Source organism: Alcaligenes sp. HNGD-HTN06 (assembly GCF_049932565.1).
GTDB classification, from domain to species: Bacteria; Pseudomonadota; Gammaproteobacteria; order Burkholderiales; family Burkholderiaceae_B; genus Alcaligenes; species Alcaligenes ammonioxydans.
On record NZ_CP187782.1, the window covers coordinates 340377 to 452515 of the forward strand.

The 112139-nt window shown below is 57.9% G+C and carries 105 protein-coding genes, 2 tRNA genes, 2 pseudogenes and 2 riboswitches (2 of these 111 cut by a window edge); of the genes and pseudogenes, 61 read left to right on the plus strand and 48 right to left on the minus strand.

Annotated features, from left to right (window positions below; all coding sequences use genetic code 11):
- The 3 genes in view from ACOZ42_RS01525 to ACOZ42_RS01535 are tightly spaced (at most 14 nt apart) and all read left to right on the plus strand, a layout consistent with a single transcriptional unit that may run on beyond the window.
- Window positions 1-262, plus strand: partial view of a fatty acid desaturase gene (locus ACOZ42_RS01525; protein ID WP_426345458.1) — the 3' end only. It extends 653 nt beyond the left edge of the window; only the last 262 of its 915 coding nucleotides appear in the window; the start codon falls outside the window, past its left edge; its stop codon occupies window positions 260-262.
- Window positions 263-276: 14 nt separating this feature from the next.
- Window positions 277-2187, plus strand: a complete 1911-nt coding sequence (locus tag ACOZ42_RS01530) for an iron-containing redox enzyme family protein (protein WP_415302065.1) — start codon at window positions 277-279, stop codon at window positions 2185-2187.
- A gap of 3 nt (window positions 2188-2190) precedes the next feature.
- Window positions 2191-3123 carry a DUF6999 family protein gene (locus ACOZ42_RS01535; protein ID WP_240208875.1) on the plus strand — a complete coding sequence of 311 codons (933 nt, stop codon included), beginning with the start codon at window positions 2191-2193 and terminating at the stop codon, window positions 3121-3123.
- A 123-nt stretch (window positions 3124-3246) separates the two neighbouring features.
- On the opposite strand, the gene ACOZ42_RS01540 is transcribed toward ACOZ42_RS01535, so the two are convergent.
- The 10 genes from ACOZ42_RS01540 to ACOZ42_RS01585 form a co-directional block, all read right to left on the minus strand.
- Window positions 3247-4089, minus strand: a complete 843-nt coding sequence (locus tag ACOZ42_RS01540; RefSeq protein WP_003804381.1) for a branched-chain amino acid aminotransferase — start codon at window positions 4087-4089, stop codon at window positions 3247-3249.
- A gap of 131 nt (window positions 4090-4220) precedes the next feature.
- Window positions 4221-4991: a fumarylacetoacetate hydrolase family protein gene (locus ACOZ42_RS01545; RefSeq protein WP_415302066.1), complete on the minus strand. Its 771-nt coding sequence runs from the start codon at window positions 4989-4991 to the stop codon at window positions 4221-4223.
- A 6-nt stretch (window positions 4992-4997) separates the two neighbouring features.
- Window positions 4998-5663, minus strand: coding sequence for an aspartate/glutamate racemase family protein (locus tag ACOZ42_RS01550; RefSeq protein WP_426345459.1), 666 nt, complete (start codon window positions 5661-5663; stop codon window positions 4998-5000).
- Window positions 5664-5670: 7 nt separating this feature from the next.
- Window positions 5671-6309, minus strand: a complete 639-nt coding sequence (locus ACOZ42_RS01555) for a flavin reductase family protein (RefSeq protein ID WP_426345460.1) — start codon at window positions 6307-6309, stop codon at window positions 5671-5673.
- A 1-nt stretch (window position 6310) separates the two neighbouring features.
- The gene (locus ACOZ42_RS01560; protein ID WP_426345461.1) at window positions 6311-7573 is read right to left on the minus strand and encodes a Zn-dependent hydrolase; all 1263 of its coding nucleotides are present in this window, start codon (window positions 7571-7573) and stop codon (window positions 6311-6313) included.
- A complete protein-coding gene (locus tag ACOZ42_RS01565) occupies window positions 7570-8937 on the minus strand; it encodes a dihydroorotase (protein ID WP_426345462.1) in 1368 nt (455 codons plus the stop codon). The genes ACOZ42_RS01560 and ACOZ42_RS01565 overlap by 4 nt, the downstream gene beginning before the upstream one ends.
- Before the next feature lie 122 nt (window positions 8938-9059).
- Window positions 9060-10568 (minus strand): amidohydrolase family protein, encoded by a 1509-nt coding sequence (locus tag ACOZ42_RS01570; RefSeq protein WP_426345463.1) that lies wholly within the window; start codon window positions 10566-10568, stop codon window positions 9060-9062.
- A 2-nt stretch (window positions 10569-10570) separates the two neighbouring features.
- A complete protein-coding gene (locus tag ACOZ42_RS01575) occupies window positions 10571-11389 on the minus strand; it encodes an ABC transporter permease (RefSeq protein ID WP_003804367.1) in 819 nt (272 codons plus the stop codon).
- Complete coding sequence (locus ACOZ42_RS01580; RefSeq protein ID WP_003804366.1) at window positions 11389-12150, minus strand: ABC transporter ATP-binding protein; 762 nt, start codon at window positions 12148-12150, stop codon at window positions 11389-11391. The genes ACOZ42_RS01575 and ACOZ42_RS01580 overlap by 1 nt, the downstream gene beginning before the upstream one ends.
- 65 nt (window positions 12151-12215) lie before the next feature.
- Complete coding sequence (locus ACOZ42_RS01585) at window positions 12216-13229, minus strand: ABC transporter substrate-binding protein (RefSeq protein WP_003804365.1); 1014 nt, start codon at window positions 13227-13229, stop codon at window positions 12216-12218.
- A gap of 150 nt (window positions 13230-13379) precedes the next feature.
- Between ACOZ42_RS01585 and ACOZ42_RS01590 the strand changes: the two genes are divergently transcribed.
- The 6 genes from ACOZ42_RS01590 to ACOZ42_RS01615 all read left to right on the plus strand — a co-directional run bounded on the left by ACOZ42_RS01590 (window position 13380) and on the right by ACOZ42_RS01615 (window position 18621).
- Window positions 13380-14288: a LysR substrate-binding domain-containing protein gene (locus tag ACOZ42_RS01590; protein ID WP_003804363.1), complete on the plus strand. Its 909-nt coding sequence runs from the start codon at window positions 13380-13382 to the stop codon at window positions 14286-14288.
- Between the two features lie 260 nt (window positions 14289-14548).
- Window positions 14549-15523: a substrate-binding periplasmic protein gene (locus ACOZ42_RS01595; protein WP_426345464.1), complete on the plus strand. Its 975-nt coding sequence runs from the start codon at window positions 14549-14551 to the stop codon at window positions 15521-15523.
- 85 nt (window positions 15524-15608) lie between these two features.
- Window positions 15609-16340, plus strand: a complete 732-nt coding sequence (locus ACOZ42_RS01600; protein ID WP_003804360.1) for an amino acid ABC transporter ATP-binding protein — start codon at window positions 15609-15611, stop codon at window positions 16338-16340.
- Window positions 16341-16348: 8 nt separating this feature from the next.
- Window positions 16349-17020 carry an amino acid ABC transporter permease gene (locus ACOZ42_RS01605; RefSeq protein WP_426345465.1) on the plus strand — a complete coding sequence of 224 codons (672 nt, stop codon included), beginning with the start codon at window positions 16349-16351 and terminating at the stop codon, window positions 17018-17020.
- 12 nt (window positions 17021-17032) lie between these two features.
- Window positions 17033-17701 carry an amino acid ABC transporter permease gene (locus ACOZ42_RS01610; RefSeq protein WP_003804356.1) on the plus strand — a complete coding sequence of 223 codons (669 nt, stop codon included), beginning with the start codon at window positions 17033-17035 and terminating at the stop codon, window positions 17699-17701.
- A 14-nt stretch (window positions 17702-17715) separates the two neighbouring features.
- A complete protein-coding gene (locus ACOZ42_RS01615) occupies window positions 17716-18621 on the plus strand; it encodes a dihydrodipicolinate synthase family protein (RefSeq protein WP_426345466.1) in 906 nt (301 codons plus the stop codon).
- Here ACOZ42_RS01615 and ACOZ42_RS01620 read toward each other — a convergent pair.
- Window positions 18599-18826 carry a hypothetical protein gene (locus ACOZ42_RS01620; protein WP_426345467.1) on the minus strand — a complete coding sequence of 76 codons (228 nt, stop codon included), beginning with the start codon at window positions 18824-18826 and terminating at the stop codon, window positions 18599-18601. The genes ACOZ42_RS01615 and ACOZ42_RS01620 overlap by 23 nt on opposite strands.
- Before the next feature lie 651 nt (window positions 18827-19477).
- On the opposite strand from ACOZ42_RS01620, the gene ACOZ42_RS01625 reads away from it, so the two are divergent.
- The 13 genes from ACOZ42_RS01625 to ACOZ42_RS01685 all read left to right on the plus strand — a co-directional run bounded on the left by ACOZ42_RS01625 (window position 19478) and on the right by ACOZ42_RS01685 (window position 34003).
- Window positions 19478-20035: a methylated-DNA--[protein]-cysteine S-methyltransferase gene (locus ACOZ42_RS01625; protein ID WP_003804353.1), complete on the plus strand. Its 558-nt coding sequence runs from the start codon at window positions 19478-19480 to the stop codon at window positions 20033-20035.
- 125 nt (window positions 20036-20160) lie between these two features.
- Window positions 20161-21651 carry an aldehyde dehydrogenase family protein gene (locus ACOZ42_RS01630; protein ID WP_003804351.1) on the plus strand — a complete coding sequence of 497 codons (1491 nt, stop codon included), beginning with the start codon at window positions 20161-20163 and terminating at the stop codon, window positions 21649-21651.
- A 113-nt stretch (window positions 21652-21764) separates the two neighbouring features.
- The gene (locus ACOZ42_RS01635; RefSeq protein WP_301606473.1) at window positions 21765-22637 is read left to right on the plus strand and encodes a transporter; all 873 of its coding nucleotides are present in this window, start codon (window positions 21765-21767) and stop codon (window positions 22635-22637) included.
- A gap of 31 nt (window positions 22638-22668) precedes the next feature.
- Window positions 22669-23841, plus strand: coding sequence for an amine dehydrogenase large subunit (locus tag ACOZ42_RS01640; protein WP_426345468.1), 1173 nt, complete (start codon window positions 22669-22671; stop codon window positions 23839-23841).
- Between the two features lies 1 nt (window position 23842).
- Entirely contained in the window at window positions 23843-24385 is a 543-nt protein-coding gene (locus ACOZ42_RS01645) for a MauE/DoxX family redox-associated membrane protein (RefSeq protein WP_003804345.1), read from the plus strand.
- 9 nt (window positions 24386-24394) lie between these two features.
- A complete protein-coding gene (gene mauD, locus ACOZ42_RS01650; RefSeq protein ID WP_003804344.1) occupies window positions 24395-25036 on the plus strand; it encodes a methylamine dehydrogenase accessory protein MauD in 642 nt (213 codons plus the stop codon).
- Window positions 25020-25568 (plus strand): methylamine dehydrogenase light chain, encoded by a 549-nt coding sequence (locus tag ACOZ42_RS01655; protein WP_003804342.1) that lies wholly within the window; start codon window positions 25020-25022, stop codon window positions 25566-25568. The genes mauD and ACOZ42_RS01655 overlap by 17 nt, the downstream gene beginning before the upstream one ends.
- Window positions 25569-25705: 137 nt before the next feature.
- Window positions 25706-26206 (plus strand): hypothetical protein, encoded by a 501-nt coding sequence (locus ACOZ42_RS01660; RefSeq protein WP_003804341.1) that lies wholly within the window; start codon window positions 25706-25708, stop codon window positions 26204-26206.
- 118 nt (window positions 26207-26324) lie between these two features.
- Window positions 26325-27275: a helix-turn-helix domain-containing protein gene (locus ACOZ42_RS01665; protein ID WP_003804340.1), complete on the plus strand. Its 951-nt coding sequence runs from the start codon at window positions 26325-26327 to the stop codon at window positions 27273-27275.
- Window positions 27276-27390: 115 nt separating this feature from the next.
- Window positions 27391-28194 (plus strand): hypothetical protein, encoded by an 804-nt coding sequence (locus ACOZ42_RS01670; protein WP_003804338.1) that lies wholly within the window; start codon window positions 27391-27393, stop codon window positions 28192-28194.
- A gap of 31 nt (window positions 28195-28225) precedes the next feature.
- Window positions 28226-29302: a uroporphyrinogen decarboxylase gene (gene hemE, locus ACOZ42_RS01675; RefSeq protein WP_426345469.1), complete on the plus strand. Its 1077-nt coding sequence runs from the start codon at window positions 28226-28228 to the stop codon at window positions 29300-29302.
- 285 nt (window positions 29303-29587) lie between these two features.
- Window positions 29588-31681: a primosomal protein N' gene (locus ACOZ42_RS01680; RefSeq protein WP_426345470.1), complete on the plus strand. Its 2094-nt coding sequence runs from the start codon at window positions 29588-29590 to the stop codon at window positions 31679-31681.
- Window positions 31682-31927: 246 nt separating this feature from the next.
- On the plus strand, window positions 31928-34003 hold the full coding sequence (locus ACOZ42_RS01685; RefSeq protein WP_219235507.1) for a UvrD-helicase domain-containing protein: 2076 nt from the start codon (window positions 31928-31930) through the stop codon (window positions 34001-34003).
- Window positions 34004-34323: 320 nt separating this feature from the next.
- On the opposite strand, the gene ACOZ42_RS01690 is transcribed toward ACOZ42_RS01685, so the two are convergent.
- The 7 genes and pseudogenes from ACOZ42_RS01690 to ACOZ42_RS01720 all read right to left on the minus strand — a co-directional run bounded on the left by ACOZ42_RS01690 (window position 34324) and on the right by ACOZ42_RS01720 (window position 43893).
- Entirely contained in the window at window positions 34324-34560 is a 237-nt protein-coding gene (locus ACOZ42_RS01690) for a hypothetical protein (RefSeq protein WP_022983381.1), read from the minus strand.
- Between the two features lie 732 nt (window positions 34561-35292).
- Window positions 35293-35400: pseudogene (locus ACOZ42_RS01695) on the minus strand (glutamate synthase); the annotation flags it as partial.
- A 98-nt stretch (window positions 35401-35498) separates the two neighbouring features.
- Window positions 35499-35603, minus strand: coding sequence for a glutamate synthase (locus ACOZ42_RS01700; RefSeq protein ID WP_301606482.1), 105 nt, complete (start codon window positions 35601-35603; stop codon window positions 35499-35501).
- A 101-nt stretch (window positions 35604-35704) separates the two neighbouring features.
- Window positions 35705-37177, minus strand: coding sequence for a glutamate synthase subunit beta (locus ACOZ42_RS01705; protein ID WP_426345471.1), 1473 nt, complete (start codon window positions 37175-37177; stop codon window positions 35705-35707).
- Between the two features lie 33 nt (window positions 37178-37210).
- Window positions 37211-41944 (minus strand): glutamate synthase-related protein, encoded by a 4734-nt coding sequence (locus ACOZ42_RS01710; protein WP_426345472.1) that lies wholly within the window; start codon window positions 41942-41944, stop codon window positions 37211-37213.
- Window positions 41945-42164: 220 nt separating this feature from the next.
- Window positions 42165-42908 carry an enoyl-CoA hydratase/isomerase family protein gene (locus ACOZ42_RS01715; RefSeq protein ID WP_003804325.1) on the minus strand — a complete coding sequence of 248 codons (744 nt, stop codon included), beginning with the start codon at window positions 42906-42908 and terminating at the stop codon, window positions 42165-42167.
- Window positions 42909-42921: 13 nt separating this feature from the next.
- Entirely contained in the window at window positions 42922-43893 is a 972-nt protein-coding gene (locus ACOZ42_RS01720) for an NAD(P)H-dependent flavin oxidoreductase (RefSeq protein ID WP_003804322.1), read from the minus strand.
- 245 nt (window positions 43894-44138) lie between these two features.
- Here ACOZ42_RS01720 and ACOZ42_RS01725 point away from each other — a divergent pair, with 245 nt between their 5' ends.
- On the plus strand, window positions 44139-45371 hold the full coding sequence (locus tag ACOZ42_RS01725) for a CaiB/BaiF CoA transferase family protein (protein WP_426345473.1): 1233 nt from the start codon (window positions 44139-44141) through the stop codon (window positions 45369-45371).
- A 31-nt stretch (window positions 45372-45402) separates the two neighbouring features.
- Window positions 45403-46938: a 3-hydroxyacyl-CoA dehydrogenase gene (locus ACOZ42_RS01730; RefSeq protein ID WP_003804318.1), complete on the plus strand. Its 1536-nt coding sequence runs from the start codon at window positions 45403-45405 to the stop codon at window positions 46936-46938.
- 257 nt (window positions 46939-47195) lie between these two features.
- Here ACOZ42_RS01730 and ACOZ42_RS01735 read toward each other — a convergent pair whose 3' ends face one another.
- Entirely contained in the window at window positions 47196-48089 is an 894-nt protein-coding gene (locus ACOZ42_RS01735) for a c-type cytochrome (RefSeq protein WP_003804317.1), read from the minus strand.
- Window positions 48090-48333: 244 nt separating this feature from the next.
- On the opposite strand from ACOZ42_RS01735, the gene ACOZ42_RS01740 reads away from it, so the two are divergent.
- Window positions 48334-48408: transfer RNA gene (locus tag ACOZ42_RS01740), tRNA-Arg, on the plus strand.
- A gap of 414 nt (window positions 48409-48822) precedes the next feature.
- Here ACOZ42_RS01740 and ACOZ42_RS01745 read toward each other — a convergent pair.
- From ACOZ42_RS01745 to gshA, 3 genes are all read right to left on the minus strand, one after another.
- Window positions 48823-49599, minus strand: a complete 777-nt coding sequence (locus ACOZ42_RS01745) for a class I SAM-dependent methyltransferase (RefSeq protein ID WP_003804316.1) — start codon at window positions 49597-49599, stop codon at window positions 48823-48825.
- Complete coding sequence (locus ACOZ42_RS01750) at window positions 49596-51632, minus strand: TonB-dependent receptor domain-containing protein (protein WP_426345474.1); 2037 nt, start codon at window positions 51630-51632, stop codon at window positions 49596-49598. Before ACOZ42_RS01750 ends, ACOZ42_RS01745 begins: the two co-directional genes overlap by 4 nt.
- A gap of 208 nt (window positions 51633-51840) precedes the next feature.
- Complete coding sequence (gene gshA / locus ACOZ42_RS01755; protein WP_301606490.1) at window positions 51841-53424, minus strand: glutamate--cysteine ligase; 1584 nt, start codon at window positions 53422-53424, stop codon at window positions 51841-51843.
- A 208-nt stretch (window positions 53425-53632) separates the two neighbouring features.
- Here gshA and ACOZ42_RS01760 point away from each other — a divergent pair, with 208 nt between their 5' ends.
- Window positions 53633-54148, plus strand: a complete 516-nt coding sequence (locus ACOZ42_RS01760) for a hypothetical protein (protein ID WP_003804313.1) — start codon at window positions 53633-53635, stop codon at window positions 54146-54148.
- On the opposite strand, the gene ACOZ42_RS01765 is transcribed toward ACOZ42_RS01760, so the two are convergent.
- Entirely contained in the window at window positions 54078-54353 is a 276-nt protein-coding gene (locus ACOZ42_RS01765; RefSeq protein WP_003804311.1) for a response regulator transcription factor, read from the minus strand. The genes ACOZ42_RS01760 and ACOZ42_RS01765 overlap by 71 nt on opposite strands.
- 203 nt (window positions 54354-54556) lie before the next feature.
- A riboswitch (SAM riboswitch) is annotated at window positions 54557-54635 on the plus strand.
- Between ACOZ42_RS01765 and metX the strand changes: the two genes are divergently transcribed.
- From metX to ACOZ42_RS01785, 4 genes are all read left to right on the plus strand, one after another.
- Window positions 54625-55869, plus strand: a complete 1245-nt coding sequence (metX, locus tag ACOZ42_RS01770; RefSeq protein ID WP_426345475.1) for a homoserine O-succinyltransferase MetX — start codon at window positions 54625-54627, stop codon at window positions 55867-55869. It overlaps the preceding riboswitch by 11 nt.
- On the plus strand, window positions 55866-56501 hold the full coding sequence (gene metW / locus ACOZ42_RS01775) for a methionine biosynthesis protein MetW (RefSeq protein WP_003804309.1): 636 nt from the start codon (window positions 55866-55868) through the stop codon (window positions 56499-56501). Before metX ends, metW begins: the two co-directional genes overlap by 4 nt.
- 11 nt (window positions 56502-56512) lie before the next feature.
- Window positions 56513-57742, plus strand: coding sequence for a muropeptide transporter (locus ACOZ42_RS01780; RefSeq protein ID WP_059318496.1), 1230 nt, complete (start codon window positions 56513-56515; stop codon window positions 57740-57742).
- An 8-nt stretch (window positions 57743-57750) separates the two neighbouring features.
- The gene (locus ACOZ42_RS01785) at window positions 57751-58368 is read left to right on the plus strand and encodes a trimeric intracellular cation channel family protein (RefSeq protein ID WP_039943818.1); all 618 of its coding nucleotides are present in this window, start codon (window positions 57751-57753) and stop codon (window positions 58366-58368) included.
- A gap of 21 nt (window positions 58369-58389) precedes the next feature.
- Here ACOZ42_RS01785 and ACOZ42_RS01790 read toward each other — a convergent pair whose 3' ends face one another.
- The 4 genes from ACOZ42_RS01790 to ACOZ42_RS01805 form a co-directional block, all read right to left on the minus strand.
- On the minus strand, window positions 58390-59124 hold the full coding sequence (locus tag ACOZ42_RS01790; RefSeq protein WP_059318497.1) for an LrgB family protein: 735 nt from the start codon (window positions 59122-59124) through the stop codon (window positions 58390-58392).
- Window positions 59121-59474 carry a CidA/LrgA family protein gene (locus ACOZ42_RS01795; protein ID WP_426345476.1) on the minus strand — a complete coding sequence of 118 codons (354 nt, stop codon included), beginning with the start codon at window positions 59472-59474 and terminating at the stop codon, window positions 59121-59123. The genes ACOZ42_RS01790 and ACOZ42_RS01795 overlap by 4 nt, the downstream gene beginning before the upstream one ends.
- A gap of 145 nt (window positions 59475-59619) precedes the next feature.
- Window positions 59620-60114: a RidA family protein gene (locus ACOZ42_RS01800; protein ID WP_329956480.1), complete on the minus strand. Its 495-nt coding sequence runs from the start codon at window positions 60112-60114 to the stop codon at window positions 59620-59622.
- A 93-nt stretch (window positions 60115-60207) separates the two neighbouring features.
- Complete coding sequence (locus ACOZ42_RS01805; protein ID WP_059318498.1) at window positions 60208-60585, minus strand: RidA family protein; 378 nt, start codon at window positions 60583-60585, stop codon at window positions 60208-60210.
- A 117-nt stretch (window positions 60586-60702) separates the two neighbouring features.
- Here ACOZ42_RS01805 and ACOZ42_RS01810 point away from each other — a divergent pair, with 117 nt between their 5' ends.
- From ACOZ42_RS01810 to ACOZ42_RS01830, 5 genes are all read left to right on the plus strand, one after another.
- Complete coding sequence (locus tag ACOZ42_RS01810; protein WP_426345477.1) at window positions 60703-61584, plus strand: ATP adenylyltransferase family protein; 882 nt, start codon at window positions 60703-60705, stop codon at window positions 61582-61584.
- A gap of 355 nt (window positions 61585-61939) precedes the next feature.
- Window positions 61940-62719 carry a response regulator transcription factor gene (locus ACOZ42_RS01815; RefSeq protein ID WP_131071219.1) on the plus strand — a complete coding sequence of 260 codons (780 nt, stop codon included), beginning with the start codon at window positions 61940-61942 and terminating at the stop codon, window positions 62717-62719.
- A gap of 575 nt (window positions 62720-63294) precedes the next feature.
- Window positions 63295-64092, plus strand: a complete 798-nt coding sequence (locus ACOZ42_RS01820; protein ID WP_003804295.1) for a winged helix-turn-helix domain-containing protein — start codon at window positions 63295-63297, stop codon at window positions 64090-64092.
- Between the two features lie 526 nt (window positions 64093-64618).
- Entirely contained in the window at window positions 64619-66322 is a 1704-nt protein-coding gene (locus tag ACOZ42_RS01825) for a sodium:solute symporter family protein (protein ID WP_003804293.1), read from the plus strand.
- Window positions 66323-66356: 34 nt separating this feature from the next.
- The gene (locus tag ACOZ42_RS01830) at window positions 66357-66479 is read left to right on the plus strand and encodes a putative transporter small subunit (RefSeq protein ID WP_003804292.1); all 123 of its coding nucleotides are present in this window, start codon (window positions 66357-66359) and stop codon (window positions 66477-66479) included.
- Window positions 66480-67000: 521 nt separating this feature from the next.
- Here the strand turns inward: ACOZ42_RS01830 and ACOZ42_RS01835 are convergent.
- A complete protein-coding gene (locus ACOZ42_RS01835; protein ID WP_336579910.1) occupies window positions 67001-67636 on the minus strand; it encodes a threonine--tRNA ligase in 636 nt (211 codons plus the stop codon).
- Between the two features lie 86 nt (window positions 67637-67722).
- Here ACOZ42_RS01835 and ACOZ42_RS01840 point away from each other — a divergent pair, with 86 nt between their 5' ends.
- Window positions 67723-68664 carry a LysR family transcriptional regulator gene (locus tag ACOZ42_RS01840; protein ID WP_426345478.1) on the plus strand — a complete coding sequence of 314 codons (942 nt, stop codon included), beginning with the start codon at window positions 67723-67725 and terminating at the stop codon, window positions 68662-68664.
- Here ACOZ42_RS01840 and ACOZ42_RS01845 read toward each other — a convergent pair.
- Together ACOZ42_RS01845 and ACOZ42_RS01850 are read right to left on the minus strand one after the other, a co-directional pair.
- Complete coding sequence (locus ACOZ42_RS01845) at window positions 68661-69185, minus strand: carboxymuconolactone decarboxylase family protein (protein ID WP_003804288.1); 525 nt, start codon at window positions 69183-69185, stop codon at window positions 68661-68663. The genes ACOZ42_RS01840 and ACOZ42_RS01845 overlap by 4 nt on opposite strands.
- Before the next feature lie 110 nt (window positions 69186-69295).
- Window positions 69296-70627, minus strand: a complete 1332-nt coding sequence (locus ACOZ42_RS01850) for an aspartate aminotransferase family protein (RefSeq protein WP_426345479.1) — start codon at window positions 70625-70627, stop codon at window positions 69296-69298.
- A gap of 181 nt (window positions 70628-70808) precedes the next feature.
- Between ACOZ42_RS01850 and ACOZ42_RS01855 the strand changes: the two genes are divergently transcribed.
- Window positions 70809-71669, plus strand: coding sequence for a MurR/RpiR family transcriptional regulator (locus ACOZ42_RS01855; protein WP_426345480.1), 861 nt, complete (start codon window positions 70809-70811; stop codon window positions 71667-71669).
- 5 nt (window positions 71670-71674) lie between these two features.
- A complete protein-coding gene (locus tag ACOZ42_RS01860) occupies window positions 71675-72712 on the plus strand; it encodes a C45 family autoproteolytic acyltransferase/hydolase (RefSeq protein ID WP_426345481.1) in 1038 nt (345 codons plus the stop codon).
- Window positions 72713-72781: 69 nt separating this feature from the next.
- Here the strand turns inward: ACOZ42_RS01860 and ACOZ42_RS01865 are convergent, their stop codons facing one another.
- Window positions 72782-73345, minus strand: a complete 564-nt coding sequence (locus ACOZ42_RS01865) for a cob(I)yrinic acid a,c-diamide adenosyltransferase (RefSeq protein ID WP_426345482.1) — start codon at window positions 73343-73345, stop codon at window positions 72782-72784.
- Window positions 73346-73348: 3 nt separating this feature from the next.
- Entirely contained in the window at window positions 73349-73879 is a 531-nt protein-coding gene (locus ACOZ42_RS01870; protein ID WP_003804278.1) for a GNAT family N-acetyltransferase, read from the minus strand.
- A gap of 162 nt (window positions 73880-74041) precedes the next feature.
- Between ACOZ42_RS01870 and ACOZ42_RS01875 the strand changes: the two genes are divergently transcribed.
- On the plus strand, window positions 74042-74296 hold the full coding sequence (locus ACOZ42_RS01875) for a copper-binding protein (protein WP_230406306.1): 255 nt from the start codon (window positions 74042-74044) through the stop codon (window positions 74294-74296).
- 245 nt (window positions 74297-74541) lie between these two features.
- On the opposite strand, the gene hslU is transcribed toward ACOZ42_RS01875, so the two are convergent.
- The 5 genes from hslU to ACOZ42_RS01900 all read right to left on the minus strand — a co-directional run bounded on the left by hslU (window position 74542) and on the right by ACOZ42_RS01900 (window position 79099).
- Window positions 74542-75879: an ATP-dependent protease ATPase subunit HslU gene (gene hslU / locus ACOZ42_RS01880; RefSeq protein ID WP_059318504.1), complete on the minus strand. Its 1338-nt coding sequence runs from the start codon at window positions 75877-75879 to the stop codon at window positions 74542-74544.
- A 17-nt stretch (window positions 75880-75896) separates the two neighbouring features.
- A complete protein-coding gene (gene hslV, locus ACOZ42_RS01885) occupies window positions 75897-76430 on the minus strand; it encodes an ATP-dependent protease subunit HslV (protein WP_003804273.1) in 534 nt (177 codons plus the stop codon).
- Window positions 76431-76787: 357 nt separating this feature from the next.
- Window positions 76788-77225 carry an RNA polymerase-binding protein DksA gene (dksA, locus tag ACOZ42_RS01890; protein ID WP_039943815.1) on the minus strand — a complete coding sequence of 146 codons (438 nt, stop codon included), beginning with the start codon at window positions 77223-77225 and terminating at the stop codon, window positions 76788-76790.
- Window positions 77226-77307: 82 nt separating this feature from the next.
- Window positions 77308-78408, minus strand: a complete 1101-nt coding sequence (locus tag ACOZ42_RS01895; RefSeq protein ID WP_003804269.1) for a CobW family GTP-binding protein — start codon at window positions 78406-78408, stop codon at window positions 77308-77310.
- A 199-nt stretch (window positions 78409-78607) separates the two neighbouring features.
- Window positions 78608-79099 carry a Fur family transcriptional regulator gene (locus ACOZ42_RS01900; RefSeq protein WP_003804266.1) on the minus strand — a complete coding sequence of 164 codons (492 nt, stop codon included), beginning with the start codon at window positions 79097-79099 and terminating at the stop codon, window positions 78608-78610.
- 81 nt (window positions 79100-79180) lie between these two features.
- Here ACOZ42_RS01900 and ACOZ42_RS01905 point away from each other — a divergent pair, with 81 nt between their 5' ends.
- From ACOZ42_RS01905 to ACOZ42_RS01920, 4 genes are read left to right on the plus strand one after another with little or no spacing between them, the layout of a single operon-like run.
- Entirely contained in the window at window positions 79181-79330 is a 150-nt protein-coding gene (locus ACOZ42_RS01905) for a hypothetical protein (RefSeq protein WP_165477534.1), read from the plus strand.
- A 4-nt stretch (window positions 79331-79334) separates the two neighbouring features.
- Complete coding sequence (locus tag ACOZ42_RS01910; protein WP_059318505.1) at window positions 79335-80057, plus strand: metal ABC transporter ATP-binding protein; 723 nt, start codon at window positions 79335-79337, stop codon at window positions 80055-80057.
- The gene (locus ACOZ42_RS01915; RefSeq protein WP_059318506.1) at window positions 80057-80959 is read left to right on the plus strand and encodes a metal ABC transporter permease; all 903 of its coding nucleotides are present in this window, start codon (window positions 80057-80059) and stop codon (window positions 80957-80959) included. Before ACOZ42_RS01910 ends, ACOZ42_RS01915 begins: the two co-directional genes overlap by 1 nt.
- Window positions 80956-81978, plus strand: coding sequence for a metal ABC transporter substrate-binding protein (locus ACOZ42_RS01920; protein WP_426345483.1), 1023 nt, complete (start codon window positions 80956-80958; stop codon window positions 81976-81978). Before ACOZ42_RS01915 ends, ACOZ42_RS01920 begins: the two co-directional genes overlap by 4 nt.
- Before the next feature lies 1 nt (window position 81979).
- Here the strand turns inward: ACOZ42_RS01920 and ACOZ42_RS01925 are convergent, their stop codons facing one another.
- The 5 genes from ACOZ42_RS01925 to ACOZ42_RS01945 all read right to left on the minus strand — a co-directional run bounded on the left by ACOZ42_RS01925 (window position 81980) and on the right by ACOZ42_RS01945 (window position 86361).
- A complete protein-coding gene (locus ACOZ42_RS01925) occupies window positions 81980-82933 on the minus strand; it encodes a tyrosine recombinase XerC (RefSeq protein WP_426345484.1) in 954 nt (317 codons plus the stop codon).
- 74 nt (window positions 82934-83007) lie between these two features.
- Window positions 83008-83685, minus strand: coding sequence for a DUF484 family protein (locus ACOZ42_RS01930; protein ID WP_426345485.1), 678 nt, complete (start codon window positions 83683-83685; stop codon window positions 83008-83010).
- Between the two features lie 2 nt (window positions 83686-83687).
- On the minus strand, window positions 83688-84611 hold the full coding sequence (gene dapF, locus ACOZ42_RS01935) for a diaminopimelate epimerase (protein ID WP_426345486.1): 924 nt from the start codon (window positions 84609-84611) through the stop codon (window positions 83688-83690).
- 8 nt (window positions 84612-84619) lie between these two features.
- The gene (locus tag ACOZ42_RS01940; RefSeq protein ID WP_003804253.1) at window positions 84620-85510 is read right to left on the minus strand and encodes a lysophospholipid acyltransferase family protein; all 891 of its coding nucleotides are present in this window, start codon (window positions 85508-85510) and stop codon (window positions 84620-84622) included.
- Window positions 85507-86361 carry a lysophospholipid acyltransferase family protein gene (locus ACOZ42_RS01945; RefSeq protein WP_059318510.1) on the minus strand — a complete coding sequence of 285 codons (855 nt, stop codon included), beginning with the start codon at window positions 86359-86361 and terminating at the stop codon, window positions 85507-85509. The genes ACOZ42_RS01940 and ACOZ42_RS01945 overlap by 4 nt, the downstream gene beginning before the upstream one ends.
- 237 nt (window positions 86362-86598) lie before the next feature.
- On the opposite strand from ACOZ42_RS01945, the gene metK reads away from it, so the two are divergent.
- The 4 genes from metK (at window position 86599) to metF (ending at window position 90743) form a co-directional block, all read left to right on the plus strand.
- The gene (gene metK, locus ACOZ42_RS01950; RefSeq protein ID WP_003804249.1) at window positions 86599-87762 is read left to right on the plus strand and encodes a methionine adenosyltransferase; all 1164 of its coding nucleotides are present in this window, start codon (window positions 86599-86601) and stop codon (window positions 87760-87762) included.
- Window positions 87763-87963: 201 nt separating this feature from the next.
- Window positions 87964-88055, plus strand: a riboswitch (S-adenosyl-L-homocysteine riboswitch).
- A gap of 73 nt (window positions 88056-88128) precedes the next feature.
- The gene (gene ahcY / locus ACOZ42_RS01955) at window positions 88129-89526 is read left to right on the plus strand and encodes an adenosylhomocysteinase (RefSeq protein WP_003804247.1); all 1398 of its coding nucleotides are present in this window, start codon (window positions 88129-88131) and stop codon (window positions 89524-89526) included.
- Between the two features lie 42 nt (window positions 89527-89568).
- Window positions 89569-89907 carry a phage holin family protein gene (locus ACOZ42_RS01960; RefSeq protein ID WP_003804245.1) on the plus strand — a complete coding sequence of 113 codons (339 nt, stop codon included), beginning with the start codon at window positions 89569-89571 and terminating at the stop codon, window positions 89905-89907.
- Window positions 89904-90743: a methylenetetrahydrofolate reductase [NAD(P)H] gene (gene metF, locus ACOZ42_RS01965; protein ID WP_003804242.1), complete on the plus strand. Its 840-nt coding sequence runs from the start codon at window positions 89904-89906 to the stop codon at window positions 90741-90743. The genes ACOZ42_RS01960 and metF overlap by 4 nt, the downstream gene beginning before the upstream one ends.
- A gap of 140 nt (window positions 90744-90883) precedes the next feature.
- Here the strand turns inward: metF and ACOZ42_RS01970 are convergent, their stop codons facing one another.
- Complete coding sequence (locus tag ACOZ42_RS01970) at window positions 90884-91513, minus strand: 5-formyltetrahydrofolate cyclo-ligase (protein WP_003804239.1); 630 nt, start codon at window positions 91511-91513, stop codon at window positions 90884-90886.
- On the opposite strand from ACOZ42_RS01970, the gene ACOZ42_RS01975 reads away from it, so the two are divergent.
- Window positions 91512-93641, plus strand: a complete 2130-nt coding sequence (locus ACOZ42_RS01975) for a lytic transglycosylase domain-containing protein (protein ID WP_003804237.1) — start codon at window positions 91512-91514, stop codon at window positions 93639-93641. The genes ACOZ42_RS01970 and ACOZ42_RS01975 overlap by 2 nt on opposite strands.
- A gap of 14 nt (window positions 93642-93655) precedes the next feature.
- Complete coding sequence (locus ACOZ42_RS01980) at window positions 93656-94798, plus strand: tRNA CCA-pyrophosphorylase (protein ID WP_235587698.1); 1143 nt, start codon at window positions 93656-93658, stop codon at window positions 94796-94798.
- A 248-nt stretch (window positions 94799-95046) separates the two neighbouring features.
- Here the strand turns inward: ACOZ42_RS01980 and ACOZ42_RS01985 are convergent, their stop codons facing one another.
- Together ACOZ42_RS01985 and ACOZ42_RS01990 are read right to left on the minus strand one after the other, a co-directional pair.
- The gene (locus ACOZ42_RS01985; protein ID WP_003804229.1) at window positions 95047-96261 is read right to left on the minus strand and encodes a class I SAM-dependent methyltransferase; all 1215 of its coding nucleotides are present in this window, start codon (window positions 96259-96261) and stop codon (window positions 95047-95049) included.
- Window positions 96262-96265: 4 nt separating this feature from the next.
- Window positions 96266-96487, minus strand: coding sequence for a hypothetical protein (locus ACOZ42_RS01990; RefSeq protein ID WP_003804227.1), 222 nt, complete (start codon window positions 96485-96487; stop codon window positions 96266-96268).
- 119 nt (window positions 96488-96606) lie between these two features.
- On the opposite strand from ACOZ42_RS01990, the gene ACOZ42_RS01995 reads away from it, so the two are divergent.
- Window positions 96607-97149, plus strand: a complete 543-nt coding sequence (locus ACOZ42_RS01995; protein ID WP_219235542.1) for a class I SAM-dependent methyltransferase — start codon at window positions 96607-96609, stop codon at window positions 97147-97149.
- A gap of 62 nt (window positions 97150-97211) precedes the next feature.
- Here ACOZ42_RS01995 and ACOZ42_RS02000 read toward each other — a convergent pair whose 3' ends face one another.
- On the minus strand, window positions 97212-97994 hold the full coding sequence (locus ACOZ42_RS02000) for a sulfite exporter TauE/SafE family protein (RefSeq protein ID WP_039943810.1): 783 nt from the start codon (window positions 97992-97994) through the stop codon (window positions 97212-97214).
- Between the two features lie 139 nt (window positions 97995-98133).
- Window positions 98134-100968, minus strand: coding sequence for a phosphoenolpyruvate carboxylase (gene ppc, locus ACOZ42_RS02005; protein ID WP_131071230.1), 2835 nt, complete (start codon window positions 100966-100968; stop codon window positions 98134-98136).
- A gap of 163 nt (window positions 100969-101131) precedes the next feature.
- Between ppc and ilvD the strand changes: the two genes are divergently transcribed.
- The 10 genes and pseudogenes from ilvD (at window position 101132) to ACOZ42_RS02055 (ending at window position 110644) form a co-directional block, all read left to right on the plus strand.
- On the plus strand, window positions 101132-102991 hold the full coding sequence (ilvD, locus tag ACOZ42_RS02010) for a dihydroxy-acid dehydratase (RefSeq protein ID WP_131071231.1): 1860 nt from the start codon (window positions 101132-101134) through the stop codon (window positions 102989-102991).
- Window positions 102992-103486: 495 nt separating this feature from the next.
- Window positions 103487-104314 carry an ammonia-dependent NAD(+) synthetase gene (nadE, locus tag ACOZ42_RS02015; protein WP_426345487.1) on the plus strand — a complete coding sequence of 276 codons (828 nt, stop codon included), beginning with the start codon at window positions 103487-103489 and terminating at the stop codon, window positions 104312-104314.
- Window positions 104315-104831: 517 nt separating this feature from the next.
- Window positions 104832-105896: an AI-2E family transporter gene (locus ACOZ42_RS02020; protein ID WP_003804212.1), complete on the plus strand. Its 1065-nt coding sequence runs from the start codon at window positions 104832-104834 to the stop codon at window positions 105894-105896.
- Between the two features lie 308 nt (window positions 105897-106204).
- A tRNA-Leu gene (locus tag ACOZ42_RS02025) sits at window positions 106205-106289 on the plus strand.
- A 135-nt stretch (window positions 106290-106424) separates the two neighbouring features.
- Window positions 106425-106520 (plus strand): annotated as a pseudogene (locus ACOZ42_RS02030) (site-specific recombinase); the annotation flags it as partial.
- Between the two features lie 113 nt (window positions 106521-106633).
- Window positions 106634-107197, plus strand: coding sequence for a type IV secretion system protein (locus tag ACOZ42_RS02035; RefSeq protein ID WP_426345488.1), 564 nt, complete (start codon window positions 106634-106636; stop codon window positions 107195-107197).
- Between the two features lie 2 nt (window positions 107198-107199).
- A complete protein-coding gene (locus ACOZ42_RS02040) occupies window positions 107200-107502 on the plus strand; it encodes a hypothetical protein (protein WP_086059791.1) in 303 nt (100 codons plus the stop codon).
- Between the two features lie 400 nt (window positions 107503-107902).
- Window positions 107903-108457 (plus strand): plasmid mobilization relaxosome protein MobC, encoded by a 555-nt coding sequence (locus ACOZ42_RS02045; protein WP_426345489.1) that lies wholly within the window; start codon window positions 107903-107905, stop codon window positions 108455-108457.
- A 301-nt stretch (window positions 108458-108758) separates the two neighbouring features.
- Complete coding sequence (locus ACOZ42_RS02050; protein WP_426345490.1) at window positions 108759-109712, plus strand: retron St85 family effector protein; 954 nt, start codon at window positions 108759-108761, stop codon at window positions 109710-109712.
- Window positions 109709-110644 (plus strand): retron St85 family RNA-directed DNA polymerase, encoded by a 936-nt coding sequence (locus tag ACOZ42_RS02055; RefSeq protein WP_426345491.1) that lies wholly within the window; start codon window positions 109709-109711, stop codon window positions 110642-110644. The genes ACOZ42_RS02050 and ACOZ42_RS02055 overlap by 4 nt, the downstream gene beginning before the upstream one ends.
- Before the next feature lie 61 nt (window positions 110645-110705).
- On the opposite strand, the gene ACOZ42_RS02060 is transcribed toward ACOZ42_RS02055, so the two are convergent.
- A complete protein-coding gene (locus ACOZ42_RS02060) occupies window positions 110706-110822 on the minus strand; it encodes a hypothetical protein (protein WP_426345492.1) in 117 nt (38 codons plus the stop codon).
- 771 nt (window positions 110823-111593) lie between these two features.
- On the opposite strand from ACOZ42_RS02060, the gene chrA reads away from it, so the two are divergent.
- A protein-coding gene (gene chrA / locus ACOZ42_RS02065) for a chromate efflux transporter (RefSeq protein ID WP_426345493.1) crosses the window boundary here: on the plus strand, window positions 111594-112139 show its beginning. The gene runs 681 nt beyond the window's last position; only the first 546 of its 1227 coding nucleotides appear in the window; the start codon lies at window positions 111594-111596; the stop codon falls past the right edge of the window.

Consider the following 112139-nt stretch of genomic DNA (forward strand, 5'->3'; position numbering starts at 1 on the left):
CAATTTTGAGGGGCTGATCAACCCCTTGCTTTTTAATATCGGCCTGCATGTGGCCCACCATGAGCATTCGCGTGCGCATTGGTCGGAGCTGAAGCGGCTGCACGATACCGAATACCGAGCCCGCACCCCCGAGACCTTGAATGAAGGGGGGCTGGTGCCCTATATGCTGCGTGTTTTTGTGTTGGGTCTGTTCGTGCCCCGCTACCGCAGTCAAACCATGAACGCCGTGGGCCAGACAACGCATTGGCGTGATGGCGTGTAATCAGGAGTAGTGTTATGCCCGTGGCCTTTGATCAGGTCGTGATTCATCAGGCTCAGTGGTTTATGCCCGGCGAGCCGGTCGACAACGCCGCAATGGACAAGTTTATCGCCCCGCTGAACCGTATTTCAGGGCGCATCAAGCAGCGCATTCTGGCCGAAAACGGTATTGCGCAGCGCTATTACGCCATTGGAGAGGATGGCAGTACGCGCTGGAGCAATGCCACCATGGCCGCTAATGCCGTGCGGGCCTGCCTGGAGCAGGCAGGTTTGACCATGGCGGATGTGGGCCTGCTGGCCAGCGGGTCCTCGGGCGGGGACTTGCTGATGCCCGGTTTTGCCAATGCCATTCAGGGAGAGCTGGCGGCCCCGCCCCTGGAAGTGCATTCCGTTCACGGGATCTGTGCCGCGGGTGTCACGGCGCTACAGGCTGTTGCCCAAGGGATTGAGCTGGGCACACACCGTCACGGTGTGGCAGTAGCCAGTGAAATGCCCTCGCGCTTGTTCCGCCGTTCGCGTTTTGCGTCACAAGATTATCAGGCAGATTTTGACTCCCATTTTTTGCGCTGGATGTTATCCGATGGCGCGGGAGCTGCGTTACTCAGCCACCAGGATCAGATTCTGCCTACCACGCAGGCCGGTGTGCGTTTGCGTTTGCGCTGGATTCATCAAAAATCCTTTTCCGGCGATTATCCCGTATGCATGCAGCTGGGCGCGGCGCGTGATTCGACGCGCAGCCATCTGGATTACGATTCCTGGTCTCAGGCGGAGCAGGATGGCGCCTTGTCCTTGCGTCAGGATATCCGTTTGCTGCCTCATTTGTTCGATATCGGAATTCACGAATACGTAAAACTGGTGCGAGACGGTTGGGTTGACCCTGAGCGCATCAGCCATTTCCTGTGCCATTACTCGTCCGAGAAGTTCCTGCCCGTGGTGGCGGACTTGCTGGAGCAGGCAGGCCTGGGTATTCCTGCCGAGCGCTGGTACAGCAATTTGCGCTGGCGCGGTAATACGGGCGCAGCCTCGATTCTGATCATGCTGGCCGAGTTCATGCGCGATCGGACCTTGACGCCCGGCGAACAAATCCTGTGCTACGTGCCCGAGTCGGGTCGCTTCATGACGGCCTACATGCTACTGGAAGTGGAGGCCTGCAATGCACCGGCCCCCGCCGTGTCCTACCCGTCTGCCAAGCAGGCGGCTGTTGCGTCCTGCGATCTGGTGGACATCGCTCCCCCGCACGACCCTGCCACGGCCCCACAAGGTTTGCGCGACTTGTTGACGCAATTGGCCCCTATCTGGCATGACTATCGTTCGCAAGTGTGGCGTACGCCTTTGCTGCGCAGCCTGCACGACGGCTCTATCCGGATGCAGGATTATCAGAAATGGATGGCCGACTGGATTCCCCAAGTGCGGGAAGGGGCTAAATGGATGCGTGAAGCCTGCGACTCCTTATCGCCCGCCTACGCGCCCTTGGCAGAGCTGATTCGCCTGCATGCTGGCGAAGAGCAGGATGATTTCAACATTCTGTTCGAGGACTACCGGCACGCAGGCGGTACCGCTACCGAGATAGAGCAATTGACGCGTAATCCAGGCGGTCAGGCGCTGAATTCCTATTTGCATGCTCTGGCGGCCAGCCAGGACCCGATTGGCTTGCTGGGCGCGATCTACATTATTGAAGGTACCGGTCAGCGCATTGTGCCGGCCTTACTTCCCTTGCTCAAATCCGCGCTGTCGCTGGAGCCGGATATGTACCGCTTCCTGCACTATCACGGCATGAATGACGAGCATCATCTGGCCCGATGGCTGATGGCGGTGGAATTGGCCCTGGACTGCGATGAAACAGGCCGTGCCGAGCAGATTATTATTGACACCGCGCGTCGTACCGCCGCCTTGTATCTGATGCAGTTCCAATACGCGAAAGAGTATTAAGACATGGACCCCATCCCGGATTTTTTAAGCAAACCGCATGACCCGCAGGACCCCAATCCCTGGCGGGCCCTGTATCTGGATCGCAGCACCCCCTTGCCAGACGAGGTCAAGCAGGCCTGGCTGACTGATTCCAGCTCGTCCTCGCGCCAGTATTTGTTGCCGTTTTTGCGGCCCCTGGCCCGTTTGACGATTGTGCTGATTCAGGTCGTTAAAACCTTTTTGCCGCGCAAATGGTCGCACTCGGGCCTGCTGCACCGCATTTTGGTGTGGGGCCTCAAGCGTTTTGTTTCGCCTCAGGCAAACTGGCTGATCTTGCGACACTTTCACCTGGGCTCACAGGTGCTGGCTTTTATTGCCGCCAACTCCCCCACCTCGGTGCCGACCACGCCGCTCACGCCCATGAATCTGGACGAATTGCGGGATCACACCTTTGTGAAGCACGATTTGAACCTGTTCAATTTCGTCATCCGTCTCAATCAGGCGTTGCGGGACAATCATCAGGAAATTGGCCCGCCGGAGCGGGTGGATTTTTCCATGATTCAGCCCGTGCCCCTGGCCTTGGAGGATATGCCCCAAGGTCCCTTGAACAAGGTGGACCTGCAAAGTGCCATCGAACTGTTCACGCCCTTGTATCAGTTGCTGCTGACCGATAACGACTTCTGGCGCGCGGCCAACTCCCTGCAGCTGGATGAGACCATTGGCATTTACGCGGCCAAGATCCTGCAGGCTCCTGAGCACCTGATTCTGGTGAACAATGGCCACCCTCTGGTGCCCATGTCGACCTTGCGAGCTGGCTACCGCCTGGTGCTGCACGGTCTGTCCACCGAGATGCTGCATAGCTTGCTCCATCAGATGAAGCAGGCGCAGGCGCTGCAGGAAAGTGCCCCGGTCGCCAATGAGCCACTGGACCCATGCACGGTTGATTCGCAGGCTTGATTACGAAACGGCTCATGATTGAGCCGTTTTTCCAGGGGCAGAGCCTGTCCCGGACACCCAGTTGTTCAGGCTCAAGACTCATCCTCCCCCGGTGTTCGTGGGGGCGGCGAGTCTGTTCGCCCCTTAATTGCGTTCGGTATACGCCATGTACAGCTCGTGAGCACGGGTTTCAACCGGGCCGCGAGCATAGTGGCGGTCGTCAATGCGATTGCAGTGCAGGACCTTGCCGTAATTGCCAGTGCTGAATACTTCATCTGCTTCCAACACGTCTTGTGGCGTCAGGCTGGCTTCCCGCACCTCCATGCCGTCATCTCGCAGCAGCTGCAGGACACGTCGGCGGGTAATGCCGTTCAGGAATGTGCCGTTCAGTTCGGGCGTCAGCACGATGCCGTCACGCACAATCCACAAATTGGCGACGGCAAACTCGGCCACTTTACCCTTGGAGTCCAGCACGATGGCGTTGTCAAAACCGCGTGCGCTGGCATCGCGCAAGATACGCTGGGTATTGGGGTACAGGCAGGACGCCTTGGCATCGGTGGGAGCCATGGAGGGATCGGGGCGCAGGAATTCGCTGAATGTGGCGCTAAAGCCGCTGTCGTCCGGCATGGGAGATTCAAAAATATGAATGGCCAGTTGGCTCGTTGACGGATCAGGCTGGATAAAACCGCCGGGTGCGAAATACAGCAGCTTGATGTAGTAATCCGTCGTGTGGGACAGTTTTTTCAGGCCCTCGTGTACCAGGTCGACGGTCTGTTGGGGGGTCATCACCGGTTCCATGCCCAGGGTGATGGCCGAACGGTTCAGACGCTCACAGTGCAGGTCCAGATCCGGCGTATGGCCCTGAATGGAGCGGGCACCGTCAAACACCGTCGTGGCCATCCAGAAAGCGTGGTCAGTAGCGCCAATCAAGGGGGCGCTGGTGTCGCTCCATTGACCATTGGACCAGGTGATTTCGTTTTTGCTCATGGGGCCTTTCTCCGAATGTTGGGGTGGCGGGGCGGCAATGGATCGCGCCCGTGTACTTTTTGCAGTACACATCATAGAGAGTAAAAGCCCACTTGCGGTGCTATCCGATAGGCAGGCCGCTTCCGCTGGTGTCAGGCACAGATAAAGTCCAGTTCGCCTAGCCCTTGAATGGCCGCCTGAATCCGGTCTCCGGCAGTGGCATACAGCATGGGCAGGCAAGAGCCGGTGATGATGACTTGCCCCTTTTGCAATCCACCGCCATGATGGCTGCCTTGATTTGCCAGCCAGATCAGCAGCCGCGTCAACTCGCCAGCGGGGTTTTGAGTTGGGCCTTGTAGGGGTGTTTGCTGTCCGACCTGCAAGCGCGCCCACTGCGGCTGGAGTAGTTTCCTGTCCTGTGCCGCCTTGCCTTGGACTTGATAGACCAGCGCACCATGACTGGCCAGATCTGCCAAGGTGGATAGGCGGCCTACCGTATCGCGTTGCGCAAAGCGGGACTCTACGATTTCGACCGCCACGCAGACTTGGCTGACCGCCTCCCAGATCTGCTCCAGCGAGTACGGGGCGTGACTGGGTGGCAGATCCTGTCCCAGGATCAGGCCAATCTCCACTTCCATGCCTCGCAAGTCCAGATCCGTGCCGACGGGCTCTGTTGGGTTGGCATGGCGAAAGCGCAGGGGTAGGGGCGCGCAGGTAGGGGGGGCCACTGCGGTGGCTGCACCTACTTTCCAGCCGCCGATAGGACCCAACACCTCCATTTGCAGTGCCTGGACAAGGTAGGCCTGCTCAAAAGACACCGGGCGTAGCGCTTCGGGCCAGTCCTGGATGGGGCGGTGTTCGTGGCGAGCCTGGAGCAGACGCCGTGCGCTTGCCAGACCGCTCGATTCTGGAGGGGCGTTCATCGACACTTACCAGCCTAGCAAGCAACGACCCAGGGCAACGGCCACGGTAGCCTGCGTGGGTTCCACGACGGCAATCCCCAAGGCTTGCTCCAGCGCCTCTCGTTGACTGGCCATGCCCGCGCAGCCGAGTACCACCACATCAGCACCGTGCTCGTCACGCAAACGCCGGCCGACTTCTGTCAGGCCTTGCAGGGTTCTTTTCTCGTCGGCCAGTTCTGACACGCTCATATTGATGGCCAGATCGGCAGCGAGGCGGTCGGTGACGCCCATGGCCCCAAAGTAGCGCAGGTGACGCGGGATGGAGGCCTGCAATATGGAGAGCACGCCAAAGCGTTGGCCCAGCGTCAAGGCGGTCAGCACGCCGGTTTCGGCAATGCCCAATACAGGCACATCCACCACTTCGCGCAAAGTGTACAGGCCGGGGTCGCTAAAGCAGGCCACCACATAGGCGGCGGCGTCTTCTTGGACGCTCAGGGCCTGGGCGCGCAGGTGAGGAATCAGGGTGTCAATATCGGTTTGGCTTTGTACACCCGCCGGGCCTTGGGGCAAGCGCAGGCAGGAGATGGCCGGGCCATCGGCCAGACGCAGGGGCTGGACGGCACGGTCCAGGCCATCCGTTACGATCTGGCTGGAATTGGGGTTCAGAACGTAGATATGAGGGCGACGATTCATGATGTTTTTAGGTTTGGATGGGCGGCGGCCCGTTGTGATGGCTCAGTTTTTCTGATTGAAAGCGGCCTTGCAGGCCGACATACCAGTCCGAACCATGCAGGCGCCCGATCGGGTCGTAAGCGGCTATGTCAATGCGCCCGTCAGGCGTCAGGATGGCGTCGTCGCAGTGCAGATGCAGGATTTCGCCAATGACGATATGGCGTAGCGGGCCCAGGTCCAGTGCAGTGTGCAAGCGGCATTCAAACTGCACCGGGCATTGGGCGATACGGGGCGGCTGCACTTGTGCGCTGGGGGCCAGATCCAGGCCCGCTTGCAGGTGCTCGGCCTGTCCGGTCGGGTAGGCTATGCCGCAGATATTCATGGCGTGTGCCAGTTTCGCGCTAATCAGGTTCACCACAAACTGTCCTGTTGCCAGGATGTTGCGGGTGGTGTCTTTCAGGCCATCGGCAGAGTGCGCGTCGTTTTCCAGGCCCAGCGCCAAGACGGCAGGCTCTGAGCCCATCACATTGAAAAAACTGAAAGGGGCCGTGTTCACGCGCCCCTGCCGGTCACAGGTGGTGACCAGGGCAATGGGGCGCGGCAACACGGTGTTGACCAACAAGCGGTAGCGTTCGCGTTCGCCAAGCTGATCGCAGGACCAGTCCATGTCAGCTCTCCAGGTGCTGGTCCAACATGACAATGCTCTGATACAGCACGCGTGTACCATCCAGCAACTGCTCGGAAGTGATCGATTCTTCGGGGCAATGGCTGCGACCATTCAGGCAGGGAATGAAAATCATGCCGATAGGGCCGCTGGGGGCCATGTAGACCGCATCGTGACCGGCCCCGCTGGGCATCACCATGCTCGGGTAACCCAACGCACTGGCGGCCTGCTCGATGATGCTCATCACATCGGGCGTGCAGTCCGTGGGCTTGGCCAGGCTGACTTGCGCCGCGTCCAGACCCAGGCCCATGGCCTCGATGTCCGGGCGCAACTGGGCCAGCAACTCCTCGGTGAAGTTCTGCATCAGCTCCTGGCGGTCGCTGCGTACTTCCACCATCATCTCCACACGGCCGGGTACGGCATTGGAGGCGTTGGGCGTCAGGTTCAGGTTGCCAATGGTGGCGACCAGATAGTCTGGCCCTCCCAGCGCACGGCGGGCCTTGCGGTCCACTTCACCGATGATCAGGCTGGCACCGACCAGGGCATCACGACGTATGTCCATGGGGGTGGTGCCGGCATGGTCAGGGCGACCGGTAATGATGATGCGATGGCGGCAAATGCCCACGATATTGCTAACCACGCCAATGGGCAGATTGCGCGACTCCAGCACGGGCCCTTGTTCGATATGCAACTCGACAAAGGCGGCAGTATCGCCAGGGGCACGACGGGCCTGGGCCAGTTCCTGGGGGCGGCCGCCGATGCGGGCAATGCCTTGCGCCAGTGTTTCGCCCTGTGGATTGCGTTCGGCCAGCATGGCTTCGGACAGGACACCGCCCATGGCACGGCTGCCTACGCAGGACACGCCATAGTCGCTAGGTTCCTCAGACAGAAAATCCACCACTTCAAAAGGATGGTCCAGCTCGATGTCCTGCTCGTTCAGGCAACGGGCGACTTCCAGCCCGGCCAGCACGCCGATAATGCCGTCGTAGCGTCCGCCATACATCACGGTGTCGCAGTGTGAGCCGGTTGTAATCGGCGCCAGCCCACGCTTGCGCCCTTCACGGCGACCGATCAGATTGCCGGCGGCGTCCATGCGTACGCTCAAGCCTGCTTGCTCGAACTGTTCCCGCAGCCACTGACGTGATTGCAGAAACAGTTCGGAGAAGGCGCGGCGGGTCCAGGGCTGGTCGGGCAATGTGAACCTTGCCAGCTCCTGGGTGCTGCGCCACAGGCGCTCCTGATTCAACAAGGGCATGGCCAGACTCATGACAATTCGCCTGCTTTGTGCGGACGGATGAACTGACCGTCGCCCGCGGCATTGCGTATGGTCTTGCCGTCCCAGGCCAGTTGTCCACGCACATAGGTGGCTTCCACACGTACCTGAAACTCGCGGTCCTCAAAAGAACTCCAGGTCACGGCGGACAGGCTGGTGGACGGGTCAAAGCGGTAGGTGTCGGGTTTGACGATCACGATGTCGGCATCTGCACCTACATTCAGCGAGCCCTTGCGGTGTTCCAGCAGGAAGTGTTGGGCCGGGCCCCAGCACAATTGCTTGACGACCATGGTGGGGGAAATGCCGTGCTCGGCGCAGCCGGTCCAGAAGGCGGGCAGCAGCGTTTCCAGACCAGGACCACCGGAGGAGTTCTGAAACACGTTTTCAAACTGTTTGCGCTCCAGGCCCCAGCTTACGTGGTCGGAGGACACGAAGGTACATTCGTCGTTGGCGATGTGGGTCCAGAGCAGATCCATTTCCACTTTGGGACGAATGGGTGGGTAGTGTTTGGTCTTGGCACCAAAGCGGCGGGTATGCTCCTCGTGGTTCAGCATCAGGTACTGCACGCAGGTTTCGATCGAGGCTTTGTGGCCGGCCCGGCGATACATATTGCAGATCTCAAAGCCACGCGACAGGGAGACGTGTACGGCGTGGGCACGGGCGCCGGTCTGGGCCCCGATTTCATAAATGGCGCTGGTGGCCAGGTTTTCGATCAGGGGGGTATGGGCGCGCAAGAACGCGTCCCAGCCTGTATCACCCGCTTCAACCATGCGCTTGATGTTCTTGCGGGTCAGCTCCTGGTCCTGGTTATGCACACCGCAAGCCAGACCGGAGGGGGCGATCAGGCGAAAGGCCTCCATCAGAATGTCTTCTTCCACACGCGGGAAGCGGTTGGGGCTGGCTTCAAAGGTTGAGAATTTGAAACCGCAGACACCGCCTTCAATCAGGCCGGCGGCCGCTTCCAGACCGTGCTGGTCATTCAGGGTGCCGTAGCAGGCCACGTCCACATGGCAATCGCTTTCAATGCGGGCAATCTTGTCTTCCAGCTGCGGGCGGGAGGCCACGGGTTCGGGGTCGTCATAAGGCATTTCCACCATGGTGGTGACGCCACCGGCTGCCGCCGCCCGTGAGGCCCAGCCCAGCCCTTCCTGATTGGCCTGGCTGCCGGAGTGCACCTGACCGTCCAGCACGCCGGGCATGACCCACATGCCACGCGCATCCACATGTTCACGGGCTGAAGGAGCCGCGCCAATACCGCGTGCGGCCACCCGGCCCTCACGCACGGCGACCCAGCCGTCCGTGATGATGCGGTCGCGCTCAACAATATTTCCTCGTACTACCAGATCAAAATCGCTCATTGTCTTCCTCCTTGAATGGCTCGGACCCGCCTAGCTCGCGTGTCCGCAATCGTGTTCGTTTCCATGATTGAAGCAAATCCATTCATGAATGTCGTATGCCTATTTATCTGTAAAACATAACGTCATGTTAAGTCTTGGCTGGGGTGTGCCCAGCGCTGCACGTGATAGCGGTCATGGCCCAGGCACAGGCAGAAAGAACCTACGGCCTTGGCCAGTTTTTCCGTGATGTGGCGCTTGTCGTAGGTATTGCGTGTGATGCGTTCCTGGGCCTGCTCCACTTGCTGCCGCAGGCGCGGCATATTCACTTGTGTTAACTGTCGGTCGCGCACGGCAAACCGGCCGTCGACCATTACGTGGCGCAGGGCCAGACCGTCTTCCAGATGCACGAGCTGATTGACCGTGTTGTTATGCGGAATCCAGTTGATATGGGCCAGATCCAGAAACACGATATCGGCCTTGCGACCCGGCTCCAGACGTCCTAGTTGCTCGCCCATGCCCAGGCAGCGGGCGCTGCCTTCGGTGGCCGCGTACAGCGCTTGTTCGGTGGTAATCCAGCGTTCGGTATTGGGGCCACGCACCTTGGATGAGAAGGAGGCCAGGCGCATGGCTTCGTACATGTTCTGGTTATCGCCACTGTTTGAGCCGTCCGTGCCCAGACCCACGGTAATACCGCGCTCCAGCATGGCATTCACATCGGCAATCCCATTGCCCAGACGCATATTGCTGCCGGGGTTGTGGGCCACCATGGCTCCGCGCACCGCCAGAATGTCCAGGTCGCGCTCGTCCAGCCAGATGGCGTGCGCCAGGGTGAAACGGGGCGAGATCAGGCCCAGCTTGTCCAGGTGTTGAACAATGGTGCTGCCATAACGTTTCATGCCGGTCAGGGCTTGCACATAGGACTCGCCAACGTGGCTGTGCAGGCCGATATCGCGCTCCGCGCTGATTTCACCACAGCTTTGCAGGAACTCGTCCGAACACAACATGGGAATGGTCGGGGCCAGGGCCACGCGAATGCGGTCGGCGTTGCGCTGCTGGTCCAGAAAGTCCGTCAGCCCCGATAGCGTGACCCGGAATGATTGCGGTGTCAGTTGGGCCACAAACTTCTGCAAGTCCTGGGGCAGGGCTTCGATCAGGCCGGGCACGGACTGGTAAAAGGACAGGTCGGCCATCATGGGCGCGACCGTGGCCCGCATGCCGGCATCCACATAGGCCTGGGCCACGGCATTCATGCCTTCGGCAGTGGGTACAGGCACCTCGGAGTACAGGTCGTAGCTGGCGGTACAGCCCTTGAGCAGCATTTCGGCCGCATTGAGCTGCGTGCTCAGGTATTTGTCTTCCAGATGGCGGTCGCCATTGATCCAGGGGCCAGCCGTCAATAACAGTTCCAGTGACCAGCGATCTCCCATGGCCTTGGCATAAGTGCCATGGCCGTGGGTGTGGGCGTTGATCAAGCCGGGATGCAGCAATTGGTCGTCCGCTTGCACCACCGTGGCATCGACGGGGACGGGCAAGCCGGGCGGGCCCATGGCTTCGATCTCGCCATTCTTGATCAGGATGTCCAAAGGCTCGGCCTTGGCCTGGGCGTGGGACAGCACCAGGCCACCACGGATGACGGTATAAGGGGAGGTCATGATCAGCTCCGATTGTCTTTGATCGCCCACGGGAACAGGATGCGTTCGGCGGCGGAAATCACCTGGAAGAACACAATGCCCAGGACCGACAGGATGGCCATGGCACCGAAGGCAACCGGCGTCTTGAAAAAGGCGGTGGAGGTCGTGATCAGGTAACCCAGACCTTGGTCGGCCGCCACAAACTCGCCCACCACGGCGCCCACCACGGACAAGGTAATGGCCACTTTCAGGCCCGAGAAAATAAAGGGCACGGCAAAGGGCAGGCGAATGCGGAAAAACTCCTGCAGGCGGGTGGCGCGGCACGCACGCACCAGCTCAATCAGCTCGGGTGGCGCTGCGAGCAGGCCTGCCGTCATGGAGATCACCAGCGGGAAGAAGGCGACCAGAAACGTCACCACCACACGGGGTAACTCGGTGGGGCCGAAGATAATGACCAGGATCGGAGCCAGAGCCACCTTGGGGATGGATTGGGTCAGGATCAATAAGGGATAGATGGCCTGCTCAAAAAAACGTGAATAGGTAATCAGCACGGCCAGCGGGAAGCTCACCGCAATGGACAGCAAAAAGCCCAGCATGATGGTGCGCGTCGAGACCAGCGTATGCATCAGCATGGCTTCTTTCATCTGCATGGAGTCGGCCCAGATGCGCGAGGGGGCGGGCACCAGGTACTCAGGGATGTCAAACAGGCGGCTGGCCAGCTCCCACAAAATGACCACGGCAATCAGGGTGATGGCCGGGACGGTAATTTCATTGAAATCGCGCAGGCGTAGCCGTCGTTTATAGACGGGCGTGACGCCCAGGGTTTGAGCTTGCTCACTCATCACGCCACCTCGTGTTGGAAAATAAGTTCACGCACGGCAGCGGCACAGCGCGTAAATTCCGGTGTGCCCACCAGGGAAAAGTCACGTTCACGCGGCAGGCTCACGTCCAGAATCTCGGTAATCTGGCCGGGGCGTGGCGACATGACCACGATGCGATGCCCCAGCATGACGGCCTCGGAAATCGAGTGCGTCACAAACACGATGGTTTTGGGGTCTTCGTACCAAAGGCGCAGCAACTCCAGCGTCATGGTCTCGCGGGTCAGCGCGTCCAGAGCGCCAAAAGGCTCGTCCATCAGCACCACTTTCGGGTTGTGAACCAGTGCGCGGCAAATGGCGACGCGTTGCTGCATGCCACCAGACAACTGTTTGGGATGATGGTGCAGGAAATTGCCCAGACCTGCGGTGGTCAACAGGCGCGTGGCGCGGCTGCGGGCCTGATCGTCCAGGCAACCCATGATGCTGGACGGCAAGAGGGTGTTGTCCAGAATATTGGCCCAGGGCACCAGGGTCGGGGCCTGGAACACAATGCCGGTGTCCTGGCGGGGGTGGGCAACGATTTCATCATCAATACTGACGGTGCCGCTTGAGGGCATCAGCAAGCCGGCAATCAGGCGCAGCAGGGTGGATTTCCCGCAGCCCGACGCGCCGACGATGGCAATGATTTCGTTGTCCTGGATGTCCAGATTGATGTGTTTCAGTGCCTGAGTCTCGCGCTCGGTATGACGACCGTAGATCAGGTTCACGTCTTGAATGCGTATCACAATGCGCTCCTAGGGCGCGCGCCGGCCCGCCGGGGCCAGCCAGCGCTCGCGAAAATCAGCGTGGCTCAGGGCTTGGCCGTGCCGTTGGCCTTGACGATGAACTGGGTGTCGTAGGCTTGGTGATAGTCCCAGGCAGGGTCCAGGCTTTGTGCCTCCGCCACCGCTTCATAGGTGTTTTTCATGCGACCCTCTTCCAGGCTGCCGACACCGTGCTCCTTGCTGAAATCGGTGTAGATGTAGCCCAGCACGGCGTTCAGATTGCCCATGCAGTCATCCCGGTCAATTTCAGGATTGGCTTTGACGTGGGCCTGACAAGCCGTGTCCGGGTCCTTGCGGGCGGCGTCCCAGGCCTCGATGGTGGCGTTCAGAAAGTTCTGCACCATCTGTGGGCGTTCGGCCAGCGTCTTGTCAGTGGTGAAAACGGACAGGGCGTAGATGTTGAAACCCTGGTCGCTAAAGGGCAGCACCACGATCTCCTTGCCAAAACGCTTGGCCTGTTTGTTCTGGTAGTAGTAGTTGGTGGCCAGGAAAGGGGCGGCGTCCACTTTGCCGTTAATCAGCAGTGGCGCCATGGAAGAACCGTCGACGGTGACCCACTGAATCTTGTCGGGATCGGTATTGGCTTTGCGCGCCACCATGGGGAAGTACAGCTTGTGGCTGTTGCCGGGCGAGACGGCAATTTTTTTGCCCTCCAGGCCGGAGAAGTTGGTGATGCCCGAGTCCTTGAGCACAAACAGGGAATGGGCCGAGTGCGAGAAGGTGGACGCAATGGCCTTGATGGGAGTCTGGCTGTTCTGGCGCGAGGTCAGAATGGCGGAAATGTCGGCCAGACCAATATCGGCGGCACCACCGGCTACCTTCAGCACGGTGTCGCCCGAACCTGTGCCGCGGGTGATCTTCAGGTCTATGCCGTGTTTCTCGTAAATCCCGTTGGCAATGCCCGAGTAATACGGGGCATAGTCGCCGGTGGGAATGAAGTCCAGCATCAGATGAACGTTGTCAGCGGCGTGGGCGGTGGGCGCAGCAGCGGCCAGTCCCACGCCCAGCACCGCCAGGGTGCGAGCAAGCAGGGTTTGCATGGTTTTGTCTCCGTGTCGTAGTAATGAGGCCGCTCTGTAAGCCCGGTGCGATCAAGGCGCGCCGGGATGGCAGCTTGAAAAAATTGAAACATAGGCCACTTAAAATGTCTTATGCTTATTTGTGCTCGAAACATAAGGCTACGTTAAGGGATGTTGCTCAATCTTCGTCAAATCGAGGTTTTTCGCGCCATCATGCTGACCGGCTCGATCAGCAAGGCAGCGCAACTGCTGAACGTGTCGCAGCCGGCCATCAGCCGCCTCCTGTCCTATACCGAATCACGCATTGGTCTGGTGCTGTTTGAGCGCATCAAAGGGCGGCTGTATCCCACGCCCGAAGCGCGTCGGCTCTATCAGGAAGTGGAGCAAGTCCATAACAGTGTGCAGCGGGTCAACGAGGTGGCGACCGACTTGATCGAAAAGCGTCATGGCAGCTTGCACATTGCCGTCAGTCCCAGTTTGGGACAGACCTTGATTCCCATGGCGGTGACGCGTTTTCGCCAGGCCTTTCCGGATGTGAAGGTCTATGTGCGTACCCTGATTTCCAGCGACCTGGTACAGGCTTTGGTCACGCAACAGGCCGAAGTGGGCGTGGCGATTGTGCCCCTGACCCATCCCAGCCTGCACGCCCAATCCATTTACGAAAACCATCTGGTGGCTGTGCTGCCAGCCAGCCATCCGCTGGCTGACAAGCAGGAGCTGGACGCCCGTGACCTGGAAGGTCTGGACCTGATTGGCTATGGCAATGACACCCCTTATGGCCAGATGGTGCAGCAGTTGTTCGGCAACCGTCCCGGCATACCGCAGCTGGCGGTAGAAGTGCGTCTGACTCATATTGCCTGTGCCATGGTGCAGGCCGGCGCGGGAATTGCGATTGTGGACGAACTGGCCGTGGCCGGTCGCGTCTGGCCGGATGTGGTGGTACGACCGATCAATCCGCGCACCACCATGCCCTTGCACATGCTGCATTCCAATGTGGTGCCGGTCTCGCAACTGGCACACGATTTCATGGAAATGGTGGTCTCGACGGCTTCCCGGGGCATGCGGGCGGGTTGGGCCTGAGTGGCTCGTTCATTACTCAAGCCCTAATCCTGCACGGCGTCGCTGGCGCGTCGCCCCCTTTCTCATAGAGAAGTCTTGTTCCGGTTGCGCTATTGGCGCCTGCCGAACTTTGCCTGCAAACGCCATGTTATGCAGGCGGCAGCCTTATTGGCTTAATGCAATGTTATGAAGAGTTAATAAAAAAGCATATGACATCAAGGTTTTGCCAACCCTAGAATGAACGCACTACAAACAGAAAATAATGGCAAGGAGACAACAATATGCAAGGTGTAAACACCATTGCCGCGTGGGTCGCGGCTATTTCTCGCACACGTACTCCCTCTCAAGGGGGACATGCCCGTTTGGGACATGCCCGTCTGGGACGTGCCCGTCTGGGCAGGAAAGCGGGTGTGATGCTGGCGGCTGTCGCTGCAAGTTTGGCCTTGAGCCTGCCTGCACAGGCGGACAATCCCAATCAGGGCAAGAAGTTCAAAGTGGCCGCGGATGTGGGCCTGGTGCCGTTTTTCATGCGCGGCGCCGATGGCAAGCTGGATGGTTTTTCCAACGATCTGACCCAGGAAGTAGCCCAGCGCATGGGCTATGACGGTGCCGAGGTCATCGACACGCCGTTTTCCGCCATTTTTGCGGGCCTGTTTTCCAGTCGCTACGACATGGTGGCGGCGCCCACCAACACCACACGGGAACGGGCCGAGCAAATGCTGTTTGCCGAGCCGTATATGGCAGGCGGTCTGAGCTTTCTGGCTAAAAAAGGCGCAACGGTCAATACGCTGGATGATCTGAAAGGCAAGACGATTGCTGTCAATAATGGCAGTTTCTCGGATCGCTGGTTGCAGGATAACCAGGATAAATACGGCTACAAGATCCAGCGTTTCAACAAGAATACCGATGCGGTGCAGGCGGTGGCTATTGGCCGCGCGTTTGCCAATATGTCCGAAACGCCATTGGCCCGTTACATTGCCACGCAAACCCCTGCTCTGGCACCGGTGTACGACATGACGACCGAAGCCAACTATGCCTTTGCGTTTCGCAAGGACGATACGGCTTTGCGCAATCGTGTCGACGAAGTGCTGGAATGCATGAAGCAGGATGGATCGCTGTCCAAGCTGCACATGAAATGGTTTGGCACTGAACCCAATGCCGGCACCGCCATGACGGTGATCTTCCCCGGCTATGGCGTGCCTGATTATCCCGGCTACGAGCCCACCGGGCACACCCCCGACTGCTCCCGTCCTTAAGGCGCTTTTGCGCTGATTTTCCAGCTATACGGCCCTGCTGGGCCGGTTCCCGCCTGCCCGGATGGCAGGCGGTCAAGGAGCGACCATGAGTGAGATTGTCCGCATCCAGGGCTTGCGCAAATCCTTTGGGCAGGCCGAAATTCTTAAAGGCATAGACCTGAGCGTCAACACCGGCGAAGTTCTTGTGATGATTGGCGGGTCGGGCTCGGGAAAAAGTACCTGCCTGCGTTGCATCAACCGTCTGGAGACCCCCACCAGCGGCACGATTATGGTGGCAGGCAATGAAGTGACCTGCCCTCGCACCGATCTGAATCAGGTGCGCCAAAACATAGGCATGGTGTTTCAGGGCATCCATCTGTACCCGCATATGACGGCGCTGGGCAATGTGATGCTGGCGTTGCGCAAGGTGAAAAAAGTACCCAAGCCACAGGCCGAGGAACTGGCCCGTCATCACCTGGAGCAGGTCGGTCTGGCCCAGCGCATGGAGCACTATCCCAGCCAGTTGTCCGGCGGTCAGCAGCAACGTGTGGGCATTGCCCGTGCGCTGGCGCTGGAGCCCAAAGTCATGCTGTTTGATGAACCTACTTCGGGCCTGGACCCTGAACTGGTGGGGGAAGTGCTGAACGTGATGAAACGTACCCGTGATGCAGGCATGACCATGGTGATTGTGACCCACGAAATGCAGTTTGCCCGCGAGGTGGGGGACCGCATTGTATTCATGGACCAGGGTGTGATTCTGGATCAAGGCAGTCCCGAGGACATTTTGGGCCAGCCGCGTCACAAGCGCATTCAGGATTTTCTGAGCCGCATGCACTGAGGCCCGCCATGGAGCAGATTCTTTATTACTTCTTTAACTGGACGCTGATCAGCCCCTACCTGCCTGAGATATTGCAGGGCTTTTGGGTGACGCTGCAAATGGCCGTCATGACCGTGGTTCTGGGCACGGCCCTGGGTCTGGCACTGGCGGTGCTGCGCTGTTATGGCTGGCGTCCAGTCAATATCCTGATGACGCTGTATGTGGACGTATTCCGTGCGATTCCACAACTGGTCATTATTGTGTTGGTCTTTTTTGCTTTGCCGTCTGTGGGGATTGTGATCGATCCTATGCCAGCCACGGTGCTGGCCTTGAGTCTGGTGCTGTCCGCCTTTGCGGAAGAGATCTTTTGGTCCGGTATTGCAGCGGTGCCGACCGGGCAATGGGAAGCGGGGCGCTCGACAGGCATTGGTTTCAGCCAGACGCTGTTTGCCATCATCTTGCCGCAGGCCGTGCGGCTGGCGATTCCCCCACTGACCAATCGTGCCATCGGGATTACCAAAGGCACCACGCTGGGCTCGGTCATCGCTGTGCCTGAATTGCTTAACGTCTCCAGCAACATTCAGTCCACCATTGCCAACCCCACCGCCTTTACGGCCGGGGCCTTTTTGTTCTGCCTGATTTTCTTCCCCTTCGTGTATCTCACGCGGGTGCTGGAACGGCGCTATGCGATCAAATCGTAGGAGGGATGCGCGATGGAATTGATCGATACCTTCCTCAATCCGACGATTCTCGCCGCCAGCTGGCCCTTGTTGCTGCAGGGCTTGTGGCTGACCGTCAAGCTCTCGGTCATTATCGTGCCGCTGGCTGCCTTGCTGGGTCTGGTGATTGCCGCTGTGCACTATCAGCAGCATCGCTGGCTGAATCGGCTGATTTTGCTGTACGTGGACTTTTTCCGGGCCTTTCCGCCTTTGGTGCTGCTGATCTTCATTTATTACGGCCTGCCGTTCCTGGGCCTGCCTCTGAATGAGTTCTCTGCCACGGTGCTGGCCCTGGTTCTGAACAGTAGTGGCTATTTTGCAGAGATTTTCCGGGCGGGCCTGGAGTCGGTGTCACCGGGGCAAAATGAGGCGGCTCGCTCGACGGGACTGAATGCCCGCCAGGCCATGGCCTATGTGGTAGTGCCGCAAGGTGTGCGGAATGTGATCCCTGATCTGGCCAGCAATACGCTGGAAGCTATCAAACAGACCTCGATTGCCTCGGCCGTGGCCTTGCCCGAGCTGTTGCGCTCGGCCCAGATCATGCAGGGTGAGACCTACAGCCAGACACCGCTGGTCGCGGCCGCGCTGATTTACTTCATTCTTCTCTGGCCTTTGGTACGCATGATTTCGCGTATGCAAAAGCCGTTTGTCATTCCACGTTGAGCCTGAGTGTCATTATGAAAAATAAAGGTGTCTTTTCCATTTGCCCGACCCCTTTCAAACCGGGTGGCGAGCTGGATTTGCAAAGCCTGGTCAGTCTGGTGAATTTTCAGCTGGAGGCCGGTATACACGGACTGGCGATTCTGGGGGTGATGGGCGAGTTGCATAAGCTCAGCACGTTCGAGCGTCGGCGTGTTATTGAAACGGTGGTGGCCGGCGTGCGTGGCGCAGTGCCGGTCTGGGTGGGGGTGCGGGCCATGGGAACGGCAGCCGCGGTGGAGCAGGCTCGCAGTGCCGAGGACCTGGGAGCAGATGCCATCTTTGTCGCACCCCTGGCCGGGGCGGACGACGAGATGCAGGTGTCTTTTTATCGCCAGATCGTGCAGGCCATTCGTATTCCCGTCGTCATTCACGACTTTCCGGAATTGTTTGCAGCCCGTATCAGCCCGGCTTTGGCGGTGCGGCTGAAAGAGGAGGCGGGAGTATCCATTCTGAACTCCGAAGATCCCCCTGTCGGCCAGAAAATCACCGCCGTGCGGGGTTTGTCAGGGGATACCTTGCCCATTTTGAGTGGCTTGGGCGGCATGCATTTTCTGGAGGAATTGCAGCGGGGTGCCGATGGTGTCGTGACAGGTTTCTCCTTTCCGGAAATCCTGCTCAAAGTCTATGCGCTGTATCGGCAAGGCGAGCAGCAAGAGGCCGCGCGTGTGTTCGACCGTTATTGCTCGCTGATCCGTTACGAGTTTCAACCGCTAGTGGCACTGGCGCTGCGCAAATATTCCTACATGCGCCGTGGCATCATCGCCTGCGACGCCACCCGCGATCCAGCCACGGCGCTGGATCACCTCAGCCGTGACGAGTTCGAGGCTGTGGTACGCCGTGTGGGCCTGGACTTGACCGTCACGGGTGTGCAAACCGTTTAAACCTTGCTGCACTTGTTGTCATTGCCGGATAAACATCGAGAATCCCCTCGCTGTTTATCCGTTTTTTATTTTTTGCTTGCGTCACTTCTTCTTCTTCTTCTTCTTCTTCTTCTTCTTCTTCGTTTTGGGCCCTGGTAGAGCGGAGCTGCGTCCGAAGCAGGAGGCTGGTGAGATAAGGAAACAAGGAGCGCAAAAGTGGCTGCATGTTTAGAGAGTGTCTCGTGAAAACGCCGGTCTGGGCCGGAGGGCCGTCCTCCGGGCTTGGCTCCTTGTCGGTGCTACGCACCGGTACCCTGGTCAGGCGAGCTATTCGAGCGCGTCCTGAACTCGCGAAAGTGCCTTGTCCCCCGGACAAGGCACAAGCATTGCGCTCAAACAACAGGACGCTTGAACCCCGAATAGCCAGCCTGCCTGCGGCAAGAAGCCTGAATCGCCCGGAGGACGGCCCCCCGGGCCAGACCGGCTCACAATGACTATTAATACAAGCCCTGCCTGCTTCTAGGGCCTGGCCGTAGGTGGTTCTTTCGGCTTATGTAGCGGCGTTAGGGGCTTGAGGGTGTCGAGGTTTGCGTGTTGATCGTCACTCCCATCCGTTAGCGGTGGGTGTGGGCAGACACAAAAGTACAAGCCAACTCCTAACTATTGAGTGCCTGACGCTTTGTGGGAGCATGCGCCTTGCTTGGAGTATCCCGCTCAACAAACTGTCGTGCGTAATCTGGAGTTTGTCATTTGTCATTTGTCATTTGTCGATTCTCTTTGACGCTAAAGCCCAAGCTGCCTGGGTGTTGTCCGCGTTTTTGAAGAGGCTCGAGTCGCGCAGTATGATCAAGCATTCTGCCTTTGGACCGGAATTGCCATGTTTGCCTATGTCGGGCTGCGTACGGCCTGCTTTGACACGCCTTTAGGGACGATGCGTCTGTTGGTCGATGCTCAAGGTGCTTTGCTGCGTCTGGACTTCGAGCAAGAGACCGTGCATGGCCTGACCGCCGAGCAACGGGCCGGTCTGGTGCCTGCACCGGAGCTGGCCTTGCCGGTACAGGCACAACTGGATGATTATTTCGCCGGTCGTCGGCAGCAGTTTGATCTGCCCTTTCGCCTGCAAGGCACCGAGTTCCAGCAACAGGTCTGGCAGGCTTTGCTGACCATCCCCTACGGCCAGACCTGGACCTATGGTCAGATGGCCGATCATCTGGGCCGCCCCAAGGCCGTGCGCGCGGTCGGTCAGGCCTGTGGCCTCAATCCCATCAGCATCATCGTGCCCTGCCACCGCGTGCAGGGAGCCAATGGCATGTTGACCGGCTTTAGTTCCGGCTTGCATCGCAAAGCCAGCTTGCTGCACTTCGAACGCCGCGTCCATGTGAGCGGCGTGGGCGACATTCAAGCCAGCCTGCCCGCCCAGCTCGATTTGTTCTAACGCAGGTCGGGGTGCACTCCGTACCCAAATCAACAAGCCCTCGTGCACAGAATCACAAGTCTGGGCTTGGCCTCGTCCCTATACTGGATTCGTGAAGAATCAACTATTCCGTGTGGAGACAGACTATGGGGCAGGACGTACAAGCCGAGCGTAACGCGATTCGCGAACACATGATTATTGACGGCAAACCCGTCACTGAATCTCAAGGACCCACGATACCCGTCTACGATCCCGCCACGGGACACGTGATTGCGCATCAGCCCGAGGCTGGTGTTCAAGGCGTAGACAGGGCCGTGCGGGCCGCCCGCCAGGCTTTGGAGCAGGGTGAATGGAGCAAGATGCTGCCTGCCCAGCGTGAGCGCCTGTTGCTGCGTCTGGCTGATCTGGTCGAAGCTCATGCCGACGAACTGGCTCGTCTGGAAACCTTGAACAATGGCAAGCTGCTGTTCTTCTCCTACGGTCTGGAAGTGGGTGCCAGCGCACAATGGCTGCGTTACATGGCCGGCTGGGCCACCAAGATCAGTGGTGAGCTACTGTCGCCTTCCATCGCTTTTCCACCCGGTATCAATTACCACGCGTATACCCGTCAGGAGCCGGTAGGGGTGGTGGGGGCGATTGTGCCCTGGAACTTCCCGCTCTTGATGGCAGTGTGGAAAATCGCCCCGGCCATGGCCGCTGGCTGCACCGTGGTTCTCAAGCCCGCTGAGGAAACCCCGCTCACGGCCATCCGTCTGGCCGAACTGGCTCTGGAGGCCGGTTTTCCCGCTGGGGTGATCAACGTCATCACGGGTCGTGGCGAGAGCACGGGCGCGGCACTGACAGCACACCCCGACGTGAACAAGATTTCCTTTACTGGTTCCACGGAGGTGGGCAAGTTGATCGGCCATCAGGCCGTCAATGACATGAAGCGCATGTCTTTGGAGCTGGGCGGCAAGTCACCTGTGGTCATCATGGACGATTGTGATGTGGACATGGCCATTCAAGGGGCGGCCAATGCCATTTTCTTTAACCAGGGGCAGGTGTGTACCGCCGGTTCGCGTCTGTTTGTACAAAAAGGCATTTATGAGCGCGTGGTGCAGGGCGTAGCCGATCTGGCGTCCTCCATGACGCTGGGTTCGGGTTTTGAGCAGTCCACCCAGATTGCGCCGCTGATCTCGGCGCGCCATCAGCAGCGCGTGCAGAACTACATCGACGTGGGTCGTCAGCAAGGGGGACGCATGTTGGCGGGCGAGGGCGCGCGTCCTGAGCAAGGCTATTTTGTACGCCCCACGGTGTTTGCCGATGTGGCCCCCGATGCCCGCATCATGCGTGAAGAGATTTTTGGGCCGGTGGTGGTCGCCACGGCGTTTGATTCGGAGGCGCAGGCATTGGCACTGGCCAACGATACGGACTTTGGCCTGGGCGCCAGCGTCTGGAGCCAGGATCTGGCCCGCGTTCAGCGTTTGACTGCGGGCATCAAGGCCGGAACCGTGTGGGTCAACACGCATAACATGCTGGACCCCAGCATGCCCTTTGGGGGCTACAAGCAATCGGGCCTGGGTCGGGAGCACGGGCGTGCGGCCGTAGAGGCTTACCTGGAGACCAAATCGGTCTGCATGGCCTACCCGGCCGCCTAGCGAAAAGCCGAGCAAGGCCTGGAGGTCGGCATGACAAGGCCTTGAGCGGATTCAGTACACGGGCGCGAACACAATAACGATACCGTTCGCGCCTTCTTGAGGAGACAACAATAATGATTGCAATCGTGCAGCGTACCGCTCTGGCCTTGGCCTTGGGCGGCGTCAGTGTCGGGGCCGCCTTTGCCGGGGACCCCAGCGCACGGGACTGGATTCCTGCTCCGGTAGGGACCAATGTTCTGGCCGTTTACATGATGGGGCTGAAATCTCACGGGTTTTACGATCAGGGCGCCCGTCTGGCAGACAGCCCCAAACTGAGTGTGCAAGGCATGGTTTACCGCCAGATGCACTATCGCGAACTGGCCGGTAAAACGGTGCAGTATGAGCTGATTGTGCCTGGCTTGCGCACCACCCTGGATGTGCCCGGAGCACCGCGTGACCGCCTGACTGGTATTGGCGATGTGACCGCCGGTGCCGCGGTCTGGCTGCACAATGATCCCGACAATCGATTCTGGTTTGCCTGGGAGCCCTTCATTACCGCACCGACGGGTCGCTACCACGGCTCACAGGCCGATGTGTCTGCCGGCAAGAACCGCTGGAGCACCGTACAGGATTTTGCAATCGTCAAAGGTTTCGGGGAATCCTCGTTTGTGGAGGGCGTGGCGGAGTTTGAATTCTTTGGCAATAACAAGAACTACTACGGCCAGACCCTGAAAAAAGACACGGCAATCCGCTTGATGGCGTTGGTGTCCACCAACTTGACTGAGAAAACGTATGTGGGTTTGCGCTACCGCTACGAAACGGGCGGTCGCGAGCGGGTCAATGGGCAAACCACCGTCACGCGGGCGCGCAACCATCAACTTGCAGCCGAGATCACCCATCAGTTGACGGATGCCCATCAGGTGCAACTGCAATACATCCATGATTTGAAAGTCGAAAATGGCCCGCGTATGCGCGGCCTGCAATTCCGTTATGCCTATGCGTTCTGACAGCGTGGACGCCCATGAGGAGAGACATCCAATGAAGTCTAAATTTAAAGTATCGACTGCCGCCGCTTTGCTGGGCTTGCTGGCGCTGGGCGGTGGCGCACAAGCCCAGGACAAGCCGCGCGAGGTTCTGACAGGCGGGCACAGTGTGTCTGCCCCGCAGGAAAATCGTATCTATGTCATGGACTCGGTGTTCATGCACCTGACCGAAAGCCGTGTCCATGTTTATGACTACACCACGGGCAAATTCCTGGGCATGGTGCCAACGGCCTTTAACGGTCATGTGCAGTTGTCCAATGATGGCAAGAAAATCTACACCATGACGACCTACCACGAGCGTATTACCCGCGGTAAGCGCTCGGACGTGGTGGAGGTCTGGGATGCCGACAAGCTGACCTTTGAAAAAGAGATCGCTTTGCCGCCCAAGCGCGTGCAGGGCCTGAACTACGATGGCCTGTTCCGTCAGACCACGGATGGCAAGTTCATCGTGCTGCAAAATGCCTCGCCAGCGACCTCGATTGGTATTGTCGATGTGGCCAAAGGCGATTATGTGGAGGACGTGACTGCCGCTGCCGGGTGCTGGAGCGTGATCCCCCAGCCTAACCGGCCACGCAGTTTCATGACCATTTGCGGCGATGGCGGCTTGCTGACCATCAATCTGGACGAGAACGGCAAGGTGGCCAGCCAGTCGCGCAGCAAGCCCATGTTCTCCGTGAAGGATGATCCAGTCTTCATCGCCCCGGCCCTGGATAAGGACAAAGCCTATTTCGTCTCCTATTACGGCAATCTCTACAGCGCCGATTTCAGTGGAGATGAGGTCAAGGTAGGGGGCCCCTGGTCCATGCTGGACGACGAGGACAAGGCGGGCAACTGGGTGCCTGGCGGCTACAACCTGGTGGGCCTGCACCGTGCCAGCGGCCGTATGTACGTGTTCATGCACCCCGATGGCAAAGAGGGCACCCATAAGTTCCCTGCCGCCGAGATCTGGGTTCTGGACACCAAGACCAAAAAGCGGATCGCCCGTATTCCTGGTCGGGATGCCTTGTCCATGACCATCGATCAGCAACGCGATCTGATGCTGACGCTGGACGGTGGCAATGTGAATGTCTACGACATCAGCCAAGCTGAACCCAAGCTCTTGCGCACCATTGAAGGCGCGGCAGAAGCCTCTTTGCAGGTTCAGTTCCACCCGGTGGGAGGGGCTTGATATGGACCCCGTCCTGACCTATGCCAGCCTGGCGTGTCTGGCTGTGCTGATGGGGCTGGGCGCCCTGGACAAACTGCGCCACTTCAGCTTGTTTGAGGCTGCCGTGGGCGCCTACCGCCTGTTGCCCGAAGCCCTGGTGCGTCCGTTCAGTGTGTTGTTTGTGGCCGCCGAAGCCCTGAGTACGCCCTTGCTGTTGTGGCCGGCCAGTCGTTCGCTGGGGGCGGTGCTGGCTCTATGCGTGTTGCTGGTCGCCACCAGCGGGATTGTGCTGAACCTGCTGCGTGGCCGTCGCGATGTGGATTGCGGCTGCTCGGGCCTGGGTGAGTCTTCCGGCGGCCTGTCCTGGTGGCTGGTGGCGCGCAATGCCGTGCTGGCTGCGCTGGCGCTGGTCAGTGGTGATTGGGCGAGTGATGGTGCCCGTGAGCTGGTCTGGGTGGACGGCTTGACGTTCTTTGGTACCACCTTGGCCTTGTTGGGGCTGTATTACGCGGCCAACCAACTGATCGAATCCCATCTGAAATTTCAGAAAATGCAGAATTCCTAGGAGACCTCAATGACCGCTTTACTGATTTCCAATGTCATTTTGTGGGTAATCGTACTGGCCCTGGTGCTGGTGGTGCTTGCCCTGTCGCGCCAGATCGGCGTGTTGTACGAACGGGTCGCTCCCATGGGGGCGCTGACCATGGACAAGGGGCCGCAAGTGGGTGATGCTGCCCCGGTGATGGAGCTGCAGGACCTGCGTGGTCGAGCAGTCTCGGTCGGGGTGGCCGGCCCGCGCAGCCAACTGATTTTCTTCATGTCCCCCACCTGCCCGGTATGCAAGAAGCTCCTGCCGATTCTGAAGTCCATTCAGGGTTCGGAAGGCCAGTGGGTCGATATTGTGCTGGCCAGTGATGGTGAGATGCCCGAGCACCTGGCGTTCTACCAGAAAGCGCAACTGGATGCCTTCCCCTACGTTCTGTCCACCCAGTTGGGCATGGGTTTTCAGATCAGCAAGCTGCCCTATGCGGTTCTGATCGACGAGCAGGGTGTGGTGCGCGGCAAGGGACTGGTCAATTCGCGTGAACAGCTCGAAAGCCTGTTTACCGCCAAAGACCTGGGCGTGGCCTCGGCGCAAGAATACTTGGCCGGCGACTCGGGCATGAAGCAAGTGCAGGTATCACGAAAGGAGAACGTCAATGCGTTGGCTGGATAAATTTGGGGAGAGTCTCTCCCGTTCTGTGGCCCACAAGACTTCGCGTCGCAGCGTGCTGCGCTCGGTGGGCAAGTTAATGGTCGGTTCGGCCTTTGTGCTGCCGGTCCTGCCTGTGGCCCGCGCTGCGGGCGGCGGTAGCAACAGCAGTGCTGCGGATCACCTCAGTTTGAATCCCGATCTGGCCAATGAAGACGAGGTGAACTCCTGCGACTACTGGCGTCACTGCGCGGTGGACGGGTTCCTGTGTTCGTGCTGCGGTGGCACAACCACCACCTGCCCGCCAGGATCAACGCCTTCGCCCATTTCGTGGATTGGCACCTGCCACAACCCGCATGATGGCAAGGACTATCTGATCAGCTACCACGACTGCTGCGGCAAGACCGCCTGCGGGCGCTGCCAGTGCAACACGCAGACCCGCGAGCGCCCCGGTTACGAGTTCTTCCTGCATAACGATGTCAACTGGTGCATGGCAAACGAGAACAGTACGTTCCATTGCACGACATCGGTGTTGGTGGGTTTGGCGAAAAACTAAAACAAGCCGCCAGCGTGCCCACGCTCTGCAAGAAGGGATCTTTGGGTCGCTTCTTTGCCGGGTGTGGGCTCGTTCTTGGGCTTGAGCATGGTGAGCGGCGGCCTGGAAGGCGTCCGCTCCACGAAGGAGGCATCACTGTGTGGACATCGTTGCGCCTGGCCTGTTTGGGCGCCGTACTCCTGGCGTTCACGCCTTGGGCTCAGGCCCAGGAAGAGATGGCCGGAACGGGCGATTACTTGCAAAGCTCCCAAGCTTTTAAAGACTATATGCTGCAATGCGCGGGCTGCCATCGCTATGACGGTCAAGGCTTGACGCATCGTGGGATTCCGGATTTCAACCGCTCTATCGGCCTGTTCACGCGTTTGCCGGCGGGGCGGGAATACATGATACGGGTGCCCGGCGCGTCGCAGTCGCAATTGGACAATGCCGACTTGGCGCGTGTGCTGAACTGGATCGTGGCCAAGTTCAGCCCGGAAGACATCACGCCCGAATACCGGCCTTTTACCTCTGCCGAGGTGGGGGCTTCACGAGCGCAACGCTTTGACGATGTGCTCAAGGCGCGTACAGCGTTGACCGCCAAAATGAACCGCATGGGTCTGGAGCCTGCTCCTTACCTGTACGGTTCCATGGAACGCTGAAACAGCGGGTTAACGTCCGTAGACGCTTGGATTTTTTAGGGCTATAAGAAAAGGGGGCATGTCATGCCCTCATCCCGATCATTAGCGTTGGCCGCAAGGGCCCCCCCAGGCAATGTCCATGTTATTGCGCACTCCCTCTGCCTCTTTCAAGAGCCTTGCCGCTTGGCAGGAAGTGGTGTGCGCGTACTTTGTGCCCCTGGAGGTACAGCCCGACTCGCGTCGGGGCTTTTCCAACCGTGCGGCAAGCGATCGCATGGGTTCGGTCGATGTCATGGAGCTATGTACCAGTGCGCAGCGTGTGCGGCGCACTCAGGCCCTGGCAAGCCGTTCCGAGCAGGCTCTTTACAAGGTCACCTTGCAGATCAGCGGCAGCAGCCAGATTGAACAGGATGATCGCAGCGCTATATTGCATGCCGGGCAGTGGGGCATTTATGACACCACCCGCCCCTATGAAGTCGCCGTGCAGGATCAATCCCATTTTCTGGTCCTGCAGTTTGAGGAGGAGCGCCTGCTGCCTTGGCTACCCTGGCTGAGCGATGCGGTGGCCCGTTCCTTTTCCGCCACCACAGGCCCCGCCCGGATTGCCATGGACATGCTGCGGCTGGGTTTGCAAGAGCGCGGGCATTTGTCACCCTCGGCCTTGAGCGAACTGTCTCAGACCGTGATTCGCATGATGGCGCTGAGCCTGGCCGACGGACGCCCGGTGCCCAGCGAGTCCGCCCTGGACGAGGTGCGGCGTGGCCAGTTGCTGCAAATTCAACAGTATGTGCAGGACCATCTGGGGGATGCGGGATTGAATGCGCAGTCTCTGGCGCTGCAGTTCCGCATTTCGCGGCGTTATCTCTACAAGCTGTTTGAATTGTGCGGGCAGGCGCCCGCTGATTACATCATGGCTGCCCGCCTGGAGCGCGCCTGTCAATTGCTGCTCGATGGCAAGCCGGGTCGGCAGATCAGTGAGCTGGCCTGGCAGATGGGTTTTTCCGACGCGGCGGTGTTCAGCCACGCGTTTCGCCGCCGCTACGGCGTGTCCCCCAGTGAGTGGCGTCGCAGCCGTCTGTGCGGGGATTAAGTATAGCTACGTAGGCGCAAGTCCGACTTATCGCAAACGGGTCGGATTCCTATTCTAGAAGCTCACGATCTTGAGGCGACCCGTGGGGTACGCCCAGCTTCTCAAGGACAGTTTTATGCGTCTACACCTCGATTGCGCTTTGTTGCACACCCATCCTGACTGGGCCCGCAATTTGCAGGCCATCATTCCCCCTTGCGAGCGTTTGCAATTGCACCTGTTGCAGGCCCCGCCGGCCACCTGCCCCGATCAGGACTACCTGTTTTTACGCCGCTCAGCCGCCTTGCTGTTGCGATTTGACGCCTGTCTGATACCGATCGAAGCGGCCACCCTGATCCACGTGCGCCGCGCCTTGTCTGCGGCCCGAGGGCACCTGCCGGTGCCGGTCTTTGGCCTGGTGCGTGCCACCATCAAGGCTGCCGCCTTGACAGACCTGCTGGAGCTGGGCCTGGCCGACTATGTGCGCGAGCCTTTATGCCTGGACGATCTACGTGCCCGCATCCATCGCCAGCGTTTGCAGTCCTCATCCCATGCTTTGAATGAACCGGGACTGTCCGGTCGGATACACTATAGGGTGCAGGAAAACCAGGATCTGGTCCTGCACCCCGGCCCAACGGAGCAGCGCCTGTCGCAAACGATCTTGCAACAGGAGGGGACGACGCTGGAAGCCTATGCCGCTGCGGTAGCCTCGCGCTATGCCTGCAGCCAGGAGTCTTTCAAAGTTGCCAAGGGACGGATAGTGGCCCGCTTCGAGCAGGCTTACATCCATGCCGCCCTTGATCGCCATCGCGGTAATATCGCCATGGCAGCCCGCTCCGCGCAAAAGCACCGGCGTGCTTTCTGGGCACTGATGCGCAAGCACCATATCGATGCAGCACGCTTTCGATCCGCGTCAAGCCCAGACGACGAACACGATGGTTAAAATTAACAGGCATTTTTCAATAGGGATTGCCGTGTCTTTACCTCAATTAAAAAACGATGTTTTCCTGCGCTCGCTGTTGCGCGAACCTGTGCCCTACACCCCCATCTGGCTGATGCGTCAGGCCGGGCGTTATTTGCCTGAATACAATGCCACCCGTGCCCAGGCTGGCTCCTTCATGCAACTGGCTCAGAATCCCGAATTTGCGTGCGAAGTCACCTTGCAGCCCTTGCGCCGTTTCGATCTGGATGCCGCCATTCTGTTTTCGGACATCCTGACCGTGCCACACGCCATGGGCCTGGGTCTGGATTTCGTCGCCGGTGAAGGCCCACGCTTTGCGCGTCCCGTGCGCAACGAGGCCGACGTCATGGCACTGGAAGCGCCCGACATGGGCAAGCTGCAATACGTGTTTGACGCGGTCTCACTGATCCGCAAGGAGCTGGACGGCAAGGTGCCGCTGATCGGTTTTGCCGGCAGTCCCTGGACAATCGCCTGCTACATGGTTGAAGGCCAGGGCTCGGATGACTACCGCCTGGTAAAAAGCATGATGTATCAGCGTCCGGACCTGATGCACCGCATGCTGGAAATCAACGCCCAAACCACCTGCGAATATCTAAACAATCAGATACGCGCCGGTGCACAGGCTGTGATGCTGTTCGACAGCTGGGGCGGCGTGCTGTCCGATTCCCTGTTCCAGGAGTTTACCCTGGCCTATACCCGCAAGGTGGTCGATGGCCTGATTCGCGAGCACGATGGCCAGCGCGTTCCCGTCATTGTCTTTACCAAGGGCGGTGGCATGTGGCTGGAAGATATCGCGGGCTGTGGTGCGGATGCCATGGGCGTAGACTGGACAGTGAATCTGTCCCGAGCCCGTGCTCGTATCGGCGACAAACTGGCCCTGCAAGGCAATCTGGACCCCATGACCATGTTCGGGGGTGAAGAGGCCATTCGCCGGGAAGCCCGCCGTGTGATCGATGACTTCGGTCCCGTGGGCCAGGGCGGCCACGTGTTCAACTTCGGTCATGGCATCTCGCGTTTTACCGATCCGGAAGCCGTGGGCATTCTGGTGGATGAAGTGCATTCCTACAGCCGTCGCCATCACAGCGTTTGATCCTTATTGCGCACAAGCTGAGACAGCTTGTGCGCAAAGTTATACACACAGTCCGACTCAGTGTTGAGGCCTTTCTATTTAAGGTTCGATTTCAATACCTGATTTTAATTGTTTGATATCTCTAGGTTTTATCTTTATTCCAGAGATATTGAAAATTAAATTGTATCTGTGCTTGCTTCTTTGTATTTTTTGTTCATGTCATTTTCCCCAAAGTTATCCACAGGTCGCTAAGCTCTTGACTTATCAGGCTTTCAGCCCGGCCAGCCCTTTTTTGAAACACCATCCATGACCGCCACCCCAGACGCTATTTCTGCATCGGCAAGCACCGGGCCTTTCTGGCTGCATGTAGCCCTGGACGTTCCCCTTGAGGGGGTGTTTGACTATCAGCACCATGAGCCTGTGCAGGTTGGACAACGGGTGATTGTGCATTTTGGGCGGCGGCAGATGATAGGCGTTGTGGTGGCGTTGCCCGAGCAACCTTCCTATCCGCCCGAGCAGGTCAAGGCGATTGATCAACTGCTGGATGACTTGCCTCCTTTCCCGGAGGACTGGTTGCGGATGGCGCGCTTTGCGTCTACCTATTACCACCGTCCTCTGGGTGAGGTCATGATGCCATCCTTGCCGGGGCCCTTGCGCAAACCCTCCGCCTATCTGGGCAAGCGGTCTGCAGGGGGGCCAGTACTGCGCCTGGCCAAGCGCAAGGAAAAGAAGGTGGAACCGGTGGACAGCGATGTCCTGCCTGTGCTCAATGCCGAACAGCAGGCTGCGGTGGATGGCATTGTGGCCGCCAAACCCGGTAGCTGCATCTTGCTGCACGGGGTAACGGGTAGCGGTAAAACCGAAGTCTATATGCGGGTGTTGGAACACGCGTTGGCTGCAGGCCGGCAGGTCTTGTTTATGGTGCCTGAAATCAATCTGACGCCCCAGTTCGAGCAAGTCCTGCGCGCCCGTTTGGCGCGTGTCTTACCGGGCGATGTGCTGGCTGTCCTGCATAGCGGCCTGTCCGAAGGTGAACGGCTGCGTTCTTGGTTGCGCGTCAATAGTGGTCAGGCGCGTATTCTGCTGGGAACACGGTTGTCCATCTTTACCCCCATGCCTGAGCTGGGCCTGATTATCGTGGATGAGGAGCACGACGCTTCTTACAAGCAGCAAGATGGCCTGCGTTACTCCGCGCGGGACTTGGCCGTATGGCGTGGTTATGACCTGAAAGTACCGGTGGTGCTGGGTTCAGCGACCCCTTCGCTGGAAAGCTGGAATCACGCCCGGCAAGGGCGTTATCGTCTCTTGAGTCTGCCCAAACGGGCGCGTGAGGTTTCCCTGCCGCGGGTACGGCTGGTCGATACCCGGCATTTGCGTCTGGAGTCCGGTTTTTCGCCGCAACTGTTGGAGGCCCTGGAAGCTTGTCTGGAGCGTGGTGAACAGTCGCTGGTTTTCATTAACCGGCGGGGCTACGCACCTGTGCTGCATTGTGCGTCCTGTGGCTGGCTGTCCCAATGCCCCCGTTGTACGGTTTATACCGTGCTCCATAGGCAAAATGGCTTCAAGCACAATTTGCAATGTCATCACTGCGGCTATCAGGCCCCAGTGCCACGTGCCTGCCCCGATTGTGGCGATCAGGATCTGCAACCCATGGGTCGTGGCACGCAACGGATCGAAGAGTTTCTGGGCGAGCGTTTTCCCAATGCGAGACTGGTGCGTATCGATGCCGACAGCACCCGCTTGAAGGGCAGTGCGCAACAATTGTTCGAGCAGGTGCATGCGGGCGAAGTGGACATTATGGTGGGCACGCAAATGGTGGCCAAAGGTCATGACTTCACGCGTCTGAGCGTAGTCGGTGTACTCAATGCCGATGCCACGCTGTTTGCACATGATTTTCGGGCGCCAGAACGTTTGTTTGCTCAGTTAATGCAGGTTGCGGGTCGGGCTGGCCGTCACACGGAAGGGGCGGATGTCATTATCCAGACGGGCTACCCGGAGCAGGCTGTCTACCAGAGTTTGATCAGGCACGATTACATAGGCTTTGCTCAAAGCGCCCTGAGCGAGCGCGAATCCGTGGGTTTGCCGCCTTTTGCTTATCAGGTGCTGTTGTCAGCCGAGGCGCCACAGTTGGCGGATGCCCTGCGTTTGTTGACCCAGGCGCGTCGCCTGCCCGAAGACCACCCCAATGAATTTCCCGGTGCGGATCAGGTTTTCCTGTACGATCCAGTGCCGTTGCGCGTATTGCGCGTTGCCAAGGTCGAGCGTGCCCAGTTGCTGCTGGAAAGCGCTCATCGTCCGGCTTTGCAGGCCTTTGTGCGCTACTGGGGGCCACAGGTTGCGCAACTGGCCAAACAGCACAAGGTGCGTATTACGATTGAGGTCGACCCCCTCGAGATTTAAGGTTCCACAGGCTCAGGTACGTAGAGAGACAGTAGGAGCGTCTCGGGTACAGCAGGGTGTATCCTTGTGCGCTATGCGGCGGTACCGCATGCTGTCATGCCGTTGTACCTTGCCGCCGCTGTCTTTCTGAGCCAGCCTGTCGTTTTGCATCAAACCGTACTCGGACTGGCCGGGATGTCACCTTTAGCGCTGCTTGTTGTTTGGCCTTGAGCCTCGTTTTCTTGCCTAGTACTCACTGATTCCACCATGACTACCTCCGTCACTACACCAGGCCATACCGTCCCCACTGACCTGAACGCCATGCAACGTCAGGCTGTGTTGTATATGGATGGGCCCTGTCTGGTGCTGGCTGGGGCAGGGAGTGGCAAAACACGAGTAATCACGCAGAAAATCGCCTATTTGCTGCGCGAGTGTGGATATACCGGCCGCCAAGTGGTGGCGCTGACTTTCACCAATAAAGCCGCACGTGAAATGAACGAGCGGATTCGCGCCTTGGTGGACCCCAAGCTGCTGCGGGGGTTGACCGTCAGCACGTTCCACTCTCTGGGCCTGCGCATGCTGCGTGAGGAGGCTCAGCACGTGGGTTTGAAGCCGCGCTTTTCCATTCTGGACGCGAATGATGCCCTGGCGATTATTCAGGAGCTGTTGGCCACCACGGACAAAGGGCGCCTCAGATCCGTGCAACAAGAGATCTCCTTGTGGAAGAACGCCTTGATGGGGCCTGACCAGGCAGAGCGTGCCGCGAACTCACCCAGCCAGATAGAAGCGGCCCGCATTTACCGAGACTATGCGGCCACCTTGATTGCCTATCAGTCGGTGGATTTTGATGACCTGATTCGCTTGCCTGCGCAATTGATGCAAGACAATCAGGAAGTGTGCGAACGTTGGCAGCGCCGAGTGCAGTATCTGCTGGTGGACGAGTATCAGGACACCAATCTTTGTCAGTATCAGTTGGTGCGCTCCCTGACAGGGCAGCGCAACATGTTTACAGTGGTCGGCGATGACGATCAGGCGATCTATGCCTGGCGCGGCGCTACCGTGGAGAATCTGGCGCAGTTGCCTAAGGATTATCCCGAGCTGAAAGTCATCAAACTGGAGCAGAACTATCGCTCCGTGCAGCGAATCTTACAGGCAGCCAATAATGTCATTGGCAACAATCCGGTCGTGTTCGGAAAAAAACTGTGGTCCGATCTGGGTTTTGGTGAGCCCATTCAGGTTCATGTCACAGACGACGAGCAGCATGAGGCCGACTCGGTGGCCATGCGTATCTCGGCAGAGCGCTTCGAGCGTCAGGCCGAATGGCGTGATTTTGCGGTGCTGTACCGCGGCAACCACCAGGCCCGTATCTTTGAGCAGGCGCTGCGTAATTTGCGTATTCCTTACACCATCTCCGGCGGGCAAAGCTTTTTCGACAAGGCCGAGATTCGCGACATTCTGTCGTACTTGCGCATTGTGGCTAACGAGGATGATGACCCGGCATTCATCCGGGCGGCCACCACTCCGCGTCGGGGGATAGGGCAAGCCACGTTGCAGGTGCTGGGTCAGTTTGCGGCAGAACAAAAGCTGTCTTTGTTTGCGGCCGTCTCACCACTTGCGCTGACAGATCGCTTGCCCGAGCGGCAGTTGGAGCCTTTACGCGTGTTTGCGCAGTTTATTGGGCGTATTCAGCAACGAGCTGATCGGGTAGAAAGTGAGCAGGAAGGACATGACACGGCTGTCAGCGAGCTGCTGGACGAACTGCTGCGAGCCATCGATTACGAGCGCTATCTCTACGATATGTTCGACGAACGCCCTGCGCAGACCCGTTGGGAAAACGTGCTGGAGCTGATTACCTGGTTGAAGTCCAAAGCGGCAGACGATGAGCTTAGTTTGAATGATCTGGTGCAGCGAGTCGCCCTGATCACCATGCTGGAACGCGGTGAGGACGATGACCCGGATGCGGTCAAATTGTCCACGCTTCATGCTTCCAAGGGGCTGGAGTATCCGCATGTGTTTTTGGTGGGGGTGGAAGAAGGGCTGTTGCCGCACATCGGGCGCGATGACGAGGATATAGACCCGGATCAAGAAGCAGATATTCTGGCCCAGCGTATTCAGGAAGAACGGCGTCTGATGTATGTGGGCATTACCCGTGCACAGCGTAGCTTGCGCTTGAGCTGGTGCAAGAAACGTAGACGTGCGCGTGAGAATCTGGTGCGCGAGCGCTCCCGCTTTATTGATGAGATGAAGATCGAAGACCCCGGTGCGCAGGAAGATCCGGCGCAGGCGGCCTTGAGTCCCAAGCAGCGCCTGGATATGTTGAAGAACTTGTTGAACAAGTCTTGAGCGCTTTGCCTTGATTGAGAACGCTTGGGTTCTCGGTCTGGACTTGGGGGCTGGGTTGTCCTGCAGGCCCGCTTTTGCGGGCCTTTTGCATGGTTTACATCATCAGAAGTGGTATTGCCTTTGTAAAAGCCAGTCTCTTTCTTGGGGGACAAGCCGTGAGGTGCTGACGCCCGTTGATCTAAGATCTTGGGCTGTGCGTCAGGGTGCGCTGACGGAAACGCGGGTTTGGCAGGCGCAGAAAAAACAAAAGCCTGCTAAATCAGCAGGCTTTTCAACATCAAGCGGTGTTTTGCTTGAGCGGTACGACGGTGATGCGTGGCTTACCAGTAGCTGGCCGACATGCGGGAATCACGGATGCGGGCTTCGTTCAAGGCGCGGGTCAGTTCGACCATGTACTTGAACACCACGTTTGCGGCTTTGGAAACTTGTTTGGCCGCTGCTTTGGTCAGTGCAGTTAAAGACACGGATTCACCATTTTCCAGGGCGTGCTGCATTACCCCACGCTCAACAGCATCACTCCAGTGGATGTAGTGCGAGTAAGTGGTCATGGTAGACATTTGCTTTCCCTTTAAGGTGAAGGTCTAAGTTACGAATCCTCATTATAGGGTTTTCCCTAGTTTTTAAGCAAGGGTAAACCCTAGGGGGTGGGGTGGCTTGTGGTTTTTAAGGGAAAACCCTAGATTTCTGATGAATGTTGTTTGGAATCAGAGGGTTGTGGTGGCTTGGTTTGGCTTGGTTTGGATCGTTTTCGTTGGGGGCTTCCTTGCGGCAGTCCTTGCTGGCGGGGGACGGGGGTGGAGCGGAAGCCTGCCGGTGCTGCGCACCGATACCCTTGTCTGAGCCTGTCGTAGGGCGCTCCTTGAACTCGTTCGGTGGTTTGTCCCCCGGACAAACCACAAGCGCCGAACTCAAACAGCAAGGCGCTTGCATCCCTACGACAGCCTCAGACGGCGGCAAGCTCCCTGATTGCTCCAATCCCGTCCCCCGCCAGCAAGGACTTCAGAATGGTGGCAGCCAACCGCCAACCGCCAACCGCCAATAAGCTCCCGCGGTGTTGTCTTTAATCTGCCGCTTCACGGCTAGAGCTAGTGACTGTGGATCGATAGCCTGTAGGCTGATTGCAAACGGCAAACGGCAAACGGCAAACGGCAAACGGCAAACGGCAAACGGCACATAAGATCCTGTAACGTCGCTTTGCGTTGTTAACGGGCAGGGCCCATTCGCTCAAAGACAAACAGCCAACCGTTTCTCGCGGCTGGCTGTTTGCTTGCTGGCGCTGCCAAGAGGACTTAGCGGTGCAGTGTCGAACTTCCCATCAGGAACTCATCGACGGAACGGGCACACTGGCGACGTTCGCGGATGGCCCAGATGATCAGGGGCTGGCCGCGTTGCATGTCGCTTCGCATTGTTAACGAGCAGGGCCCATTCGCTCAAAGACAAACAGCCAACCGTTTCTCGCGGCTGGCTGTTTGCTTGCTGGCGCTGCCAAGAGGACTTAGCGGGGCAGTGTGGAACTTCCCATCAGGAACTCATCGACGGAACGGGCACACTGGCGACCTTCGCGGATGGCCCAGATGATCAGGGGCTGGCCGCGTCGCATGTCGCTTCGCGTTGTTAACGGGCAGGGCCCATTCGCTCAAAGACAAACAGCCAACCGTTTCTCGCGGCTGGCTGTTTGCTTGCTGGCGCTGCCACGAGGACTTAGCGGGGCAGTGTGGAACTTCCCATCAGGAACTCATCGACGGAACGGGCACACTGGCGACCTTCGCGGATGGCCCAGACGATCAGGGACTGGCCGCGTCGCATGTCGCCGGCGGCAAAGACTTTGGCGCGGCTGGTTTGGTAGTTGTCGGTGTTGGCCGCAACATTACCGCGCTGGTCGGCTTCTACGGCGAAGGCGTCCAGCACTTGCCGCACGGGCGCGGTAAAGCCCATGGCCAGCAAGACCAGATCGGCTGGGAAGGTCATTTCGGAGCCAGCGATAGGGTTCATGCTCATGCGGCCTGTCGATGGATCGGTTTTCCATTCCACGCGCACGGCGCGCAGTTCTTTGACATGGCCGTTTTTGCCTTGCAACTCGACGGTGTTGATGGCCCAGTCGCGCTCGCAGCCTTCCTCGTGAGAGGAGGAGGTACGCAGCTTCATGGGCCAGTAGGGCCAGGTCAGTTCCGTGTTTTCCTGCTCGGGCGGGCGGGGCATCAGTTCAAATTGGGTGACGGATTTTGCGCCCTGTCGTGTGCTGGTGCCGACGCAGTCCGAGCCGGTATCGCCACCACCAATGACCACCACATGCTTTCCTTGGGCACTGATGGCAGGTGCGCCGCGCGAACCGGCCACCTGCTGGTTCTGGATGCGCAGAAAGTCCATGGCAGGATGCACACCTTGCAGTTGGCTGCCGGGTGCGTCCAGCAGGCGCGGGGTTTCCGAGCCGCCTGCCAGGACAATGGCATCAAATCGCTGTTCCAGTTCGGAGGGTGATAGCACGGTCAGGCCGGGCTCCTGGGCAGCTTGGTCCTGCGTCTGGCCAATGTAGGTAGAGGGGGAAAATTGCACGCCCTCGGCCTGCATTTGTGCGATACGACGATCCAGCAGGTGTTTCTCCAGCTTGAAATCGGGAATGCCGTAGCGCATCAGGCCTCCAATCCGGTCGCTTTTTTCGTACACCGTCACGTCGTGGCCTACGCGCGCCAATTGTTGGGCACAGGCCAGCCCCGCTGGGCCGGAACCGATGACAGCGACGCGTTTGCCGGTTTTTTGGGTGGGCACTTGGGGAACCACCCAACCTTCTGCCCAGCCTTTGTCGATAATGGCGTGTTCAATGGATTTGATACCGACCGGGACGCGGTCGATATTCAAGGTACAGGCGGCCTCGCAGGGAGCGGGGCAGATGCGGCCGGTAATTTCCGGAAAGTTGTTGGTGGAGTGCAGCACGTCCAGCGCTTCTTTCCACTGCTGGCGGTACACCAGATCATTCCAGTCGGGAATGATGTTGTTGACCGGGCAGCCGTTGTGGCAGAAGGGCACACCGCAATCCATGCAGCGGGCCGCCTGCTGACCGGCCTGTTCGTCATTCAATACCTGGACAAACTCTTTCCAGTGCTTGACCCGCTTTAAAGGAGCTTCCACGGCTTCTTGCAGACGTTGAAACTCAAGAAATCCAGTCGTCTTTCCCATGATGTGTCGTTTCCTGATGGTGATGGGAAGGGTTCAGGCCGAAGCCGAACGGCGGGTTTTACTGCTTTTGGGGGTAGTCTTGCCCGTTGACGGGCTTTGCCACAATTCGCTCAGGGCACGACGGTATTCGCGTGGAATGACCTTGACGAACTGTGCGCGGGCGCTGTCCCAGTCTTTCAGCAATTCGCGGGCCTGGAAGCTGCCCGTGGCCTTGAAATGTTCCTGGACCAGCGTTTGCAAGATGGCATCGTCGGTCTGACGCTCGCTCTGGGCGCTGCGGCTGTGCCATTGGGCCATGCTGCTGTTCATTTCTTGCTCGGCCTTGCTCAGGACTGGCTCCAGATCCACCATGCCCGGGTTGCAGCGTAGTTGCAGACGACGTTGCGGGTCCCACACATAGGCCACGCCCCCGGACATGCCGGCAGCAAAGTTGCGTCCCACTTCGCCCAGCACCACCACGGTGCCGCCGGTCATGTATTCGCAGCCGTGATCGCCTACCCCTTCCACGACGGCACTGGCACCGGAATTGCGGACGGCAAAGCGCTCGCCAGCGACGCCATTAAAGTAAGCCGTACCGGCCAGGGCGCCGTACAGGACGGTGTTGCCCACGATGATGTGATCCGGACCATAACCACGAAAGTCGTTGGGCGAGCGCACGATAATGCGTCCACCGGACAAGCCCTTGCCTACGTAGTCATTGGCCTCGCCCACCAGATCCAGGGTAATGCCCTGTGCCAGGAAAGCGCCAAAGCTCTGACCCGCCGTGCCTTTGCACTGAATGTGCAGGCTGTCGTCAGGCAGGCCCTGATGGCCGTACTTCTTGGTGAACACGCCCGAGAGCATGGCGCCCACACTGCGGTTGCGGTTGCGTACCGGGGTAATGAAGGACAGTGGCGTACCGTGGTTCAGGGTGACGGCGCTGCGCTCGATCAGTTGGCGATCCAGCGTGTGTTCCAGGTCATGATCCTGGGTGGCGATCTGACGGGGCGACTCCTCGTTTTCAACTTTGTGCAGCAGACGCGAGAAGTCCAGACCCTGGGCTTTCCAGTGCTCGATGCCGCTGCGCATATCCAGCCAGTCGCTGCGACCGATCAGATCGTCAAAGCGGCGCACACCCAGCTTGGCCATCAGTTCACGCACTTCTTCGGCAACGAAGAAAAAGTAGTTCACCACGTGCTCGGGCTTGCCTTTGAATTTGCGGCGCAAAACGGGGTCTTGGGTGGCCACGCCTACCGGACAGGTATTCAGGTGGCATTTGCGCATCATGATGCAGCCTTCCACCACCAGCGGAGCCGTGGCAAAGCCAAACTCGTCAGCCCCCAGCAGCGCGCCGATTACCACATCGCGGCCGGTCTTCATCTGGCCGTCGGCTTGCACGCGGATGCGGCTGCGCAAGCGGTTCAGCAGCAGAGTCTGCTGGGTTTCAGCCAAGCCCAGTTCCCAAGGGGTGCCGGCATGTTTGATGGAGGACAGCGGCGAGGCACCGGTGCCGCCGTCGTGACCGGCAATCACAATGTGATCGGCCTTGGCTTTGGCAACCCCGGCCGCCACCGTGCCCACGCCGACCTTGGATACCAGCTTCACGGAGATGTCTGCCTGCGGGTTCACGTTTTTCAGGTCGTGAATCAGCTGGGCCAAATCTTCAATGGAGTAAATATCGTGATGAGGTGGAGGCGAAATCAGGCCGACACCGGGTACCGAGTAACGTAGCTTGGCGATGTACTCGGACACTTTATGGCCAGGCAACTGCCCGCCTTCACCGGGCTTGGCCCCTTGGGCCATTTTGATCTGGATCTGATCGGCGCTGCACAGATACTGGGCTGATACGCCAAAACGGCCAGACGCAACCTGCTTGATGCGTGAGCGTAGCGAATCGTTTTCCTGCAGTTCGATATCGGCATAGACCCGGTCCTGGCCCAATACGCTGGCCAGCGTGTCACCTTGGCGGATGCCACTTTTGCCATGCTGCATTTCGTGTTGATAGCGCAGTTCATCCTCGCCACCTTCACCGGTATTGGATTTGCCGCCGATCCGGTTCATGGCCACGGCCAGCACGGCGTGGGCCTCGGTGGAGATCGAGCCCAGCGACATGGCCCCGGTTGCAAAACGTTTGACGATTTCACTGGCGGGCTCGACTTCGTCCAGGGGAATGGCCTTGGCCGGGTCCAGACGCAGCTCGAACAAGCCGCGCAGTGTCATGTGACGGCGGCTTTGCTCGTTGATGAGCTGGGCGTATTCCTTGTAGGTGCTGTAGTTCTGGCTGCGGGTGGCGTGTTGCAGCTTGGCGATGGTGTCGGCCGTCCACATATGGGCTTCGCCCCGCACACGCACGGCATACTCGCCACCGGCTTCCAGCTGGTTTTCCAGCACGGGGTCTTTGCTGTAGGCGGCGCGATGCTGGCGCAGCGCTTCTTCGGCGACCGTGAAAATATCAATCCCTTCTACCGGACAGGAGGTGCCCACAAAGTATTTGTCTACCAGTGACCGCGACAGACCGATAGTCTCGAAAATCTGGGCTCCGGTGTAGGACATGTAGGTGGAGATGCCCATTTTGGACATGACCTTGTACAGTCCCTTGTTGATCGCCTTGATGTAGTAGCCCTCGGCTTGAGAAGCATCAATCTGGTTGACTGGGTCCTGGGCCAGATGTTGCAGGCTTTCAAAAGCCAGCCAGGGGTGCATGGCTTCGGCGCCATAGGCACCCAGCAGCGCAAAGTGATGTACTTCGCGGGCCGAGCCGGTTTCCACGACCAGACCGGTGCGGGTACGCAGACCGATACGGATCAGGTGTTGATGGATGGCCGAGGTCGCCAGCAGGGCAGGGATGGCCACATGTTCGGCGTCGCAGCGGCGATCCGTCAGAATCAGGATGTTGTAGCCGTCGCGCACGGCATCGGCTGCCCGGGCGCACAGCGCAGCCACACTGGCTTCAATGCCCTCTGGTCCCCAGGCGCTGGGGTAGATGATATCCAGCTCCTGACTACGGAACTTGCCATTGCTGGCCGCTTCAATGCGCCGGATCTGGTTCATGTCAGCCGGACTGAGCACGGGCTGGGATACTTCCAGACGCAGCGGCGGGTTGACGTTGTTGATGTCCAGCAAATTGGGTTTGGGGCCAATGAAAGAGACCAGCGACATCACCATTTGCTCACGAATCGGGTCGATCGGTGGGTTGGTGACTTGGGCAAATAGTTGCCGGAAGTAGTTGTAGAAGGGCTTGGCCTTGTCCGATAACACGGCCAGGGGCGCATCGTTGCCCATGGAGCCGGTTGCTTCTTCGCCCTTGCTGGCCATGGGCAACAACACGACTTTGATGTCCTCCTGGGTCCAGCCAAAGGCCTGTTGCTGATCCAGCAGGTCGCGGGTCGCCAGTTGGGGACGCACGCCTGGCACGTTGGGCAGGGAATCCAGGCGCAGTCGCAGTCGTTCAATCCACTGCTTGTAGGGGTGCGTATTGGCTAACTGGGACTTGATTTCGGCATCGTCAATAATGCGGCCCTGCTCCAGATCGATCAGCAGCATTTTGCCCGGCTGCAGGCGCCATTTCTTGACAATGCGATGCTCGGGAATAGGCAGCGTACCGGCTTCGGAGGCCAGCACAATCATGTCGTCATCCGTGATGACGTAGCGGGCTGGACGCAGGCCATTGCGATCGAGCAGCGCGCCGATTTGCAGACCGTCGGTAAAGGCAATGGCCGCAGGGCCATCCCACGGTTCCATCTGGGCGGCGTAGTACTCGTAAAAGGCACGACGGCTCTCGTCCATCTCGGCATGCTGCTCCCAGGCCTCGGGCATCATGATCATCATGGCGTGCGGCAGGGAGTAGCCAGCCATGACCAGCAGCTCCAGACAGTTGTCGAAGGTGGCGGTATCCGACTGGCCTTCGTAGACGATGGGGTAGAGTTTTTGCAGATCCGAGCCCAGCACGGCCGATTCCATGGCACCTTCACGGGCACGCAGCCAGTTGAAGTTGCCTTGAACCGTGTTGATCTCGCCATTGTGGGCGATCAGGCGGTACGGGTGAGCCAGAGGCCAGGCCGGGAAGGTATTGGTGGAAAAGCGCTGGTGTACCAGGGCCAGGGCGGAGCAGGCACGAGGGTCGGCCAGATCGCGATAATAGCGGCCCACCTGGTCGGCGAGCAGCAAGCCTTTGTAGACGATGGTACGCACCGAGGCGGAGGCCACAAAATACTCCTGGCCGTGGGCCAGGGCCATGCGGTAGATGGCATGGCTGGCGGTCTTGCGGATCACATACAGCTTGCGCTCCAGTGCGTCCGGCACCATCACATCCGGACCGCGGCCGATAAACAACTGGCGAATCACCGGCTCGTTAGCCTTGACGGTCGGCGACATGGGCATGGTGCTGTCCACCGGGACATCGCGCCAGCCCAGCATGTGTTGGCCTTCAGCACGTACGGCCCGCTCCAACTCCTGCTCACAGGCCAGGCGGGACGCGGTTTCCTTGGGTAGAAACACCATGGCAACGCCATATTCGCCGGGGGGCGGCAGGGTCACGCCCTGGGCGGCCATTTCTTCGCGGTACAACTGGTCGGGGATCTGGATCAGAATGCCTGCACCGTCGCCCATCAGAGGGTCTGCGCCGACTGCGCCGCGGTGATCAAGGTTTTCCAGGATTTTGAGGCCTTGGGTGATGATGGCGTGGCTCGCCTGGCCTTTGATGTGTGCGATAAATCCGACGCCGCAGGCGTCGTGTTCATTAGCGGGAAGGTACAAGCCTTGGGCTTGGGGGGGACAGGAGTGTGTCATGGGCGTATCCGCAAAGAACGTGTTAAAGCGGTGCATTTGTTGCAGCGCAAAAAATAAAATACAGCGATTTTTTTTTTATGCGCAAGAATTTTTTGCGAATACGGTAAAAAAAATTAGGGACCTGCGCTTGCAGGCCCCTTATCACCCCTTTTGAATCGGGGTCAGTGTGGCAAGATCGCTGCACATGCGGGTTTGCGCAGAAATCAGGCTACCGGTGCGGCTACTTTTCGCTGCGGTTCTGGCGCATTTGCCCCAGGATGTGCAAGGCCTCCTCGCCTTCCAGCAGTTGGGAAAACAGTTTGCGTTCCCGCTCCAGCACGTCCAGCAAAATCTCGCGCTGGGGCTCGCGCAACAAGCGTTTGCTGGTGCGCAAGGCAATGGGCGGCTGCTCGGCCAGTGCATGGGCGCAGGCACGGGCAGCTTCCAGGCTGTTGCCGTGGTCGGTCAGCTCGGTGAGCAGGCCGTCTTGCAGGGCCTGCTCGGCACTGAAGCCTTGCGATAGCAGCAGCCATTCATTGGCACGGCGCTGTCCTACGTATTGGGCCAGCAGGTGGCTGGATGCCCCTTCCGGGCATAGTCCCAGGGCGGTAAACGGCATGCGCAAGCGAGCGTCGCGGGCCGCATAGACAAAGTCCGCGTGCAGCAGCAAGGTGACCCCAATGCCCACGGCATGACCTTCCACGGCCACAATCAGAGGAATATCGGCCTTGACCAGACTGCGCAAGAAGGTGATCGGCGGCGGCTCGGTGGTGTTGCGTACCGTGGCCAGATCGGAAATGTCGTTGCCCGCGCAGAAATGTTCGCCCGCGCCGGTCAGAATCAGGGCGCGATATTGTCGGTTCTGATCGGCCTGGTCGATGATCTCGGCCAGCTCTTCGTACATGGGGCCGGTCAGGGCATTGCGTCGCTCCGGTCGGTCCAGAATGACTTCCAGCCAAGGACCGGCGTCATGAGTGCGTATCATGGCGTGCTCCTGTTCAGGCGAAGGGGGAGGCCAGCAGCGCAGCCTTGGCCTGCTGATATTCGCGATGCAAACGGGCCACAATCTGGGCAGTAGACTCGACCGAATCAATGCCGCCGATGCCTTGGCCGGCTCCCCAGATATCGCGCCAGGCCTTGCTCATGCCCGAGCCAAAGGCGGTATCGGCCACTTTCTCGGCATCGAGCTTGTCCGGGTCCAGCCCAGCCGCCCGGATGCTGTCCTTCAGGTAGTTGCCCGGGATGCCGGTAAACAGCGGGGTGTAGACGATATCGGCGGCGCGGCCTTTGACGATCATGTTCTTGTAGTCGTCCGAGGCATTGGCTTCGGTGCTGGCAATAAAGCGCGTGCCAATGTAGGCCAGGTCGGCACCCATGGCCTGGGCGGCCAGAATATCGCTGCCCCGGCTCATGGCGCCGGACAGCGCAATCGGACCGTCAAAAATCTGCCGGATCTCGTTGACCAGTACAAAAGGGCTCAGGGTGCCGGCATGGCCGCCCGCGCCCGCCGCCACCACAATCAGACCGTCCACCCCGGCCTCCAACGCCTTCTCGGCGTGACGCAAGGTGGTCACGTCATGAAAAACTTTCCCTCCCCAGGCATGTACGTGCGGCACGATCTCCTGCGGGGCGCGCAAGCTGGTGATGACCAAGGGCACTTTGTGGTCGGCGCATACCCTCAGATCCTGCTCCAGCCGGTCATTGGATTGATGAATGATGTGATTGATGGCGTAGGGGGCAATGCGGCGCTCGGGATGGCGCTCGCGCAGCTCGGCCAGGGTGTCCTCGATTTCGTTCAGCCAGTCCTTGAGCTTTTCCTGGGGACGGGCATTGAGGGCCGGCACGGAACCAATGATGCCGCTGGCGCATTGAGCAATCACCAGGGCGGGGTTCGAGACGATGAACATGGGCGCTGCCATCACAGGCAGGGTCATAGATTGATAAAGCTGCTGCGTTAATGCCGAAGGCATAAGGTCGGTCTCCTATTATCGAATGATGTGCCCCGCCTCTTGATGGGGTGGGGTCCTGCAAGGAAGATCTGCCGCTGATAATCTATCGTCACCTATTCTAGGATGCTTTATCGTAGCCGGACGTGGTGCGCTGCACAAATGTCCTCCGGCTCGAAAATGACCATTGTTTGAGCACTTTTTCTGTCCGTAGACCGGACTAAGAAGACCTGGTGCACAATAAGCAACTTGAAGGATTTTTGTCTGCTATGACCACGACTGAACGAAAAGCGCCTTTGGCCGGATTGCGTGTTCTGGACTTGACGCGCGTGCTGGCAGGTCCCTGGTGTACCCAAAATCTGGCCGATTTAGGTGCAGAGGTCATCAAGGTTGAACGCCCCGGTACCGGGGATGACACCCGGGGCTGGGGGCCTCCCTATCTAAAGGATGGTCACAGGACGGACACAGAGGACGCGGCCTATTTTGGAGCGGCCAATCGCAATAAAGAGTCTATTGTGCTGGATATTGGCACTGCACAAGGTGCGGATCTGGTGCGCCAGTTGGTCAGACGCTGCGATATTTTGGTGGAAAACTTCAAGGTGGGTGGCCTGAAGAAGTACGGTCTGGACTACGAAAGCCTGCAAGCCATCAACCCGGCCCTGATTTATTGTTCGATTACCGGCTTTGGGCAGACCGGCCCCTATGCAAGCCGCCCGGGATATGACTTCATGATCCAGGGGCTGGGTGGTTTGATGTCCCTGACCGGAGAGCCAAGGGGGGAGCCGCAAAAAGCGGGGGTGGCGGTGGCCGATGTCATGACGGGCATGTACGCCACGGTAGCCGTTCTGGCGGCTGTGGTGGAGCGTCATCGCAGCGGCCTGGGGCAGCACCTGGATATTGCCTTGCTGGATTGTCAGGTGGCCATGATGGCCAACCAGAATATGAATTACTTATGTACCGGACAGGCCCCGCAGCGGCCCGGCAATGCCCATCAGAATCTGGTGCCCTATCAGGTCTTTGAGGCCAGTGACGGGCACTTGATTGTGGCGGTGGGCAATGACGCCCAGTTTCGCAGCTTTGCGCAGGAGCTGGGGCATCCCGAATGGGCCGATGATCCCCGTTTTTCGCGCAATGCCGGGCGGGTCATGCACAGGGATGAACTGGTGCCCATGTTGGCGCAGGTCATGCTGAGCCGGACGCGCGATAGCTGGTTGCAGGCGCTGGAAGCCGTGGGTATTCCCGCCGGGCCCATCAATACGATGGAGCAGGTGTATCAGGACCCACAGGTGTTGGCGCGTGGTTTGCGCCTGGACTTGCCGACCGGGCAGGGGGGCAGTGTACCTTCGGTGGCCAGCCCCTTGCGTTTGTCAGCCACGCCGGTGCAGTACCGCAGTGCGCCGCCACGCCTGGGCGAACATACCCGCGAGGTCCTGGCGCGTGTGTTGGAGCTTACGCCCGACAAGGTCGAGGCCCTGGTGACCGGCTCGGCTGAGCAGGCTTAATTTTTATTGCTTTTCGATCAGGTTGTGAATCATGAAACAGATACAAACCATCGCTATTGTTGGCGCAGGTGCCATGGGACGGGGCATTGCTCAGATTGCCGCCCAGGCTGGCAAGCAGGTCCTGCTCTATGACCTGAATGCGGACTCGCTCAAGGCCGCTTTGGCCGATGTGCATGCCGTCTGGAGCCGTTTGCAGGAGAAAGGCCGCATGACGGCTGAGCAGGTGCAGTCGGCCACAGCATGTTTGCAAACGGCCAGCGATTTGCAAGGCCTGGCCTCTGCCGATCTGGTCGTTGAGGCCATCGTGGAGCGTCTCGATGTCAAGCAGGGCTTGTTGCAGCAATTGGAAGAGATTGTCTCGGCCGATTGCGTGCTGGCCTCCAATACCTCCTCGCTGTCCATTACCGCGATTGCGCAAGCCTGCCGCCACCCTGAGCGTGTGGCGGGCTACCATTTCTTTAACCCTGTTCCCTTGATGAAAGTGGTTGAAGTCATTGATGGTTTGCGCACCTCTCCTGACGTGGGCGATGCTCTGATGCAGGTGTCGCGCGAGATGGGCCATACGCCTGTACGCGCCAAGGATATGCCCGGCTTTATCGTCAACCACGCTGGTCGCGGCATGAACATCGAGGGTTTGAAGATTGCCCAGGAGTGCGTCGCGCCTTTCTACCAGATTGACGCCATCATGCGCGAGCAGGCTGGTTTCCGCATGGGGCCTTTTGAACTGCTGGATCTGACCGCGCTGGATGTGTCGCACCCGGTGATGGAGTCCATCTATCGCCAGTTCTACGACGAGCCGCGCTTTCGTCCTTCGCCCATTACAGCGGTGCGTCACGCCGGCAAGCTGTTCGGCCGCAAAAATGGCGAAGGTTTTTACAAGTATGAGGATGGCAAGAAGCAGGTTCCGCAAGAGCCTGCCGTGCCTGCCGTGACCTCTTTCGCGCCCGTGTGGGTCTCACCCTACCACGAACAAGGCCAGGCTCGTGCGCTGCAATTGCTCAATGAGTTGGGCATGACGGTAGTCGATGGCGATCAGCCTCCTGCCGATGCCTTGATCTTGCTGACACCTTACGGTGAGGATGTGGCCAGCCTAGTGTCCCTGCATGGCCTGGACCCGGCCCGCAGCGTGGCGCTGGATACCTTGTTCGGTCTGGAAAAAGGCCGTCGACGTGTGTTGATGTGCTCGGCGGCGACAACGCCAGAGTGGCGTGATCAGGCTTGGGCCATGCTGGCCAGCGATGGGACTGCCGTTAGTGTGATTGAGGACTCGGCTGGCTTTGTGGCGCAGCGTCTGGTGGCCACCATTGTGAATATTGCCAGTGATATTGCTCAGCAGCAGATTGCCACCCCGTCGGATATCGATGCCGCAGTACGCCTGGGTTTGGGTTATCCGCACAATGGCCCATTGTCCATGGGGGACGCCGTCGGTTCGCGCGATCTGCTCGATGTGCTCAATACCCTTCAGGCCGTGACCGGTGATATGCGCTACCGCGCCAGCCCCTGGCTGCAAAGGCGTGTGCAATTGGGCTTGTCCTTGACGGCATTGCCTTTGTGCAAGGCGCAGTAAAGCGGAGCTGGCGCGATGGTCAGACTGCGCTGCCTGCTCGTTGGCAGGTTTGAACTGGTCTGACCCATAGCTTGCGCTTGCTAAAGCCTGAATCCGCATGATCGCCGGATTCAGGCTTTTTTATACATGCCACTTTTGTGTCGACTGCCTCAGCGCCGGTCAGCAGTACGATAGCCAGCGCAAAGAAAAAGCCCGATGAATATTCATCGGGCTTTTTATGCAGAGGCACTGTGCGATGACAGGGCCTTGGCGCAGTCTTATTTGGCCGCGTTGACCATGTGCTGGATGGCTGCACGAAGTTCTTCGTCAGAGGCTTGCGAACCACCGCGTGGGGGCATGGCGCCCACACCGTGAATAGCCTTTTGAAGCATCGTGTCCATACCGGTTTCGATATAAGGTTTCCAGGCGGCCTGATCACCAAACTTGGGCGCACCGGCTACACCGGCCGCGTGACAGGCGAAACAAATGGTGTCGTACAGCTTGATGCCAGCAGGGTCGACCTTGCTATCGTCAGCGGCAGCGACTTGGCTGGCCTCAGGGGCAGCGGCAGCAGCAGGAGCCTGGGCAGGCTTGCTGTCCTCGGCCGCTGCAGCTTCAGGCTTGGCATCGGCCTTCTCGCCTTCTGGAGCAGGGGCTTCGGGTTCTTTAAAGTCGGCGCCGGCAGCGTTGGCCATGTAGACAACGGCACGAGCCACTTCTACGTCATCCAGCGAGGGGTTGCCGCCTTTGGCGGGCATGCCGCGAATACCATGAATGGCATTTTTGACCAGTTCGTCCTGACCCAGCTTGAGCAACTCGCCCCAAGCACCTTTGTCGCCAAACTTGGGCGCGCCGGCTACACCGGCACCGTGACAGGCAGTACAGGTGGTTTCGTATACTTGCTGACCGGTTTTCAGTTCTTTGACTGCGTTGGCGTCCACCAGCTTGAAACCGGCCACAGGCTGGATACGTGCGGCAATGGCCTCTGGAGACAGGGCGGCCGAACCTGCGCCTGTGCTCATGGTGGAGGTGACCAGACTGACCAGCATGACAATAATCGCGATGGGCACCAAGAAAGCCAGAGCCACGGTCACAAGCAATTGTTTAGGGGTTTTGATCATGGCTGAGTGACCCTCGTTGTGTTCTTCGGGTTTTTGTTCCGTGTTGCTCATTATCGGATCCTGCGAGTTCGTACAAGAAATGACGGGAGGGCCTTATACAGGCCACCAATAAAGGCTTGCGCCTACCTAAGGGGTGTGCGCAAGGACGTGTCTAGCAAGCCACCGACCCAGATCGCGCAACCATGGATTATAGCGGACTGTATCGCTCTTGTATCCGACTCTTGATCTGGCATACATATAATTGCCGTATAGATACTGAAAAAAAGTTCAAAGTCGCGCTACAATAGCGAGCTTGGCGTCCGTAGTTCAATGGATAGAATTAGGGTTTCCGAAGCCCTCGATACAGGTTCGATTCCTGTCGGACGCGCCAGAATTCCTTGTTGATGCGGCTCTTTACGGGCTTGCTTCCTGCCTGTCGGGGTGTTTTCCTCGTCTGAGCGTGACTGTAAAAAGCAGCCTGTGGCTGCTTTTTTTGCGTCTGTTGCTTGCGCCTCTGTGGCGCTCGACATGAATAGCTGGAAGTGGCCTAAGGTTTGATATCAATCATTTGATCTAGGACAAAATAACGTTGCTCCTTGTGTTTGGAGCGCGGATGGTATCCCTGGCTTTCAAGGAGCACCGATTGTCCGGGCAAGAAGCAGGGCCGTGATCTGAACGGGCAGGGGCATAGCCCGGACATCGGTTCGGTTAACCAGGGTCTCGATAAAGCGACCTGTCCGTGCAGCGTTTTTAAGACATAAAGGGGCCGTAGCCCCTTTGTGTCTTTCCTGTGCTGCTTTCTTTCTTAAGCTAGTTCGGCGCAAATCACATAGTCATGACCATGACGCAGGCCACCCAGGGTGTGATTCAGGGCCAGGGCGCGCCGACGCAAGGCTTGAACATGCTCGGACAAGGCGACCGCCAGTGTGCGATCCTGCAGGCGACGCAAACGTCCGTCACACATATCCAATTGGCTGTGGATAAAGCTGTCTCCATAACGGATGGCAAAGCGCTGCGCATCCACACAGCGGTATCCCGCCTGTCGCAAATGGCGCAGCACCCAGTCCATCGGATACTCGCGATACGGGCGCTCACCGGCCAGTAGCAGGCAGGCATCGCGCAAGCGGCCGATCTCCACGATCAGCTTGCCGGCCGGATCGGTACTGCTGTAGGGCACGTAAGGTTCCAGCCCAATGAGGTAGAGACGCTGGCCGGTCAGGGGTCGCAGGCGGCTGAACAGTTGATCCTGGGTGTAAGGGGCAAAGCCCTCAATGGCGCCCAGTAAATAGTCCGCCAGCACCGTGTCAAAGCGTTCACCTTGCAGGAACGACGGGTCGCTCCAGTTACCGACCAGCAGCCGGTCCTGGGGGCGCTTCTGATCCCCCAGTTCGCGTGTCACCTGCTCGGCCATGCTGGGCGAGGCGGTAATGGCCGTCCAGCGTGCCGTGTCCAGGGTCAGCAGCCAACGCAGCGAACCCTTGCCGGTGCCGGCATCCAGAAAGTCGCCCCAGGGACGCTCGCCCTGCATGTCGGCCACGATCTGGTAGAGCCGGCTCCCCGTGTGGATGGCGGTCTTGCTCAAAACTCCACCTGTATTCCAGCCAGGATGTTGCGTCCCATCAGCGGCGCCTGACGGGCAATGAAAGAGGTATGGCGGTAGGCCAACTTGTTCAGCAGGTTATTTCCCCTTAGGTAAAAGGTGTAGGTGTTCTGAGCGCTATGCAGGCGGTAGCTTAAACCCATGCTGAGCAAACCGTAAGAGGGTGACCGTAGCTCATGGTCAGCCAGTCGGTTTTGGGCAAAGGTGTGGGTGTAGCCGACAAAACCCGACCAGTTCTGCCAGTTCAGATCGGTGCGAATACCCAGACGGGCGGCCGGTATGCGTGGCAGGTTGCGGCCAGGGTCTTGCAGTTTGCCACGCACCAGATCGCCATGGACGCTGAACGAAGCCCAGGAGGTGACCGGGTAGGAGGCCTGCGCTTCCAGGCCCCAGAACTGCGCTTTGCCCTGACTGTACTGGATCAGTTGAAAGTCTTCGTGGCGGTCCAGACTGTGGCCGTAAATGTAGTTGGCGCTGCGCGTGTAGAAGGTGCGCAGATCAAAACGCAGATCGCCCAGATGCTTTTGCAGCCCCAGATCCAGAGTGTGGCTGGTTTCCCGATCCAGATTGGGATCGCCGCGCTCATAGCTCAGCGTGGCAAAGTGCACGCCTTTGGCAAACAGTTCCTGTGCCGTGGGCAGGCGTTGCGAACGCGACAGGGACACGGTGGCGGCATACTCGGGGGCAAAGTCCCAGACAGCGCCCAGGGAGAAGGAGGTGGCAGTGCCTGTGCGGCGCTCCAGGGTGTTCGAGTCCGGCGTGATGCTTTGCCATTCCTGGCGTGCGCCCAGTTCCAGCCGCCAGTTGTCCCAGTTCAGGCTCTCGAGCAGGAACAAGCCCTGGCTGCGAGTACGGGTGGGCGGGATGAAGTTTTCCGTGCCGTCGCGCGAGGCAAAATCAGACTGGCTGGTTTGCAGGCCAATGACGCCTTCAAAAGGCCCCCAGGGCTGGTGCTCCAGTTCCAGCCGCGTGTCGTAGCCGCGATTGGTGAAGCGGGTGCCAACCTTATCGCCGTCTTTTTCCACATGCCGGTAGTTGGTGGAACCGGCGCGCAGGCGAGCCCGTTTGAAACCGGGCAAAGGATCACGCAGTTCGCCGCGCAGGTCAACGCGCTCGGTGCGCAGATGCGCTGTCGCAGCGTGCTCATGGTCCTGGTCGTAGCCATGGCCGTGATCGTGGCCGTGGCCACCGCAATGCAAGGTGGCACCGTGCGGGTGGCAGTCTTCGTATTCATGGCTGTGGCCGGGCAAGCCATAACTGCCTTCCCGATAGGAGTACGCGGCCCCGATGTAACCGCGCTCGCCAATAAAGGACAGGCCAACACTGCCAGTGTCCGTACGGGAGTCGGAGTCTTTGACGCGGCTGTCGGTCCAGTTGGGCACGCGATAGTCACGGCTGCGGTGCGAGGCCCCTTCTACGTGCAAGGCGATATTGCCCTGACCGGCTGTCATGTCGAATGCGCCGACCCGGCCTCGATCGGCTGTGGAGCCTTGGGCGCGGACTGAGCCTTCAAACCCTTTTTCGGGGATCGCCGTGGGAATCTTGCGGTCCAGCACGTTGACCACGCCCCCGATCGCACCGCCGCCATACAGCAGGGCGGAGGGCCCGCGCAGTACTTCAATGCGTTCAGCTTGCCAGGTGTCGACCGTAATCGTGTGGTCGGGGGAGATGGCAGAGGCATCCATCACTTCGGCGCCGTCGCTGAGCACTTTGACGCGAGGCGCAGTCTGGCCACGAATGACCGGTCGGCTGGCACCGCTGCCAAAGCTGTCGACGTGGATGCCCACTTCCCCATCGAGCAGTTCACCCAAAGTGCTGCTACGGCGCAAATCCAGCTGGGGGCCTTGCAGCACCGTGCTGGCTGTGGCCAGTTCTGTCTGTTGCAAGGCCAGGGGGCTGGCGGAGATTCGGATCGGGGCCAACTGAGAGACAGGGGGTTCAAGCTCATTGGCTTGTGCTGAGGCGCAAAGCGCGAGGGCCAGCGTCAATGGCAAGGGGCGGGGACTGAAGTGCATCTCATCTTCCGGAAAAGTCAATTTTTTGGGATGTTATAACATAACAATAACCGATGGAAACAGTCGGAAAACCAGGCTTGGTCGTGGGGGAAATGGGGGTGGGTAACGTATAGGACACGGGGCCGTGCGGCTGACCAACTCGGCCCCTGGTTGTTGCCAGGTAAAAAAATGCCGCCTTCAGGAGGCGGCTCGGCAAGCGATGAATAACTTAACGGTTCTGAATTTCCGGGGGAATGAGGTTGCGCTCGTAGCGCTGGACATAATCTTCAAAGGACTCTTGATCCTGGGCTTCAATATCCAGCTGGGCCTGCAAAGAGTCGGCGGCCTGCTGTTCGAAAGCGGCTTGCTTGTCAGCCGGCAAAGGATGGGCCAGCAGGCTGGCGTGGTGTTCGCGGCTGCGCTGTAGGGCGTAGTCATGAAAGCTCAGGCCCGTCTCGTGTAAGCGTTTCAGTAACTGGGCCGACGGTGTCCGTTCCGGATCGTCCAGTTTACGCATTTGTGCCTGCACGGCTTGGGTATGGCCGTCTGTATCCAGGGCGTGATCCAGCATGTGTGCGTAGGGTAAGAGGGACTGGAGAATCTCCCGTCCCCATTGTTGCAAGCTGACCGCTTGTTTTTGCTGGTTGGTCAACATCAGGCCGGGGCGACGGCCTTCACGCACGACGGTGGCAAAGTTGTTCTTGCTGTCCTGACAGTAGCCACCGTCCGGGAAAAAGGGGCTGTCTTGCACGGCACAGAACAGCAGGAAGGTATCCAGAAAGCGACAGGTTTGCTCGGATATGCCAGTAGGGGATTCGGGGTCGATATCCAGGCAGCGTACTTCGATGTACTCCACACCGCGCTGAGCCAGGGCGGTGGCCGGGCGTTCGCTGCGCTGGGTTGTGCGCTTGGGGCGGATGCTGGAGTAGTACTCGTTTTCAATTTGCAGGATGTGGGTGTTGAGCTGAATCCACTCGCCATCACGGTGCGTGCCCAGCTTTTCGTAATCCGGCCAAGGGGTCACGGCAGCGTGATACATGCGCATCACAAAGGTGTCCAGGTCGTTGTAGCAAAGCTGAAGCTCGGCTTGGGCTTCCTTGTTGTGATAGCCCAGGTCGCTCATGCGCAGGCTGGTTGCCCAGGGCATGGTCAGCGTGTCGTCGTCGATCTTGTCCAGATTGTTGCTACGACCTTGCAGGAAGTTCGCATCCAGCACGGGCGAGGCGCCAAACAGATACATCAGCAACCAGGAGTAGCGTGTGAAATTGCGAATCAGCGCCAGGTAGCCATTGGAGCGTTGATCTTGCAGATTGTCGCCGCAGACGTTCAGCAAGGGCCAGATGCCGTCGGGCAGGGAGAAGTTGTAATGCACCCCGGCAATACACTGCATGGGTTTTCCATAGCGTTCGGCCAGGCCGCGACGGTAAACATGCTTGAGCATGCCCGTGTTGGAGGTGCCGTACCAGGCAATGGCAATCTCCTTTTCGGCGGGCAGCAAGGCGGGCATGGACTGGTTCCAGATGATTTCCTGATCCAGTTTGCCGGCGACAAAGGTATGAATATCGGCCAGCTCTTGCAGCACGTCCTCAACCCGGGCTTGCGGCTCGGTAATCAGCTCCAGCAGGGCCTCGGCGTAATCGGTGGTGATGTGGGCATTGGTAAGGGCAGAACCAATGGCGCGGGGGTGGGGAGTCTTTGCCAGCTGGCCCAGCGCATCAACGCGCAGTCCTTCTTTCTCGATGCCTCGCAAGATCCCCTTCAAGATATCGGGGTTCTGTTGCAGGGCAAGGCGGCGTTCGTGGCTGGTGTTCATGGTGGTGTTTCCCACTTTCGAAATCGGATGCAAGATACGGGACTGTTCAAGGGGCCTGGGGCCGTCTATAAATAGTAGTCCGACCAAACTTGCTTTGTTAAGTTGCGCCAAAAGGCGAATCGGGCAGGGCGAGTATAAGGCGGCTGTTCAGGCAGCTGATGAAAAGCATGAAACGGGATATGGGATTAGCACCATGATAATCAGGCGCATGACCGCCGTACTGGCGGCCTTATGGATGTTGGCGGCCTGCAGTCCGGAGTTTAACTGGCGCAAGGTTCAACTTGAGCAAACGGGCTTGTCAGCCATGTTGCCCGGCAAGCCAAGCACCAGTCACCGCGTGTTGGATTTCGAGCAGTACCCGCTGGATTTTTACCTGACGACGGCGACCGCGGGTGGGCAGATCTATACCGTGGGTCATGTGATTCTTCCCGCGCAATTGCAACAGGACCCAGCCGCCCGTGAGCGCCTGTACGAGGCGCTGCATGAGTCCTTGCGTGCAAAATTCGTCCCGGATGGGCAGGCCAGTCAGAAAAGCGCCGTGCAGATCCCGCCACCTGGCCAGATTTTTTACATGACACGCGATGTGGGCGGCGTGGCGTTGCGCCTGGAGGCGATGATCCGTATGGAGCCGGGCTGGCTGGTGCAGGGCTTTGTTATGACGGATTCCGGTAAGGCGCCGGATGCGGCTCAGGCAAAGATTTTCTTTGACGGCTTAGCTCGCTAGCGGGGTCGCCGCTGATCAGGCGCTGTTGCAAGGCCAGGGTAATGGCGGCCTGGCGGCTGTAAACCCCCAGTTTGGCGTAAGCGTTCTGGAAATGAAAGTTGATCGTGCGCTCAGTAATGCCCAGGATGATGCTGATTTCCCAGCTGGTCTTGCCATGGGCAGCCCAGTTCAGGCAGGACTGTTCGCGTGAAGTTAAATACGTCACGGTAAAGCCATTCCTCATGCATTCGTGGTAAACGTCGCGCCAATGTACTCAAATTTAGCTTAGCTGGCAGACCGATGAACATGGAAATAATGATGCAAATCAAAGCATTGTCTGTTTCCCGAACGGATCTTTAGGCACAGTGGCGAAGGGAGGCGGCCTGCCTGGTTTGGACGACGCGCTGCAGCGATGCTAGAATTTTGTCTTATACGTTTTGCGCCGATTTGCCTGATCCGCTTGCGGGCGCTCCATAAATCCAGCTAAAGAGGTCCAGATGGCCACTGATTCCGTCCCCTGCGCCAACGTTGGCGCCGCTAGCCCATCCTGCGGATTGATCCCCGAAGGTTCTGTGGGCCCTGTACAAGCCGAACTCATTGCGTTTGATGAACCGCTGCACCTGCGCAGCGGGCAAGTGCTGCCCAGCTACGAGCTGGCCGTCGAGACGTACGGCACCCTGAATAAAGAGCGCAGCAACGCGGTCCTGGTGTGTCATGCGCTCAATGCCTCCCATCACGTTGCCGGCTATTACGATGACGATCCCAAAAGCGTAGGCTGGTGGGACAATATGGTCGGTCCCGGCAAGGCCGTGGATACGGATCGGTTTTTTGTCATTGGCGTCAACAATATTGGCTCCTGTTTTGGTTCTACGGGGCCGTCCAGCATCAATCCCGCTACCGGCAAGCCCTGGGGCTCCGAGTTTCCCGTTCTGACCGTGGAGGACTGGGTACGTGCCCAGGCGCGTCTGGCCGACTATTTTGGCATTCGCAAGTTCGCGGCCGTCATGGGAGGATCGCTGGGTGGCATGCAAGCCTTGAGCTGGGCGATCAGTTGCCCCGATCGCGTCGAGAACTGTGTGGTTATTGCCAGCACACCGCGCCTGTCAGCGCAGAATATTGCGTTTAACGAAGTGGCCCGCAGTGCCATTTTGTCTGACCCGCAGTTTCATGGCGGCAATTATTACGAGCATGGCGTGGTACCCAAGGCCGGACTGGGCGTGGCCCGCATGGTGGGCCATATCACCTACCTGTCTGATACCGTCATGGCCGAGAAGTTTGGCCGCACCCAGCGTGCGCCGGCGCAAGGTGGCGAATACCACTACAACTATGGCGTGGAATTCGAGGTCGAATCCTATCTGCGTTATCAGGGAGAGAAGTTCTCACGCTACTTTGACGCCAATACCTACCTGATCATTACGCGGGCCCTGGATTACTTTGATCCGTCCCGTCCGTATCAGGGGGATCTGAGCAAAGCCCTGGAAAACGTGATGGCCAAGTTCCTGCTTGTTTCCTTCACCACGGACTGGCGTTTTTCGCCCGAGCGCTCGCGTGAAATTGTGCAGGCCCTGCTCCGTAACCAGCGTCAGGTGACCTACGCTGAAATCGATGCTCCGCATGGACATGATGCTTTCTTGCTGGAAGACCCCCGCTACCATGCGGTCGTACAGGGATACTATGATCAGATCGCCGTTAATTTGGGCTTGCCTGCGCGCACGCGCACGACGGGGGTGCTGGCAGAATGACTAAGCCGCAAACACAAGTGGCCGCCGCCATGTTAAGACCGGATTTGCTGCGCATTGCGCAGTGGATCGAGCCCGGCTCGCGAGTGCTGGACCTGGGCTGTAACGATGGGACCTTGCTGGCACATCTGCGTGATACGCGTCAGGTCGTTGGCACAGGGGTGGAGCTCAATGATCAGTTCGTCATTGCGTCGGTCCGCCGGGGTGTCAACGTCATTCAGCAAGATCTGGAAAAAGGTCTGGCCCTGTTTAGCGATCAGCAGTTCGATACCGTGGTTCTGTCCAAGACCTTGCAGTCCATGCACCATACGGAGCACATCTTGCGTGAGATGGCGCGGGTGGCGCGGTATGGTATCGTCTCGTTTCCCAACTTCGGTTACTGGCCGCACGGCTGGAGCATTTTGCGTGGCCGCATGCCGGTGACCGGTGAAATGCCTTACCAGTGGTACAACACGCCCAACATTCATTTGTGCACCATGAAAGATTTTCAGGATCTGGCTCAGGCAGTGGGCGTACGTATTCTTGATCGTGTTGCATTCAATGGCGGTCATACGGTTCGTTTTTTACCGGGCTGGCGCAGTACCCTGGCTGTCTACCGTTTCGAATCCCCCCATTTTCTTGGTGCTTCGCGCTAACAAGGCCTGACGTGTCACGTGTCTATACCAGTCCCCGAGTCTTGCCTTTGCTGATTCTGGGGTTCGCCAGTGGCCTGCCCCTGGCCCTGGTGTCAGGCACTTTGCAGGCCTGGGCCACCGTGGAACAGGTCTCGCTGACCGAAATCGGCTTCTTGACCCTGGTGGGCTCGGCGTACACGCTGAAGTTTCTCTGGGCTCCCCTGATTGACCGTTATGCTCCCCCCTTCATGGGGCGTCGACGTGGCTGGATACTGCTGACCCAATTGTTGCTGGCGGGCTCGATTGCCGCGATGGGCCTGTTTTCCCCTTCCGTGAATCTGACCGCACTGGCTTTGCTGGCCGTGTGGGTGGCTTTTTTGTCCGCCACACAGGACATTGCTTTTGATGCCTATTGCACGGACGTGCTGCAGGCCCACGAGCGTGCGGCGGGAGCGGCCGTCAAAGTCATGGGGTACCGCATCGCCATGATTGTTTCCGGTGGCCTGGCGCTGATCCTGGCCGATCGCTGGTTGGGCTGGGCCAATACCTATTTTCTGATGGGTGCCTTCATGGCACTGTGCGCGCTGGTGACCTTGGTGTCCCCCGACCCTCAGGAACAAAGCCGCCCGCCGCGCAGCCTGTCCGAGGCGGTGGTCGCGCCTTTGGCGGATTTTTTCTCTCGTCCCGGCGCCTGGAGCGTGCTGGCCCTGATTGTGCTCTACAAATTGGGTGACGCCTTTGCCGGCGCCTTGTCCACTACGTTTCTGATTCGTGCGGCCGGCTTTACCTTGTCGGAAGTCGGCACGATCAACAAGGTGTTTGGTCTGGCGGCCACAGTGGTCGGGGCCTTGATGGGGGGAGCGATCATGGCCCGCCTCGGGCTTTACCGGGCCTTGATGATTTTCGGGCTGCTGCAGGCCGTCTCCAACCTGGGTTATTGGCTGATCGCGATTGAAACCGCGCCGTCCATGTGGCTGATGGGCATGGTGGTGGGTCTGGAAAATCTGTGTGGTGGCCTGGGGACAGCGGCCTTTGTCGCCTTGCTGATGGCCTTGTGCAACCGAACCTATTCAGCGACTCAATTTGCCTTGCTGTCGGCCTTGTCGGCGGTGGGCCGCACCTATCTGGCCGGCCCGTTGACACCGCTGCTGGTTCAGACCCTGGGATGGCCAGGCTTTTTTATCTGTACGGTGTTTATTGCCGTGCCCGGTTTACTGATGCTGCGTTGTTATCGCGGCCTTATTCAACAGCTTGATGCGTAAAAAATATCATGCTCTTACTTGTTCTCTACATTATTGCCATTACTGCAGAGGCGATGACCGCCGCCCTGGCGGCAGGCCGTCGTGACATGGACTGGGTTGGCGTGTGTACCATCGCCTGCGTCACGGCCTTGGGGGGCGGTTCCGTGCGGGACGTGCTTCTGGGGCATTATCCGCTGACCTGGGTGCAGCATCCCGAGTATTTGTGGATTACGGCAGGCGCGGCCATTTTGACGGCCTTGATCGCTCCGATCATGCGACGTTTGCACAGTCTGTTCCTGCTGCTTGATGCCATGGGGCTGGTGGTCTTTACCGTGATCGGCTGTCAGATCGCGCTGGAGATGCAGTTACCCATTACGGTGGTGCTGCTCAGCGGCATGATTACCGGCTGTGCCGGGGGTGTTTTACGCGACATTCTCTGTAATGACATCCCCTTGCTGTTGCGCAAGGAGATGTATGCCAGCGTATCCATGCTGACCGGCGCTTTATATCTGGGTGCCCAGCACCTGGACTGGGACCCCTACGTAACCTTGCTGGGCCCCATGATTATCGGCTTGAGTTTCCGCATGCTGGCCCTGCATCGTAATTGGCAGATGCCCCGCTTCGTCTATCGAGACGAGTGGCGTTAAGCTCAGCCTGCCTGAGTGGGCTCAGACCATGCCCAGCCAGCGCAAGATCAGGGGCACGAAGGGCACCAGTATGGCAGTCATGATTCCATTGAGGCTCAGGCCAATGGCCGAGAAGGCCCCGATTGTTTCATGGACCTGCAAGGCGCGAGCGGTGCCAATCGCGTGTGCCGTCACGCCCACGGCAAAGCCGCGGGCTTCGGGGCGGTCAATGCGCAGCAGGTTCAGCAGGGGGCGTGCCATGATGGTGCCGGCGATGCCGGTAATCGCGACAGCCACGGCTGCCAAGGAAGGCTGGCCATCAAACTGCTCTGCCAATGCCATGGCAATGGGCATGGTGGCCGACCGAGGGGCGACCGACATGATGGTTTCCATCGATCCACCCAAGGCCCAGGCAATCAGAACCGTACTGAAAATAGCGGTGACTGAACCGATCAGCAGCGCAATCGTCAAGGGTTTCCAGATTTTGCGCAGCTGACGCAACTGGCTGTAGAGTGGCACGGCCAGGGCGACGGTCGCCGGGCCAATCAGAAAGTGAATGAATTTGGCGCCCTCGAAATAGACTGGGTAGGGCGTGCGGGTCAGCATAAGCAGAGCGACGATGACCAGTACGGAGACCAGAATCGGCAGCAAAAAGGGGCTGCTCCCCGATTGACGATACATCCAGACCGAGCCCGCGTAGACCGAGCAGGTCAGGGTGAGCCACAGCAAGGGGGAGCTGGACAAAAAGACCCAGATTTGAAACAGTCCGTCGGTCATTTTTCTTCTTCCTGACGGTTTTTGAGCAAGCGGTTAAGCACCAGAGCCGTCACCACCATCGTGATGACGGTGCCACCCAGGGTGGCAATCAGAAAGGGCTGCCATTCATCGGCCACCCGATCAAAATACAGCATCACGCCGGTGACGGCGGGAATGAACAGCAGCATCAGGTTCTGCAGCATGACACTGGCCGTGCTCTCGAGGGCGGCCGGAACCCCGTCACGGATCAGCAAGGCGGCCGCCAGCAAAAGCATGCCCGCCAAGGGGCCGGGCAGCGGTAAAGACAGAGTCTGCACCAGGACTTCGCCGAGTAACTGAAAGGCGAACAGGGCAGTAATCGCGTAGATCATGACAATATCCGTAAAGCACGAAAACGCCAGGCGGCAAGCCTGGCGCAGGTAACAAGGTCTGGCTGAGGGTGCTAGTGTGCCATACAAGCCAGTCAGGCAGTAGACGTGCTGCTTATATGGAATTGGCTATGGCAAGTTCGTCGTATCAATGCTTGGCGGCAGGGGGTTTGGCGCCTGTCCAGGCCTGGACTTCGATTTCAACATCCACCCCGCCTGCCAGTTTGGCTTGTACCAGAGAACGGGCCGGGAAGTTGCTGCCCAGGCGTTCCTTATAGACTTTGTTGAACTGGTCGTACAAGGCAATATCGGACAGATAGACGGTGGCTTTGACCAGCTGGTTCAGGTCGGCGCCGGCCAGGGCCAAGGCCTCCTCAATCCGGTCCAAGGTGGCATTGGTTTGATCCTCAATGCTGCCCCGCACGATCTCGCCTTTCTCGTTCAGCGGAATTTGCCCGGACAGAAACAGAAAATCACCGGCCTGCACGGCGCGGGAAAAGGGCATGTCCGCATCCGCCAGAAAGCGTTTGATTGCCGTCGGTTCTGTGCTCTTGCCTGTGCTTGCGGCATAAGCGGTGCTGATGCCCAGTCCTGCGACCGAGCAAACCAGCAAAGTGTGACGGGCCAAAGCAAATAAACGCATCAGAATTCTCCTTGGACAAGGGGGAATCCAGTGTGCCACAGTCGAGGCCGGGCAGCGTTAATTAATGTGACGGCCCGTCGGCCTCAAGGTTGCTTAAGCGCGATCGCCCAACCAGGCCTGGACTTCGATTTCCACGTCCACATTCTTGGCCAGCTTGGCTTCAACCAGCGAGCGGGTGGGCAAGGTGTCGCCAAAACGTTCGGCATAGACCTTGTTGAAGTCAGCAAACAGGGCCATATCGGACAGCCAGACTGTGGCTTTGACCACGTCGGCTAAGGTGGCGTTGGCCAGTGCCAGGCCTTCGATCAGGCGATCAAAGACGGCGTGGGTCTGGTCCTGGATGGAGCCACGTACCACTTCGCCCTGGGCGTCGTAAGGGATCTGACCGGACAGGAACAGAAAACCGCCAGCGATGGTCGCACGCGAAAAAGGCAGTGGCAGTGGGCTGGCAATACGGCGGATACCGGACATGGAGTACTCCTGATAGGGATGGTGGAAAAGTCGGTCAAGGCAGCAATGCGTGTTTGTTCACGTCTCTTGCCTACAATAAGGCGTCACTATACAACTTCAAATGAGGAGCGAGACGACGTGAGCAAGGAAATTTTGCAACGCCTGGACCAACTCAGCCAGGCTGCGCTGGCCAGCGGGGATTTGTTGCCTGTGCAAGCTCAAGAAGAGCTGATGCACGATCAGGGGCTGACGTTTTTTGTGCGTTGGGTGTCCACTCTGGCGGCCAAGGATGCAGCCAGCGTCTCGATCCCGGGCGGGCCGCGCGACCCCAATTTCAATCCTTTCCTGCCCCCAGCACCGGCATTGACCGTAGCCGATGCCAGCCCCACCCACAATATAGTGCTGAACAAGTTCGCGGTCTGTGATTTGCATCTGGTGCTGGCTGACAAGGTGTTTAGCGAGCAGCTGAGTCCTTTGCGCGACATTGATTTTCAGGTTCTGGCGAATTTTTTGGCCCTGCAGGGCGGGCTGGGGTTTTACAACGGCGGCGGACCGGCCGGAGCCAGTCAGCGGCATAAACATACACAATGGGTCCCCCCGGCAGAGAGCAACGGCTCTTTGGCTTTGTATCTGGATGAGCTTCCTGCTCAGGCCCCGGTTGGCAGCGTGCATCGGCACCCGGCATTGGCCTTTGAACACCGCTTTGTGCGCCTGCTGGAGACGCAGGACCCGACCACTTTGAGCAGCAGCTTGTTGAGCGCTTACCAGCTTGCGTGCAAGGAATTGGGTCTGGTCATGGACGAACAGGGTTTGTTGCCGCCCCATAATATGCTGGCCGGTCAGGGCTGGCTGCTGGTGGTGCCGCGTAGCGTGGAGCTGGTGGATGGCATCTCGGTCAATGCCCTGTCGTATGCAGGCTGCATTTATGTCCGCACTCCCGAGCAAATCGAGCGAGTGCGGCAGATAGGCCCTTTAGCTGTTCTGGCTCAGGCTGCCTACGCCAGCACGCGTCAGGCTTGAGTTCCCTGGTCGCTGAGCAGGATGAGCCCCGCTGCGGCGGGGTTTTTTTCTGCTCTGTTGTCACATTTTGAATCTCTATTTATTGTTAAGAAACATCAGGCAAGTATGGGGATTTCATACAAATTGATTTTCGTTTCATTTCATTTTGGTAAAGAATTAATGAATATAAACAGCAATTGATTGAAATAATGTAACTTTGTTTTTTGAAAAGAAGGGAACTGAGGCGTTTCGAAAATAGAGCCATTCAGGTATAAGCCTATTAACTAATAGAACCATTCAGGTATAAGCCTATTAACTAATAGAACCATCATCGGTTTGAGCAATGTAGGCTAATCTATCTAAAGGTGAATGGCTTATGCATGTTTCGTCGGATGCTCATATTCTTTTCATTGCTCCCGAACCTTTCGGTGCAACAGATCTGTTGGTGTTATTGCGCACCAGTTTTGGCCGCGTCAGCTTTGCGCTTGATGCGCAGCAAGGCTTGGCGCGCTGTCTGTCATTGCGGGCCGACTTTGTGCTGAGTGATTACCATCTGCCTCGTTTGAGAGGGGATGTCTTTATGCGATTGCTGCGCGCCAACCCGCAAACAGCCGCCATACCGGTTGTGTTCTTGTCGGCCCGTTCCTGTGCCGACAGTCAGTTAATGGCCTTGCGTAGCGGGGCGCGCGATTTCATCGATTATCGAACGAACGTACAACTGGTGCTCGAGCGTATTCGTCTGCATCTGGGGTTGAGAGAAATACAACCAGAGAGCGTGAGCAGGGAACGTCGGCGCTTGCTGGAACGGGGCAAGGAGTCGTCCCCACGCACCCCCTTGGTAGAGACAGTGCAGCAGCATGTACGCGACAATTTATCGGAGCCGCTCAGCGCCGAGAATCTGGCGGCCTTGTTCGGCACAAGTGCCCGGCGCCTGAATGCACTTTTCAAAGCGACCTGTGGCGTGACGGTGCACGATTACGTGCGCTCCACCCGGATGGCCTATGCCATGCACCTGTTAACGCATACCGACATGGCTGTCATCAATGTGGCTGTGGAGTCTGGCTATGTGAATCCGGCCAATTTTGCCACTGCGTTCAGACAATATAGCGGCCTGTCTCCATCGGTCTATCGGCAGTGCAATAGATCTAATATTTAAATCGACTTTGAAATGGAAAAAATTAATAAATTCCTGTTTTGTGCAATGATTCAAATGGGTTTAGTGGAAATTCAAAAGTAATTATTAAAAAGCAGTAAGAGAATAAACACAGCCGGTTGGGTTAGGGGTTCGGTAAGATTTTTCTGAGTATCCAGATTCAATCAATCGCCATAACGGTGTGAGGGGCGGTTTTGCGCCGTGAAACCGGCATGCATCAGCGCGTACGGGGGCTGCTTCTTGAACTTTGGCAGCAATATGGTGCTGACACACATTGGTCAGCGTGTTGCGGTGGCGATGAGTACCGAACTTAATGTGGAGCCTGTCACAGCAAGTGGCGCGATCAAGGGGACGTCGAGAAAGTTCTCTGCTCAGTTAAACGGCGGCTCTGAACTTATCCAGGGCTGTTTGCAGGCAAATTCTGCCACTATCACGAATGCCGTGGCGGCTGGCTGTGTTAGTGCCGGGAATACTTGATCTTGCGGTCCCTGACGCGGCTGCGGCACAGCGCTTTCTAAGCCAGGTTCAAGGGTAAAAAAAACATAAAGAGCCTGAAGAGGCCAGCAAGGATGGGGACGATGACGGTGGAGCAGATATTTCTGTTGTATGACGAGCTGACGGGCCTGCAGCATATCGCACGGGAGGCGGAGCAGTGGGGCGTACGGGTTCAGATAGTTGGAACGATAGGGCAGTGCTTGTCATTGGCATCGGCAGCAGGTGTGCAGGCGGCCTTTGCCTTGTCGTGTCAGGCAGACAAGGTTTTTCTGCATATCAATCGTCTGCGCGTTGTCTTTCCTGCAGCGGGCATTATTGTCGTGCGACGAGACAAGATGGCCGGTATGGAGCGGGGGCATCTGATGCTGGCAGGGGCCGATGCCTGCTTTGATCGTGAGGCCCTGCCGGTCGAGGTGGTGGCCTGCGTTCAAGCCTTGCGTCGACGCGGCTATGCCTTGCGGCAAAGCGTGGCACTGGCTGAACCCAATTGCTCCAAAGAAGCACTGGTCGTGTCAAAAACGGGCCCGGAATCCGACTCCTCCTTATGGGAACTGATGGAAGACGGATGGACCCTGCTCACCCCGCGCGGTCAGCCTGTAATGCTGACTCGGGGTGAGCGCCGTATTGTCTTGGCCTTGTTCGCTCTCAGTCCGCAAACCGTAGCGCGCGACCGTTTGTTTCTGCCGGAGGAAAAGGGCGGGGCACAAGTGCGTTCTGTGGATGTTGTCATCAGCCGTTTGAAACGCAAATTGTGGGCTCTCGGCGAGGAGCTGCCGATTCGCTCCGTGCGTGGTCAAGGCTACGCGTTTGTGGGCAGCGTCCCGGCAGTCTGTCAGGAGCTGGCGCGTGAAAGCCTCCGTAAAGACGGGGTTTACGACTGACGGGGACAGGACGGAGAGGGGCTTTCTCGATGCTGAAACGGCATGATATAGACCCTAAAATTTTAAATATGTATAATTGGACGCTCTGGTTCATGGAACCAGCTTCTCGAACTGACCGCTCAGGTGCGACAAAATCGCATAAAAATGGCGGTCTGTTCTTCAACAGGTTGTTGCACAACAACCCGGCTTTTTAGTCCGAAACACCTTGCCCGACCTTCTGGTCGCGGAACAACCAGCCGACTGTCCTGGCGGACATCGGCCTGCAACAGAGCGGCTTGTCTCTGGCCATATTGTTTTTTGTCCGGCCCGCAGACTTGCCGTAATGTGAGGCACTTTGCGTTGTGTCTTGCTTTTTCTCGCTTCGGCTTGTGCCGAGGGCGGGAGCGTGTGCGCGCGCGTTCGGTTTGGGTGCTTCGGTTCAGGTCCTGGGATCTGTGCCGCCCAGCGCGTTATGGCGAAATCGGCACGCATGCGAGCGGGGAAGGCTTGGCCAGACTTCCCGCCGCAGAAGAGAAAGGGAAAAGACATGCAAGAGGCGGAGTTTTTTACACTTTCAAGCACCACGGCAATCTTGCTGCTGCTTGGTTTTTATGGCGCGACATTCTTGATGTCGCTCATGATTGGTCAGAAGAAAGAAAATGTGGACGGATACATGGTATCCAATAGTGCAGTGGGCTTTGGCCTGGCGGCGGCCAGCATGATTGCCACCTGGGTATGGGCCGCGTCGTTTTATGCCAGTGCGACCTCAGGCTACAAGTATGGCTTGTCCGGGCCTTTGCATTACGGGCTGTGGGGTGCCTTGATGATTCTGTTCATCTATCCCTTTGGGAGGCGGTTTCGCCAGTTGGCGCCGCAGGCGCATACCTTGGCCGAGGTGCTGCACGCGCGGCACGGCTCGTCCAGTCAGATGATTATGGCGATTTCCAACGTGGTGGGAAGTGGCATCAGCCTGATGGTGAACTTCACGGCCGCTGGTGCGTTGGTCTCGATCCTTAGCCCTCTGACATTCATTCAAGGTGTGCTGATCGCCGGGTTAGGTGTGTTGTCCTACACCTTGTGGTCGGGATTTCGCGCCTCGGTCATGACCGATTTTGCGCAACTGGTGGCCATGATCCTGTCGGCTGTCATTATTATTCCGCTGATTTTTTTCAATGCTGGTGGTCCAGAGATGGTTCAGGCCAACTGGTGGCGCCTGGACTCCGAACAAGCGAATTTCTATTCGACCAAAGCGATTTTGGAGCAAGGGGCTCCCTACTTTGTCGCGGTACTGGCCTATGCGATTGGTAACCAGACCATCGCGCAGCGCCTGTTTGCCGTGCGTGAAGATCTGATCAAGCCTACCTTTCTGACCGCCACCATTGGCTATGGCGCGGTGGTGATTGGTCTGGGCATGTTGGGACTGCTGGCCCTGTTCACCGGTCTACAGCCTGTAGACGGCAATATGAACAACATCATTCCACAGATGGCATCCACGTATTTGCCACCCTTTGGCATTGCCCTGTTTTTTATTCTGGTTATCGGCTCCCTGTCCTCCACCGCGGACTCGGACCTGGCGGCCCTGTCGGCCATCATGATGACGGATATCTATGCCAAGAACATTGCTCGCGGTCGACCCAACCCCACTCGCATGTTGTGGTGGGGCCGTATCACCATGGTGGTCGCCACGATGGTGGGGGTGATCTTTGCCAGCTTGCGTCTGGATATTCTGGTCATGCTGGTGTTTGTGGGCGCACTGTGGGGGGCAATCGTCTTTCCGGTCATCGTCAGTTTCTACTGGGACCGAGTCACCAACAAGGCGTTTAGCTGGTCGGTCCTGTGTGCCGTGGTGCTGTTTACGATTGTGCGCTTTGAGCTGATCCCCATTGAGGGTGTGGTAGCCGTGTTCTACGAAATAAGCGCTTCGATTGGGGGAGGCGTGGTGGCCGGTCTGATGGCGTTCGCTTTTTTCAACAGCCGTATTGCGATTGCGGTGGGGGTGATTGCGACCGCGGTTCTCTTGCCCAACTTTATCGGTTTCTTGCGTGAGTACATCGTGCTGCTGGGTTCCTTGACCGCTTACGGAGTCAGCGCGGTGGTGTGTGTGGCATTGAGTCTGCGCAGCCAGGAGCGTTTTGATTTTTCCGTGCTGGCCGAGCGTGTGCAGTCGTTTCACTATGACGACACTCCCGCGCCGGGAAAGCAGAAAACGCGGCAGTCACAACAAGGCGAACCCGCCTCGGCCCGCGCCTGAGGGCAGGTTTAAACGACGTAGAAAGGAGAACACGATGCTGATGACAATTTACTTTTTGGTCTGGCCTGTGATGTCGGCCATCATTCTGGTCTTGCTGTTGGGCAATCTGATTCGTGATTGGCGCATGGCCCGCAAGACGGGTCAGTCCATGGTCTAAAAGCAGCAACCCCGTCCTCAGTTGCAGGACGGGATTTTTTTTGAGGGGGGCCGGGGCAAGGCCGGAGGACAGACCAGAGTGCAGACTCCGGACGCTGTTCATGTACAGCCTCGACGACGGATTGCCGGCGTGCCCCGCCGCCCGCCGCTGCGTTGTAGGCCGGTTCTGGCAATGCATCCCCGGATGGCTGATACCCTGCTCCGCTTTGTCCGTCTGACGCAGAGGGGCTGCTCGCCGGGCCTGCAAAAGCTAAAGCCGATACTCCTGTCACTTGGCATCTGTCGATGATGAATAAGGCCATGGATCTGGGTTTTGTGAAGCGTAAGCATCAATAGGCGGTGCCAGTCTCAGATGCGGACTTGCTCATCGAGTGGTATCCGTCTGCGCACAGTGTGCCAAGGCGCTGGCCCTATAGGCTGGGTTTGGCTGTCGTGTGCCGATAAAGAATAAAGATGTTTACTTTTTTTGATGCTTTCTGCTGATGGCCGGAAATAATCAATAGACTAAATTTTGATTATTCATTAATCGAGTATTTCATAATGAATGCTCAATTCATCTTTTTTATTTTTGATACGGGTTATGGTCAATCCATTTAATTCTGCCGTATTTTCAACATGCGTTCCGCCGCAGGGATACTGGCCCAGCTTGCCAATTGCAATCTGACGGTGCCCCTGATGAATGTGGATGGAAATAGGGTGGGCCAACTGAATTTGTTCCCTGCAGCGGGCCGATAAGTCTTCCAGGCTAGGAGGCAGCGCATTGTTGGACTGACGAAACACGAGCCGCGCCTCGCCCGGCCAGTGATGCGCCTTGATCGCTTGCCAGCCAGTCTGCTCAAGCAGATGGCCGATCAGGTGGCCGGCAGTATGCAAACGTGCATGCGCAAGCCTGTGCATCTGATCGATTTTCATTTCTACCGGCCCCAAGGGCAGGCTCACCGGTAGATAGTGCAAAACCTGTCCGTCGCGGTTTTGGGTCACATGCAGAACTTCGTGTCCGTTTAATGTGCCTTTGTCGCAAGGCTGACCACCACCTTGGGGATGGAATAAGGTTTTATCCAGCCGAACGACATAGCGCTCATTTTCCGAGTGATAACACTCGAGGATTTCTGTTTTGCCAAAAAGTTTATGGCTGGTCAAATATAATTTATCGTGCATTTCATAATCGATGGGTGGGTGCTCATGCATTGTAGGCGTAGTAGCCCCCCCTGATAATTGCAATTCAACGACATAATTTATTCCCTATGAGCACAAGTAACCTCACTTCCTTGATGAGCGACATGGTGGTGTTTGTCAAAGTCGTGGAGACGGGCAGTTTTTCCGAAGCTGCTCGCCAGCTGGGCAATACCCCCTCGGCAGTCAGCCGTTCCATTGCACGTTTGGAAAAAGGGCTGGGAACCCGGGTGCTGCAGCGCACCACGCGTAAACTGCGCTTGAGTGACAGCGGTCAGGCAATTTATGAACATGCGCGTGACATGTTGGCCTGCGCACAGGCCGCGATGGAAATATCGGGGCAGTTTCAGACGGAGCCAGAGGGTCTTATACGCTTGAGTGTTCCTAAAGCGGTGGGGCATTTTCTGATTCATCCGCACATGCCTGACTTCTTGACCGCGTACCCCAAAGTGAACGTGGTGATGAGTCTGGATGACCGCTATACGGACCTGATCGACGATCAACTGGATCTGGCCATTCGTATCACCGACCAGCCGCAGCCGGGTTTGATGGGGAGACATCTGAGCGATATTCGACATGGTCTGTATGCCAGCCCGGACTACGTGGCGGCACACCCGTTGCCCACGCATCCGCAGCAGTTGCGCGAGCACAGTTGCATCTATTTAGGGGAAGCGCCGAGCGATTCACGCTGGCGTTTCAGCAAGGGCGGTAAGGTTCTGAACGTGACGGTTAGCGGCCGCTATGCGGCCAACCACACCGGAGTCCGGCTCGACGCCGTAGAGCGAGGGCTGGGAATCGGCAGCCTGCCGCGCTTTGTCGCCAAGGGAGCGGAGCAGCAAGGGCGTATCGTACGCGTCTTGCCCGATTGGGAGTTCCGGACGCAATACTGTGGTGCCCTGTGGGCGCTGTATCCGCCCACTCGCCATTTACCCCCCAAACTGCGGGCGATGGTGGAGTTTCTGGCGGGGCGGCTGGGAGGGGGTAAAGGGGAGGTCTGGGGGCCGTCGCCTTAACGGGCATCATCCGAATGGATGTGCAGGGCTTCCAGAAAACGCGACACCATATTGTAGGTGGCGATGGTGGCCGTCAGCTCAACGGTCAAGCGTTCATTGAAATGCTGCCGTATGGCCTGGAAGATGGCAGGCTCCACTTGTACCTGCAGGGTCATGGCATCGGTATAGGCCAGTACGGCACATTGAATGGGTGTGAACTGATCGGAGTCCTGCCAGTTGGATAAAGCATCGAGCTGCGCCTGACTCAGGCCCTCTGCAAGGGCGATCGGGGCGTGCTGATCGGCTTCGTAGGGAGCGCGGTTCAGCAAGGCCACGCGCATGATGACCAGTTCGCGCAAGTCGCCCGGCAGACTGCTGTGGTGGCGTATGCCGGTCAGGTGATTGAGCCAGCCCTTGGCAATGGGCGCGCTGTGCAGCAGCATCTGGTACAGGTGCAGCACGCTGCCGCGTTCGGCAATAATTTGCTCGACCAAGGGAGCCGCATCGGGGGCGCTCAGGTCTGCATAAGGTAGGCGGGCCATGATTCTCCTTTCTGTGTTGAGGGAAATGGCGGCATGTAGGCCGCCAGTTATAGGACAGAGCGCCGGCTCCTTGTCACCTGCTCGGGTGGTCAGGCAGACGCTCGGGACGTTCAGACTTGACGAGGCAGGACGCGTTCCAGGGTGTGTGTCAGCCGCTTCACGATCTCGTGAATATCCGCTTCCGTGCAGATAAAGGGCGGTGCCAGCAAGATATGATCGCCGTGAACCCCATCAATGGTGCCGCCCATAGGATAGAGCATCAGCCCCTGTGAAAACGCCTCTTGCTTGATCCGCGCATGCGTTTTCAGGCCGGGGTCCAATGCCTGTTTGCTGGCCTTGTCCTGTACCAGTTCAATACCCATGAACAGGCCGCGACCGCGGATATCGCCCACATTGGGATGCTCGTCCAGAGCCTGGTGCAACTCACGACGCAGTTGTTCGCCCCGTTGGCGTACATTTTCCAGCAACTGCTCGTGTTCAATCACTTGTTGCACGGCCAGGGCGCCGGCGCAGGCCGTCGCGTGCCCCATATAGGTATGACCATGCTGGAAAAAGCCCGAGCCGTTCAGGATGGCCTGATAGATCCGGTCACTGGCCAGCATGGCGCCGATCGGTTGATAGCCGGCTCCCAGCCCCTTTGCAATGGCCATGATGTCCGGTACAACGCCATCCTCTTCACAAGCGTACAGGTAGCCGGTGCGGCCCATGCCGGACATGACCTCGTCCAGAATCAGCAAAACGCCGTGCTTGTCGCAGACCTGACGGATTTTTTTCCAGTAATCGCCCACGGGTGCCAGGGCACCGGCGGTTGCGCCAACAACGGTTTCGCCTACAAAGGCGGCCACATTTTGGGGCCCGAGACGTTCAATGGTGTCGTCCAGTTCCTGGGCCAGCCGGTCGGCGTATTGCTCGTCGCTTTCATGGCTGCCTTGATCGCGGTAGGGGTAACAGGGGGAGACATGCTGGGCAGGAGCGAGCAAGGGCAGGAAAGGCTTGCGACGCCATTCGTTGCCGCCGATCGCCAGTGCGCCCAGCGTATTGCCATGATAGCTTTGGCGACGTGCGATAAAGATATGGCGTTCGGCTTGACCTATTTCCACGAAATATTGTCGAGCCAGCTTCAGGCTGGCTTCCACCGCCTCGGAGCCGCCGGACAGAAAATAGACATGGTCCAGATCGCCGGGCGCACGGCTGCTCAGAAAGTCCGCCAGACTCTCTGCGGCCTGGCTGCTGAAAAACGAGGTATGGGCGTAAGCAATCTGATCGAGCTGATGCTTGATGGCGTCAATCACGACAGGGTGACTGTGTCCCAGGCAGGAGACGGCTGCCCCGCCGCTGGCGTCGATATAGGACTTGCCTGTGCTGTCAATGATATGGATGCCATCGCCTTTGACTGCATAGGGCAAGGTTTGTTTTGGGTTGCGATGAAAGACGTGTGTCATGGCGCAGATCCGGAAAGTAAACGCATAAGGGTTTTCAACGTATGTTGAAACTATAATAATACTTTCAACAAATAAATCATCTTTGTTGAGGTGGCAGGGGTGGATAAAGACCTCACTGTTGCGTTCAGACTGCATTTGTACCCGATATATACTTGGTATCCCTTTTTAAGCGTGTTGGCCCATGAACTCCTTGAGCACTTTGACCGAGCGTATTCAGGCGGCTTTTGCCTGCATGTCGCCCCAGTTTCAGCAAAGCGCGCGCTATGTGCTTGATCACGCCGATCAGGTGCCCTTGATGTCCATGCGACAGTTGGCCGTACAGGCCCAGGTGCAGCCGGCCACGCTGCTGCGCTTTGCCCGGTCTTTGGGCTTTGATGGTTGGGCGCCGTTCAAGGCCGTATTCACCCAGGCCCTGCACGGTCAGGGGGCGCGACGCTATGCCGAGCAAGCCCGCGCCGTGGTGCGCAACCGCCGCAAAGAAGACCGCCTGGCGCAGGTGCTGACCGTGCAAATGGATAATCTGGCCGTATTGCGGGAGGTCAACGAAACGCGCTTGCCTCAGGCCGTGGCGCTGCTCAGCAAAGCCAAGCGGGTGTTTGTGGCAGGGTTCAGGGCCTCTTTCGCGCCCGCGTTTTCTTTTCATTACCAGTACCGCCTGTTTCGCCCCTCGATTGCCTTGTTGCGCGGCGAGTCCGGCACCCTGGATATGGATTTGCGGGCCCTGCAAAAGGGCGATGTGCTGGTCTTGTTCGGTTTTGCTCCCTATTCCCAGGAAGCGGTGTTGGCTCATGGGGCAGCCCAGCAGGCGCAGGCACATATTCTGGCGATTTGCGACAGCTTGCTTGCCCCTATTGCGCAGCAGGCAGATGCCACATTATTGTTTGGAACCGACAGCCCGTCTTTTTTTCCTTCTCTGGTTGCCGCTCAGGCGCTGGTCGAGGTCTTGCTGGAACAGGTTCTGGCCAAGGCGGGCAGTCGTGCTGTAAGCGGTATTGAGTTGGTTGAAAATCAATTGCACCAGTCTGGTGCCTACTGGAAATAGACGCGATGGCTAAGTTGTCCTATCTGGAGTTAACTGGTGGTCCCAAAGAAATTGGCCATTCTTTGGGACGTTTTGGAGCCCCCGCCGTGCATGCCTATTTGCTCAGCTCAACAGCTTGGCAAGGCATCATGCAATTTAAGGGGACGGCTGTTGCCACTGAGCTGGCGCAGTATACCGAGCGTTATTTTCCCCGAATATGGACCGAGCTCCAGGGCCTGGCATTGGGTCTGGAGCTCCCCTTTGAGGACGTGTTTTTGTGGAATTGCCGTGGCGATTTGTGGGCCATGGCCCCGGACGGCTGCACGACCGTGCAGTTGCCAGCCCAGGGTGAGCCTAGACTGGTGCACAACGAAGACGGTGACCCGGGTTTTGCCGGTTATTGCGGGGTGGGCAAATTCATTCCTGACAGTGGCATGTCATTTGTGTCGTTCCTGTATCCGGCCTCCTTGCCCGGGCACAGTTTTGCCGTGACACAGGCCGGGCTGGCCATGACGGTCAATAATGTCCGCGCCCGCCATGCCACCCCTGGCGTGCCGCGTATGGTTCTGACCCGCGCCATGCTGGATCAGCCTGACCTTGATCAGGCAGTGAGCCTTTTGCAGGACCATCCCCGCTCGGGAGCGTTTCACCTGAGCCTGGCCCAGCGGGGCGATACGCGCCTGCTAAGCGTGGAGTTCAGTGCGCAGGCCGTTTCGGTCCAGACAATTGAACGCAATCAGTTGCATGCCAACCACGCTGTGCACGAGTCCATGCAAGGGTTTGAACAGCGTATTACCCGATCCTCCGAATTGCGCCAGGAGCGCGGCGACGAGTTGCTCTTGCAAGCCGGTTCAGCCGTCGATCCCTTGAAAATTCTAGCGGACCAGCACCACGTGCAGTTCCCAATCTGGCGTTGTGACCCTGATGACAGTGACAGGGAGAACACCTTGGCAACCGTGGATATTCAGGTGGGCAGCCAGTCTCTGAAATGGCAGGTCTACGAAGATCCGACCGATCAACCCGTGCTGACCTTTGCGGATGTCACCCGCATCGATCAGGTCTGAAGATGAAAATAAACAGGGCCCTGTCAATGCAGGGCCCTGTGCGTAACGGGGTAACGCGCTACGACGCAATCAGCTTGTGGACGATTCGTGGCGCTTGGGTTCCCAGAGGACATCGGGGCGGCCCGCATGGCGGTTGAGGGTACGCGCCAGCACAAACAGCAAATCCGACAGCCGGTTCAGGTACAGGCGTGGACCATCCTGTGGCAAGGCCTCCGAAGGGACGGCCACGACACTGCGCTCGGCACGTCGTGCCACGCAACGCAGCACATGCGCCTGTGCCGCGGCCGGACTGCCGCCGGGCAGAATAAATTCCTTCAGTATCCCCAAGGGTTCGTTGTAATGGCGTATTGCCGCATCCAGGCGCTCCACATGGACTGAACCGATGACCTGATGGCCAGGAATGCACAGCTCGGCTCCCATATCGAACAGATCGTGCTGGATATCGGAGAGCAGGGCGTCGACATCTTCGGGCAGCTCCAGGCTGCGCAGCACACCAATATGGCTGTTCAGCTCATCCACATCGCCCAGGGCGTGAATCAGGGCTGCGGTTTTGGGCACGCGGCTGCCATCGCCCAGGCCGGTCGTCCCGTCGTCGCCCGTGCGAGTGCTGATAATGGAAAGTCGTGTGGACATAATTTAGCCTTGTGCTTCTGCGGGCACGGGTGTGCCATTGGCCATATTGACCAGGGCCTCTCCGGTGACACGAACCACGCGCCAGTCTTGCAACACCTGGGCGCCTTGATGCTGATAAAAATCAATGGCGTTCTGGTTCCAGTCCAACACCACCCATTCCAGGCGGCCGCATCCCTGAGTCACCGCCATCTGCGCTAGATGGCGCAGTGCTGCGGCACCCAGACCTTTTTTACGGTGGGCAGGATCGATGTACAAATCCTCCAGATAGATGCCGCGGCGATCCAGAAAGCTGGAGTAGTTGTAAAACCACATAATGTAAGAAATTATGGTGTCGGGCTGGCCCTCAGGGGTGATGACCAGACAGTAGGCGCTGGGCTCATCCGAGAAGAAACTGTTGCGCAGCGACTCGGCGCTGGCCTTGAAAATATGCTCCAGTTTCTCAAAGGAGGCCATATCGCGCATCAGGCCCAAAATGGCGGGAATGTCGGCGGGAGTGGCTGGACGCAGCACATACCCTTTAATAAATTCGCTCATGCTTTTGCAAAGGTTTAGCGTTATGCTTGATCGGAAACAGACGCAGCAGGCGTCCGAAAGTAGGCATTATGAGCTAATTGTTCAGCTCTGCCCAATTTGCAGGAGTGAAAAATGACGTGGACAAAACGGGGCGCGGCTCTGGCGCTGGGAGCCTTGGGAGTCATGGCTGGATCGGCTTATGTCGTGGTGGCCCAGGCCCAGGAAGCCAGTGCATCGGGCGAAGTTCGTCGACTGGACACGGCAGCAGGCAAAATCACCATCAAGCATGGTGAGATCAGCGAACTGGAACTGCCCGCCATGACATTGGTGTACAAAATTGATCCTGCCTTGCTGGCCGACATCAAACCGGGCGACAAGGTGAAATTCACGGCCAAGCGTGACGGCGGGGATTACGTGGTCATCAAGATCAGTAAATAAGCCGTGTCAAAAACCATATGAAAAGCCGGGTTCGCCCGGCTTTTTTCTGCCCCAGGCAATCAGGCGGTCGGTCACGGCATGTAAAGTCGCGTGATAAGTGTAGAGGCGGTCGACATAGAGGGCCGACGAGTGGGGCGGGATGGGCAGCGACGCTTGGTGCTCTGGGCTTGCAGGGAAATGGGACGGGATAAAAAACGGGGGCAGATTCTTCTGCCCCCGTTTGTGCTACTACGACTGTCCGCCGCTTACAGCACGTAGCGTGCCAGATCCTGGCTAGCTGCGGTTTCCTGCAACTGCTTGTTCACATAATCGGCGTCGATGACCACACTTTGCTCACCGTGGCTGCCAGCGCTGTAGGACAGTTCTTCCAACAGTTTTTCCATGACGGTGTACAAACGACGGGCGCCGATGTTTTCGGTGCGTTCGTTTACATCGAAAGCCAGTTCGGCCAGACGCTGGATGCCGTCTGGGCGGAAGTCCAGTTTTACGTCTTCGGTGCCCAGCAAGGCGGTGTATTGCTTGGTCAGGGACGAATCGGTGGCCGACAGAATCTGCACAAAATCCTGAGCGCTGAGCGATTCCAGTTCCACACGAATAGGGAAGCGGCCTTGCAGTTCGGGAATCAGATCCGAGGGGCGGGACAAATGAAAGGCGCCCGAGGCAATGAACAGGATGTGATCGGTCCGCACCACACCGTATTTGGTGGTGACGGTGGTGCCTTCTACCAGCGGCAGCAGGTCCCGTTGCACGCCCTGGCGGGAGACGTCGCCGCCACTGCCTTGGCTTTCGCCGCGCGCGGTGATCTTGTCGATCTCATCCAGGAATACAATCCCGTTCTGTTCGGCATTGGCTACCGCGGCCGTGCGCAAATCGTCCTCGTTCACACGACGGGCAGCCTCTTCTTCGGTCAGTTGCTTGAAGGCTTCCTTGACCGTCAGCTTGCGGGCTTTGGTCTTTTCCTGGCCTAGGCCGGAGAACATGCCGCGTAATTGCTCGGTCATTTCTTCCATGCCGGGAGGGGCCATGATTTCCATGCGAGGCATGGCCTGGGCCATCTCGATTTCAATCTCGGTATCGTCCAGCTTGCCTTCACGCAGGCGCTTGCGAAACACTTGGCGTGCCGAGTTATCTTCACGCTGCGGTTGGCCGTGGGCATCACGTGAAGGCGGCACCAGCACGTCCAGAATGCGGTCTTCAGCGGCTTCCTCCGCCTGAGTGCGGACACGGCGCATCTCGATCTCGCGGGTTTGTTTGACCGAAATATCCACCAGATCGCGGATGATGGTTTCGACGTCACGGCCCACATAACCCACTTCCGTGAATTTGGTGGCCTCAACCTTGATGAAAGGCGCATTGGCCAGCTTGGCCAGACGGCGGGCGATTTCGGTTTTGCCCACGCCGGTGGGGCCAATCATCAAAATGTTCTTGGGCACGATCTCGCTGCGCAGGGGCTCGGCAACCTGCTGGCGGCGCCAGCGGTTGCGCAGGGCCACGGCCACAGAGCGTTTGGCCTTGCCCTGGCCAACGATATGCTTGTCCAGTTCGGAGACGATTTCTCCGGGAGTCATATTAGGTGTAGACATGGTGGTGTATCCGGCTGTCAGAGTGTTTCGACGATATGGTTCTGGTTGGTGTAGATGCACAGATCACCTGCGATCTCCAACGATTTCTTGACGATGTCGGCAGGTGCCATATCGGTGTTTTGCAGCAAAGCCAGGGCTGCGGATTGCGCATAGGAGCCCCCCGAACCAATGGCAGCCAGGCCATGCTCGGGCTCCAGCACGTCGCCATTGCCGGTCAGCACCAGCGTGTGCTCTTTGTCCGCCACCAGCAGCATGGCTTCCAGACGGCGCAGGACGCGATCGGTACGCCAGTCGCGCGTCAGTTCGACGGCAGCGCGCAACAGGTTGCCCTGATGCTTTTCCAGCTTGGCTTCAAAGCGTTCCTGTAGGGTGAATGCGTCGGCAGTCGCGCCGGCAAAACCGGCCAGGATGCTGTCGTTGTACAAACGGCGGATCTTGCGGGCCGTGCCCTTGATGACAACATTGCCCAGGGTGACCTGACCGTCGCCACCGATGGCGACTTGATCTCCGCGGCGTACACAGACAATGGTAGTGGCGTGAAATTGTTCCATGATTTCCTTCCTTTAAGTTTTCCATCTGGGGGCCGGGTAAAAAATTTCAAGCGCGTGACAGCAGGAAGTTTTTTCAGGGCCTGGCGGGAGTTTGTCTTTGGGCAAGACAGAGGATAAGCGGGACGGAGGGCCAGGCCGTGCATGGCGCACTCAGCACGGTTCGGGCTGTGCCGCTTGTCAGGCTGCCCGCCCGCCGCCAGTTCTGCGTGTCAATCCGCTTTAGCTGCTGCGGGTTCGCCTGGGCCTACGTGTTTCCTGGCCGATTTGCCTGGCGGGGCGCGTGAAACGCAGGGGCAAAAAAAAGCCCGCCAGAATGATCAGGCGGGCTTTTTGTCGGGGCATGAGCGAATCAGCCTATCAGTCCCCAAACATCTTTTGACGCTTCTCGCGACGCTCCTGGGCTTCCAGCGACAGGTTGGCGGTCGGGCGGGCCAGCAAACGGGGCAGGCCGATCGGCTCGCCGGTTTCCTCACACCAGCCGTATTCGCCCGATTCGATCAGGGCGATGGACTGTTGCACTTTCTTGAGCAACTTGCGCTCGCGATCGCGGGTTCGCAGTTCCAGAGCGTGTTCTTCCTCGATCGTGGCACGGTCAGCTGGGTCAGGAACGAACTGGGTTTCACGCAGGTTTTCCGTGGTGGCACCCGCATTGGCCAGAATTTCCTGCTCAAGCTGGCGCAAACGATGCTTGAAAAACTCCAGCTGGGCGGCGTTCATGTAGTCTGACTCAGGCATCGCCAAAAGCTCCTGCTCGGTCAGCAGGGTTGTAGTACTGTCATGTGACTTAGTTGCCATGATGCTTACCTCTTGTTGACGTCTGGGAGCCTGTAACTGTCGTCACGCGCAATCGCTCCGCATTTACTGAATAATTATTAATTCAGACCAGGCAATTCTCCAGGCCCTGGGTGAATATATCTTGGGGCAGCTTGCGGCCAATAAAGACCAGCTTGGTGCCTTTCTTATCTTTGGCCAGCCAGGCATTGCCGGGCTCGGCGCTCATCATCATGTGTACGCCTTGAAAGAGCATACGACGATTGATGCCCTTCAGATACAGAATGCCTTTATAGCGCATCAGATCTGGTCCAAATACCTGAACAATGCCCGACAGGAAATCTTCGAGGCGTTCGGGGTCAAAAGGACGATCCGAACGGAACACGAAGGCTCCGATTTCGTCATTGTGAGCGGCGTGTCCGTGGTGATGATGGTGGTGATCGTGGCCGCAGCCCGGACCGCACTCGCCTTCATCGCCGTGGGCATGATCGTGGTGATGATCATGGTCGTCAGCCGCATCGGGATGCTGCTCTGCCAGGAATTGCGGATCAATGTCCAAAATGGAGTTCAGGTTGAAACCGCTGACTTCCAGCAAATCCTTGATATCGGTTTCACCAAAGTGAACTGGCGTAATGGTGGCCCGCGGATTGATACGGATCAGACGGGCGCGCAGGGCCTCGTACTCGGCATCGTTGACCAGATCTTTTTTGGAGATCAGCAGGCGGTCCGCAAAGCCAACCTGTTTCTGGGCTTCTTCCTGCTGGTCCAGCGTGGCCATGCCATGTTTGGCGTCCACCACGGTGATGACCGCGTCCAGCCGATAGTAGTCGGCAATATCATCGTCCATGAAGAAGGTCTGACAGACCGGGCCGGGGTTGGCCATGCCGGTGGTCTCGATGATGACGCGTTCAAACTTCAGCTCGCCCGCCTCGCGACGCACACGCAAATCGTTCAGGGTGCGCATCAGGTCGCCACGTACCGTGCAGCAGACGCAACCGTTGCTCAGCTCAACGATTTCTTCTTCGGAGTCCTGTACCAACAACTCATTGTCGATGCCTTCCGGTCCGAATTCGTTCTCGATGACGGCAATGCGTCGACCGTGATATTCGCTCAGGATGCGCTTGAGCAGCGTGGTCTTGCCAGCGCCCAAAAAACCAGTCAGCACCGTGACTGGAACCATGTTTTTCAGATCTGATGCCGCGTTCATAAACATGCCTCGCAGTGGCGGGCGAAAGGTACAAGGCACGGCCCTTGCCGCGGCTTCCTGTACCCCCCTGCTCCGCACGAAAACAACGTGCGATTACATCACAGCCTTGCCTGTTGGGCAAACGGTGATCTGTAAAAATTCACAGAGGTTTGCCAATCGATCGAGGAATATATACTGATTGGCGGCAAAATACCATGTTTTAGCGGGCAGATAAGGGTTTTCGCTCGTTTTTAGCCGCGACGCAACGCTGGCACAGGCCGCGCAGCTCGGTTTCGTGGCCCGACAGGGCAAAGCCGGCACCGCGTACGCAGTCAGCCAGCCTTTGGCTCAGGTCCGGTGCGCACAGTTCCACCACGGTGCCACACTGGGTGCAGACAATCAGCAAGTCGTGGGGGTGGCCGCCGGCATCCACACAGGCAGTCCAGGCATTGACGGCATCCAGACGGTGGATCAGGCCTTCCTCTGTCAGAAAGTCCAGGGCGCGGTACACGGTAGGGGGCTTGGCCCCAGGCTGGAACTCGCGAACCAGATCCAGCAGTTCGTAGGCGCGCAAACTGCGCTGGGCCTGAATCAGGATTTCCAGTACCTGACGGCGAATTGAAGTCAGCCGTTTGCCGCGCTCCAGGCAAAGCTGGTCCGCGGTAGCAAGCTGGTCTTCAATGGCGGCGGGCGTAAGAATATGTACAGGCATGGCGCTTGATGGGTTGTTTGTTATGTTATAACATCTTTAGAGAAATTAAATATCCTCATCCAGCCGCATTATCCCTGTTTCATGTCCTGTCCTCAATTTCCCTCGACTTTCCGCAGTCCGGCGCCGCGCCGTTCGCTCTTGCTGGCCTCGGTCGGGCAGCGCGTACTGGGCGCTTTGTGCGTGGCTGCTGCGCTGTGGCTGCTGACGGCCTGGGCCATGGGCGCGTGGTAAGGGCATGAGTTCACATCAGACCTTGATCGAGCTGGATCATGTGGCGCTGGGCTGGAAAGACAAAATTGCTCTGCGTGATATCAGCGGTTGCTTTACCCGAGGCTCCTTGACAGCCATTGTGGGGCCAAACGGGGCGGGCAAGTCCACCTTACTCAAAGGCTTGACCGGGCAGATCAATCCGCTCAAGGGGCGGATTGTTGTCGATAGTGGCTTTTTGAATGAATTGGCCCTGTTGCCGCAGATGGGGGATCTGGACAAGAGCTTTCCCGTGACGGTGCATGACCTGGTTGCCATGGGGGCCTGGAAGCGGGTCGGAGCCTGGGGCGGTTTCCCCAGGGCGGAGCATGAGCGGATTGCCCATGCGCTCGAACAGGTCGGTCTGGCGGACTTCGCCCGGCGTTCCATTGGCACCTTGTCGGGCGGGCAGTTACAGCGTGCCTTGTTTGCGCGCATGATCATGCAGGACGCCCAGATTTTGTTGCTGGACGAACCCTTTGCCGCGGTGGATCGCGCGACATCGGATGAATTGATGAGCTTGATTCTGGATTGGCATCAACAGGGCCGTACGGTCATGGCCGTGCTGCACGACCTGGATATGGTGCGTAGCTGCTTTCCGCAAACGGTGCTGCTTGCCGGACAAGTTGTTGCCTGGGGGGAAACCGAAGCTGTGCTGACGCCGGAGAATCTGCATCTGGCCCGGCATTTGTGCGCGGGGGACTATCTGTGATGGCACTCATTGATGTTCTGTTCGGCCCTTTCATGGACTTTGGCTTCATGAAGCGCGCTCTGGCCGGTTCCTTCGCCCTGGCCGCAGCGGCCGGGCCGTTGGGCGTGTTTCTGGTGCTGCGTCGCATGAGTCTGATGGGCGATGCCATGGCGCATGCCATTTTGCCTGGGGTGGCGGTGGGGTTTCTGACGGCCGGCCTGTCTTTAAGTGCGATGGCCATAGGGGGCATGATTACGGGCCTGGTGGTGGCCTTGCTGGCCGGATTGGTCGCGCGCCTGACTCCACAGCGTGAGGACGCCAGTTTCGCCGCCTTTTATCTGGTGTCTCTGGGGTTGGGGGTGCTGCTGGTGTCGCTGCGCGGCTCCAATATGGATTTGATTCATGTGCTGTTTGGGACGGTACTGGGCCTGGATGATGCGTCCTTGCTGCTGGTCACCAGCAGCACGACGGTCACCTTGGTGATCCTCGCGCTGGTCTTTCGGCCCCTGGTGCTGGAGTGCATGGACCCGATTTTTTTACGCACCCAAGGGGGCCGCGGCTCGCTGGTTCATATGCTGTTTTTGTTCATGCTGGTCATTACCCTGGTGGCCGGCTTTCAGGTTCTGGGGACCTTGATGGTGGTGGGGATCATGATGCTGCCCGCTGCCTCGGCCCGGTTCTGGGTGTATTCCGTGGGCCGGCAAATGCTGGTGGCGGCCTTGCTCGGCATGATCAGCGCGTATCTGGGCTTGCTGTTTTCCTACTACTACAACGTGCCGGCCTCTCCCGCGATCATTCTGGCGGCTGGTGCGTTTTACTTTCTTTCCATCACCTTTGGCCCTCAAGGCGGTTTGCTGCGTGCGTATTCCCAATGGCGCGCGCGGCGTCGGCGCATGGCCTCTCTCTTGGAGCATGATCGATGAAAATGCGAGACATTCATTCAGGCCGCGCCGTACTGGCGCTGGGCTTGCTGGCACTGAGCCTGTCCGTACAGGCGGAACCCTTGCGCGTGGTCAGCAGCTTTTCGATCCTGAACGACATGGTCAAGGAGATTGGCGGCGACAAGGTGATAGCCAGCACGATTGTGCCCGCCAATGGTGACGCCCATGCCTTTGAGCCACGCCCCAGTGACGCCAAGTCTCTGGCCAATGCGCAATTGCTGGTAATTAACGGTCTGGAGTTCGAGACCTGGCTGCCGCGTTTGCAGCAGGCCGCGGGTTATCAGGGCCCGCAGGTCGTGGCTACGGCGGGCATTACGCCCTTGGCGTTTGAGGGCGGTCACGATGACCATGCCGACCACGACCACGACCACGATCATGATCGTGCCAAGGAACCCGCCCACGCCCATGAGGCCGGACATGCTCCACAGGGCGAGAAAGAGCCCGGCACCCATGATGACAGCCATCAGCATGGCAGTCAGGACCCACATGCCTGGCAAAGCCTGGCCTTGGCGCAAATATATGTGCGCAATATCAGCCAGGGGCTGGAGCAAGCGGACCCAGCCAATGCGGACTACTATCAGCGCCGTGCCAAGGATTATGCGCAACGCATTCAGGAACTGGATGATTCCATCAAGGCTCGCCTAGAGGCAGTGCCGGTCGACAAGCGCAAGGTCATTACGTCCCACGATGCCTTCTCCTACATGGGCAAGGCCTACGATATTCGCTTTATTCCTCTGGTGGGCGTCTCCAGCCAGGCGGAGCCCTCGGCGCGGGACATTGCGCAAATTGTTCAGCAGGCTCGTCGTGAACAGATTCAGGCCATTTTCGTGGAAAACACGGTCAGCGCGAAGCTGGTAGAGCAAGTTGCGCGTGAAACCGGGGCGAAAGTGGGCGGGACTTTGTATTCCGACGCCTTGGGGGAGCCCGGCTCCGGCGTGGACACCTACTTGGGCATGATGCGCTCAAACACGGATCAACTGGTCAAGGCCTTGCAGCCCTGATTCACTCCTCCGGCTTGTCACTGGCCCGGTTCTTGCGTTGTGCCCGAGGGTGGGCCTGATCGTAAGCCTGGGCCAGGTGCTGAAAGTCCAGCCGTGTGTAGATCTGGGTGGTAGAGATATTGGTATGACCCAAGAGCTCCTGTACCGCCCGCAAGTCCTGGGCCGATTGCAGCAAATGGCTGGCAAAGCTGTGACGCAGGCTATGGGGATGCACATGGACGGGCAGGCCGCTGGCGCGGGCGTAGTTTTCCAGTTCCTGCTGGACGACACGCGGGTGGATCCGCGCTCCTCGTGCCCCCAGAAACAGCGCGGCATTGGCATCTGCGTTATGGGCCGGCGAGGCCAGAATCGGACGTTTTTTCAGCCACGCCTGCAAGGCCTGGGCGGCCTTCTCGCCAACCGGCAGGCGCCGCGTCTTGCCACCTTTACCACTCACAAGCAGTTCGCGCTCTTGCAGCAATAACCAGCTTTTGGATTGATGCTGGGGGCTTTGGTGATAATGGGTGTCCAGGCTGACCAGTTCGGCCAGGCGCAGTCCGCTGGAATAAAACAGCTCGAACATGGCCTGATTGCGCAAACTGACCGGATCGTCCTGAATAGGTGCGCTGGCGTGGTCCAGCAGTTGCTGGGTCTGGTCTACGGACAGTGCTTTGGGCAGAGGTCGGCCTATCCGGGGAGCCTTCAGGCTGGCGGCAGGATTCAAGGGCCAGCCCAGCGCTTGGGTACGCGACTGATAATAGCCGCGCCAGGCAGCCAGAATGCGGGCCAGACTGCGTGGTGCCATGCCTTGGGCATGCAAGCGGGCCGCGGCCTGCCGTAACTGGCTTTGATTTAGCGTGTCGGGGTCGGTGCCGGGATACTGCGCCAGCAAATGACGTAAGTCGTTCCGGTACGCACTGAGAGTGTGTTCCGAATAGCGTTTTTCCTGCCTGAGTTGATTTAGCCAGTTTTGCATGGCCGGACTGAGCACCGGGTGGGCGACAGATTGCCCGGGCGAGTGGTCCTTGCTAGCGGTGCAGTCTGGTTTTTTCAGGCCTGACATTCGTTTTGATTAATACGGCTGGGTTTGTGTAAACGCTGCAAGGCCGCGCTGCACAGTTCGCCGATGCCTTCCAGAAAGTCGGTGCCCATATCGACGGTAAAGCGAGAGTCCTCGGGGGAACCCAGCACCAGCAGGCCAAACAAGGTATCGGATTCGGGGAATCTCAAGGGCACGATCGCCACTGACTGGGCATCCTGCTGCAGGTCAGCCAGAAAGTCTTGTTCACGCCGGGGACCGCAATAGGGTTTGAGCAAGGTATAGGCCCAACTGACCAAGGGGTCATCGGCCAGTACCTCGTCCGGATTCCAGCAATGCAGGCGCACGACTGGCATCTCGAAGATGCGTTCCAGGCTGCTGCAAATCAGAGCGGGCAAGGCCGCGGGATCAGACTCGGCCAGCATCTGGCAGTTCCATTGATGCAATTGGCGCGAGATTTTTTCATTGCCCCGGGCATTGGCCACCAGCATGGCCAGTTGGCGTTCGGTTTTCTTGCCGCGTTCGCGCAGCAGCATGATCTGGCGCTCGCCCAGGGAAATGGCGCGGCTTTGATGCGGGTGGGGCACCATCAGTTTGGCAAAAACGTCGGCGTGTGCGTCGAAAAAATCAGGGTTGGCTTTCAAAAACTGGGCCACGTCCACGGCGCTAAGGCTGTTGGGGGTATCCATGTCTAGAAGGTTTCCTTTCTGGCTACGGATGCACACAGTGCATCAATATCGACTTGTCCGGTAAAGACGGTTTGGGCCGGGCCGCTCATGCGTAGCGCCTGTCCGTCCCATTCAATGCGTAGACTGCCTCCACGAGTATCAACGACAACCGGGCTTTGGAGCAATCCCCGGCGTATGCCTGCCACCACAGCCGCACAGGCGCCGGTCCCGCAGGCCAGCGTTTCACCCGCACCGCGTTCGTAGACGCGCAGCTTGATATGGTGGGGATCAAGAATTTGCATGAACCCGGCGTTGACCTTGTGGGCAAAACGGGGGTGGGACTCGATAAACGGGCCGACCGTGGCAACGGGAGCCTGCTTGAGGTCATCGACTACTTGCACCGCATGGGGATTGGAGATGGACACCAGCGACAGGGAGACGGGTTCGGCTTGATCGGGCACGGGCAGCAGCCACAGCGTATCCTCGCCCTGAGCTTTCTGTTCCAGCCCGCTTGGGTCAAAAGCAACATCGGCCGGCGTAAATCGGGTGGTGCCCATCATGACCTCCACGCCGCGCTCCGGATCATCATTCAAGCTGATGATGCCGGTGCTAATTTGCGCACGCAAAGGGTTGGCCGACGACAGGCCTTGCTCATGCACGAAGCGGACAAAGCACCGCGCGCCATTGCCGCAATGTTCGACCTCGCCGCCGTCGGCGTTGAAGATCCGGTATCGGAAGTCGGCGCCGGCTTCGGTTGCCGCCTCCACCAGCAAAATCTGATCGGCACCAATCCCGAAATGGCGATCTGCCAGAGCGCGGGCTCGTTCCGGTGTCAGTTCGATGTCCTGCGTCACACCATCCAGCATGACAAAGTCATTGCCCGCACCGTGCATTTTGCTGAAATGCCAGATTGTGGCTGCGGGTTGGGGTGCAGGAGAGCGATGCATGATGGGGCCTAGTAGATGCCGGGTTGCCCTTCAGGGCGGGTTTTGAAGCGTCGATGTACCCAATAATACTGCGGCGGGTCCTCGCGCACATAGTTTTCGATCAGGGCATTCATGCGTTCGGTGGCCTCTTCCAGGCTGCCTTCACCCGGAAAGTCGGCCATGGGTTCCAGCACCTGAATATGGTAGTGGCCGGTTTGTGCGTCCAGTCGCGAAATCACCGGAATGACCAGCGCGTCCTGGTTTCGGGCGATCTGCGCGGTGGACAACAGCGTGGCCGCCGGAACATTGAAAAAGGGCACGAACGCCGCGCCTTTGGTGCCGAAATCCATATCGGGCAGGTAATAAATTGGCTGACCCTTTTGCAGCGCGCGCATCAGGCCGCGAATACCGTCCTTGCGTGAGATCAGCGGCACCGAGGAAAAGCGGCTGCGGCCTTCATACATCAGGCGATCCACATGGGGGTCGCGTTGCGGAGTGTAGAACGCCACCAAGGGTGAAATGGACATGGACAGTCGTGTGCCCGCTGCATCCATCCCCAGGAAATGCGGGACCAGCAGCATGACCTTGCGGCCTTGTTCCAGGGCTTGGGTAATGTGTTCTTCACCCGTCAGGTGCAGGGTGTTCAAAATGGTGCTGGGCAGGCCGAACCAAAGCAGGCCCCGGTCCAGATAGGATTGAGCCAGCAAGCGAAAGTGCTGCTTTTCCCATTCACGACGGGTGCTTTCGGGGGTGTCGGGAAAACACAGGTCCAGATTGGTACGCACAATATGCCGGCGGCGCGAGGCAAAGCGATGTACCAGTCCGCCCAGCACAGTGCCCCAACGCTGGCGCGTGCGTACCGGGACACGGCCAAAATAGGAAAAAACGGATTTGAGCAGCGGGTAAGAATTAAAACTCATGGGGTGGTATCGCCAGGCAAAGGGGGCGCATCGTGAGGAATTTTGTAGCGGTTATAGCCCCACAGGTATTGGGTGGGGAAGCGCCGGATCATGGTTTCCATGGACTGGTTGATCAGGGTAGCCAGTTCTGTCGGGTCCTCGGGCAAGGGCTCGGGCAGACGCAAGGTATGGATATGCCATCCACGACCTTTGGGCAGGCGCTCGGCAGCAGTCACAATCACAGGCACGTTGGATTGGCGTGCCAGCTTGCCCGCCAGCGTCATTGTCAGGGCAGGGCGACCAAAGAATGGCGCCCATACACCATCTCCGCCGCTGGGAACCTGATCGGGCAACATGCCGACCGACTCGCCCCTGCGAAAAGCACGAACAAATTCGCGCACGCCTTTCATGTTGGCGGGGACGGCATGCATTCCTGGTAATTCGCGCGACGCCACCATCAAGGGCTCCAGGAAGGCTTGGCGGGGGGGGCGGAACATGACGGTCAGCGGTCCTAAACCGGCCAGATAGCGCGCAATCATTTCAAAGCAGCCCAAGTGTGGGGTCAGGTAAAGCACACCGCGCCCTTCGGCATGGGTAGTCTGGAGCAGGGTGGGGTCGTCCGCAGTGCAACGGGCCAGGCACTTTTCCGGATACAACCAGACGCGTGGCGTTTCCAGGATCATGGCGCCGGTTTCTCCGGCCGCTTGTCGAAAAAAAGCGGGGGAGTCGTAACCCGCTTGCCGACAGTGGCTTTGCAGACGGCGGCGATAGCGTCCGGGAAAAGCGTAAATCAGGCGTCCGATTCCTTTGCCCAGCCCATGCAGGACGGGTAAAGGCAGACGAGCCATCAGACGTAAAAGTGCCGCGAGCATGGGCCTGGCAATCCTTTAGTGTGAAGTTTTGCTGAAATAAATACGTATTTTCGCTTAAAATGGAATGTATCGCTGAGTTAAACGACAACTTGCGGAGCGATCAGGCAGCAATCTGCCCACTATAAACCGCTAAAGCGTCGCGCCCCGTCTATCGTATCCACATCGCTGGCTTCGAGGTGCAACGCAGTTTGTTCAACCTCGTGCTGATTATCAGCCCTTATCCAAGGAAGCTACGCTGTGAACCACAACGACTTTCTCTTTACGTCCGAATCCGTCTCTGAAGGGCACCCCGACAAGGTTGCCGACCAGATTTCCGACGCCATCCTGGACGCGATTTTCGAGCAGGACCCGCAAGCGCGTGTTGCCGCTGAAACCCTGTGCAATACCGGCCTGGTGGTGCTGGCCGGCGAGATCACGACCCACGCCAACGTGGACTACATCCAGGTAGCCCGTGACACCATCAAGCGCATTGGCTATGACAATGGCGACTACGGCATCGATTACAAATCCTGCGCGGTTCTGGTGGCCTATGACAAGCAATCGCCCGATATCGCCCAGGGCGTGGACCGTAGCCCTGAAGAGCTGCTGAACCAGGGTGCCGGCGACCAGGGCCTGATGTTTGGCTATGCCTGCGACGAAACCCCTGATCTGATGCCTGCTCCGATCTGGTATGCCCACCGTCTGGTGCAACGCCAAAGCGAGCTGCGCAAAGATGGTCGTCTGCCCTGGTTGCGCCCGGATGCCAAGTCCCAGGTTACCTTCCGCTATGTGGACGGCCATCCTGCCGAAGTGGACACCGTGGTGCTGTCCACCCAGCACGCGCCTGAAATGTCCCAGAAGGACATTCACGAAGCGGTCATTGAGCACATCATTCGTCCATGCTTCCCATCGGATCTGTTGACCGAGAAAACCCGCTTCCTGGTGAACCCCACCGGCAAGTTCGTGATTGGTGGTCCTCAAGGCGATTGCGGTCTGACTGGCCGCAAGATCATTGTGGACACCTACGGCGGTGCCTGCCCGCACGGTGGCGGTGCCTTCTCCGGCAAGGACCCCTCCAAGGTGGACCGTTCCGCGGCCTACGCGGCGCGTTACGTGGCCAAGAATATTGTGGCCGCCGGTCTGGCGCGTCAGTGCCAGGTGCAGTTGAGCTACGCCATTGGCGTGGCCGAGCCAATCAACATCACCATTTACACCGAAGGCACGGGTGTGATTCCGGATACCGAAATCGCCAAGCTGGTGCGCCAGCATTTTGACCTGCGCCCACGCGGCATTATTGACATGCTGGATCTGCAGCGTCCCATCTACTCCAAGACAGCCGCCTATGGTCACTTCGGCCGCAGCGAGCCTGAGTTCAGCTGGGAGGCCACGGACAAGGCGCAGATTTTGCGTCAGGCCATCTAAGCCTTTTGGGCGAACAGGCAAAGGCCGCATGAGCGGCGCTTTGCAGACGTAGTATCGCGTTGTGGGTTCCCGATCCGGGTGCCCGCAACGTGGGATGAGGCGGGCCAGACTCGGACTCAGACAAAGAAATGATGTTTTTTACCAGTGAGGCTGTCTTCCCAAGAGGAGCCAAACAGGTACAATCACCAACAGTAAATTGCCATCCTCGAGGGGCGTTGCGACAAGACACTGATCTTGCCAGGCTCGGGGTATGGATAGGTGGTATCCACCTTGGAGAACGACGCTCACCACGACCCGCATGGCGGGCTGCTGGTGAGATTCATTTGCTCTCCGTGCAGTCCGCGTGCCGTATAACGGAGCCCGACTGTGACTTTTACCGATTACAAAATTGCCGATATTTCCTTGGCTGAATGGGGCCGCCGCGAGCTGACCATTGCCGAGACCGAAATGCCTGGCCTGATGGCCACCCGCGAGGAATTTGCCGCCTCGCAGCCCCTGAAGGGCGCACGCATTGCCGGCAGTTTGCACATGACCATTCAAACCGGGGTGCTGATTGAAACCCTGACGGCTCTGGGCGCTGAAGTGCGCTGGGCCTCGTGCAATATCTTTTCCACGCAAGATCACGCTGCTGCGGCCATTGCCGCCTCCGGTGTGCCCGTGTTCGCCGTCAAGGGTGAAACCTTGGAAGAGTACTGGCAGTACGCCCACGACATTTTTGACTGGCCCGGCGAACAGGCCAACATGATTCTGGACGATGGTGGCGACGCCACCCTGTTGCTGCATCTGGGCGCCCGTGCTGAAAAAGATCTGTCCGTTCTGGACAATCCCGGCAGCGAAGAAGAGCGCGTCATGTTCGCCTCCATCCGCGCCCGTCTGCAAAACGACAAAACCTGGTATTCCACCCGCCTGGCCCAAATCAAGGGTGTGACTGAAGAGACCACCACAGGCGTGCACCGTCTGTACCAGATGGCCAAGAAAGGTGAGCTGGCTTTCCCTGCCATCAACGTGAACGACTCGGTGACCAAGTCCAAGTTCGACAACCTGTATGGCTGCCGCGAGTCCCTGGTGGACGGCATCAAGCGTGCCACGGACGTGATGGTTGCCGGCAAGATCGCGGTGGTGTGTGGCTTTGGCGACGTGGGCAAAGGGTGTGCGCAAGCGTTGGCTGCCTTGCGCGCCCAGGTTTGGGTCACCGAAGTGGACCCCATCTGCGCCCTGCAGGCCTCGATGGAAGGCTACCGCGTGGTAACCATGGAAGAAGCTGCCGACAAAGCAGACATCTTCGTGACCGCGACAGGCAACTACCATGTCATCGACCGCTCGCACATGGAACGCATGAAAGATCAGGCCATCGTGTGCAATATCGGTCACTTTGACAATGAAATTGATGTGGCCTCGGTGGAAGACCTGGAGTGGGAAGAGATCAAGCCCCAAGTCGATCACATTATTTTCCCCGACGGCAAGCGCATCATCCTGTTGGCCAAAGGTCGTTTGGTGAACCTGGGCTGCGCAACTGGGCACCCCTCGTTTGTGATGTCGGCGTCGTTCACGAACCAGACCATTGCACAAATTGAATTGTTCACCCGTGGCGAGCACTACGAAGCAGGTAAAGTATATGTACTGCCCAAGCACCTGGACGAGAAAGTAGCTCGCTTGCACCTGAAGAAACTGGGTGTGAACCTGACTACCTTGTCCCAGGCGCAGGCAGATTACATCAACGTGCCTGTGCAAGGGCCCTTTAAGGCTGAGCACTACCGCTACTAAAACACACCGGCGTCTTCGGACGCCTGTTCTTGGAGCCCTATCATGACTTTGCTACTTGTCTGGATCCTGAATGCTGTTGCTTTGCTGGTTGTTGCCTACATCCTGCCCGGTATTACCGTGGCCTCGTTTGGCTCAGCCCTGATTGCGGCGCTGGTATTGGGCTTGCTCAATACGTTGGTCAAACCTTTGCTGATTGTGCTGACCTTGCCCATTACCATTGTGACCTTGGGTTTGTTCCTTCTGGTACTGAATGCCTTGGTGTTCTGGTTTGCCGGTTCCATTCTCAAAGGGTTTCAGGTTGAAGGATTCTGGTGGGCGGTGATTGGGGCGATCGTCTACAGCCTGGTTTCCGGGCTGCTGTCGGGATTGTTAATTAAATGAGCAAGAAGCAAACCTTGAGCCTGGAGTTTTTCCCGCCGCGCGATAGCGCGGCGCAGGAAAAACTGGTGCGCACTGCCAAGACCCTGATGGGCTTGAATCCGGCCTATGTCAGCATGACGTTTGGAGCCGGTGGCTCCACACGTGCTGGTACGGTCGATGCGGTGGCATTGCTGCAAAACCTGGGCTTGGATGTGGCACCGCACCTGTCGTGCATCGGTACGGCTCCGGCCCAGTTGGGCGAGATGCTCGATACCTACCGCGATCAGGGCATACGCCGTATTGTTGCCTTGCGCGGCGACTTGCCCTCGGGCATGGGCGGTGACACGGGTGAGCTGCGCTATGCCAGTGATCTGGTGTCCTTCATTCGAGAGCACTATGGCGAACACTTTCACATCGAAGTGGCTGCCTACCCTGAAATGCATCCTCAGGCCACCAGCCTTGAGGAAGACCTGGGTCACTTTGTGAACAAGGTCAAGGCCGGGGCGCATGGCGCGATCACCCAGTACTTCTTCAACCCGGATGCCTACTTCAGTTTTGTGGAGCGGGCCCAGGCTCAAGGTGTCACCATTCCGATCACGCCGGGCATCATGCCCATTACCAACTCGTCTCAGTTGCTGCGTTTTTCGACCATGTGCGGTGCGGAAGTGCCACGCTGGATTCGTTTGCGACTGGCCGATTTTGGTGATGATCGGGCATCGATTCGCGCTTTCGGGATCGATGTGGTGACGCGCTTGTGTCAGGATCTGCTCGATGGCGGGGCGCCGGGTATACACATGTACACCCTGAACGGGGCCGATGCCAGCATGGCTATCTTGCCGAATCTGACTTGGCGTTAAGTTCTCCAGCATCAAAAAAAACCCGCCAGATGGATTTGGCGGGTTTTTTCATGACCCGGCTCAATGGCTCACACCGAGCGTTGCGTCATACGATGCGCGGCGCGGGGGGGCCGGCAAAGCCGGGTTGGCGAACCAGGTGCTTATAGCTGCGGTGCAGGTACGGCCCAGCCTTTGTCGGTCAGCACACTGTCCAGCCGTTGGTCGTGGGGGGCGGGCTGATAAGGCAGGCCCGACAGGTCGCCCACTGCCCAGGCAATACCAATGCTGGTAAAGGCATGGTTTTGCGCTTTTAGCGCCGCCAGGGTCCGGTCGTAGTACCCTTTTCCATACCCTAGGCGGTCGCCTTGGCGGGTGTAGCCCAAAGTAGGGACCAGGACAATGTCCGGTTGCAGGGTTTGGGAGGAGCTCGGGATTTCTATGCCGTAGCGCCCTTTTTCCATTTTCGTCTCGGGTGTCCACTGAACAAAGCTCAGGGGAGCGTCCGCTTCTTTGACGACAGGAAGACAGACATTGAGGCCTTCTTCTTCCACCCATTGAACCAGCAAAGGGCGCAGGTCCGGTTCGTCGGCCATTGGCCAGAAAGCTGCAATGGTGGTGGGTTCGGCACGGCCTTGTTCACGCAGGCGAGTGCGGTTGGTGGCCAGCCAGGTGAACAGGCGGCCCCGGATCAGCAGGGCACCCCGGTTGGTGTCAATGGAGGGCTGCCCGGCTCGCAGGTCTTTTAGTCGCGTGCGCAGCGCGGCTGCGTTATGCTCTACGTTCTGAATCATGGGTGATTTTCTAAAGGCCGTCACTATGGGTATCAACCAGCTAAAGTACCAGAAAACACCAGCTTGGGGCATGGCCGGCGCGCTTCCACGTCCGTCCTTGAGCGCCCTGGTGGTGTTCGCACTGGGTTTGGTCGGCTGTGCGGGTTCGCCCTCGCCGCAGGCCCAGACCCATTCCCCCGAAGCGACAATCACGAATCAAGCCGTACTTGTGCAGCCTGCCAAAGAGGCGGTACGGCGCTGGGATCGCGTCCCGCCTGTTCCGCCGGTGGCACGCCAGGCGCTGATCGACGCGCGGCAAGCCATGCAGGCCAAGCGCTGGAGTGCGCTTGACGCCCTGGCCCCCGTGGCAGCAGACGATCCCGTCCTGGGTTCCTATGCCCAATACTGGCGGCTGCGTCGCCTGTTACAGGACTCGACCACGCCGGTGCCAGACGAGCAAGTCCGTTTGTTTTTGGCCGGCAATCAAGACGAATACCTGGAAAATCGCCTGAAGTCTGATTGGATCGTGGCGGCAGCACGGGCAGGTAACTATGCGCTGGTGCGTGAACTGGCGCCCGTGCATGCGCCCAGCTCGGCGGTGAAGTGCGCTGTGGCGACAGCCCGGAACGTGGCCGGAGAGTCGGTCGATGTCGACGATCTGCTGGCTTCTTTTGCGCCCAGCCAGGCTTGCTGGTCCGCGCTGGATCAACTGTACGCCCGCAAAGTGATCAGCAAGAATCAGGTCCGTGACCTGATGCGGGACGCGCTTGAAAACAACCGTACTGCTCAGGCCCGACGCCTGGCGGCAATTATTTTCACCGCGCCGCAGATGAAGGATTACACCGCCTTGATGGCCTCGCCACAAAAATGGCTCGACCGTAATGTGAACAATAGTTCGGTCAATCCCGAACTGGTGTCGCTGGCCTTGTCTCGCCTGGCCCGCGGTCAGCGGGATTCGGCAGCAGCCTATATCGATCGCACCTGGGCGGGCAAGATTCCCCAGGAAAACCTGAATTGGGTCTGGGGCCAGTTTGGTCTGGTCAGTGCCTTGCGGGTGGAGGATGATGCGGCCAAATGGTATCGCCGCTCCGGTCGTACCCCCATGACGGATTACAACAACGCCTGGCAAGTGCGCGCCGAGTTGCGTCAGGCCACGATCGACTGGAAGCAGGTGGCTGCAGCCATCGATAAAATGAATGATGCGCAAAAGGCGGAGCCGGTTTGGGTGTACTGGTCAGGACGTGCGCATGCGGCCTTGGGACATAAAGACAAGGCTCGTGCCCTGTTTCAGTCCATTGTGGGAGACCTGGGCTTTTATGGGCAACTGGCAACCGAGGAGTTGGGGCTGACCCCGTCCTTGCCGGCGCAACCGCAGCCTTTGACGCCTCTGGATATGCAAGATGCTCGTACCAATGCGGGTCTGTTGCGCGCGGTGGAGCTGTTCAAGCTGGGCTGGCGTCCTGAAGCGGTTCCCGAGTGGAATTTCGCTTTGCGCGGCATGAACGACAGGCAGTTGCGTGCGGCGGCCGAGTTTGCCCGCGAGCAGCATATTTACGATCGGGTGGTCAACACGTCTTTGTTGACCAAGAACGAGATCGACTTCAGCCAGCGTTTTATTGCTCCTTTCGAGGGGCGCGTGACCGAGCAGGCCAAATCCATCAATCTGGACCCAGCCTGGGTGTATGGTCTGATTCGTCAGGAATCGCGCTTTATTACCGATGCCCGCTCGGGTGTGGGGGCGTCGGGCCTGATGCAATTGATGCCCGCCACCGCCAAATGGGTGGCCAACAAGATTGATATGCACGATTTCTCGCCGGCACGGGTGAATGAGTTCGAGGTAAACACGGTATTGGGTACCAACTACCTGAACATGGTTCTGGGTCAACTGGGCGGGTCACAGGTATTGGCCTCGGCAGGTTATAACGCGGGACCTGGCCGTCCCATTCAATGGCGTTCGCGTCTGAATGGCTCGGTTGAAGGGGCCATTTTTGCGGAAACCATCCCCTTTACCGAGACACGCCTGTACGTGAAAAATGTGCTGTCCAACGCGAACTACTACGCCATGATGTTCAGTGGCCGGCCTCATTCGCTGAAGGATCGCCTGGGTGTTATTGCTCCTGGCGGAACGACGACGGCGTCCTTGCCTTGATGATGGCCTGCTCCATGCTTGATGACAGACAACGTGCAGCCCTGGCGGCCCTGATGGGGCCGCCAGATCCGCTGCTGGCGGGCTTGCAGGTGTATGTGGTCGGCGGCGCGGTGCGTGACGCCTTGCTCGGTTTGCCGGCCGGCGACAAGGACTGGGTGGTGGTGGGCGCCCGACCCGAAGACATGGCTGCGCGCGGCTTTGTCCCGGTAGGCGGCGATTTTCCTGTGTTTTTGAATCCTCACAGCAAAGAAGAGTTCGCGCTGGCCCGGACTGAGCGCAAATCAGGTCGCGGCTACAAAGGCTTTACTTTCTACACGGGTACCGATGTCAGTCTGGCCGATGATTTGCGTCGTCGGGATCTGACCATCAATGCCATGGCGGTGGATGCAGCCGGCAATCTGCATGATCCTCTTAATGGGCTGGCAGATTTGCAGGCCCGCTTGTTCCGGCACGTTGGCACCGCTTTTAGTGAAGATCCCGTGCGCCTGTTACGCCTGGCACGCTTTGCTGCGCGCTTTGTCCAGTTCACGGTGGCTGATGATACCTGGGCCTTGGCGCGCGAGCTGGTGGAGCACGGCGAGGTTGACGAGCTCGTGCCCGAGCGTGTTTACCTGGAGGTGGCCAAGGGCCTGTCTGCCAGTCAGCCTGCCCGGATGTTTGAGGTGCTTCAGGAGGTGGGGGCGTTGGAGCGGATCATGCCCGCCCTGACCTACAACGAGCAGGTCGGTCAGCAGGTTCAGATCGCCCGAGATCGGCAGTTGGATCTGGCAGGATGCTTTGCCGTGCTGTGCCATGTTTCCGAGACGCCCGCACAGGTTGCTGAGCAGATACGTGCACCGTCTGAATGGCGTGACCAAGCCCGTTTATTGCCCGTTCTTTTAAGTAGTCCAGCCTTGTTGCAGCCCCGCTCGCAGCCAGAGTTCGCCTTGCAGGTCATGGAGTCTTTGGATGCTTTGCGTAAGCCTGATCGTTTCCAGCAACTGATTCAGGCCGCTGCCTGTTTGAAGGCCGTTCCCGAGCAGGATTGGGACACCTTGCGTCAGATTATGGCCAGTGTGGATGCAGGGGCTGTTGCTGCGCAACACAAGGCTGAACCTGGCAAAATCCGGGAGGCAGTGCGCGCTGCCAGACTGGCGGCCCTGGAGCAGTCGCTCTAGCGTTCCTTCGCTACAGGCCGTGTGCAGGTTCCCGCTTTGGCCGATGCAGCCCATCGATCGCTTAACTCGTCACCTTGTCTTCGCGACAAGGTGAAGGGTGATCCGCAGAATCACAGTCGTACTGCAGCCAAAGGACGGTTGGGCGCGCTTAACGGACGCTCAAGATGGCAGGGTCGATATCTTGCCATTTCATGGGCAGGGGTCCCGCCCCTGGGCAAGCGGCTTTCAGGGCTCGACAGGCAATGTGTTTACAGGCGCTCGCGTCGATCTCCGCTCATTGTTCCTAGTACCGGGGCCGGTATATCACGCCCGATAATCAGCACTTTGAACAACTCGCCCATTTCCGCCTCAGACAGCAGCTTGTTGGCAGCACTCATGGTCTGCGCCCATTGCTGCTGGGCGGCAGGGGAGGGATCGTCGGGAGGGGAGGCCAGGTAGTGCGTAATACCGCAGTTCATCAGGAACCGGGCCTGGCTGGTATAGCCCAGCACATCCAGCCCTGCCTCCAGAGCAGCGTCAGCCATGGCTGTGAAGTCCACGTGGGCGGTAATGTCTTGCAGACCCGCCAGCACCAGAGGTTCGGCATGGGCAAAATGACGGAAATGGCACATCAAGGTGCCTTTATCGCGTTGTGGGTGGTAGTACTCGCGCTGTGGAAACCCGTAGTCGATCAGAATGGCAGCGCCGTGCTTTAACCAGGTGCCCATGCTACGCACCCAGGCTTCAGCCTGCAGATTGATCTCGGACAGGTAAAAAGGCTGCGCCTGAACACGTTCGGCGACCAGCAACGCCAGATGCTCAGGAGCGGGGCGGGTTGCCAGATAGAAGGGCGCGGGCAGGCCCTGGGCGGTGCTGTCGTCTGCGGCAATGACGCCCACTTCCAGCACCTTGCCCTCTACGTCAAAGGTGAACAGGCTGACGGGCATGGCGTCCAGAACTTCATTGGCAATCACGCAGCCCTTGAAGCTATCAGGCGTGCTGTCCAGCCATTGCACTTGAGCCTGCAGGCAAGCCAGACGTTCTTGCTGGCGGGCGCGCAAATCAGGGGATACTTCCAGAATGAAATACTGCGGTTCGATGCCTTGCTGGCGCAGTTCGGTAATCAGCGCGTAAGCCAGGGCGCCGCTGCCCGCGCCAAACTCCAGAATGGACAGGGACTGGCTGCCTGCCAGGACTTCTTTGACCTGATGGCTCAGGGTTTGTGCAAACAGGGGCGAGAGCTCCGGCGCAGTGGTGAAGTCTCCTGTTGGCTGATTGCTGCCGAATTTGGTGCTGCCGCCGGTGTAATACCCCAGATGCGGTGCGTACAGCGCATGGTGCATCCATTGATCGAAGGGCAAAAAGCCGCCTTCATCTTCAATGCGCTCCAGCAGGTAGTGGTTGACCTGCGCAAGGTGCTTTTTCAGCTCGTCCGACAGTGGGGGCAGGCCGTGTGGCAGGGCGGGGGCGGACAGTACATTCATGGCGTCAGTGGGGCTTGTCGTTAGGGGTCTCGGAAGAAGCCGGGTTGGCGCTTCTTGCGCTGGCTTTTTTGGCCTGGGTCACTTGGTGCAGGGTGCGGATCATGCCCACCAGCATCCCAATCAGGATGGACGTGGCTGCAGCCAGGATGAAGTTGCCGTAGATAAACCATAGTGGCAGGCACAGAACGGCCATCAGCAATATGGGTTTTTGCAGCAGGACTTTCATACACCCTCAAAAAAATAGCGTGGAATCCGGGCCAATTGTAGCCCAGGCCAGCGGGGAGCTTGAGCTTGTCCCCCGCTGCGTTACCATGAGCGTTTTGTCTGCTGAGCAAAGAGGTAAGGATGAACGACAGGGGACAGGCCAGCGCCTGGTTACAGGCTTGGGCCCACTTGATTCCCAATCCGGGCACCGTCCTGGATGTGGCCTGTGGCCGGGGGCGCAATGCGCGCTGGCTGGCCCAGCGCGGCAATACCGTCATTGGTGTGGATCGGGACCCGGAGGCGGTAGCGGCTACCTCGCCCTACGGTGAAATTGTCCAGGCTGATATTGAAAATGCTCCCTGGCCGTTTGCGGGGCGCAAGTTCAACGCGCTGGTGGTGACCCGGTATCTGTGGCGTCCCTTGGTGCCGACATTGCTGGAGAGCCTGGAGCCGGGCGGGGTTCTGGTCTACGAAACCTTTGCGGTGGGGAACGAGCGCTACAACGGGCCACGTAATCCGGACTTCCTGCTGCAGCCTGGGGAGTTGCTGCGTTGGTGTGTCGACCTGGATGTCGTGGCTTATGAGCATGGTTTTCAGGCTGAGCCGGACCATATTGTTCAACGTATTGTGGCTGTGCGGCCGCGGGACGGGGGCTCGTTCAGTGACTACCGGCTCAATCCGTAAAAGAGGGGTGGCATCAGGTGTGAATTGCCGAGTCGGCAGGACCTTGCGTTTCGTCCCCTGTCCTAAAACAGATAGGTGCGGGCCAGCATGGATAGGGCGACCAGGGCAGTCAGAATGCTAAAGCCTTGCTGTAGACGCACAGGAGGAATACGGGGAGCCAGTTGTCGACCTATCATCATCCCACCCATGGCGGCGGCTACAAACACCCATCCGCTAAGAGGAATGACGGCCCCCTGAGCCAGGCTCATGCCGGAGGCGCTCAAGGAGATCAGGGCGATCAGCATCAGCGAGGTAGCGACAATGCTGTGCATGGACAGATCGCTAAAGCGTTTCAAGGCGGGGACGATCAGGAAACCGCCGCCTACCCCCAGCATGCCCGAGAACAAACCGGCCACTGCGCCAATGGCAGCCAAGGTGAACGTGCCAAGGGGTGTCCAATGCAGGCGCCCTGTTGTGGGGTTCACGCAGCAGGGTGTGTGGGCATGTTCCGTTACGGTGGGCCGCCGCAGCATCTTGGTGGCAATCCACAGCATGATGAGCACAAACAGGGTTACCAGTACCTTTTCCGGTAAAGCGTGGCTGATGCGCACGCCCAGTGACGTCACCAGCGCGCCCGTCACGGCCATGAAGACGGCTGCACGATAGCGCACGATATGTTTGTACAGGCCGTCCAGCGCACCCAGCAAAGCGGCCGCGCCCACGGCCAGCAAGGCGACGGGAGTGGCCGCCGTCATGCTGTAGCCCATGCCCAGCACCAGGGCGGGCACGGCCAGAATTCCCCCGCCTGCGCCTGTCAGGCCCAGCGACAGACCAGTGAGCATTCCCAGAATGATTGCAAGTACCATAAGCCAGAGGGCGTGATCCCCGTAAGGATCACGCCTTATACAAAAAGCGACGTAATGGCTTATTGTACGCTTTTAACTTCTTTTGGAAATTAGCTTATTTATAAAAGTAATTAACAAAGCCGATTTCCTGGTTTCTGCTTTAGCCCGAGTTACGCAGCCCTGCGGCAATGCCGTTAATTGTCAGGTGGATGACGTGTTGCTTATTGACACCACTGCGCGTTGGCTGACTGGCTTTTTGCCCTTGGCGGCGATGGCGGCGCAGCAGTTCCACCTGCAAGTGATTCAGCGGGTCAATATAGGCAAAGCGTTCGGTCAGGGCATCTCGCAGTGCCTGATCGTGCGCCAGCAGCTCATGACCGGTAATTTCACGGAACAGTCGGTGTGTGAGCTCGAACTCGTCGCGGATTTGCGTGAAGATGGTCTCGCGCAGCTCCGGGTCTTCGACCAGCCCGGCGTATTTCAGGCCGATGTCCAGGTCTGTTTTTGCCAGCACCTGTTCCATATTGGAGAGCAGGGTACGGAAAAATGCCCAGTCTCGTGCCATGGCTTGCAGCTGGGCCAGGCGCTTGGCACGGTTCAAGCCGTCATCGGGCAACCCTGATTCCAGGTAGCGATGCAAGGCGGTGCCCATGCCGTACCAGCCTGGAATGGGCAGGCGGCATTGTGCCCAGGAAAAACTCCAGGGAATGGCGCGCAGGTCTTCAATGCTTTGCGTGGCCTTGCGGGACGAGGGACGCGAACCAATATTCAGGCCGGCAATTTCCTTGATGGGCGTGGACTGGAAGAAGTACTGATCAAAATTGGGCGTGCCGTAGACGAGCTCGCGATAGCTTTGATGTGCCTGCTCGGACATCCAGGCCATGATTTCGCCGTAGGCGGCCAGATGTTCGTCATCATTCGGTGCCCCTTTGCGTGCGCCCAGACTGGCTTCCAGCGTCGCAGCGACAAAGAGCTCCAGATGCCAGCGCCCCACGTCTGCATCTTTGTACCGTCCCTGAATCATCTCGCCTTGCTCGGTCAGACGGATCTGGCCGTTCACGGTGCCCGGAGGTTGGGCCAGAATGGCGTCGAAGCTGGAACCACCGCCACGGCCTACCGAGCCGCCACGGCCATGGAACAGCCGCAGACGGATTTTGCGGCGCGAGAACACCTGGGCGAATTCACGTTCGGCACGGTACAAGGTCCAGTTGGAGGTCAGATAACCGCCGTCCTTGTTGCTGTCCGAGTAGCCCAGCATCACTTCCTGCACACTATCCTGGGCATGGCGTACACGCTGGCGTATTTCTGGCATGTCCAGCCATTCCTGCATGATTTGCGGGCCCCGTTCCAAGTCGGGGATGGTCTCGAACAGGGGAACGACCATCAAGCCCTGGTGTTCAGGCTCATCGGAGTTGGGCACGATCAGCCCGGTCTCCTGCTGCAATACCAGCACTTCCAGCAAGTCGCTCAGCGTTTCAGTGTGCGACACAATCGTCTGCTCCAGAGCCCGTGCGCCAAAGCGGCGACGACATTCGGCCGCTTTGCGTAGGATGGACAGTTCTTTTTCGGTTTCTTCCGAGTAGCGATACCAGGGCGAGACCAGGGGGCGGTGATGGCGCAGCTCGGAGCGCAGCAAGTGGACACGGTCCTCTTCGGACAACTGGCGGTAGTTGACCGGTTCGTCCTTGTACAGTGTGCCGGCCACGCGAAACAGCTCGTCCAGCACGCGTTCGTGGACATCGGAGCTTTGGCGCAAATCCAGGGTGGCCAGATGAAAGCCAAACACTTCCACGGCTTGAATCAATTCGTTCAAACGCAGGCCGGCAATGGCGCCGCCTTTGTTTTCTGCCAGCGAGTCCGCGATGATCTGCAAGTCGGCCTTGAACTCCTGGGGACTGGCGTAGGGCGGGGCGGCGTAAGTGGGGCGATCGGCCAGATCGCGACCTAGCAAGGTTTGCGCCGTGGCAGCCATACGGGCGTACAGATGGATGAAGCTGCGACGATAGGGCTCGTCCACCCGGTGTGGCGAGCGGTCCTGGCTGCTGGCCGACAAGGCCGCCAGGTCTTTGCTGACCCGATTTAACGCGTCGGACACCGAGATTTCCGTACCGAGCAGACGAATCTGTTCCAGATAATGCTGAAGGGCGCGGGTGGACTGACGCAGTACCGCCTGTTCAACTGTCTCCGGGCCTACATTGGGATTACCGTCACGGTCGCCACCAATCCAGCTGCCCATGCGCAAAAAAGCGGGCAGGGCGCGGGTTTTCTGATCCAGCAGACTTTTCTTGCCCGGTTCCAGCAGGCGGTCCAGATCGTGGTAGAGCTGGGGGATCGTAGGCAAAAAGGTGGAGCCGTAATAGGCCAGCGCATTGTCGATCTCGTCCAGGACGGTCAGCTTGTGATCGCGCAGCATGCGGGTTTGCCACAGCAGCGACACCAGACCGGTCAGCTTCTCCTGGGTGCGGGCCGATTGCGCGGCGCTGGCCTTGTGGTCCAGGCCGTTTAGCTCATCGGCAATCGCCATATGCACGGCCAGGGTACTTTGGCGCTGAACTTCGGTTGGGTGAGCCGTCAGCACCGGCATCACACATGCCTCTTGCAGATAACGGCGAATTTTCTTGGCGCTCAGGCCCTGATCCATCAGGGTCTGGATGGCGTGCTGCAGGCTGCCCAGCAATTTTTCCGGGTCCTGCTCTTCGCGGCGACGATTCTGGTCGCGGTCCTCGGCAATGTTGGACAAGTGCAGAAAGTAGGCAAAGGCACGGGCCACCGAGCGGGCCTGGGCATCGTTCAGCTTGGGAATGTCTTTTTCCAGAATCCGTGCTTGCTGCGGATCGTGTTCACGTCTGAAACTGACGGCAGCCCTGCGCAAGGCTTCAATCAGCGTGAAGGTCGCCTTTCCTTCGCTGTCACGAATCACCTCTCCCAGGGTCTTGCCAAGAAAGCGGATGTCCTGTCTGAGCAGGTTGGAAAGGTCAGGCACGGCCTGCGGCATAATAAATCTCCTGTTAAGTAAGGGGTTTTGCTGCAAAGGATTCTGGGTGCCAGATCGGTAGCTGCCCTATGGTAAGACGCCTGCCCGACCTTGACGCGCACAAAGCGCCTTGGGACGTTTATGATAGGTATCTTTACATAATTTTCCTGTTCAGAGAGTAGTCATGCCCCAATATCGCTCCCGTACCTCGACACACGGTCGGAATATGGCCGGCGCGCGTGCCCTGTGGCGCGCCACCGGTATGAAAGACGAGGATTTCTCCAAACCGATCATTGCGGTGGTGAACTCCTTTACGCAATTCGTACCGGGTCACGTACACCTGAAAGACATGGGTCAGTTGGTGGCCCGTCAAATTGAAGCGGTTGGTGGCGTGGCAAAAGAGTTCAACACCATTGCGGTGGACGACGGTATTGCGATGGGCCACGGCGGCATGCTCTATTCCCTGCCTTCGCGCGAACTGATTGCCGATTCGGTGGAGTACATGGTCAACGCGCACTGCGCCGATGCCATGGTGTGTATCTCCAACTGCGACAAAATCACCCCCGGCATGTTGATGGCCGCCATGCGTCTGAACATTCCCGTGGTATTTGTGTCGGGCGGACCGATGGAAGCGGGCAAGGTCTACTCGCCAGATGGCAAAACCGTGGTGCAGAAGCTGGATCTGGTCGATGCCATGATTCAGGCAGCCGATCCCAACGTGAGCGATGAACAGGCCGAAGCCGTGGAGCGTAGCGCCTGCCCCACCTGTGGTTCCTGTTCGGGCATGTTCACGGCCAATTCCATGAACTGCCTGACCGAGGCGCTGGGCCTGTCCCTGCCGGGTAATGGCACCATTGTGGCGACGCACGCGCGTCGCCAAGGCCTGTTTGAGCGCGCAGGCAGCCTGATCGTGGATCTGGCCAAGCGTTACTACGAGCAAGACGACGAATCCGTTCTGCCCCGCAACATCGCCACCTATCAGGCTTTTGAGAACGCCATGACGCTGGACGTGGCCATGGGCGGTTCCACCAACACCGTTTTGCACTTGCTGGCCGCAGCCCAGGAAGCCGGGGTGGAATTCACCATGGCCGATATCGACCGCATCTCGCGCCGTGTACCTTGCCTGTGTAAAGTTGCGCCTGCCACCCCCGAATACCATATGGAAGACGTACACCGCGCAGGTGGCATTATGGCGATTCTGGCCGAGCTGGCTCGGGCTGACCTGCTCAATCTGGACGTGGGCAACGTACACAGCGGCACCTTGCGTGAAGCCATCAAGCGTTGGGACGTCAAGGGCGACAACGTCAAAGCCATCAGTGACTTCTTCCGTGCTTCCCCTGGCGGCATTCCCACCCAAGTGGCCTTCAGCCAGGACCGCTACTATCAGGAACTGGACACCGATCGTGCCAATGGCTGTATTCGTGACAAGGCCCATGCTTACTCGCAAGACGGCGGGCTGGCCGTGCTGTACGGCAATCTGGCCATCAACGGGTGCATTGTTAAAACGGCAGGTGTGGATGAAAGCATCCTGACCTTCACTGGCACAGCTCGTGTTTACGAAAGCCAGGACGATTCCGTTGCCGCCATTCTGGACGGTGTGGTCAAGGCGGGTGACGTGGTCATCATTCGCTACGAAGGTCCCAAAGGTGGCCCCGGCATGCAGGAAATGCTGTACCCCACCTCCTACCTGAAATCGATGGGGCTGGGCAAAAGTTCGGCGCTGTTTACCGATGGCCGCTTCTCGGGCGGATCGTCCGGCTTGGTGATTGGTCATGCTTCCCCGGAAGCGGCCGAGGGCGGCAATATCGCCCTGGTACAAGATGGCGATACCATCGAAATCGATATCCCCAACCGTCGTATTCACCTGGCGATCAGCGATGAGGAATTGGCGGCACGCCGCGCCGAAATGGAATCGCGTGGTGCCAAGGCCTGGAAACCCGTGAACCGCGAACGTGTTGTGTCGCAGGCCCTGAAAGCGTATGCCGCGCTGGCTACTTCGGCAGACCGTGGCGCTGTGCGCGACGTGTCGCAACTGGATCGCTAAGCCCAATTAAGGTTTAGCTGATGAAACCCCATCTGTTCTGGCAGATGGGGTTTTTTTTTATGGTTTTGAGGGTGGGGGTGGTGTTGATCTTCGTATAAACGTAGCCCAAGCCCGCAGCCCCTGGCTCCAGGCGGATGGCTTGCCGATGCTGCGCACCGCTACCTTTGTCTGAGTTTGCCTTCGGGCGCACGCTGAACGCGCGCGATAGCTCATCTGCCGGACGTACTATAAGCGTCGCGCTTAAACAGCAGAGTGCGTGAATCCCGAAGACAGACTCCCCCTGCGACAAGCTGTCTGACTCGTCTGGAGCCAGGGGCTGCGGGCTTGGGCGGCTTTAGAGGAGCAACAGTCCCTGGTTTTCTGTTGTGTTGGACTTTCTGGCCCAGCACAGCTTGCTTACGCATTAAATAACGGGGGATGCCTCTCCCATCTGGCACAGTTTCTCCAGTCCTTTACAATCGAATTATTGTTCACTTTGTGTAGAGAGCCTGCGCCATGACTGATGATCAACGCGCTTTGCAAGCCAGTATTCGTGCGGAATTGGGAATGATGGATCATTTCGACGTTCAGCAGGAAATTGAACGTCGCGTCCGCTTTCTAAGTGACTATCTACTGCGCACCGGTTGCCGTAGCCTGGTCCTGGGGATTAGTGGGGGCGTGGACTCCCTGGCGGCAGGATGCCTGTCTCAGCGCGCTGTCGAGCAGGCGCGGGAGCAAGGCCATCAGGCGCAGTTTATTGCTGTCCGTCTACCCTACGGTGAACAGGCCGATGAGAAAGACGCGCAAGGAGGCCTGAAGGTCATCAATCCCGATCAGACGCTGGTTGTGAACGTGAAGCCTGCCTCGGATGCCATGCTGGAACAGTTGCTGGCCTCCGGCCTGACATTTCGTGATGCGGCGCAACAGGACTTTTTGATGGGCAATATCAAAGCTCGCCAGCGCATGGTGGCTCAGTATGCCATTGCCGGGGCCAGGGGGGGGCTGGTGGTCGGTACCGATCACGCCGCAGAGGCCTTGATGGGGTTTTTTACGAAATTCGGTGATGGCGCCGCAGACATTACCCCCCTGGCGGGCTTGAACAAACGACGTGTACGTGCTCTGGCCTCCGCGATGGGGGCCCCTGATGATTTGGTCTTTAAAGTCCCGACCGCCGACCTGGAAAGCCTGACTCCCTTGAAGCCGGACGAGGACGCCTTTGGAGTCAGCTATGAGCAGATCGATGACTTCTTGGAAGCTAAAGTCATTGATGACGAGGCGACACAGATCATCATCAAGACATTCCGTGCATCGGCGCATAAACGCGCCTTGCCGGTGGCGCCCTGATCGGGGAGGATAAGGGATGATCGGCCTGCGCTTACCGACTCTCGTGCTGAGAGAGGCCCACTTCCCGGACTGATAAACACAATAAAACGCCCAACGGCATGGTGCCTTAGGGCGTTTTTACGTCTGCCTGGATAGCGGGGTGAGTCCAGCTTCCCAAGCCTCCTGTCCGCCTATCGGTATACCAGACCCTGCTTGGTGAAAGAAGCGTTTAAGCGGTTTCACAGCAGCAGGAGTAGACTTGGCAAAACGTGGTGCGAAGCAGAACACACGAAGGGCAAAGAGCCGCCTCGCTCAAGTCAGGTAGCCTTCCCCTTTCATACTGCGACAACCCCCGTTCTGATGAGTCTTGACCTGTGCGGATCGCGCCTGCAGCCCCAACCCTGTCATAAGCTGAAGAACCGTGATCAGCTTGTTGTAAGAAACGGGTATTCCTTGGCCTGCGATCATGCTATCGTCAAAAAAACTTTCGGGCACCGACCCATGCCCAGACCAATAGACAAGAGGGTCTCCACCGTTTATGCAACCCGTCTTACCCGCATTTCTCATCGCTCGCTGGCTATTGCTGCTCTTGCTGGCCGCAGGCGTCTATTTTTTGAAGGGATTTCTGGTCCCTGTTCTGGCCGCACTTATCATTGGCCTGGCCGGTTGGCCTTTATATAAACGCTTGGTCGTCCGGTGCAATGGACGTAACGCATTAGCCGCCACCCTGGCCTTGCTGGTCGTCATCGTCGTGCTGGTTGTGCCCTTATCCCTGGCCTTGTCCTTTGCCATTCAGGAAGCCAGCAGCTTTATCACCTGGGCGCTGGCCGCCAACCGCTACGGCACACCCACGCCCGAGTGGATCAAGGCCATGCCACTGGTGGGCGAACGTCTGACCGCGTATTGGCAGCTCTATCTAGGCGAACCCCATGCACTGGGGGAACTGGTGGAAATGGTCAGCGGCCAGCATCTGGGCAATATCTACCGCATGGTGCTTTCCGCCACCGGCAACGTGTTCCACTTGTTGCTGACCGTATTGTTCATGCTGATCACGCTGTTTTTTATTTTCAAAGATGGCGACCGCTTACTGGCTCAGCTGGACATCGTGGGCGAACGCATCCTGCCGGGTCGCTGGCAGCGTTTCTCCCGCGTCGTGCCCGCAACCGTGAACTCCACGGTCACCGGCATGGGTCTGATTGCCTTGGGAGAGGGCGTAGTCCTGGGGATTGCCTATTGGATTGCGGGTGTGCCGTCACCCGTATTACTGGGCGTTATCACCGGTTTCATGGCGCTGATTCCCGGTGGCGCACCCTTGTCCTTCACCCTGGTCTCGCTTTATCTGGTCGGTTCAGGCCACCTGGTTGCGGGCGTCAGCCTGTTTCTGTGGGGCGCAATCGAACTGTTCATTGTGGATAAAACGCTAAGACCTCGCCTTGTCGGCGGCCCGGTAAAACTGCCTTTTCTGCCCACCTTCTTTGGTCTGGTGGGCGGGGTTCAAACCATGGGTATTGTGGGTTTATTCATCGGCCCGGTTTTGATGGCCTTACTGGTCGCGATCTGGCGTGAGTGGATACGTAACGGACAGGTGGCCGCTGCGGACTAGCCCCTTCACGCCGAGCAGAAGACGGAGCAGGCCAGGGCAATGCACCTGGCCTGTTTTTTTGCAGGCCTAGGAAGGTGAATCAGACCAGGCCGGGCAGAACTCAGGCCTTGTGAAAAGGGCTTGTCATAACTTAAGCAACTGTGACAAAGCGGGCGGAAAAGATGCAATAAAAGGGGAGTTGGACAGAAGATCGGCCGAGCTGGCGCTGAAACAAAAAAAATTGCCTGGGTACTTGCCAAAATCTTCAAAAATCTGCGTATAATAACAATCTTTCCTTCCAAGCCTGGATTCCCAGGTTGCCATACCTAGCCCGGGTGGTGAAATTGGTAGACGCAGGGGACTCAAAATCCCCCGCCGCAAGGCGTGCCGGTTCGATTCCGGCCCCGGGCACCACTCAAAAATCTCTAGTGTTTACAAGCACTTAGCGCGATTCAAGTCATAGCCCCAGTACTGGGGGATTTTCCTCAAAGTTCGCTTAGGTACAGTTTCGGTACACTGACGCAGCGCAATGCGTTCGACGGAGCATGTATGGCGACGATTGTTAAGACACCCTCTGGCACTTGGAAAGCACTTATTCGCAAGACGGGTTGGCCCCCTGTAGCCAAAACATTTTGTACTAAGCGCTGAATGGGGACTCGTATTGCTGCATCGAAGGTGAAATAGAGCGTAGTGCTTATATTTTGCACCTTTGTTGACACTATATCGCTACGCTTCTTATCGCTATCCCAGCCGGTGCCATGGTCATTACCTCCAAAGTCATGCTGACTGTCATGCTGGGTATCGGCCCCTTTTTCATCGCAATGCTGATGTTTCCGGTGACGGCCAAGTGGTTTGATAGCTGGTTTGGGCAGGTGATGACCCCCATCATGCAGATCGCTTTGGTGTCCACTGTCCTAGGCATGGGGACGAAGTTTTTCAGTTCGCTTACAGCCAAGGTGTTGGCAGTGACTACTGATCACCCGATGGCTACCATGCTTGAAATCCTTATCGTTACGGGCGTGACGCTCTTTTTGTTGCAGAGGGCATATGCGGCCGAAGCAGCCTTGGCCGGTGGCATTTCTTCGGCTGGCATCAGTCTGCGAGATGTTGCCCAGGCAGCAGCATCGCCTGTGACTCATGGGCTAAACAGACAAAGTACAAGACGAGACCTGCAAAGCGGACAAATGGTCACAGCTGGTCGTTTGAACCACCTTGCAGCGGGGAACTCGATACTTAATTCCGCCTACCGTCAGCACGTTATAGAAAGGCTACAGAAAACCCAGTGGGGCCGCCAAGGTGGCACTGCGAGCAAAGGAGATTAGCGATGTTTACGATTAATGAGCACCACGCCCTGCTACGTCTCATGCGGGTGTCGATGGGAGGCGTTCCCGATAGCAAACCCATTGCTCACTGGCTACAGCAATGGGATCGCATGAATGATCCAGCATCTTTAACTGCGTTGCAGGCTGATCTTGTCTTTAGCCGCGCTAGAGACGTTGAGGAAATAACTCTGGCTGCAAATCGCACTGGAGCCAAACCCTCCACCCTCGGTCGCCGTGAGTACGAAAACTTTATGGAGATCATTGCTCGCTCATACCCGTTACCAAGCCAGGAGCATGAACGCTAACAGGATTTGAGTCGTGTAGTGCCTGGAGCAACCCCCTTCGGGTTGCATACCGCGTCCGACCTTGCCGGACAGGCTGCGGGGGCAGGGTCAGCGGCTTTGCCTTGCTCCTACCCCTTGCCAACAGGCTCTAAAGCATCCATGCGCATCAAGGGTGAAGGCTGCGCCCAACATCCTCACCCGGTCGCCCTGGTGGGCGCTGCGGCTTCCGGGGTTGCCCTTGACACCCATAGACGCCAATCACGGTCGGAAACCTCTTTGCTCGTCGGATTGGGGATTCCTTGGTCATGACCAAGAAACGGACTGGGTAAGGACTATTGCAGGATAGGCTAACCGCCGGGGAACTATACGTATAGTTTGTGAAACCAGATGATTTCGGTCATTTTGAGGGGTATGTAAGGCTATGAGTGAACAGAAAGAAAGAGGGCCGTCACTTCGTATGGACGTTTACCTAGGCGATCTAAAAACCCCTTGGGTCGCATACTGTGCATCCGTAGGTAAAAAGCCAGGTGCTGCGTTGCGTGAAGCGATTGAAAAACAACTTGCAGGGTTACAAGCTGGCAAGCCACGAACTGTTTTTAAGCCAGTGGAGGAAGTTCAGCATGAAGCGAAAAAACGCTTTGAAATTATGTTGACTGACTCTGAAAGAGAAGCGCTTGCGACAAGAGCAAAGGAAGAAAACACTTCTGGACGCCAGTTTGTGATTGATGCGTTACGAGCAGTCCTTACCCATGAGCCACAGCTTTCAATGAAAGAGATTGAGATTTTGGGAGAGTCCAACTTTCAACTTTTGGCAGTGGGCCGGAATTTAAACCCGATTGCTCGGCGCTTGAATGAGGGTAAACACGACCCCGTCACGGCTGCACACATTGAAGAGCTTAAAACTCTTATCGACATGCACGTTCAGAAGGCTAGTGACTGCATTAGGGCAAATATAGAGCGGTGGAATTTCAGGTGAACGGCCGGTTAGCACTGTACTGGAACCATGTCCATCGGTGGAAGCGACCGTGTTGTGTGCTCAGCTCTTTCAATATATACTGCAACATCCTTACGCGTATGGGCAGATTATGCATTTGTCCTTGTCGGGCGCTTAGCCAGACACTCATTTATTGAGGATATTTAGGTTGCGTCAAACACGCGCTTAACGATCCTTCGCACAAGCATCTCAGGAGCGTTAAGCGCGTGTTTGACGCATCCTTTAGGTAAGGAAATTTTAAAACGGCCTCATTTGAGGCCGTTTTTTTGCAACATAACAGGCCATGAAGTTTGATGATCAACTTATAGAGGAGTTCCAGAACTTCGATCATTCGAAGTTTACTGTCTCTTTCCTTCCACCTAGGGTTTTTCTTTGTGGCGGGCCTATTGATGTGAACGCTGTTATTCCTATCAGCGCACGCCAACGTTTAATTGCATATTTCTCGGCTCATGACAATGATTTTCACAAGGTGTGCATCCAAGCCGAAGACTTCAAGGATTATTTCAAGGAAGGTGCGTACTCTGATCTTTTAGAGTTTGAAGCTGATATTGCAAACATCGCAACATTAATAATTATTTGTTTAGAAAGCCCTGGTTCGCTTGTCGAGCTTGGGCTTTTTTGTATGGATCCGAATACCGTTGGAAAGTTGCTTGTGTTAGCTCCTCAAGAGAAGTTGGATAAAGAAGATTCATTTATTTTTCTTGGCCCTTTGCAAAGTATTAAACGAACAAACCCAGACTCCGTGCTTGTATACCCATGGCCAACAGAAGATGTATTAGAGTATGAGCACATCAACATTATGGCCAACGATGTAAAGCGAAAGTTAGATAAAATGCTGAAAACCCAAAGGTTTTCAATAGAAAACTCCGCTCACATCGCCTTATTGATTCAAGATATCATTGTTTTGGCACACCCTATAACATTTACGGAAATTGAACTTGCGTTAGCAGCATTCAATATTGATATTGATAGTGCCTCTGTTAGTCGGTTGTTGTATCTTCTTGAGAAAGTTAATCTTATTGATCATATGACATACAGTCACGTCAAATATTATTTTAATAAAGAAGAAAGTGCTCGCCGAATAAAATTTGGTACTGATTTAAAGGGGCGGACTAGAGATACACCAGCAATTGTTATGGCATTTCGAAAAACTTATGTGATGGCTGATGACGAGCAATCAAGAAAAAGATCTTTGGTTCTGAAGCAAATTCATAAGCTAAAGCAGGAGGTGAAATGAATTTACTTTCCAAGCTAACCGAAAAACTTATGATGACAGAGGGCGAGTTATTGCGTTTTGTGATAACAATGCCAAGGAGATATAAAAAGTACTTTATACCAAAGAGAAACTCCATTGATTTTCGACTGATCGCCCAACCTTCTCAAGAAGCAAAATTCATTCAAAGAGTCATCATCGAGGAGTTAAGAGTTTTTTTAGATGTCCATAATGCAGCAACAGCCTATGAAAAGGGTACAGGCATTAGATTGAATGCTCTTCGACATGTGAATAGTCGGTATCTGCTGAAGATGGACTTTAAGAATTTCTTCCCTAGCATTACCCCGGATTTGCTCTTCATGGCATTGAGTGATTACGGCGTTCAATGCGATGAAATAGATCGCATTCTTCTGGAGAATGCTCTTTTCTTTAGGAGTACCCGACGCAGTAGATTGAGGCTAAGTATTGGAGCGCCAAGCTCACCATTTATATCAAACTTCATTATGAATAAGTTTGATGAGAAAATGGCCGAGTACTGTCAGCAAAGAAATATTTCGTATACTCGTTATGCTGATGATTTGACGTTCACATGTAGAGAGAAAGGTATTCTTTTTGATGTGCCCGCTGTCGTAAAAAAACTGTCATGGGAGCATTGTCATAGAAAAATAAGGGTAAACAGTTCAAAAACGGTATTTTCATCTAAGGCATTTAATCGGCATGTGACTGGCGTTGTTTTGACCAATGATAATCAGTTGTCAATAGGGCGGAATCGAAAACGTGAAATTGCTTCTCTTATTAATTCATTCAGAAATGGACGCCTTGATTGTGATGAAACATTGAGATTAAAAGGCCTCTTGTCACATGCATATCATATTGAGCCGGGTTTTATCTTGAGAATGAAGTCCAAGTACTCGAATGAGGTTGTCGATTCTATATTTTATGCAAGCCATAGCTGAATTTGAAAATATGAAAAACAGAAGATTTTCAATTATTATGATTTAAATAATCTGCCAAATATTAGTTATCATCCGTATGATTTTTTTCTCTATTTTTATATAAGCTATCAATTATTTCTTGGAGTGTGATTTCACCATCGATAAACCTCTCAGCTTCTACCAAAACATCTTTTGGCACTTCAAACCCTTCCAGTTCTACCGAAGCCTTAGCCGCTTCTGAAGCTGCCCTACGGTTAATCTTGTTCAGATCACATCATCCTCATTCAAGTAGCCATGAACCCATAGCCTACAAACAAGAAACAATCATCGCGATTACGAGCAGAAAACGCAGTATCTTACGTCCTGGCCTAGAGCATTTACATGGGCTACGTGCATAAGCAACCATGCAGCGATCTCAAAACCACATCTCTCCTCCCGCCTTGTTAGCTATGAAGCAGCTGCGTAGATGTACCAAACCACCTCTGATTTCGGTACAGTATCGGTACAGTGAGTAGTTTTTACTAAATTGCGTTAAGTTGGCTAACCCACTGATTCTTAAGTTGTTTATGGTGTTATTATATCAACTTAAGGTGAGCGGTTTTACCTCACAAAGCACTGTTTCTTCGCGACTCAAAATCCCCCGCCTAAAAAACACCCATCCCCTCCCACCCTCCTGGTAGTTAGTATCCCTGACCCTTGAATTAGCCTCCCCTCAGCGATCTCCCCCTTCCAGGCCGGCTCTGTGAAAAAGTAATAATCTTTAAAAAAAGAGCAGTGGGTTGGGCTGGTACGTTTTCGCTTATTCCTTATGCTGGCCTTGTCATCTCAATGAACCAGGAACTCGTACACTAGTGGTCTTTAGCGTCACAGGGTTTGCTGCTTAAGACTGGCAATTCTCGTGTGTCTCTTTAGCCCTTCCTCTTATTTGGACACAGCGCATGGCCGGTCGTGACAGGAGAATAAAGCTGCAATGAACCGTTGGATTCCGTCGCGACAGGCGTCATTAGAGTCTGGGAATGGCTCCGCTCTGGAGGTGTTCTGGGCCTTCCTGAAATTAGGCCTGACTTCGTTCGGCGGCCCTATTGCCCATCTTGGGTATTTCCGTGCGGAGTTCGTCGAGCGCCGGCGCTGGATGGACGATCGCAGCTACTCTGATCTGGTGGCCTTGTGTCAGTTTCTGCCGGGTCCGGCCAGCAGTCAGGTGGGGATGGCGATTGGCTTGGGGCGGGCTGGCTGGATGGGTTTGCTGGCTGCCTGGACGGGGTTTACCTTGCCGTCCGCGATTGCCTTGATTCTGTTCGCCTTGGGTTTGGCCGGGCAGCAGGGGATCGCGCAGTCCCCGTGGGTTCATGGGCTCAAAATTGTAGCGGTGGCCATTGTGGCTCAGGCGGTGCTGGGTATGGCCCGTTCCTTATGTCCTGATCGGGGCAGGGCGGGGTTGGCGATTCTGGCCGCTTTGCTCAGTCTCTTGCTGCCTTCTGCGTTCGGGCAGGTGCTGGCGATTGCGGTCACGGGC

Bases quoted from the DNA above. Each gene is read 5' to 3' on its own strand.
- ACOZ42_RS01750 (WP_426345474.1), bottom strand. From the start codon at position 51,632: ATGCACTTCAGTCCCCGCCCCTTGCCATTGACGCTGGCCCTCGCGCTT.
- ilvD (WP_131071231.1), top strand. From the start codon at position 101,132: ATGCCCCAATATCGCTCCCGTACCTCGACACACGGTCGGAATATGGCC.
- ACOZ42_RS01960 (WP_003804245.1), top strand. From the start codon at position 89,569: ATGACTTTGCTACTTGTCTGGATCCTGAATGCTGTTGCTTTGCTGGTT.
- ACOZ42_RS01870 (WP_003804278.1), bottom strand. From the start codon at position 73,879: ATGAGCGAATTTATTAAAGGGTATGTGCTGCGTCCAGCCACTCCCGCC.
- ACOZ42_RS01530 (WP_415302065.1), top strand. From the start codon at position 277: ATGCCCGTGGCCTTTGATCAGGTCGTGATTCATCAGGCTCAGTGGTTT.
- ACOZ42_RS01975 (WP_003804237.1), top strand. From the start codon at position 91,512: ATGGGTGATTTTCTAAAGGCCGTCACTATGGGTATCAACCAGCTAAAG.
- ACOZ42_RS01915 (WP_059318506.1), top strand. From the start codon at position 80,057: ATGGCACTCATTGATGTTCTGTTCGGCCCTTTCATGGACTTTGGCTTC.
- ACOZ42_RS01920 (WP_426345483.1), top strand. From the start codon at position 80,956: ATGAAAATGCGAGACATTCATTCAGGCCGCGCCGTACTGGCGCTGGGC.
- ACOZ42_RS01545 (WP_415302066.1), bottom strand. From the start codon at position 4,991: ATGAACGCCCCTCCAGAATCGAGCGGTCTGGCAAGCGCACGGCGTCTG.
- ACOZ42_RS01850 (WP_426345479.1), bottom strand. From the start codon at position 70,627: ATGACACACGTCTTTCATCGCAACCCAAAACAAACCTTGCCCTATGCA.
- ACOZ42_RS01940 (WP_003804253.1), bottom strand. From the start codon at position 85,510: ATGAGTTTTAATTCTTACCCGCTGCTCAAATCCGTTTTTTCCTATTTT.
- ACOZ42_RS01585 (WP_003804365.1), bottom strand. From the start codon at position 13,229: ATGCAAACCCTGCTTGCTCGCACCCTGGCGGTGCTGGGCGTGGGACTG.
- ACOZ42_RS01615 (WP_426345466.1), top strand. From the start codon at position 17,716: ATGAAAAATAAAGGTGTCTTTTCCATTTGCCCGACCCCTTTCAAACCG.
- mauD (WP_003804344.1), top strand. From the start codon at position 24,395: ATGACCGCTTTACTGATTTCCAATGTCATTTTGTGGGTAATCGTACTG.
- ACOZ42_RS02035 (WP_426345488.1), top strand. From the start codon at position 106,634: ATGGTCATTACCTCCAAAGTCATGCTGACTGTCATGCTGGGTATCGGC.
- nadE (WP_426345487.1), top strand. From the start codon at position 103,487: ATGACTGATGATCAACGCGCTTTGCAAGCCAGTATTCGTGCGGAATTG.
- ACOZ42_RS01865 (WP_426345482.1), bottom strand. From the start codon at position 73,345: ATGTCCACACGACTTTCCATTATCAGCACTCGCACGGGCGACGACGGG.
- dapF (WP_426345486.1), bottom strand. From the start codon at position 84,611: ATGCATCGCTCTCCTGCACCCCAACCCGCAGCCACAATCTGGCATTTC.
- ppc (WP_131071230.1), bottom strand. From the start codon at position 100,968: ATGCCGCAGGCCGTGCCTGACCTTTCCAACCTGCTCAGACAGGACATC.
- ACOZ42_RS01980 (WP_235587698.1), top strand. From the start codon at position 93,656: ATGCTTGATGACAGACAACGTGCAGCCCTGGCGGCCCTGATGGGGCCG.
- ACOZ42_RS01795 (WP_426345476.1), bottom strand. From the start codon at position 59,474: ATGATCTACGCGATTACTGCCCTGTTCGCCTTTCAGTTACTCGGCGAA.
- ACOZ42_RS01720 (WP_003804322.1), bottom strand. From the start codon at position 43,893: ATGCCTTCGGCATTAACGCAGCAGCTTTATCAATCTATGACCCTGCCT.
- ACOZ42_RS01875 (WP_230406306.1), top strand. From the start codon at position 74,042: ATGGCTGGATCGGCTTATGTCGTGGTGGCCCAGGCCCAGGAAGCCAGT.
- ACOZ42_RS01895 (WP_003804269.1), bottom strand. From the start codon at position 78,408: ATGAACGCGGCATCAGATCTGAAAAACATGGTTCCAGTCACGGTGCTG.
- ACOZ42_RS01700 (WP_301606482.1), bottom strand. From the start codon at position 35,603: ATGCGACGCGGCCAGCCCCTGATCATCTGGGCCATCCGCGAAGGTCGC.
- ACOZ42_RS01655 (WP_003804342.1), top strand. From the start codon at position 25,020: ATGCGTTGGCTGGATAAATTTGGGGAGAGTCTCTCCCGTTCTGTGGCC.
- ACOZ42_RS01860 (WP_426345481.1), top strand. From the start codon at position 71,675: ATGGCTAAGTTGTCCTATCTGGAGTTAACTGGTGGTCCCAAAGAAATT.
- ACOZ42_RS01845 (WP_003804288.1), bottom strand. From the start codon at position 69,185: ATGGCCCGCCTACCTTATGCAGACCTGAGCGCCCCCGATGCGGCTCCC.
- ACOZ42_RS01945 (WP_059318510.1), bottom strand. From the start codon at position 86,361: ATGCTCGCGGCACTTTTACGTCTGATGGCTCGTCTGCCTTTACCCGTC.
- ACOZ42_RS01905 (WP_165477534.1), top strand. From the start codon at position 79,181: ATGTCCTGTCCTCAATTTCCCTCGACTTTCCGCAGTCCGGCGCCGCGC.
- ACOZ42_RS01555 (WP_426345460.1), bottom strand. From the start codon at position 6,309: ATGGACTGGTCCTGCGATCAGCTTGGCGAACGCGAACGCTACCGCTTG.
- ACOZ42_RS01680 (WP_426345470.1), top strand. From the start codon at position 29,588: ATGACCGCCACCCCAGACGCTATTTCTGCATCGGCAAGCACCGGGCCT.
- ACOZ42_RS01575 (WP_003804367.1), bottom strand. From the start codon at position 11,389: ATGAGTGAGCAAGCTCAAACCCTGGGCGTCACGCCCGTCTATAAACGA.
- ACOZ42_RS01835 (WP_336579910.1), bottom strand. From the start codon at position 67,636: ATGCACGATAAATTATATTTGACCAGCCATAAACTTTTTGGCAAAACA.
- ACOZ42_RS01685 (WP_219235507.1), top strand. From the start codon at position 31,928: ATGACTACCTCCGTCACTACACCAGGCCATACCGTCCCCACTGACCTG.
- ACOZ42_RS01690 (WP_022983381.1), bottom strand. From the start codon at position 34,560: ATGTCTACCATGACCACTTACTCGCACTACATCCACTGGAGTGATGCT.
- metX (WP_426345475.1), top strand. From the start codon at position 54,625: ATGGCCACTGATTCCGTCCCCTGCGCCAACGTTGGCGCCGCTAGCCCA.
- ACOZ42_RS02050 (WP_426345490.1), top strand. From the start codon at position 108,759: ATGAAGTTTGATGATCAACTTATAGAGGAGTTCCAGAACTTCGATCAT.
- ACOZ42_RS02000 (WP_039943810.1), bottom strand. From the start codon at position 97,994: ATGGTACTTGCAATCATTCTGGGAATGCTCACTGGTCTGTCGCTGGGC.
- ACOZ42_RS01670 (WP_003804338.1), top strand. From the start codon at position 27,391: ATGCGTCTACACCTCGATTGCGCTTTGTTGCACACCCATCCTGACTGG.
- ACOZ42_RS01785 (WP_039943818.1), top strand. From the start codon at position 57,751: ATGCTCTTACTTGTTCTCTACATTATTGCCATTACTGCAGAGGCGATG.
- ACOZ42_RS01630 (WP_003804351.1), top strand. From the start codon at position 20,161: ATGGGGCAGGACGTACAAGCCGAGCGTAACGCGATTCGCGAACACATG.
- ACOZ42_RS01970 (WP_003804239.1), bottom strand. From the start codon at position 91,513: ATGATTCAGAACGTAGAGCATAACGCAGCCGCGCTGCGCACGCGACTA.
- ACOZ42_RS01840 (WP_426345478.1), top strand. From the start codon at position 67,723: ATGAGCACAAGTAACCTCACTTCCTTGATGAGCGACATGGTGGTGTTT.
- ACOZ42_RS01565 (WP_426345462.1), bottom strand. From the start codon at position 8,937: ATGAGCGATTTTGATCTGGTAGTACGAGGAAATATTGTTGAGCGCGAC.
- ACOZ42_RS01625 (WP_003804353.1), top strand. From the start codon at position 19,478: ATGTTTGCCTATGTCGGGCTGCGTACGGCCTGCTTTGACACGCCTTTA.
- ACOZ42_RS01735 (WP_003804317.1), bottom strand. From the start codon at position 48,089: ATGAGCAACACGGAACAAAAACCCGAAGAACACAACGAGGGTCACTCA.
- ACOZ42_RS01985 (WP_003804229.1), bottom strand. From the start codon at position 96,261: ATGAATGTACTGTCCGCCCCCGCCCTGCCACACGGCCTGCCCCCACTG.
- ACOZ42_RS01815 (WP_131071219.1), top strand. From the start codon at position 61,940: ATGCATGTTTCGTCGGATGCTCATATTCTTTTCATTGCTCCCGAACCT.
- metW (WP_003804309.1), top strand. From the start codon at position 55,866: ATGACTAAGCCGCAAACACAAGTGGCCGCCGCCATGTTAAGACCGGAT.
- ACOZ42_RS01705 (WP_426345471.1), bottom strand. From the start codon at position 37,177: ATGGGAAAGACGACTGGATTTCTTGAGTTTCAACGTCTGCAAGAAGCC.
- ACOZ42_RS01925 (WP_426345484.1), bottom strand. From the start codon at position 82,933: ATGCAAAACTGGCTAAATCAACTCAGGCAGGAAAAACGCTATTCGGAA.
- ACOZ42_RS01995 (WP_219235542.1), top strand. From the start codon at position 96,607: ATGAACGACAGGGGACAGGCCAGCGCCTGGTTACAGGCTTGGGCCCAC.
- ACOZ42_RS02020 (WP_003804212.1), top strand. From the start codon at position 104,832: ATGCAACCCGTCTTACCCGCATTTCTCATCGCTCGCTGGCTATTGCTG.
- ACOZ42_RS01665 (WP_003804340.1), top strand. From the start codon at position 26,325: ATGTTATTGCGCACTCCCTCTGCCTCTTTCAAGAGCCTTGCCGCTTGG.
- ACOZ42_RS01830 (WP_003804292.1), top strand. From the start codon at position 66,357: ATGCTGATGACAATTTACTTTTTGGTCTGGCCTGTGATGTCGGCCATC.
- ACOZ42_RS01600 (WP_003804360.1), top strand. From the start codon at position 15,609: ATGAGTGAGATTGTCCGCATCCAGGGCTTGCGCAAATCCTTTGGGCAG.
- ACOZ42_RS01800 (WP_329956480.1), bottom strand. From the start codon at position 60,114: ATGCGTTTATTTGCTTTGGCCCGTCACACTTTGCTGGTTTGCTCGGTC.
- ACOZ42_RS01590 (WP_003804363.1), top strand. From the start codon at position 13,380: ATGTTGCTCAATCTTCGTCAAATCGAGGTTTTTCGCGCCATCATGCTG.
- ACOZ42_RS01910 (WP_059318505.1), top strand. From the start codon at position 79,335: ATGAGTTCACATCAGACCTTGATCGAGCTGGATCATGTGGCGCTGGGC.
- ACOZ42_RS01900 (WP_003804266.1), bottom strand. From the start codon at position 79,099: ATGCCTGTACATATTCTTACGCCCGCCGCCATTGAAGACCAGCTTGCT.
- metF (WP_003804242.1), top strand. From the start codon at position 89,904: ATGAGCAAGAAGCAAACCTTGAGCCTGGAGTTTTTCCCGCCGCGCGAT.
- ACOZ42_RS01550 (WP_426345459.1), bottom strand. From the start codon at position 5,663: ATGAATCGTCGCCCTCATATCTACGTTCTGAACCCCAATTCCAGCCAG.
- ACOZ42_RS01990 (WP_003804227.1), bottom strand. From the start codon at position 96,487: ATGAAAGTCCTGCTGCAAAAACCCATATTGCTGATGGCCGTTCTGTGC.
- ACOZ42_RS01570 (WP_426345463.1), bottom strand. From the start codon at position 10,568: ATGACCTCCCCTTATACCGTCATCCGTGGTGGCCTGGTGCTGTCCCAC.
- gshA (WP_301606490.1), bottom strand. From the start codon at position 53,424: ATGAACACCAGCCACGAACGCCGCCTTGCCCTGCAACAGAACCCCGAT.
- ACOZ42_RS01820 (WP_003804295.1), top strand. From the start codon at position 63,295: ATGACGGTGGAGCAGATATTTCTGTTGTATGACGAGCTGACGGGCCTG.
- ACOZ42_RS01535 (WP_240208875.1), top strand. From the start codon at position 2,191: ATGGACCCCATCCCGGATTTTTTAAGCAAACCGCATGACCCGCAGGAC.
- ACOZ42_RS01610 (WP_003804356.1), top strand. From the start codon at position 17,033: ATGGAATTGATCGATACCTTCCTCAATCCGACGATTCTCGCCGCCAGC.
- ACOZ42_RS01790 (WP_059318497.1), bottom strand. From the start codon at position 59,124: ATGACCGACGGACTGTTTCAAATCTGGGTCTTTTTGTCCAGCTCCCCC.
- ACOZ42_RS01715 (WP_003804325.1), bottom strand. From the start codon at position 42,908: ATGATACGCACTCATGACGCCGGTCCTTGGCTGGAAGTCATTCTGGAC.
- ACOZ42_RS01825 (WP_003804293.1), top strand. From the start codon at position 64,619: ATGCAAGAGGCGGAGTTTTTTACACTTTCAAGCACCACGGCAATCTTG.
- ACOZ42_RS01635 (WP_301606473.1), top strand. From the start codon at position 21,765: ATGATTGCAATCGTGCAGCGTACCGCTCTGGCCTTGGCCTTGGGCGGC.
- hslU (WP_059318504.1), bottom strand. From the start codon at position 75,879: ATGTCTACACCTAATATGACTCCCGGAGAAATCGTCTCCGAACTGGAC.
- ACOZ42_RS01645 (WP_003804345.1), top strand. From the start codon at position 23,843: ATGGACCCCGTCCTGACCTATGCCAGCCTGGCGTGTCTGGCTGTGCTG.
- ACOZ42_RS01855 (WP_426345480.1), top strand. From the start codon at position 70,809: ATGAACTCCTTGAGCACTTTGACCGAGCGTATTCAGGCGGCTTTTGCC.
- ACOZ42_RS02045 (WP_426345489.1), top strand. From the start codon at position 107,903: ATGAGTGAACAGAAAGAAAGAGGGCCGTCACTTCGTATGGACGTTTAC.
- ACOZ42_RS02055 (WP_426345491.1), top strand. From the start codon at position 109,709: ATGAATTTACTTTCCAAGCTAACCGAAAAACTTATGATGACAGAGGGC.
- ACOZ42_RS01725 (WP_426345473.1), top strand. From the start codon at position 44,139: ATGACCACGACTGAACGAAAAGCGCCTTTGGCCGGATTGCGTGTTCTG.
- ACOZ42_RS01560 (WP_426345461.1), bottom strand. From the start codon at position 7,573: ATGAGTCTGGCCATGCCCTTGTTGAATCAGGAGCGCCTGTGGCGCAGC.
- ACOZ42_RS01620 (WP_426345467.1), bottom strand. From the start codon at position 18,826: ATGCAGCCACTTTTGCGCTCCTTGTTTCCTTATCTCACCAGCCTCCTG.
- ACOZ42_RS01595 (WP_426345464.1), top strand. From the start codon at position 14,549: ATGCAAGGTGTAAACACCATTGCCGCGTGGGTCGCGGCTATTTCTCGC.
- ACOZ42_RS01605 (WP_426345465.1), top strand. From the start codon at position 16,349: ATGGAGCAGATTCTTTATTACTTCTTTAACTGGACGCTGATCAGCCCC.
- ACOZ42_RS01710 (WP_426345472.1), bottom strand. From the start codon at position 41,944: ATGACACACTCCTGTCCCCCCCAAGCCCAAGGCTTGTACCTTCCCGCT.
- ACOZ42_RS01805 (WP_059318498.1), bottom strand. From the start codon at position 60,585: ATGTCCGGTATCCGCCGTATTGCCAGCCCACTGCCACTGCCTTTTTCG.
- hslV (WP_003804273.1), bottom strand. From the start codon at position 76,430: ATGGAACAATTTCACGCCACTACCATTGTCTGTGTACGCCGCGGAGAT.
- ACOZ42_RS01930 (WP_426345485.1), bottom strand. From the start codon at position 83,685: ATGGATACCCCCAACAGCCTTAGCGCCGTGGACGTGGCCCAGTTTTTG.
- ACOZ42_RS01540 (WP_003804381.1), bottom strand. From the start codon at position 4,089: ATGAGCAAAAACGAAATCACCTGGTCCAATGGTCAATGGAGCGACACC.
- ACOZ42_RS02040 (WP_086059791.1), top strand. From the start codon at position 107,200: ATGTTTACGATTAATGAGCACCACGCCCTGCTACGTCTCATGCGGGTG.
- ACOZ42_RS01760 (WP_003804313.1), top strand. From the start codon at position 53,633: ATGACCGCCGTACTGGCGGCCTTATGGATGTTGGCGGCCTGCAGTCCG.
- ACOZ42_RS01640 (WP_426345468.1), top strand. From the start codon at position 22,669: ATGAAGTCTAAATTTAAAGTATCGACTGCCGCCGCTTTGCTGGGCTTG.
- ACOZ42_RS01730 (WP_003804318.1), top strand. From the start codon at position 45,403: ATGAAACAGATACAAACCATCGCTATTGTTGGCGCAGGTGCCATGGGA.
- dksA (WP_039943815.1), bottom strand. From the start codon at position 77,225: ATGGCAACTAAGTCACATGACAGTACTACAACCCTGCTGACCGAGCAG.